We start from the raw sequence: 115,343 nt of genomic DNA, 5'->3' as shown, positions 1-115,343 counted from the left end.
ACGATGCTGCTGACATGCGAGGCTTCCATTTGTGCAAGCACGGAGGCAAGCGTGGCATTAGGCATGGCAAAAATTGGAGCGCGCGCAACAAGACTGCTTATGGCCTGAGCCATAGAAAAATCACTACCCAGTTGACCAGCAACATGCTGCTGCATTTGTCGGCCAACTTCGGCAAGTAAGCCGCTAACACCGCCCAGAGCAAACTCGCGAAATGGCTCGGATTCACGCACTAGCTGAGCGAAATCATCACGCGCCCAACGCAGGCAAAAAGTGTCATTAAGTGCGACATGCTCAGTGCGAGTCGGCCGTTCGCCCATCAAAGCAGCTAGAGGAAAACACTCACCTAAACCAATCTCGAATTGCACATGGTCTTGCTGATGTTCATGGCGAACGCCTTGCACGCGGCCTTGATAGACCATGAAAAAGTGTTCGACGGGCGTACCGCTAGGGCTGAATAAGACACTGCCAGCCTGGTAGAACACCAGCTGGCCGCGGCTGAGCAAAAACTGCAATTCAGCTTCGGGCAAGCGGTCGAATGGTGGGTGCTGGCGCATAAAACGGCGCAGGCTTTCGCCGTGATGCTCCGTGGCCTGCGATTCGACTTGCGCCATGCCTGTGCCTCCGATGAAAACTCAACTCATCAATCAGCTTAGCAGGCGAAAGCGCGCACGAAACCTATGCGCGCACGCCCTACGACTAAAGTCAGAACGTTGGCATGCGGAACATTAGCTCAACGTTGCGATCAAGTGGTGTGCCTTGGCGCGTTAGGCCAAAACTGCAAATAGCATCTAGGCCACCATCGCTGCTGAGCTTTTGCAGACTATTTGGATCGAGCAGGTAAAATTGGCAGCGGTCATCGGCCTCGGCCAATTTGCGTGAGCGCTCGTAGGTATGTGTCAGCACAGGGCCACGTAGCGTGCCGGTGCCATTGCCGTTATCGAATAGCTCAATGAGGCGCTGCTCTTGCGGATGATCAATCAGCGATGCCGTTTCGACCTGCCAGAAGCCTCGGCAATGTGGTTTGCCATCGCTGGCAACTCCCGGCTTTTTGCATGCTATCGACGAGCTAATCTCTCCGTTAGTGCCGGCCAACTTGCCATCCTCACCACTAGTCACGGCAAAGGGGCGTACGCGATGCAAGTGGGTATGCCCTGCCAGCCAAGCCACCATATTCGGATAGCTAGCCAACTCAGCATTTAGCTCTTCTGCTTTCACCTCGATAGGCACGGCAGCGGCAAACATGCCGAACTCAGCAAAGGTTAAGTCGGGATGGTGCGAAAAAACCATTACTAGTTGCTTCGCTTTATAGGCTTTATCTAACTCATCTTTTACCCAATTAAACTGCGCCCTATCGATGGTGCCATCAGAGAGTGCTAGCGGATTACGAATGAGATCGGTGGGTAGCCGCGGATCAGTGCCATCAAGGACAGTGTTAAGCACTAACATGCGGAACTTGCCGCTAGTAAAAGCGTAGTAGCCATCGTTGCGTTTGTCGCCGTCATCACGGCGCGCGGCTTCAACGAAGTTAAAACCATGACCAACTGGCTGGCTGCTAGTTTCAAAAAACTCTTGGATGAACTCGCGCGGCTGAACAATATGACGCCGGCCCGTGGTCAAAAATGACAGCTCATTAATGCCCACGCCCAATGGCAGCGTGCCGCGCAAATAGCCATCGTGGTTACCAAAAGCGACATACCACGGTGTTTTTAATGCCTGGTTCTCACAGCCTGCATCTGTGCCATTACAGCGCAGAACCTGCGGTAGGCCTGGAGCTTGAGTCAATGTTTGGCGACTTGGATCGGTACCACCGTTATCATCGCGCCCTAGCTGCGCAGCCAGCTGATTGACGATTTGGCGCAATGTCCGAGTTAGCGTGAACTGAAAGCTTGGGTCACTGACATCAGGATCTGGGCTTTGGCTATCGGGCACGCCACGGCCTGTAAAGCGTGTACAGGTTTGCTGAATGACAAATGTCGGCGTGCCTTTAGGCAGGCCTGCGACACAAGACTTCTCAAATGCGCTCATTTGATCGAATGTGCCATCGAGATTATCGATAAAACGGCGGGTTTCGGCCAGCGTGGTGAGGTCGGCGCTATCGCCAGTGACGATCATAAAGGCCGCTGGATACTCTTTAATACAGTCGTTGCTATGGCCGATCATATTATTGAGCACTTCGTCTGAGTACTCTTCTTGCAGGCGCTGTGCTGATTCAAATAGCGGATATATCGGATCGGAAACGCCTAGGCCATTAATGGTTTGACCTTCGTCATCGATGATGTGGTCATCGGTGTAGTGTAAAAAGCGCAGCATCAGTGTGGCATCAGCCGTGCGGCTGCCAGCCGTAATGTCATTACGAGTGACGAACTGATCGGGTGCAAAGGCTTTGCAGTTGGCGGCTTTATTGGCAGATGCAGTTGTATCCGACGCCGGTGGATTCGTGACTCCCGACGAACTATTACTGCCGCCGCAAGCAGCGAGTAAACTAGCTAGAGCTATCGTTAATAGCGTTAAACGCATGGCGTGCCTCATTTTTTATTTTTATTAGGCGCGCCGCATGCGACGCACTTATTGATGATGCCGGAGCATGCTAGCTATTTGTGGCCAGTATCAGCGCTGCATTACAGACGATACAAAACGCCGGCTTGTAGGATGGGTAGAACTTTGTATTTAGAGAGCTCGTCTTCAATTTTGCGCTCTTCGTCTTGCTCGAGGCCGACGCATGTAATCGTGCATTGAATATTTGCATCAACCTCTGGCTTGCCGGCATACATAGCACCAATACTGAAGTGATAACCGAAACCGACTTTATCTAGCGGTGTCTCCCAACCTAAAGTGAAAGCGGGTGCAATGGACTGAGCAAACTCCGCTTTAACTGTCGCCGAACTAACGCCCGAAGCAGGGTCGAAATCTCGCCCCACCAAATCAACCTTACTATTCTGCGCCACCACGCCAAATGACATGCGGAAATGCCCACCAAACGGCGCCCAATTCACAAATAGCTGCGGATTTTTGATCGATATATCTGCGTCATAAGTCGCATCATCAGTTTTGACATCGCTAATGCTGCGATCAAGCCCTGTATAACCCGCCGATAAAGCCAAGTACTCGTTGAAGCCCCACTGCACCGTGGCGCCAGCACCGGCCAAACCCACCTGTGGTGTCACGCCAAAAGTGGCGGCATGCGAAATAGAAGAAAAAGAGGCAATAGCGATTGCCGACAAAATTAGTGTGCGCATGGGAATTAGCCCTACGGAAAATTAGCTTACAAAAGTACCACAAAGCTAAATTTTAGGCAGCCATGTGCGATGACTTACACAGCGGCTATGCCTTCCATTAAAAAAGCCCACAATTGCTATATCAATAATTTTGGATATTTGCTCGCGAGCAGCTATACTGCGCGCCAACCCGGCGATCGAGGGGCGCTGCAGCAGATTATTTCGGCAAGGAATATTCTGTCAGGCTCGATTGCATTTCTAGTCAACGGCGCCCGTTCGCTCGGAGAGTCTCCTGATGAACGCTCAAGTTAATCTACAAAATTTTACCGATTTTAAAGTTCGCGATATCAGCTTAGCTGCTTATGGCCGCAAAGAAATCATCTTGGCCGAAGCTGAAATGCCAGCGCTGATGGGCCTGCGCGCGACTTACGCCGCCAGCCAGCCATTGAAAGATGCGAAAATTATCGGCTGCATCCACATGACCATTCAGACTGCCGTGCTGATTGAAACACTGGTCGCGTTGGGCGCCGAAGTGCGTTGGTCATCGTGCAATATTTTCTCCACACAAGACCACGCCGCTGCCGCAATCGCTGCTGCCGGCATCCCAGTTTTCGCGTGGAAAGGCCTGACTGAAGAAGAGTTCTGGTGGTGCATCGAGCAAACTGTACTAGTCGACGACAAGCCTTGGGCTGCCAATATGATTCTTGATGACGGCGGTGATGTTACCGGCCTGATTCACCAAAAATACCCACAAATGCTCGAGAGCATTCACGGCATCACCGAAGAAACTACCACTGGCGTTATGCGCCTGATCGAAATGGCGGCCAAAGGCGCACTGAAAGTGCCTGCGATCAACGTCAACGATTCGGTAACAAAATCGAAAAATGACAACAAGTTCGGCTGCCGCCATTCGCTCAATGACGCAATCAAACGCGGCACCGACATGCTGATGATGGGCCGTCGCGCCTTGGTCGTTGGCTATGGCGACGTCGGTAAAGGCTCAGCCGCTTCATTGCGCCAAGAAGGCATGATCGTCCGCATCACTGAAGTCGATCCTATCTGCGCTATGCAAGCCTGCATGGATGGCTTCGAGCTAGTCTCGGCCTACAACGACGGCATCGTTACTGGCCGCGATGAAGACGTGAACGCCCGTCTGCTCGGCGAAACCGACTTAATCGTGACCACTACCGGCAACGATAAAGTCTGCGACGCGGCTATGTTGCGTGCGCTTAAAAATGGCGCAGTGGTTTGCAATATCGGCCATTTCGACACCGAAATCGACACCGCCTTTATGCGCAAAAACTGGGTCTGGGATGAAGTTAAACCTCAGGTGCACAAAGTTTACCGCACGCCCTTCGGCACAGAAGCCAACCCAACCGACCCCAACTACCTCATCTTGCTATCAGAAGGTCGTTTGGTGAACTTGGGTAATGCCACCGGTCACCCATCACGCATCATGGATGGCTCGTTTGCTAACCAAGTATTGGCGCAAATTTTCCTCTATGGCGAGAAGTTTGCTGACCTGCCAGCTGATCAAAAAGCCGCACAGATTCGCGTTGAAGTGCTGCCGAAAAAGCTCGACGAAGAAGTTGCTGCGGCCATGGTTGCTGGCTTTGGTGGCGTCATGACTAAGCTCACTCAAGCACAAGCCGATTACATCGGCGTGCCGGTTGAAGGTCCATTCAAACCTGAGAGCTACAAGTACTAATATGAGCCACTTCAGCATCGAATTCTTTCCGGCAAAAACCGATGTTGGTGCCGAGAAATTGCGTGAAGTGGCGCGTCGCCTAGGTGCCGTAAATCCTGAGTTTTTCTCAGTGACCTACGGCGCCGGCGGCTCCACTCGCGACCGTACCTTGGGTGCGGTGCGTGATGTGCAAGCGCTGGGCTATGCGGTCGCGCCGCACTTATCCTGCGTTGGCGACAGCAAAGCCGAGATCGCTGAGCTGCTCGATGGCTATCGCGAAATGGGCATTGATCGCTTAGTGGCACTGCGCGGCGACTTGCCAGCAGAAGTGACTGCGCGCAGCAAAGAGCTGCCGTATGCCGCCGACTTGGTGCGCTATATCCGCGAGCACAGTGGCGATCACTTCAAGATCGAAGTTGCGGCCTATCCGGAATGCCATCCGCAAGCCGCCTCGCTGGCCGATGACGTGCGCAATTTTGTCGCTAAGGCTAACGCCGGCGCCAACTCCGCCATCACGCAATATTTCTTTAACGCCGATAGCTATTTTCACTTCGTCGATCGTGTTCGCGCGACCGGCTGCGATATTGCTATCATCCCCGGCATCATGCCAATTACTAACTTCAAAAATCTGGTGCGTTTCTCCGATGCCTGTGGCGCCGAAGTTCCACGCTGGATACGCCAACAAATCGCCAGCTACGGCAACGACAGCGCTAGCATCATCGCGTTTGGCGAAGAAGTCATTACGCGCCTAAGCCAGCAATTGCTCGACGGCGGCGCGCCTGGCCTACACTTCTACAGCATGAACCAAGCCGAGCCCACGCTCGCGCTCTGGAACAACCTAGGGCTACCACGCTAATGCGTCTGCCGGCGCTGAGTACTTTGGCTGCTATCGGCCTAATACTGAGCGCCTGCAGCCATCAGCCCGCAAGCGACACAGCCGCTGTTTTAGCGGCCAATGCTCTGCGTCAAGCCACACCAGAAGCTGGCTCTGGCCGCTACCCGCTAAGCACAATGACTTCTGCCAACGCCATGGTGGTGACTGCGCATCCGCTTGCCACTGAAGCCGCGCTCACGATGCTACGTGCTGGCGGCAGTGCTATCGATGCGGCCATTGCTGCACAAGCCATGCTCGGCTTGGTTGAGCCGCAGTCATCTGGTTTTGGTGGCGGCGGCTTTATGGTTTTCGCCGAACCATTGCGAGAAAAAACTGCTCGTGTAACCGCGATCGATGGTCGCGAAACAGCACCTGCTGCAACCACTGATCGCCGATTTTTACGTGCCGATGGCCAAGCCATGGCCTTCGACGAAGCCCTGGCCAACGCCCGTGCGGTTGGTGTGCCTGGCGTCGTGTCTATGCTCGATCTGGCGCATCAGCGCTGGGGCAAGCTGCCGTGGCAAACCCTGCTCGCGCCAGCCATCGAGGCCGCACGCAAAGGCGTGCCGGTGTCGCACCGTTTGCACACGCTTTCCGCCACTGACCCTCTGCTAGCGCGCTCAAAAACCTTGGCGCCACTGCTGCTAAATCGCTCCGGCAAAGCTTGGCCAACCGGCCACTTGCTGAAAAACCCAGCCTATGCCGAACTGCTAGAAACGCTGGCCAAAGAAGGCCCATCAGCATTTTATCAAGGCAAGCTAGCCAAGCGCTTTGTCCGTGAGTTACGCGCCGCTGGTAGCGACATCACCGATAGCGATTGGTCTTCGTATAGCGCCGATGTGACGCCGGCACTCTGCCTGCCCATCGCTAGCTTTAATGCTTGTTCGGCCTCAGCACCCAGCGGTGGCTTTAGTGTGTTGGAAATGGTCAGCCTCTGGCAGCGCCATCAACAAACTCAGCGTGGCCCCGTGCTCAATACTCTTGGCAATGACCTCAGCACCGACTCTCTGCATGGCTTGCTCGAGGCTGAGCGCTTAGGCTTTGCTGACCGCCAGCGCTACGGTGCTGATCCGCGCAAAGTTGTCGTGCCAGTAAGTGGCCTACTCAGCCACTATTATTTGAATCAGCGTGCACGTCTTATTGAAGATTTAGCCGCTCAAGGTGCTGTACCGGCGGGCACGCCACATGGCGCAAAAGTTAGCGCCACTGATGGACAAATTCTCGAGTACGGCACTAGCCATATCAGTATTGTCGATACCCAAGGCCGTTGGTTGGCAATGACTTCATCTATCGAAGATCGCTTTGGCTCTCGCCTACTGATTCGCGGCGTGCTGATGAATAATCAACTCACCGATTTCAGCTTCGTGCCCACGCAAAGCAATCTGCCTGTGGCCAACCGTGTTGGCCCTGGCAAGCGCCCGCGCAGCGCCATGTCACCGACTGTATTGATTAATGATGAAGGTCGCCCTGTACTCGCCATGGGCTCGCCCGGCGGCAGCCGCATCTTAGGCTTTAATGCACGAGTGCTGAGCGCCTACATTGCCGGTGTGCATGATGCTAGCAAGCTCGTTTCCTTACCGATGGCGCTCAATCGCAATGGCCCAACCGAAGTCGAACGCACACTCGGCAGAGATGCGATTGCCGAACTCAAAGCGCGTGGCCACGATGTGAAAGTGGTCGAAATGGCCAGCGGCCATGGCGTCATCGTGCGCCGCGGTAGCATCTTGCAAGGCGCTGCAGATCCACGTCGCGAAGGTCAAGCTGCCGGCTTCTAAGCACGCTCATCGCCACGCATTGCCCCGCTCACAAACCAGTCTGCTAAAGTAGCGCCACGATGCCACCCATGCCCAGTGGTGGCCACACCTCAGCATTCATACTGGAGCAGGCATGTCTTTAACTCGGCAAATCTTATTAGGCCTCGGCCTTGGCCTAGTCGCCGCCGCGCTACTGTCGGGCCCTCTAGCGCCGTGGCAAGACGCTGCACTCAGCATCACAGGCGTTACCGGCAGCTTATTTTTAAATGCCCTGAAGATGGTCGCCGTACCGTTAATTGCCACCACATTGATCGCCGGCCTCGGCAAACTTGAGCAAGCGCCTGGGCGTTTAGGTGCGCTCACTGCCGGCTATTACGGCATGAGCACGCTACTGGCGGTCAGCATGGGCCTGATCTTGAGCAATGTCATCGCGCCAGGCTTACGCGCCGGCTTAGACCCCGAAGATGTGCAAAGCCTCATGGCACAAGCCAGCCTCTCACCTACGTTCGCCAACGGCAGTAGCGACTGGCAAAGCACATTATTAGGCTTAGTGCCGGGCAATATTTTCAATGCCTTAAGCGCAGGCAATTTGATCGCCGTTGTGCTGTTTTCGCTAGTCTTAGGCCTAGCGCTGCGCACATTGCCGACGGAGTTTCGTCAGTCGCAGCAAGTACTTTGGGATAGCTTGCAACACCTGCTAATGACAGTGACGCAATGGGTTTTGCGCACCGCGCCGCTTGGCGTTTTCGCTTTAGTCACCACCAGTGCTGCGCAAGTTGGCTGGGCTGCCGCCGAACCATTGGCCTGGTTCGTCATCACGGTATTGCTCGCGCTAGTGCTGCATGCCGGCCTCAGTCTTGGCCTTGTGCTCTGGCGTTTGGCTCGCGTATCGCCGTTGCAACATGCCCGTGATATGAGTCCCGCATTATGGATGGCATTTTCTACCGCATCATCGGCAGCGACTTTGCCGGTGACCCTACGCTGCCTAAATGATCGCGCAAAAGTGCCTTCATCTGTGACCGGTCTCACCGTGCCGCTGGGCACTACGATGAATATGGATGGCACTGCGCTGTATGAGTGCGTGGCGGTGCTGTTTTTAGCTCAGCTTCTAGGTGCTGATTTAACTATTGTGCAGCAGTTATTGGTTCTATTTTTGGCGCTAGCCACTTCAACAGGTATGGCCGGCATTCCTGCTGCCAGCCTTGTCGCTATCGCGCTAATCTTGGACCGCGTTGGGCTACCAGCCGAGGCATTGGGCTTACTGTTAATCACCGATAGACCATTGGATATGTGCCGCACCGCGGTGAACGTATGGAGTGATTCGGTGGCGGCCAGACTGGTGGCGTATTACGCGAAAACTGATTCGCCTGCCATGGCTCAAACAGTCACTCAAGCGCCCACCAACGTAGAGTCTTCGCAATGACTAAGCGCTCTAGCAATGCCGATATTTCGCGCCGCGATCTAGCGCATGTTTGGCACCCGTGCACGCAAATGCATGACCACGAGCAATTACCATTAGTGCCGATACGCCGTGGCGAAGGCATTTGGTTAGAAGACTTCGATGGCAAGCGCTATATGGATGCCATCAGCTCATGGTGGGTGAATTTATTTGGTCATGCCCACCCACAGATTAATGCCGCCTTACGCGAGCAAGCAGACACGCTCGAGCATGTGATTTTGGCTGGCTTTACGCATGAACCGATTGTCGAGCTTAGTGAACGCTTGGTGGCCTTAGCGCCGCCAGGGTTAACGCGCTGCTTCTATGCCGACAATGGCAGCTCTGGCATCGAAGTCGCGCTGAAAATGAGCGTGCATGCTTGGCGCAACCAAGGCTCGCCTGAGAAAACACGCTTTATTGCGCTGGAAAATAGCTATCACGGCGAAACCATTGGCGCGCTCAGCGTCACCGATATTCCGTTGTTTTCTGAGACTTATCGACCGCTGCTGCAAGCGCCGCTGCGAGCACCATCACCGGCAGCACCTGCGGGTGCGCCCGATGGCGATTGCGAGGTGTATTGCCAGCGCGCATTAGAAGGCATGGAGTCGCTACTAGCCAAGCATGCGCATGAAGTGGCTGCGGTGATTGTCGAACCTTTGGTGCAAGGCGCGGCTGGCATGCGCATGTATTCGCCGCGTTACCTCACGCGTTTGCGTGAATTATGCGATGAACATAATGTCTATTTGATTGCCGATGAAATCGCTGTTGGCTTTGGTCGAACCGGCACTTTGTTTGCCTGCGAACAAGCCGACATCACGCCCGACTTTTTGGTGTTGTCGAAAGGCTTAACTGCGGGCTATTTACCGATGTCGGTAGTGCTCACGCACGCGCGGATTTATGAGGTCTTTTACGACCGTTACGACACCCTGAAAGGCTTTTTGCACTCGCACAGCTATACCGGCAATGCGCTCGCCGCGCGGGTAGCATTGGCCTCGCTAGACCTCTTCAAGCAGCATGATGTCATCGCCGCGAACCGCCAATTGGCCTTGGTTTTGGCGGAGGCCATCGCTCCCTTACGTGATCATCCGCAGGTTAGCAGTGTGCGCCAAACTGGCATGATTGCCGCGATTGAGTTGGTACGCGACAAAGCTAATGGCACACCGTATGACTGGCGCGAACGCCGTGGCTTGGCAATCTTTCAAGCTGCATTAAAGCGAGGATTATTGCTGCGACCTATCGGCAATGTGGTGTATTTCATGCCGCCTTATATCATCACGCCCGAACAAATTCGCTGGATGGTCGCCACCGCGGCTGAGGCTATTGACGAGGGTTTGCGCGCACCGGCTGGCCGCTTTAGTGAAGCGGGGCCGAGCATGGCGTAGCCGCTACGACTATGCCGCGGCGAGCAACAACGCGTGCCGATATTTTTGATGAGAAAATCATGATTCGTTTATATGTAACCGCTGAGCAAACATGGACTGCAGGCATGACACTCAGCCTGCCAGAGGCCGCCGCGCATCATTGGACTCGTGTGCTGCGCGCTCGCATCGGCGACCATGCTGTACTGTTTGATGGTCAAGGCTGTGAGGCTGAAGTTGAGCTGATCGAAGTCAGCAAGCGCTCGGCACAGGTCACGGTTATTTCGATCGCAATGCCAGCCGTGGAGTCGGCGCTACACACGCATCTTGGCTTAGTGATGAGCAAGGGCGATCGCCTCGATTACGCACTGCAAAAAGCCGTGGAATTGGGTGTTAGCGAGATCACCTTACTCAGCAGTGAGCGCTGCGAGTTGCGTCTGCGTGGAGTGGAAGCTATCGAGAAAAAACTAGCACATTGGCAGGGTGTATTGGTCAGCGCTTGTGAGCAATCGGGGCGTAATACCTTACCTTTACTACATGGGCCAATGGCGCTGAGTGACTGGCAAACAGCAGTGGTCGCGACACAAAAATGGGTGCTAGCGCCTAGTGTTTCTGGCGGCCCAAATGCTTCAGACAAGCCTGCGTCAGTAGCGCTGCTCATTGGCCCCGAGGGTGGTTTGAGTGCTGCAGAAATTAGCGCGGCGCAAGCCTGTAATTTTCAACCTTGGCAGTTTGGGCCGCGAGTCCTGCGCACCGAGACAGCGCCAGTAGCGGCGCTAGCGGTGCTGCAATGGCTTTATGGCGATGCCGGCTAAACCAAAGCTTGCGCGGCATCCCACAAGAGTTTGCAGCCAACTGCCACGGTAAGTAGCTCAAACGCCCGCTTCACTACGCCGCTGCCATGACGCAAGGCCATGTGTGCGCCAAGATAGCCGCCAAGTAATGAACCCAAGAGCAATGCCGGCAGCCAGTCCCATTGCACCGGTGCTTGCTGAGCCAAGGCTATCGCGCCCGTACCATTCCAAAATAGCCCGACCAAAATCAGTGTGTAGGTCACCGCACGGGTGTAATCGAGGCCGAACCAACGCACTAACCATAGGGTGACAAACAGGCCAGTACCACTTGTCAGCGAGCCATTTAACACGCCGATGGCAAATAGCCCGAGCGCGCCAATGAGCATACCAGCGCGGTCGCGATTGGCTTTTTCAGCACTAACGCCCAAAGCTGGCCGGCGCCATGAATACAGACCAAGACCCAGTGTGAGCACACCCAAAGCACCACGTGCCAACGCATCTGGCAACTGCAAAATAACCTGCGTACCAACATAAACGCCGGGCAGGCCTGCCGCCAAAATAAACAGCGCAAAACGCCAATCAATGCCGTCACCGCGGAGATGGCGCAAGGTGGCACCTACACCAAGGGCAACGCTGGCAATTTTGTGCGTGGCTAATGCCGTAGGGAAGGCGAGACCAAGGAATAACAACACTGGCAGCTGCAACAAGCCGGCACCGCCGCCGGCGAGTGCCGATAGCGTATTGGCCAGCAGAGCAAGTCCAAATAGCAGGACCTGCCCGCCGGCATCTAGCATCGCGATTTAAGCTTTTTTCGGCAGACGATTGCTGATTAAAGTGCCCATACCATCGTCGGTAAAGACTTCGAGCAAACAGGCGTGCGGCACACGACCGTCGATGATGTGCGCGGTTTGCACGCCATTTCTGACGGCATCTAAAGCGCAGGCAATTTTCGGCAGCATGCCGCCATAAATAGTGCCATCGGCGATCAGTGCGTCGACATCTTTGGTAGTCAGACCGGTCAGCACTTTTTTATTTTTGTCCATCACACCGGGGATGTTAGTGAGCAAGATCAACTTCTCGGCCTTCAAGGCTTCAGCAACTTTGCCTGCCACCAAGTCGGCATTGATATTGTAGGAAGCACCGTCGTCACCAACGCCCACAGGCGCAATCACTGGGATGAAATCGCTCTTGAACATGAGCTCGAGCACATCGGTTTTGATGCCGGCAACTTCGCCAACCTGACCAATATCGACAGAAATATCTTCCCCAGCGGCATCCTTTTTCGACAGCGTCATCCGTCGCGCGCGAATCAAGTTAGCATCCTTACCCGTAAGGCCAATGGCGCGACCGCCGTTCTGATTAATCAGATTGACGATGGATTTGTTAACCGAGCCGCCGAGTACCATTTCTACGATATCCATGGTCTCGCTGTCGGTGACACGCATGCCATCGATAAACTCAGACTCTTTGCCCACGCGCTTGAGCATGTCGCCAATTTGCGGGCCGCCACCGTGCACCACAATCGGGTTCAAGCCCACCGTTTTCATCAGCACAATATCACGCGCGAATGAGTGCTCTAGCTCAGGGTCGGTCATGGCATTGCCGCCGTATTTGACCACTACCGTTGCGCCCTTAAAGCGCTGGATATACGGCAGTGCTTCGGTAAGTACTAACGCAACGTTGAGTGCTTCGTTATGAGAAAGTGCCATGTCTTTATGCTCGCAAAAATGAATTACTGACGGCCAGAACTGCCGAAGCCACCGGTGCCGCGCTCTGAGGCGCGAAACTCTTCAACCACTTCAAAACTGGCCTGCACTACAGGCACTAAAACATACTGCGCCAAGCGCTCGCCGGGCTCGAGCGTAAATGCCACTGAGCTGCGGTTCCAGCAAGAAATCATGAGTTCGCCTTGATAGTCGGCGTCAATTAAGCCGACCAAGTTACCGAGTACGATGCCGTGTTTATGGCCTAGTCCTGAGCGCGGCAAAATCAAACCAGCATAGCCCGGGTCAGCGATATAAATCGCCAATCCGGTGCGAATAAGCTGCGTCTCGCCGGGCGCTAATGTTAACGGCGCGTCGAGCAAAGCGCGCAGATCTAGGCCTGCCGAACCTTCAGTGGCATAGCTAGGAAACGGCAGTTCGCTGCCAATGCGCGAGTCTAAAATCTTGACTTGTAATGACTTCATTTCAACTTCCTAACGGTGATCTATTCGCTATTTAAGCGCCGGCGCTGCTGAGTCGATCAGCGAGCAACTGCACCAACTGACGGGCGATTTGGGCTTTGCTGGCTTTGGCCAAGTCGGCACGGCCAACGCCATCGCCCATAGGCCAAAATACGGTCATGGCATTATCGTCACTTTGAAAGCCAATGTCGGCACGCGAGACATCATTGCAGGCAATTAAATCCAACTTTTTGCGGGCTAACTTATCTTGCGCATAGGCTTCGACAGCGTGCGTCTCAGCGGCAAAGCCCATAACTAGAGGGCGTTCAGCGCGTGCGGCAATGCCAGCGACGATGTCGGGATTTTTCACCAGAGTTAGCGTGATCTCATCATCTTTGTCGCCCTTTTTGATCTTCTGCTCAGCAACTTGGGCGGGGCGATAATCGGCAACAGCAGCGGTGGCGATAAACACACTTTGCTCAGCGCCTACAGCGGCGACTGCGTCAGTGACCGCCAGCTCACATGCCGCCTGCATATCGCGAGCTGAAACCACATCGATGCGCTGCACGCGATCCGGCGTGGCTAAGTTCACTGGCCCTGCAATCAGCGTGACGCGGGCGCCTGCTTCAGCGCAGGCCTCGGCCAAGGCAAAACCCATCTTGCCTGAGCTGTGATTACTCAAATAGCGCACGGGGTCGACGGCTTCGCGTGTCGGCCCTGCGCTGATGACCACATGCCGGCCAGTGAGTGCGTGACTGGCAAATTGTTCGGCGCAAAGCGCGACGATTTCTAACGGCTCAAGCAAACGGCCCGCACCGACATCGCCGCAGGCTTGTACGCCACTGCCGGGGCCAAAAATCGCAATCTCGCGAGCTTGCAGGGTGATCATATTGTTTTGCGTGGCGGGGTCTAACCACATCTGCTGATTCATCGCAGGCGCTACGGCCTTACGCGCGCCACAGGCTAACCAACAGGTGGTGAGCAAGTCATTGGCCACCCCTTGGCATAAGCGCGCGATGGTGTCGGCCGAAGCTGGTGCCACTAAAAATAGGTCGGCCCAGCGCGCCAGCTCGATATGTCCCATGGCGGCTTCGGCTTTCGGGTCGAGCAAATCGGTGTGCACGGTGTTGCCTGACAGCGCCTGCAAGGTGAGCGGCGTGATGAACTCTTGCGCTGCCGCGGTCATGATGACTTGCACCTCAGCGCCAGCATCGCGCAGGCGGCGAATCAGATCGGCGCATTTATACGCCGCAATGCCACCGGTCACACCAAGTAAAATTCTTTTCTGAGATAGCCGCGCCAGCATGCAATTACTCCACATCGGGTCTATACCTTAGGTAAGCGCCACAAGCGCTGCCCTCGGCAAGGACAAATCGTGGGGCGAAAGATACCACGAGCTAGTGAACTCAAGGAGTAGAGATGAGAATTCAAGAATGGCCGCTCAACGAGCGGCCGCGTGAGCGATTGCAGCGTCAAGGTGCCAGTGTGCTTAGCGACGCCGAGCTCATCGCGATTTTGCTTGGGCATGGCATCGCCGGCTTTTCGGCAGTCGATATTGCTCGCCAAACCCTAAACACCACTGGCGGCTTACGGCAGCTATTAACCGCCTCTTTCGAGGATGTCAGCCAATTACCTGGATGGGGGCCGGCGCGCACCTGCCGATTAGCCGCGGCAGTAGAGCTAAACAAGCGCCACTTGCAGGCAACCGTGCTTTCGCGCGAATCCATTTGCAGCCCGCATGACACGCGCAAATTTCTCAAGGCGCGGCTTCGTGACTTAGAGCATGAAGTTTTTGCCGTGGTGTTTTTAGACAATCAACATCGCGTCATTGCTGTTGAGGACTTGTTTCGCGGCACGCTCGATAGTTGCTCAGTGCATCCGCGCGAGGTGGTTAAGCAGGCGCTGAAACATCAGGCTGGGGCGGTGATTTTGGCGCATAACCATCCATCAGGGGTGGCCGAGCCTTCGCCGGCCGACCGACATATCACTACGCGGCTAAAGGAGGCCTTAGCTTTAGTCGATGTGCGCACGCTAGATCACTTAGTGATTGGCGATGGCGAGCCGGTGTCGTTTGCTGAGCGCGGCTGGTTGTAGCGAGCGGCCATCGTGCAGATGGCTGCTCGCCGAATAAGCCAGTTTCAAGACCTCGGCTTACAGACGCATGGTCGACTGAGACTGCCAATCGATGTGCTCGACCCAGTCTGGATGCGCCGGCTCGGTGAGCACAAAGACGCCAAGGATGCCTGCGAAAAAGATCACTTTAAGCAGACGGTCGCCCCACACGGGTAGTTCAACACCTACTAGTGCTTGATGCGTTGGGCCGACCTCTAAGCTTCGCGGGTCGCGCAGAACCCATGCAAGAAGCAGCACAGCGGCAACAATAAAGAGCCATGAGCCACCAACAAAAAAGCCAAGGCCCATAAGCAAAGCCACGATCAATGGCATGGGTAAAAAGGCGCTCAACCAAACCATTAGCACCGCGATAAATAGCAGTGCCCAAGCGGTGATGCCGAGCAAAAATACACGCAACATTATCCAAACACGCCCGCCAGCACGGTATTCACCACTAAACAGCGGGCGGCGCGTCCAATACACCGCCAATGCTAATGGTCCGAGCAGGAGTAAGAGTCCAACCCAAGCCAATGGTGTGCGCATTTGGCGGCGCTGAGCATCTTGATAAAGCCAGATGCTTAGCGCCGCTAACGTTAGCAGTAGCGCGATCAAGCGGCTGCCTCGATATGCTCTGGATCGGTCGGGATATCACGCCCGAGATACAGATACATTGCCGGCACCACAAACAGCGTGAACACAGTACCGATGGTCATGCCGGTGGCAATCACCAAGCCCATGGAGAAGCGCGATGCCGCACCAGGGCCCGTGGCGATTAGCAAGGGAATCATCGCTAACACCAAGGCTGCGGTGGTCATCAACACTGGACGCAGACGAATCGCAGCGGCCTCTTCAATGGCCAAGCGGCGCTCATGACCTTGACGCTGGAGTTGGTTAGCAAACTCCACGATCAAGATGCCATGCTTGGCAATCACACCAATCAATGTCACCAACCCGACTTGGGTGTAAATATTGATCGACGCCCCCGGCACTTGGAACATAGCCGCGATATTCAGACACAGGAGCGCGCCGCAAATCGACATTGGCACGGTAATGAGCATGATCAATGGATCGCGGAAAGACTCAAACTGCGCCGCCAGCACCAAGTAAATGATGATAAGTGCGAAGAAGAACGTTGTTACCAGAGCCGAACCTTCGGTTTTGTATTGGCGCGACTGCCCGCCGTAATCGACACTGAAGTCTTTCGGCAGCGTCGTCCGCGCCGCTTCATCGAGCACGTCTAAAGCTTCACCCAAAGTCACGCCAGGACGCGGTACGCCAGAGAGTGACACTGCACTCAGCTGCTGAAAACGATTCAGCGACTGCGGCTGCACAGTTTCGCGTAACGTAACCACCGTAGATAAAGGAATCAGCTCACCAGTCACCGTCCGCGTGTAGTAACTCTCCAGTTGACCTGGGTTCAAACGTTCACTGCGAGTAACCTGTGGAATGACTTTGTACGAGCGCGACTCCATGCTGAAGCGATTGGCATAGCCGCCAGATAGCATGGCCGACATATCGGCAGCAAGCGTATTCATATTGATGCCCAGCAATGCCGCCTTCTCACGATCAACCTCTACCTTCACCTGTGGTTTATCGATCTTCAGATCGCTTCGCATAAAGATGAACTTTTTACTCGCCATCGCCTTTGCCAAGACCTCATCGCCAGCACTCAGCATAGCCTCAGGGCTGGCCGTACCAGTAATGATGAACTCAACAGGAAAACCATTACCACCACTTGGCAGCGAGGGCGGGGAGAACGCCGCATTTTGCAGGCCCGCAATTTGACTCACTTTACCCGTGGCCTCCTTGAGCACCTCTTTAGTCGTGCGCTCCCGCTCAGTCCACGGCTTCATAACCACACCAGAGATAGCGGTGTTACTGCCCACTGCCGAGCCACCGCCGCCGACACCATTCAGCAGAAAGTAGTTCTCTTTCTCAGGAATGGCGTTGACGATCTTCGTTAACTCATCGGTAAATGAGGTCAGATAATCCAGTGATGAAAACGAGTCGCTTTGAGAGAATATCAAGAAAAAGCCCTGATCCTCTTCCGGCGCAAGCTCAGAGGGAGAGGCCTTAAACAAGAAGAAGCACGAGATCAAAACAATGATGCCAAAGGTCAAGATAACGTGCTTGTCATCCATCGCACCGTGCAATTTACGCTGATAGCCATGGCGTAATTTATCGAACTTCTCATCTAGCCAATGCGCAAAGCGATTACTTTTTTCCTCGCTAGGCGCGCGCAATAACATTGCCGACATCATCGGCGACAACGTCAGTGCAATAACGCCCGAGAGCAAAACCGCGCCCGCCAGCGTAAAGGCAAACTCAACAAATAATGTGCCCGTCAGACCGCCAATAAAGCCGATTGGCAAGTACACCGCGACCAACGTGATGGTCATCGCAATAACCGGCCCAAGCAGCTCGCGCGCACCTTTGATGGCGGCATCGAAAGGCTTAATGCCATTTTCGATGTGACGATGGATATTCTCCAGCACAATGATGGCGTCATCGACCACCATACCAATCGCTAACACCATAGACAGCAAGGTCAGCAAATTGATCGAGAAACCCATCAGCTGCATCAAGAAACAAGCACCAATCATCGACAGCGGTACGGTGACGGCCGGAATCAAGACACTGCGCAACGAGCCCAAGAACAGATAAATCACCACGATAACAATCAGCACCGCTTCGATTAAGGTCTTGATAACCTCTTGGATGGCGTCGTTGATATAGCGTGTGGAATCGTAAGGGATGTTTGCGTTCAAGCCTTCGGGTAACTGCGCAATAATTTGCGGCCAAACGTTATCGCGTACGTCTTTAATGACATCGAGCGAGTTCGCATCGGGGGCTACTTCGATACCCATAAAGGTCGCGCTTTTGCCGTTAAACGAGACGTCAGTGCTGTAGTTTTCCGAGCCCAACACCACATCGGCAATATCGCCTAAGCGAATAATCGCGCCATCTGCCGAGCGCACTACCAAGGCGCGGAACTGCTCAGGCGTGTTGAGGTCAGTGGAGGCGGTTAAATCAACCTGCACCATTGAGCCTTTAGTCGCGCCAAGTGCTGCCAACACGTTATTACTTCGCAAAGCGTTATAAACATCGCTGGCAGTAATACCGAGCGCGGCCATACGTTCCGGCTTCATCCAAATGCGCATAGCAAAAGTACGATCGCCTAAAATACGCGCGCGCTGAACCCCGGGCACAGTGGCGAGCTTGGGCTCGACCACACGCACTAGATAGTCAGTGATTTGGTTATTGTCGAGAATGTCAGAATAAAACGACAAATACATCGCCGCCGTGGTGTCACCCACCGACAGTTCAACGACCGAATCTTCGGAGTTTTCTGGCAGCTGGTTGCGTAGTTTATTGACCTTGGCAGCGATCTGCGTGAGCGCCACATTGGGGTCGTAATCTAGACGCAAATAGGCCTGAATCGAGCTCACACCCGACAAGCTAGTCGACTTTATATAATCGATGCCTTGTGCCGAGGCGATCTCACGCTCCAATGGCGTAGTGATAAAGCCCTGCACCAAGTCGGCATCAGCACCAACATAGGTTGTCACCACATTGATGACGGCGTTTTGTAGCTCGGGGTATTGGCGCACGTTTAAGTCAGTGGCCGAGCGCAGCCCGAGCAATAGAATGATCAGGCTGACAACAATCGCCAGCACCGGTCGCTTAATGAAAATATCGGTAAATTTCATGTCGGTCTCGGCTTAGCTTTCAGCTGGCGTCGGATTGGTTGAACTAGGCGGCATCACCGTATTATTGATGATCACCTTGGCATCATTTTGCAGCTTCAGCAGGCCGCTAGTGGCAACTTCATCACCAGCATTCACGCCTTCCGTTACTTCCACCATATCGCCGCGAGCCTCACCGGTTTTAATAAATCGGCGACGCACCACCAGCTCATCTTTTGATTTTTCAGCAGTGGCTTCTTTGCCTTCAGCTGCGGCTTTTTTCGGCGCCTTCACAATGACATACACCGAGTTACCGTAAGGGTTATAGCTCACCGATGTCAGCGGAATTGCTACCACTTTACGCACATCAGGCAGCGCAATTTCGGCGCGAGCAAATTGGCCAGGTCGCAATGAGCGATCCGCATTGGCAACATTGGCACGGACTTTAAAGTTGCGTGTTTGCACATTAACTTGTGGTTCGATTGCGCTCACTACGCCTTCAAATACACGGTCATTTTGACCATCTAGCGTGACTTTCACCGACTGGCCGACATCAACCAGCAGTACGTCTTTTTCAGGCAAAGTGAAGTCGATATATACGGGATCAAGTTGCTGCAAGGTGACCATGGTTTCGCCGGCCTGCAAATACTGACCAACATCAACTTGGCGGATACCTAGCTGGCCAGAAAACGGCGCGCGAATCTGCTTTTGAGCAAGTTTGGCGCGTTGGCCATCGGCAGCAGACTGCGTAGCACGGAAGTCAGTTTCGGCACGATCAAGTTCAGACTTCGAGATAGCCTCTAACTTGTACAGACGCTGTAGGCGCGATAGCTCAGATTTAGCTAAAGTTGCTTGTGATTGCAGACGAGCCAAGTCGGCCTGTTCACTACCGGCAGATAGTGTCACCAGCAAATCACCGCGCTTAACTTGTGCGCCAGACTCAAAATGCACTTTGGCCACCAAGCCGCCTGACTCGCTGCTGATGCGCGTGCCTTGGCTAGCAACTACCGTACCGACACCCGAAATCGTGCTGCGCCAGCTCAGGCTTGCTGCCTTTGCGGAAGATACGGCGGCAGCCGGCATCGGCATATTGTCGAAATATTGGTTCATCATTTTATTGCCGAACCACTTCATCCCGAAGAGGCCGCCAAAGACGACCGCAGTGATTACCAGCATCCACATCATGCGCTTATTCATTGTTTTCTCGGCTTAGTTCGCAGGGCTTAAAAGAGTGTCTATAGCAGCAATATCTTGAGGCGTGAGAATGCCTGCTTGCTGCTTCAGTTGTAAGGTTTTCAGCAATACGCCGTATCGGCTTTGATCAAGTGTGCGTCGTGCTTGCACCGTGCTCGACTGCGCATTTAGCACATCGACAATAGTTCGTTTACCGGCCTCGTAGCCGTAACGTGTGGCTTGCTCGGCAGCAGCGGCTGACTCAGCAGCACGGGCATAGGCATTGGCTTGGGCTTGCGCGGTTTGCACATCACGAACTAAGCGCTGAGTTTCGCGGGTAAGTTCACGGCTGGCGCGATCACGCTCGGCAGTAGCGCTGCGTAAGCTGGCTTGAGCCTGACGAATGCGGCTGACATTGGCGCCGCTGGCGAAGATGGGCACAGTGAGCTCGATGCCATAAGCCGTGTTTTCACCGGCAATACCGACGCGCGAATCTGAGTCATCTTGGCGGCCATGTGAGGCGACAAAGTCTAGCGAAGGCAAAGCGCTGCTGCGCTGCGAACTAACATTGGCCTGAGCAACCTCAAGCTGCGCTTGGGCTTGCAATAATGATGGGCTGTGAATGCGAGCGAGCTTAAGCCAACTTTCAGGTGAGCTTTCCGTTAATGCCGGCAGCGCAGTGCTTTCACTTAATATAGCCAAAGGCTCATGGCCACGACCGGTGCTTTCATCAAGGGCATCGCGCGCGGCAGCGACATTTTGCTTGGCCGCTAAAAGCTGAGCCTGCGCTAAATCATTGCGCGCTTGCGCTTCTTTCAAGTCGGTGCCGGCAATAAGCTGAACATCGTAGCGTTTTTGCGTATCGCCTAATGACTTGGCGACTGCTTCAGCTTCGGCTTCAGCCAAAGTCATTTCGTTTTGCGCTTGCAACACACCCAAATAGCGTTCGGCGACGCGCGCCATCAGTGCCTGTGAGCGTGCAACAAAGCCCATTTCGGCGAGCTGATCTTGAGCATCGGCACGGCGGCCACGCGCGAGAAAGTCATAGCGGAATAAGGGTTGGCGTAGCTGCACAGAGGCATCCCAGCCGTTGTAGCGTTCGTTATAGCCTGTGCCAAATGGTGTCGTGCCAACGCGCGAGTCGGTCGTGGTCATGCGTCCAATAGCATTAACCTGCGGCAATCGCGTAGCTCGCTCCTGCACACCCACTTCAATGCCGGCATCGCGCTCAGCCAACGCTGCTGCTGCCACTGGGTCAGTATTAAACGCTGCCGTTAAGGCCTCGCTCATGGTCAGTGCTTGCGCTGGCGCAGCCAGACCCATTGCCAATGCTAACGCGCTAAGGCGCATGCTATTTCGCCACATCATCACACCAATCATGCAAAACCTCCGCGCGAATACGCGTAATCAGCGCGTTGAGCGCGTCGTCAGTAAGGGGGCTGAGCGGTTGCCAGCCCATGCCATTGAGTAAAAATTGTATATGTCGCGCCAGTAAACCATAGGGGCGGTGCACGGCGTATTGCTCAAGCAGGCCTTCAGCATGAGCGAGCGTGTGAATGCCTTGGCTCATTGCCCAAAAGCCGGTGGACACTTCTTCTGGGCTCAGGCCATTGGCAAGCAAGTCGCCCTGCCTCAAACCATCCTGCACGATACGCATGACAGCCTCACTAATCGGCTGGCTGGCGGCATGATGAGCTTCTCGACGCACAGCACTGGCTGCGCCCCAAACGACTTCGCAAAGAGCGTATTGTGCAAGTCGAAAATGTTCAGGGTTACGACGCACAAAGATGCTATCGGCAACAGCAATGGCAAACATGCGATCACGAGAGTTTGCCTGCCAAGCTGCCACGCGCTGAAATAGCAGCGCGTACTCAGCGACAGATTCGGTGACTAAGGCGAGATAGAGATCTTCTTTGCTAGCGAAGTGCTGATAAATAGTGCCCATGGCGTGCTCACTGGCCTTGGCCAGCTTGCTCATCTGCAGATTAAGCAAGCCATCGCGCACGATAAGGTCGCGGGCGACGGCTAATAGCCGCTGCTCGCGCTCATATAATTGTCGTTCGCGCCGCTCTTTGGTGCCCATTTATCGTCCGCAACAATGGCCAAAACCGAGGCCCATCTGAATAGTCGTCGGATTCTGAATGATATTCAGAATTTGTCAACGCCTAGGCAAAAGCACATCGACCTGCAGCCCTGGGCCAGCGTCTAGCAGTGTAATTTCTCCATGATGCAGGTTCACTGTGGCGTGCACCAAACTCAAACCCAGCCCTAAGCCTGGCATCATGCGCGTGCTATCAAGCCGATATAGCCGCTCGAATACACGCAGACGCTCAGACTTAGGAATGCCCGGCCCTTGATCGGCCACGCGCAGCAACCATTTGTCGTGACGCTGCTCGCACAACAATAAAACACGACTACCCGATGGCGCATATTTCAGCGCGTTATCGAGCACATTAATAAGTAGCTGGAAAAGCAAATCGCGATGGCCCGGCAGGCTCGCCTGCTCGGGAATAGACACGCCCAAGTGAATATCTCGCGCCTCGGCTAAAGGCTCGACATACTCCACCGCATCATGGCAAAGCTTGGCTAAATCGACGGTCACAAACTCTTTACGCAAGACACCAGAGTCTACGCGCGCGATCTTTAGCAAGGCCTGAAAAGTACTCAATACTTGGTCAATATCGCCGAGATTTTTTTCCACCCACTGCGGCCAATCTGCCTCAGTCGGACGCTCCTGCAAGGCTGCTTCTAAGCGAGCGCGATGCCGCGTTAATGGCGAGCGCAGATCATGTGCAATATTGTCGGTCGTGCCTTCGATGCCAGCGATCAGCCGTGAGATGCGGTCAAGCATATGATTAAGCGTGATAGCGAGCTGATCGAACTCGTCGCCGCTATCTTGGTGCGGAATACGATGGCGCAAATCGCCATCCATGATTTGCCCAACCGAATGGCGAATGGTTTCAATAGGACGCAACGCTGTCCGAGTAATAAAGCGGCCAGCTATCCACGCCAATAGCAGCACAATAACCAAGCTCACCGAGGCACTTTGGCGCAACTTACGCTGCATGCTATGCAGCTCGTACTCATCGAAGCCGACTAATAAACGCTCGCCCTGAGGCAGGCTTTGCCAACGCGCCATTAAGCGAGTCTTCCCTGGGTGTGCGGGGCTGGGCAAGTAATAGGTCTTTCCAGGCGCTGCTGCGAGCGTAGGCCAAGCCTTCAAATTTGAAATGACTAAGCCGGTTTTCATGTCTTCAAATCGGTAGTATCGCTCATGCTCTGGTGAATTGTCGGCAACACGATCACGGATCAGGCTAAGCATGCCTTCGCGGCCATCGATGTCGTATTCGCTGACCAATAACGAGAGCTCCGACTTAACACTTTCTTCGATGTGCTCCTGCATAAAGCGGCCGCTCATCCATTGCGTAAATGCCAAGAGCAAGAGAAAACAAAACACCAGCACGCCGGCATTAAATAAGGTGAGCTTAGTAGCAGTTGACCAGCGCCACTTCTTAGTCTTCACGAAGGCAGTACCCCGCGCCACGCAATGTATGAATCAAAGTCGGCTTAGGTGCGAAATCAACTTTGGCCCGCAGCCGCGACATATGCACATCAATGACATTGGTTTGCGGATCAAAGTGATAATCCCAGACACCTTCTAACAGCATCGAGCGAGTCACTACCTGCCCGGCATGGCGCATGAGATATTCGAGCACGCGATACTCTTGCGGCTTTAAATTGAGCAACTTATCGCCGCGATGCACTTGCCGAGTCAGTCTATCGAGCACGAGATCGGCAACGCGTAAATCATTACTCGTCGTTGCTGTATTCGACTGACGGCGCGTGATTACCTCAAGACGTGCGAGCAATTCGCTGAGCACAAAAGGCTTCACCAAATAATCATCACCGCCAGCGCGCAAGCCTTTGATGCGCTCATCGACATGATTTAAGGCGCTGAGAATCAACACAGGCACGGTGGCGCCGCTGGCTCGGAGCGCAGCCAACATCGACAAACCATCCATTTGCGGCAGCATCCGATCGAGCACAATAGCGTCATAAGGCTCGCCAGTTGCTAGAAATAGTCCGTCGCGGCCATTATCGGCGTGATCCACCACATGCCCCGCCTCACTCAAGGCTTTGCGCAGAAAGCCGGCAATCTCAAGATCATCCTCTACTACTAATAGACGCATGCCATCTCTCACAAGCCAAAGTGCTGGCACTATAGTCGCACGGCTTTTGCCGCGGAGCACAAGATGAGCAAATGTTCATGTTGCGGCAAGGTTCTAGGTAGGACGCCATCGGCATAGTGCAGGCCTCATCACTTGCTATGACCACGCGCCATGCCCGCTCATCATTACAAACCCATCGACATCCTAGGCTGGCTATCTCTCGCCTTGCTGACGATTGCTATCTCCCGCTATAGCAATATCGACTTAACCGTGTCGAGCTGGTTTTACGATGCCAGCACCAGCAGCTTTCCATTAAAAGATACGTTTCTGTTTTCCCGTGTCTTTCATGATGGTACCCGTAAGATTTCTACTGGACTTTGGTTACTCTGCTGCTTCTTCACATGGCGCTCACGACGCACGGAAGCATTTTTCGGCTGGATCTTTGTCGTTATTACCGCGCTTTTGGCCGTCACTATTAATGGCTGGTTCAAACATCACTCCATGCATAGCTGTCCATGGTCATTGACTGAGTTTGGCGGTAGCGCAGATTACTTTCGCGCATTTGAATCGCTGCCTGCAATACCAGGGCCGGGGCGTTGCCTACCTAGCGGCCACGCCGCCGTTGGCTTTATGTGGATCCCGCTGATTTATGCCTGCGCCCTTTGGCGACCACAATATTTGCGTAAAGCGCTCTTAATCATTGTGCCGTTTGCGCTGTTTTGTGGCGGCATTCAAGTCGCCAGAGGCGCGCACTTTGTCACCCATGTCATGTGGACGGCAGTGATCTGCGGCCTTACCACTAGCTTGAGTTTTCATGCCTACCAATACCGCGCCTATGTTGGCACGGCTCTCTCACATATCGGCAAACGCCTTCACGCGGAGACAGTGCGATGAGTATTATTTCTCGCCTAAAAAACCTCAATTTAAGCCAACGCAATTTAGTTATTGCTGCCTGGTTAGTGCTTAGCTGCAACGCCGCATTTTTTCACGCCCTATCCGCACTCACTCCTTATGATGGTTGGCGCGCAGGCGTATTTTTCGCTGCCACAGGCGCATTACTCATCGCCTATTTCGCCACCTTTTTACAGCTAATTACTTGGGGCTCATTTGCCCGCCCAGTGCAGTCATTTTTGCTTTTAGCCAGCGCGCTCACTGCCTACTTCATGATGACTTATGGCGTCGGCATTGATGCAGGCCAAATCCAAAACATGATGGAAACTGACGTCAACGAGGTCTTCGACTTACTCAGTCTACGACTTCTAGCGTATATGCTGCTGATAGCCGGATTACCGCTACTCTGGCTCTGGTCAATGCCAGCAGCAACGCTGAGCTGGAAGCAAACTCTACGCAACAAGCTCATCGCTGTAGTGCTAGGCCTAGTTTCAATGTTGGCCTTAGCGGGATGGCATTATGCCGACTATGCATCGACCTTTCGTGAGCACCGGGAATTGCGCTACCTCATCGTGCCGCACAACTATATAGCCGGCCTCAAACGCTATTACAGCAAAATTGTCACCGCCCCGGATATGCCACTGCAGCACTATGGCGAAGATGCCACCCGAGTTCACTCTTCAGCGAAAAAGCCGACACTATTTGTCTTTGTGCTAGGTGAGACGGCACGCGCCGAGAGCTTCGGCCTCAATGGTTATGGCCGCAACACCACGCCTGAGTTGCGCAAGCGTAGTGTCATCAACTTCCCCCAAGTAAGTTCCTGCGGCACTGCCACTGCAGTATCTGTACCCTGCTTATTTTCTGGCATGACGCGAGCTGATTACGATCCCCAGCTGGCTAGCCATCGCGAAGGCTTACTCGACATTCTGCAACGCGCCGGCTATGCCGTAACCTGGATAGACAATAACTCAGGCTGCAAAGGTGCTTGCGATCGCATCAATAATGTACCGCTATTAGCCGCCGAAAAAGCTCGCTGGTGTCACGATGGCGAGTGCCAAGATGACCTACTCGCCGACACTTTTGCCAACTACATTTCGCGCGCAACACTCAGCGATCGCGTCGTGGTTTTGCATCAGGAGGGCAGTCACGGCCCCGCCTATTACCGTCGCTATCCGGACGCGTTTAAACGCTTCACACCAACCTGCGATAGCAATGCTCTGCAAAGCTGCACGCAACAGCAGGTCATCAACAGCTACGACAACACCATTGCCTATACTGACCATGTATTGGGACGCATCATCGACACCTTAAAAGGCCAAGATGATCGTTATCAGACTGTCATGGTGTATGCCGCCGATCACGGCGAATCAACTGGCGAGCACGGCCTATATTTGCATGGCGCGCCCTATCTCTTTGCGCCTAGCCAACAAACTCATGTGCCCATGTTGGCATGGTTGTCGCCCAGCTTTCAGAAGCATGGCCCGCGCGCTAATTGCTTGGCAGAGCAAGCGCAAAAACCACAGTCACACGACACCATTTTCCATAGCTTTTTAGGATTACTCGACGTTAAAACTGCCGTGTATAACGCCACGCTAGACTGGAGTGCTGCCTGCCAACGCTAATGACAGCATTTCCGCGCTGTGGCACTGTACGCGCCTAAAATAAAAAAGGTTACGCGCATGAACAAGGTCATTCCTACCGATAGTCCGGTCTGTGTCACCGGCGGCTCTGGCTATATCGCCAGCTGGATTATTCAATACCTATTAGCCGCTGGCCACACTGTGCACGCTACCGTGCGCGACCCCAGCAAAGCCAAAAGCATTGCTCACCTCGAGGCTATTGCTGCCCGCGAATCAGGCACTCTCAAACTCTTCAAAGCGGACCTTCTTGACATCGGTAGCTTCGATGCCGCCATGGCAGGCTGCGCTGTAGTCATGCACACCGCATCGCCATTTGTCTTAGAAGGCTTTACCGATGCTCATGAAGCCTTGGTTCGCCCCGCAGTAGAAGGCACACGTAACGTACTCGACGCCGTTAATCGCACGATAAGCGTTCAGCGTGTAGTGCTTACCAGCAGCGTAGCCTCAGTCTTCGGTGACAATATCGACGTGCGTCAAGTCGAAGGCGGCGTGCTCACCGAAGCGCAATGGAACTCCACCAGCAGCGTCGATCACAACCCCTATCAATACTCAAAAGTTGCAGCCGAGCGCGAAGCTTGGGATATGCAAGCCGTACAAAACCGCTGGGACTTAGTCACCATCAACCCTGGCATGGTCTACGGCCCCTCACTAACCACTGGCAGCCAATCGGCCAGCATCGACACACTCATTTCCATGGGCGATGGCCGTCTGCGCTCTGGCGTGCCTGACTTGAAATATGGTGTTGTCGATGTACGTGATGTCGCAAAGGCACATATTTTGGCTGCGTTTAAGCCAGGGGCTGAAGGCCGCCACTTACTGGTCTCCAAAACCCTGACCATGATCGAGATTGCCAAAATCTTGCGCGGACACTTTGGCAAGGCTTATCCCTTCCCAAAATCTGTGGTGCCGAAAGCGTTGGTATGGACATTTGGACCGATGATGGGGCCTGTTACACGCACCTTCATCAGCAAAAACGTTGGCCATCCCTTAGCGTTTGATAACCAGCGCAGCATCGCGCTGGGTGTGGAGTATTTGCCAGCCGAGCAGACCTTTGTTGAGCACTTTCAACAAGTGCTGAATGATGGCCAGGTGAAGAAGCGGGCTTAAGCTGAGTGAGGCGGCAAAATTGAAATGCCCGCCTCTCAAATAATATAAAAAGGGCGCATATGCGCCCTTTTTATATTATCGGGTGGTCTTAGTTTTTCAAGGGCGCTAATGCTGAGTTCAGCACAAATCGCTTAGCAGGCACCGTTACAAACAGCTCCCCACCAATCAAGCCTCCTAATGCCGTCAGCCCTGCTCGCAAGCGTACTGGATCGTCATTTACCAAGCGAGCGGTCAATCGTCCATCTGGTAAAAACTCAACTGATCCGCTTACGCTTAAATTAGTAATATCTGTATTACTTTGAACATCTGGCTGAATCGGAATACCCGCTAAACCGGCAATATCCCCAATAACAGGAATACCAAGATCAGCTAGAGTCTTTAGTAATCCTAAATCAGCCTTAGCATCGATTTCAGGGATATCTGTATAGAGGCTAATTACCGTCGAAAGGCTTGGATTTTTGGGAACACCATTCTCACAGTTACCCTTTATCTTTCCAGGGATCCGTGAGGCCGGAGATGTACCGCTTAATACACCATTAACATATGTTGGCTCTAAATGGCGCATGCGGAATACCAGTGGGCCGGTATATATTGGCTGATCAACTACAATAGGAACAATCTGATTAAGTAAGTTTGCCCCTTGATCAATTGCTCCTGTCAATATTGGACCAAGAACTGGAATCAAATTGATCAAATCATTAATCACATTAGTTATAGGAGATGCTTTTAACGACAAACCAAGTTCTGCGAAAATATCAGTGCCATTCGTTATAATCAGGCCAGGACTAATCAATACATTAATTGCACCTGAATCTGTTGCTGAACACAGTGTCGCAAAATCATCTGAGGTAATTGGCTGACCATTTGTCTTGCTAAAGCCTTCCAATGTTGCAGATAACGCTGAGCTCACGTGTAAAAATTGCTTTTCCTCACAAATACCACCATCAACACCCTCTGTGCACCCCAATGCAAATCGAGTGGCGGCGCCGCTAAATGAGCCCCCCGCACGAGATACATCCGGAATAAGCAAGGCGCCATTAGGTGTATCACAGGAGTATTTACCAGTGCTCGGAATACCTTGAGCTGTTCCCTGGGCACACACTGGCATTAGCTCTCCTCGCGCTGGCTCAAAGCGAAAGTTGGCATCAACATCAGCATTTGGGAGCAGGCGTAAATTTACAACAGAGCCTTTTGCAGGCACGGTCGACACCTTGAAGAAAATCTCCATCGGTGGGCCGCCATGCTGAGGATTGCTAACACTGGCATATGACTGCGAAATAAGTTGCGTTTGCAGCGGCAAGTTATTTGTCCCACAAATACTATTTGCCGTACACGTCGCAGATGCCAATCCGCTTGAGCCCAATATATAACGGTAAACCTCCCCCGCTTTCCAAGGCTCATCAGGCGTAAATGTCAGCTCTCGAGTTGTTCCACCAAGCGCCCCTTCTACTGACTCCAAGCAAACACCTGCAGCGCTCACTCGCTCAACACGAAAGCTAGCATTAGGGTCATTGCATACTGAACCCAGCTTTACTGCTTTAGCGCCAATTCGCTGCACAGTTTGCGACAATGTCACCTTGATATCACGGCGCGTATCAATGATAGGTAAAGGGATATTTTCATCGGTCGTTTTACCACCGGCACATTTACCTTGAATATCATTAGCAATGTTTCGGCTACCTGCCATAACGCTGCAGGGGTAGCCAGGATAGACACCTAGCACAACCGGCGGACGACGCGTGTCAGGCTGGCCATCTGGGTTGGGAGTGGCATCCCCAGCGGCTAAGCTGGGCATCGTAAATGTTAAAATCTTCTGTGCAATCGGCGCACCACCTAAACTTTTGATCGCACTGCTAAGCTTAACGCTATAGGTTTTTCCATGCTGAAACGCAGCATCAGGCGTGATCACTAAGGACACGCCATCTAAGCGCCAGCTAAATGGAACAGGCTCACCATTAGTTGTCACGGAAATGGGCTTACTCAAGCCACTCGCGCGCATCGACTCAACATCCATGATTTGATCAAAGTTAACGATGACAGGGTCGCCAGAGCGCATGAGCTGGCCACCAAAGACAACACCTGTACTGCTTGCAATCGTATCAACAGAGCTTGATGGAACAGCCATAGCGACACGATTAATTAGCAACTCATCTCGCAGGCGCGCCGTATCGCCTGGCACCCAAGACTGAACGACGGGAGTAACTTCAGGCTCAGCAGCAATATTAGGTGAGTCATTCAGGTTCACTAATAGCTGCAGCGCTAATACACCAACAGCATTATCTGTGCCTAAAATTTTCAACTCAATAGTGCCAATTGCATCTATTAATATTTGATTTCCTTCAGCATTAAAACGTGCAATGCCAGACACAGGCACGTGCATGACATTCTGCGTAAATGCACCGTTAGATGTGCTGTTTTTCGCAGAAACTGCTACATCCATCTCTAATGTCACTAAGCTAGGTGAAAGCGGCGATAAGCTATAGCGATTTGGTAATAACAAGCCATTAGCATCGCTAATCATCTTAATTGTTAGAGTGTCTGTTTCTAGGTTTGCTGGCACGACACCATCAAGCTTAACCACCAAGCTAGCAGCCGTTAACTGGCTATTCTTTTTCACTCGTAGTGGAGCTACGGCACTTTGAATATTTTTAATATTGGCCGGCGTCCCAAGGTTCGCAATTAACACACCTTCTGCTTGTGGCTGCGGCGCTCGATCTCCTTGCCCCAAAAGTGGTGAAGCAACTGGCACCTTGTTTACGGGCGTTCCAAGCAAAACTGAAATACCTTCTTTTGGCACCATACTTTTTGCACTTTCACCATCAGCCGCCTGTGTAGGCTGAAACTGGAATTGCGCAAACCGTGAGTCACTACTAAACGACTGACTTTTTAAGCTCTTTAGCTTGTCATTAATACTTAGTGTATATACTTGGGCAGGGCTGAGATCGCTATCAGGGTCTATAGATATTTTGTTACCGTCGACTAATATCGTGGACTTTACTAGACCTCCCGCTGCATCCGTCAGTTTAATGCTATCGCCATAAACTAAAGTTTTGGCATTGACTGGTTGCGTCATTTGCAAGCGAATGGTCGAGAAGTTAAATAATCCTAAGCCCTCGTCGCCTAATAAAAAGCTCTCTGGATTCGGCGTAATATGCTCAACATCAAACTTTGTAACACTGGTGCTACGCGCATTAACCGGACCCTCTAGCGCGGCACGCGTTGTGAATATGAGTGGCTGACCAACATCTGCGGCCTGCACTGCTACATTTCGCAAATTGTCAGCACCCCGAGCTGGCTTACCGGCTGCATCGAGCTCACCCGTATCAAGCTTTAAGCCATTGCTGATTAAACGATATTTCGTACGCTCTTTAAGCACAGCCTGTGGCTTTAGTATTACGCCTTGGCGATCTATTTCATCCGTCGCCGGGTCACGACTTAAAAACGAAGCAGAAAGCGGTGTCTTTCCTGCGCTCTCGCACTGCCCCTCAGTATTTACAAACGCCTCCTCACAAAGCGTAAAAGCAGCTGTTAGCTTACTCAACGTATCGAATTCTACTTGAGCGATTGGGTGCGAAAATCGCAAAGCAATCGGTGTCGCGGGGATCACCTCTGTTTGCCCTGGCGCAGGGAAGGCATAAATCATGCTGCGCTGCTGTGCGGAAATCTGTGCTCCAGGCTCAAATATGTCCTGTAGGTTTGAGCGCTGCTCTTGACCGCCGCCACTACAGGCAATAAGTAAGGCGGGGAATAATAGTGAGCTCAGTAATCGAAAGTTCATCGTAGACCTCAGAACGTTAAATTAATGGAGGCGTTCAAGACATGCACATTGCCACCAGAAGTGACGCCCTCGCAGAGCACCTTATCTTCTTTGCCAGATATTGGATTTTCTGGGCAGCCATTTTTTCCGCCATTGCCGCCACCCGAAGTTTGATTATCTGCACCCTGTGTCGTGGCCAACAAAAAGTCACGATCTTTCAAAATATGGTACTGATAGCCAAAGTCGAGGCGTACGGGCTGCGACAAGAACATCGCTTGCTCAATCAAATAGGAAAAACCAAGGCCAAAGACTAGGCGATCATTATCGACATAGTTCACATCCAGCGACGTCGTGCTTTCTAGCGGCGACTGCTCATAGCTAACACCACCGGTAAAGCTAAAAACATCGTTCATGCGCAGTTCAAAGCCGGCACGCGGCACAAAAACATCTTTAAATTGTAGATTACCCTGATCTTTTATAGTGTCACTTTTGAAAGCATCATTCAGGCCTGACCACATTTGGTACTCACCCGATGCGGCCAAGCGAATTTTGTAGAAGTTGTACTGAATGCCCGCCGAGAATGTTTCTGGCTGATATGCATCGATGGTATTGAGCAACAATGGCAAGCCAACTGCGTTGGTGGCAACGGCCTGAGCATCTACTATTGCACTATATGAAGACTCATAGCGGTAACCAACAGCTGTTTCTAAACCATTGAGTACGCAATATTTATCTTCGGGGCAGACCAGCTGACCCCAGTTAATATTAGCGCTCAAAATGGGCTGGATAGATGGCTTGGCACTAACTTCCAAAGACTCGTATCGTGTTGTGCCGTTTAGATCTGCTTGCGCGCCGAGGTTCGCGCTAGCTGCCAACGTAATACGGCTGGCAGCACCGATATCGATGCCAGGAATAACGTTTATGCCTGCGCCTACGCTTAAAAATAACGACTGCTGGCCATAGCGCAAAGATTGCGGCAAAGCTTGAGACGTTGAGCTAAACGACAGTAGGTTATAGCCACTACGCTCGGCACCAAGCATAAACCCCAAAACCATAGCTCGGTCGCCTTTAAGCATGGTGCTTAGGTCGGTTTTAAAGCCAAGAATAACGTTGTAGTTCGAGTCCTTTTCAATGACATCGCCGTCTAGAATAATTTTGTCTGGAGACTCCCATCCTTTTGCGGTGAGCTCTTGCTCAGTAAAGACAAAACCGGCCGTCATCGCACCTTTGCGGTCACGTGCCAAATACGCCGGGTTGTAATACACCGCTGATGGTTGGTTACTAAACATCGACAACGCCTGAGCAGAGGCTGTGTCTGTTGGTGTTAGACCGAAGTTAGTAGCAACTGTTCCCAGTGATGCCATGGCAGAGATGGGCATAGCAGCGAGCAAAACAAAGGCAATACGAGAGGCGGGCGAAGTCATGGAAGGCTTCCTTATTATTTTTATATTTATGACTATGCAGTCGTAGGGCGACACTTTAGCTAAGTTGACACATATTAAGCTAGCGTTTGCGTGTTATCAATTTGTTACCAAACCAGGGTGTGCGCACTACATTAGGACATAAAAAAGGCGCTAAAAGCGCCTTTTTTACTACTACCCCTCTTAACGGGCGACCATTGCCACCTGCGTTTGAGCAGCTATTTCAATGATTGGCTCAGGGTATATACCAATCAAAAATACCAGGCCGGCCATTAACAACACCATCAAGCCCCCTACGCGGAAGCCCCAGTTATTAGCGGCAACCATACGGCGAGAGCCGGGAGCAGGCATGAATAAGGTAATGATCACACGCAAATAGTAGTACAGACCGATGGCACTACCGACAACCAGTGCGCCGACTAACCACCATAGGCCGGCATCGACGCCGAGTGCAGCTACATAAAACTTACCAATGAAGCCAGCCGTGAGCGGAATGCCCGCCAGCGACAGCATCATCACGGTGAGTACGGCAGTCAAATACGGATGGCGCCAGAATAAGCCGCGGTAGTCATAGAGCTCATCAGCATCTTGCTGCTTGTATGGGCTAGATGTCAGCGTAACGACGCCAAACGCACCGATAGTGGTAACAACATAGGCCATTAGGTAGACAGCTGACGCCTCTAATGCGAGCTGGCCGCCAGCGACCACGACAACCATCAGATAGCCTAGTTGAGCGACCGATGAGTAGCCTAGTAAGCGTTTGATATTGCTTTGGTTCAGCGCCAATAAATTACCGATGATCATGGACGCGAAGGCGATGACGGCGAAGATCATGCTCCACACACTGCTGTGTGCGGCTGGAGCTTCGATCAGCAATCGCAATAATACGGCAAAAACAGCGACTTTACTGACGGTGGCCAAATAGGCTGCAACTGGTGCTGGCGCGCCTTGATAGACATCTGGCGTCCATAAGTGGAACGGAGCCAATGATAATTTAAAGGACAGGGCCGCTAAAATTAGCGCGATGCCGGCATAGGCGTAAGGGCTGAGCATGCCCGCTTTGGCCAAGTCACCACCAATGTCTGCGAGCAACAGCGAGCCCGAATCCGCGTAGAGCAGCGCCATGCCAAAGAGCATGAATGCGGTCGCGGCTGCCGACAAAATCATGTACTTGATGCCAGCCTCCAGCGTTTTCTTATTACGGAAGGTGTAAGCAACCAGGCCATAAACCGGCACTGACAAGAGCTCAAGACCAATAAACAACGCCGTTAAGTGGCGAGCGCTGATCAGCACCAAGGCACCTAGCACCGACAGAGTCAGCAGCAGGTACATCTCTTCTTTATTGTCGTCATAGCCTTCGATATACGCATGCATCAGCGTTGCGCATGCCAGTGTGGCAAACAGCGCGATGGCCATATAGAGGCAGGCGTGAGCATCGATCATCAGCAATGGTGTGACTTGCTGGGGGCCGCCTTGCCAAGCGAAGTAGACCGAAACCAGCGCGGCATTAAGGCCGATCACCGTGATGGTGGCGTTAACGTCATGCTGGCGCTTGATGGCAATCGACAGCATGACTAATACTGCCGTGGCGCCAGTGATCAGGATCGGTAATAGCGCAATGAGTTGTGCAACAGAAATCGTCATGGCGTTTACCAACCTGCAGTGGGCACAGTCGGCAACACTGACTGGCTATAGACGGAATTTAGGAATTGCATGCTCGCCACACTGGTATCGAACACCGCCTGTGGATAGACACCGAGGCCAATCAGCAATGCCGCCAGCACCACTAAAATGCTGAGCTCACGCGCTGACAAGTCGGGCAATGGTACGGCTGACTTTGCGGGGCCATAAAAGGCTTTCTGCATGAATATTAGACCGTAAATGGCGGCCAAAATTAAGCCGCCCGAGGCGAGTACAGCCACCGCTGGATTGGCCTGGAAGGCGCCGAGCAAAACCATGATCTCGCCGACAAAGTTACCGAGGCCGGGCAAGCCAAGCGAAGCTGCGGTAAAAATCAGCGCAATCGGTGGTAAATAGCGCAGTCGCGACCAGAGCCCACCCATTTCGCGAATATCACGGGTATGAAGGCGCTCATAAATCTCACCGCAGAGGATGAACAAGGCACCAGCCGAAAGGCCATGCGCGAGCATTTGTACAACTACGCCTTGCAGCGCGACCATATTGCCCGAGTAGATACCAACCAAGACAAAGCCCATATGCGAGACGCTGGTATAGGCAATCAGGCGCTTGATGTCGGTTTGCGCACAGGCGAGTACGGCACCATAGAAAATGCCGAAGACGCCAAGCCACATGGCAATAGGCGCAAACTCTAGCGAGGCATTGGGAAATAGCGGCACGCCGAATCGCAGCAGACCATAGCCGGCGGTTTTTAGCAGCACACCAGCGAGATCGACAGAGCCAGCCGTTGGCGCTTGCGCGTGAGCATCAGGCAACCAGGAGTGGAATGGCACAACGGGCAGTTTTACGGCGAAGGCGATGAAGAAGCCGAGCATCAAGACCATTTCAACCGCAGGCGCCATCGAGGTGTTCAGCAGATCTTCGTAGTCGAAGGTGAGCACGCCGGTGGTTTGCGCACTAATCAACACCAAGCCGATGATGGCAATGAGCAGCAATAAGCCGCTGGCTTGGGTATAGATGAAGAATTTGGTGGCGGCGCTGATACGGCTGCGGCCTGTAGCTCCTTTATGACCCCAAAGGGCGATCAGGAAGTACATCGGCACCAACATCATTTCCCAGAAGAAGAAGAACAGGAACAAGTCGACAGCCAAAAATACGCCAGCAACGCCGCCCAAGTTCCACAATAAGTTTAGGTGGAAAAAGCCGACATGCTTATCGATTTCTTTCCATGAGCAAACCACTGCCATCATGCCAAGTAAGCCAGTCAGCAGCAGCATAATCAGCGACAAGCCATCGAGCGCTAGATGGAAGCTGATGCCGAAGCGTGGAATCCAGTCGCGCTGAAACTCCAGCTGCCATTGTGGCGTATTGCCGATGGCCTCTATTACAGCACCACCGCTATAGCCACCTTGCAGCCAGAGTAAGCAGGTGATGATAAAGAAGCTGAGCATGGTGAAAAGCGCAATCCAGCGCGGCAGTGCGGCGCTAATGCGTTCAGTTTGCCAAGCTAACAGACCGCCAATAAAAGGAATCAGCAGCAGCCACGGTAAAATTTCGGGAGCAAATACAGTCATGGCTTATACCAACAACATCACGGATAAAATGGCGAGGGCACCGAGGGCAAACGATGCGGCATACCAGCGAATTTGGCCGTTTTCAGTGCGGCTGAGCACGCGATTGCTGGCTTGGCTGAGCCAAGGCACCACATTCATGCCGGCATCTACTGGGTCATTTTTCAGCCAACGCACCAAGGTCATAAAGGGGCGAACAAAGACGCGGTCATAGAGCCAATCAAAGCCCCAAGCGCTAAACCAGAGTGGCGTTAGGAAACGACCAATGGCGCTTTCGCTGATGGCTTTCACCCAACGGCGATCGCCGTGATAGAGCACAGCGGCGAGCAAAATGCCGAAGACGGCAATGCTGCCGGAAACCCATTCGAGGTGATGACGCCCTGCCTCGGCAATATCCACTGCCATCAAGGCAGAAGGCATGGCTGGCAAGACATCACCCAATGGCTGCACGACTAGCGCGCCAACAGCGGTCGATAACACCAATAACACGGCCAATGGCAGCCAGTACGACACGCCCTTAATCGGTTCAGCGTGACCAACCTCATCGCCATGGAAGGCAACGAAGATCAAGCGGAAGGTGTAGATCGAGGTTAGGAAGGCACCAAGCAAGCCGGCATTGAGCAGCATATTGTGGCCGCCCGCCCAGACTTCAAACAGGATTTCATCTTTCGAATAGAAGCCCGAAGTCACCAGCGGCAAGGCGGCTAGTGCGGCACCGCCGACCAAGAAGCAGACATAAACAAAGGGGATTTTGTGGCGCAAACCGCCCATCTTGAAAATGTTTTGCTCGTGATGCGTGGCAATGATCACAGCACCGGCCGAGAGGAATAGCAGTGCTTTGAAGAAGGCATGGATCATCAGGTGGAAGATCGCGGCCGACCAAGCACCGACGCCTAGAGCGAGGAACATATAGCCGATTTGGCTCATGGTGGAATAGGCCAAGATGCGCTTGATATCGGTTTGCACCAAGGCGGCAAAGCCAGCCAACACGAGAGTAACTGCGCCGATGATGCCGACTAGCAGCAAAACATCGGGGGCTAATAAAAACAGCTCATTACAGCGCGCAATCAAATACACACCGGCAGTCACCATGGTTGCGGCGTGGATCAATGCCGACACTGGCGTTGGGCCAGCCATAGCATCGGCCAACCAAGTTTGCAGTGGTAGCTGAGCCGATTTGCCAACCGCGCCGCCTAAAAGCAGTAACGTTGCCCAAGTGATCCAGGTGTCGCCATCACCAATGTATTGCGGCGCTAGGCGCATAACTTCTTGAATATTCAGCGTGCCGAGTTCACGGAAAATAATCATTAGGCCAATGGCCATAAGTGTGTCGCCAACGCGCGTCACGATGAAGGCTTTGCGAGCGGCTAGGCCGTTTGCAGGGTCTTTGTAATAGAAGCCGATGAGCAAGTACGAGGCCAAGCCCACACCTTCCCAACCCATATAGAGGAAGAGGAAGTTATCGCCCAGCACCAAAAACAACATGCTGGCGACGAATAAGTTCATATAGGAGAAGAAGCGCTCATAGCCATCGTCACCGCGCATATACCACGAGGCGAAGACGTGAATGAGGAAGCCGACGCCGGTGATGACGCCCATCATGGTCAGCGACAAACCATCGAGGCGCAGAGCGAATGTTGCATCTAGACCATCGACAGCGATCCATGACCACAGCACTTGCGTGTAGGCGCCGCCCTCTGGCGTGTGCTGCAAGAAGTCATAGCCAACATAGGCAGCGGAGGCGGCGGAAATCGCCATGCTACCAACACCGATTAAGGCGGCTACATTTTCGCTAATTCGGCCACGCGCACAGGCAAGAATCAAAAAACCCAGCAGTGGCGCCAGGAAGGTGAGGAATAAAGCGTTCATCCGCGCATCTCGCTGGCTGAGTCGATGTCGAGGGTTTTAAAGCGGCGATTTAATTGCAGCACGATGGCCAAGGCAATCGCGGCCTCAGCGGCGGCGAGCGATATGATCATGATGAACATGATTTGGCCATCGGGCTGAACCCAACGTGCGCCGGCTACGACAAATGCTAGTGCGGCGGCATTCATCATTACTTCCAATGACATCAGCATGAAGAGGATGTTGCGGCGAACCAGCAAGCCCACCACACCTAAACAAAACAACACGGCGGCTAATGCCAAACCATGCTCCATGGGCACTCCAGACATCACGAGGCATCCTCCGAGCGACCAAGGTGATAAGCCGCCACCAATGCCGCCAATAGCAAAAACGACGCTAGCTCAACCGCCAGCAAGTAAGGGCCAAACAAGCTGATGCCGACTTCGCGGGCATCGACCACGGTGTACGGAATCTCATGTGTGCCCATGCCGGTCAGCGCCCAGAGCAATACGGCAAATAAAGCCAAGGCCAAAATCGCCGGCAAAATCCACACTTTCGGCTTCAGCCAAGCACGCTCTTGCGCCACTGTGGCATCGCCGAGGTTGAGCATCATCACCACAAACACAAACAGCACCATGATGGCACCGGCGTAGACAATGACTTCCAACATGCCGGCAAACGGTGCGCCCAAGGTGAAGAAAATCACCGCCACAGCCAGCAGCGAGACGATGAGATTGAGCAGCGCATGCACTGGGTTTGCGTTACTGATCACGCGCACCGTGGCCAAAATCGCCACTACTGCTGCCACATAAAAAATTATATCCACGCTAGATTCTCTCTCGTTGGTGGCGCTAGTGCCGTTTAAGGCATCAAGCCTTTGACGCTAATTGGCGCGGCTTCGTTTTGCGCATCGCCTTTGGGTTTGCCAGCAATGGCCATGCCCGCAACACGGTAAAAGTTGTAGTCCGGGTTTTTGCCAGGGCCTGAAATCAATAGGTTTTCTTTCTCATAGACCAAGTCTTGACGATTGAATTCAGCCAATTCGAAATCTGGTGTGAGCTGGATCGCCGTGGTTGGGCAGGCCTCTTCGCACATACCGCAGAAAATACAGCGCGAGAAGTTGATGCGGAAAAACTCGGGATACCAACGGCCGTCTTCGGTTTCAGCTTTTTGTAGCGAGATGCAGCCAACAGGGCAGGCGACAGCGCACAAGTTACAGGCCACGCAGCGTTCTTCACCATCGGGATCGCGGGTCAATACGATGCGGCCACGGTAGCGCGGCGGCACATAAATGGGCACTTCCGGATACATCAAGGTGTCGCGCTTGCGGAAAGCGTGCATAAACACCATAACGATGCTGCGCAGCTGCGTGTAGATGCCGGCCAAAATACCTTTAAGCGTCATGATCGAGACCTCACTGCGGCGTATTGAGCAGGATGACCGCAGCGGTCACCAGCAAGTTAATTAGCGTCAACGGCAAGCACACCAGCCAGCCGAACGTCATCACGCGGTCATAACGTGGGCGCATTAAGGCACCGCGAATGAGCACAAAAAACATGATGAAGAAGCCGGTTTTCGCGGCGAACCAGAAGAATGGTGGGATGCCGTCGAGATAGGGAATTGGCAATGGCATCCAGCCACCCAAGAATAGGGTTGCCAACAGCGCCGACACGACGACAACGCCGACGTATTCGCCGACAAAGAACATGCCCCATTTCAGGCCAGAATATTCGACGTGATAGCCATCGGCGAGCTCTTGCTCAGCTTCAGGTTGGTCGAAGGGGTGGCGGTGGGTAACGGCAATGCCGGCGACCAAGAAGGTACAGAAACCGAAGAATTGCGGCACGATGTACCACATGCCTTCTTGCGCCAAGACGATATCGCGCAGGCTGAAGGAGCCGGCTTGTGCGACTACGCCCATCAAGGCGATGCCCATAAACACTTCATAGGACAAGGTTTGCGCCGAAGCTCGCATGGCGCCAAGCAAGGCGTATTTGTTATTACTGGCCCAGCCGGCAAAGAGCACGGCATAGACTGCAAGGCCAGCCATCGCTAAGAAAAACAGCAAGCCGACATTCATGTCGATCACCACCCAGTCGGGCGTGATTGGTATTACGGCCATGACCATAAGCAAAGACGACAGCGCGATTGCTGGGGCTAGCCAGAAGATCAATTTATCGGCAAATGGTGGCGTCCAATCTTCCTTGAAAAACATCTTCAGCATGTCGGCAGCGAGTTGCAGCAAGCCGAATGGGCCAACGCGGTTGGGGCCATGACGATCTTGCCATAGCGCCAATAAGCGCCGCTCAACGAAACTCAAAAATGCCCCCGACAACACCACGGCAAGCAGAATGACCACCGCTTTCGCCATTTGCGTGGCGATAATAATGAGGTCAGGAGTTAGCCAGTCCGTATTCATTAGGCTTGACCTCCAACAGAGCTCGTCGCCCAGCTCGCCTGTGATGCCACTGCGCATTCTTCATAGCCTTGCGGCAGGCTAACCACGCCATCGGCGAGGCTTTCGCTGATCTGCACAGGCAGGGTTAAAGCCTCACCATCTATGCTCAATGCCAGTGTGTCGCCAGCGCTAATTTGCAAGCTAGCGGCGGTGGCTGATGACAAGGCGGCGAAGGCTTCGGCAATGCGTGGTGCCACGACAGCGGCGCGAGCGCTAAGCTCATCGCTACCGAATAAATGGTGGCGAGCAACAATGCGCAGCTGGCCATCGATAGCGCTAAAGGCAGCAGGAATGTCGGTGAAATAGGCTGTGTCGTGATCACCGCTGAATAAGCGCGTGCCTTCGTCGCCACCGCGTAAATGACCACCGACTTCGTCTTGGAATTTGCTCCACGCTTGCGGCGAGTTCCAGCCCGGCGCGGCAGCAAATGGCACTAATCGCGAGTTTTCATTGGGGCCGCTATAGCCTTCCATAGAAAACGCCAAGGCAGTGTCGATGTCTTGCGAGGCACGCGGCTCATGCACGGAAATATTTGCGCGCATGGCGGTACGGCCAGAGTAACGACGTGGTTCACGGGCAATTTTCAGGCCTTTGATGCGGAAGTCGGCGGCTGGGCCGGCATCCACAATCGCCGCCAATGCTGGATGATGTGCGGCTGTAGCGCCGGTAGCTTCATCGAGCTGAGTCCAGCGCACTTCTTGACCAATGAGCGTGCTGCGCAGGGCATGCAGCCAGCGCCATGACTCTTTCACTAGCACGCCATCGTCGTAATAAGATGGGTCGAAAACTTGGAAGAAGCGCTGAGCGCGGCCTTCTTGGTTGACCACAGTGCCATCGCCTTCAACAAAGCTGGCCGTCGATAACACCCAGTCAGCCGCGGCCACTGTGGCATTGTGCTGATGATCAATGGCAACAACGGTGGCTTTCGCCAATGCCGCATCAACACGAGCAGCACTTGCGCGCAGATGCAGATCATTTTCCAGGACGATTACCGCATCGGCATCGCCGCTATTTAAGGCGTCGAGCGCGGCATCTAAGGATTGACCGCCTAACAGCGTAGTGCCCAAGCTATTAACTTCGCGCACCACCAAGCTCAGGCCAGCAGATTTTCCCTGCTGCACCAATGCTTTCGTGATGTTGGCCGCGGCTTGAATTACGCCCGCATGCTGAGCGCCAGTACCTGACACCACCAATGGCGCATTCGCTGCCATTAAGTCATCGGCGATACGCTGCGCTAGGCCGGCAGTAACGCTATCAAGATCAGCTACTGCTGGCGCATTGGCATCAATGGCATGAGCAACGGCGAAGCCTAGGCGCGCAATATCTTCTGGCGTGGCGTGGTGTGTGGCTGCAGCGACATCATCTAAACGACTCGCTTCAACACTGGCGATATACAGCGGCGACAACTCACGCTGGCCAATATCGCGCACACCAAGTGCGTTCCATGACTGCACTTTCTTCTCGGCAGTCATCGCGACAGGTTTATTTTTTACTGATTGGCGAAGGCCTAAGGCCACGCGCGGTGAGGTTTGCGTCAAGTCTTCACCGAGCACAAATATCGCATCTTTTGTTTCGATCTCGCGCAAGCTCGGCACGCGGTCGGCATGTTGCTGCAACAAGCCCAGCACTAAAATATTCAGCGCCTGCTCAGTCGCATTCACCCCGGAATAGAAATTATCGGCACCAACTAACTCGATGAGCGCGTGGTTAGCCTCAAGGCTGGCGCGTGGCGAGCCGATACCAATGACGCGTTTCGCCGATTTCAAGCTAGCTGCGATGCCATCGAGCGCTGCATCTAAGCCGCGCTTCTCGAACTCACCAGCCACTTTTTGCATGGGCTGGCGTGGACGATCTTCGCGATTAACAAAGCCATAGCCAAAGCGACCGCGGTCGCACAGGAAATATTGATTCACCGAGCCATTGAAGCGGTTTTCGATGCGACGTAACTCGCCATAACGCTCGCCTGGGCTGATATTGCAGCCAGCAGCGCAACCTTGGCAGATGCTCGGCGCGAACTGCATATCCCATTTACGGTTATAGCGTTCGCTGTGGGTTTTGTCGGTGAATACGCCGGTCGGGCAGACTTCGGTGAGGTTGCCAGAGAACTCACTTTCCAACGTGCCATCTTCAACACGGCCGAAATAGACGTTGTCATTCGCGCCGAAAACACCCAAGTCGGTGCCGCCGGCGTAATCGTTGTAATAGCGCACGCAGCGATAGCAAGCGATGCAGCGGTTCATCTCATGATTGATGAACGGGCCCAAATCTTGGTTTTGGTGCGTGCGTTTTTGGAAGCGATAACGGCGCGTATTGTGGCCAGTCATCACCGTCATATCTTGCAAATGGCAATGGCCACCTTCCTCACAAACTGGGCAGTCGTGCGGGTGGTTGATCATCAGCCATTCCACCACCGAAGCGCGGAACTGCTTAGCTTCAGTGTCTTCAATGGAGATATAGGTGTTGTCGGTGGATGGCGTCATGCACGACATCACCAAACGGCCGCGGGTGTCGTCAGCATTGGCGTATTGCTTGACCGCGCACTGGCGGCAAGCGCCCACCGAGCCTAAGGCTGGATGCCAGCAGAAATAGGGGATATCAAGACCTAGCGACAAACAGGCGCGCAGCAGGTTGTCGCCGCCGTCTACTTCGTATGATTTGCCGTCTACGTGGATGGTTGCCATGTCGGGACCGTCTTTAAACTAAGGTGATTACGCGGGAGTCGCAGCAGCGGGCATAGCCACACCAGCCACAAACTCATCGCGGAAATATTTAATGGCACTGCCCAAGGGCTCGACCGCACCGGGCGCATGCGCACAGAAGGTTTTACCTGGGCCTAAGAAGCCGACTAATTGCAGCAAAGTTTCGATATCAGTGTCTTTGCCTTCGCCACGCTCTAGTGCGCGCAGTAGCTTCACGCTCCAGGGCAGGCCATCGCGGCAAGGTGTGCACCAACCGCATGATTCGCGCGCAAAAAACTCTTCCATATTGCGCAGCAACGACACCATATTGACGGTGTGATCGACGGCCAAGGCCAGGCCTGTGCCCATACGCGTGCCAACTTTACCGATACCGCCAGCATACATTTGCGCCGATAAATGCTCGGGCAATAAGAAGCCTGTGCCCGCGCCGCCGGGCTGCCAAGCTTTCAGCGTATAACCATCGCGCATGCCACCGGCATAATCTTCAAACAGCTCTTGCGCGGTGATGCCAAAAGGCAACTCCCACACACCTGGGTTCTTCACTTTGCCAGAGAAGCCCATCATTTTTGTGCCGTGATCTTCGCTACCAGGGCGCGCAATACCAGTGAACCAGGTCACACCATTGCCAATGATGGCAGGCACGTTGGACAAGGTTTCGACGTTATTAACGCAGGTTGGCTTACCCCAAACACCGACCGCTGCTGGAAATGGCGGCTTCGAGCGCGGGTTGGCACGACGACCTTCGAGCGAGTTGATCAGCGCAGTTTCTTCGCCGCAGATATAGCGGCCAGCACCGGTGTGCACATACAGCTCAAAGTTAACGCCAGTGCCGAGAATGTTTTGACCGATATAGCCTTTGGCACGGGCTTCATCGAGCGCGCGATTTAGGTTGCGGGCAGCATCGACGTATTCGCCACGAAGAAAGATATAGCCAGTCTGCGCTTCTAGGGCGCGAGCACTGATGATCATGCCTTCGATGAGCAAATGCGGCATTTGCTCCATCAACAGGCGATCTTTCCAGGTGTTTGGCTCCATCTCATCAGCGTTGCAGAGCAGGTAGCGTGGCGTCACACCATCGCTGGGCGGCATCAGGCCCCATTTCACGCCAGTGGGAAAGCCTGCACCGCCGCGACCTTTAAGGCCGGCATCTTTCACTTGGCTAGCGATTTCGCCAGGCGCCAAGGTTTTAAGCGCTTTTTTCATCGCGCTATAGCCGTCTTTTGACTCGTATTCATCTAGCCAAACGGCTTGGCCATCATCACGCAAACGCCAGGTTAGCGGGTGAGTTTCAGCCGAGCGTGCAATTCGATTTACCGGACCGACAGAGGAAAGCATCATGAATACTGCTCCAACAAGCCGGGGATGATCTCGGCAGTTAAGCCACCGTGAGTGTCGTCATCGACCATCATGGTCGAGCCTTTGTCGCAATTACCTAAGCAGCACACTGGCAGCAGTGTGAAGCGGCCATCGGCGGTGGTTTCACCGTAGCCAATGCCGAGCTTGGCGGTGATGGCAGCGAGCACGTCTTCATGGCCATTGATATAGCAGGTCATGGAGTCGCACAGGCGCACCACATGACGACCGACCGGCACGCGGAAAATCTGGCTATAAAACGTCGCCACGCCTTCAACATCGGCAGCTGGAATGCCGAGAACTTCGGCAATCGCCGGAATGGCGCCATCGGGCACGTAGCCATGAGTCGCTTGCACGATTTTCAGGGCATCAATGCTGGCAGCACGCGGGTCAGGATAATGCGACTTGGCATGTTCCATATCGGTGCGTTCTTGGGGCGACAAAGTGAATCGGCTGGTCGCAATCAGCGCTTGATTATCTGTTTGCATTATCGGTCAACGTCGGCCATCACGAAGTCAATGGAAGCCAAATAGGCAATAAGATCCGGGATCATCGCGCCGCGAATCACCGAGGGAATTTGCTGCAAATGCGCAAACGATGGCGTGCGGATACGAGTCCGGTAGCTCATCGTGTTCTTATCTGAGGTCAGATAATAGCTATTGATGCCTTTCGTGGCCTCGACCATAAAGCTGGCCTCACCCTCGGGCATGACTGGCCCCCACGACACGCTAGTGAAATGGTGAATCAGCGTTTCAATATCTTGCAGCGTGCGATCTTTTGGTGGCGGCACCGACAGCGGGTGATCGGCCTTGAATGGACCGGACGGCATATTATCGACGCACTGCTGAATGATGCGCAGCGACTGGCGCATCTCTTCCAAGCGCACCATGCCACGATCATAGGCATCGCCGTTATGCGCTAAAGGCACTTCAAATTCGAAGTTTTCATAGCCCGAATACGGACGCGCTTTACGCAAATCGAAATCGACGCCAGTCGCACGTAAGCCTGGCCCGGTAACGCCCCATTCGATGGCTTCGGCGCTGTTGTATTTGGCAATATCGATGGCGCGGTTTTTCAGCACGCCATTTTCCATCGCGGCTTTTTCGTATTCTTTCAGACGCTTAGGCATCCACGCCAAGAACTCGCGAACCAAACGCTCCCAACCATTGGGCAGATCGTGAGCAACGCCACCGATACGGAACCAGGCCGGATGCATACGGAAGCCGGTAATGGCCTCGATAACGTCATAGGCCTTTTTACGATCGGAGAACATAAAGAAGATCGGCGTCATGCCGCCGAAATCTTGGATATAGGTGCCGAGAAACAGCAAGTGCGAGGTGATGCGGAAAAACTCTGACAACATCACACGGATGGTTTGCACACGCGCTGGTACCTGAATGCCGGCGAGCTGCTCGACCGCCAGCACATAGGGCATGTTGTTCATCACGCCGCCGAGGTAATCGATACGGTCGGTGTAGGGGATGAAACTGTGCCAGGTCTGACGCTCGGCCATTTTTTCCGCGCCGCGATGGTGGTAGCCAATATCGGGCACACAATCGACAATTTCTTCGCCATCGAGCTGCAAGACAATGCGGAAGGCGCCGTGAGCAGACGGGTGGTTCGGGCCTAAGTTGAGGAACATAAAGTCCGACTCATCATTGCCCTTTTTCATGCCCCACTCTTCGGGGTTGAAGCGCAGCGCTTCCTGCTCTTGGTCTTGGCGCAAGGCGGTGAGCTGGAACGGATCGAATTCAGTGGCGCGCGCGGGATAATCTTTACGCAGCGGATGACCAACCCAAGTGCGCGGCATCAATAGGCGAAATGGCTGCGGATGACCAGGAAAGTCGATACCAAAAAGATCGATAACTTCGCGCTCATACCAATTCGCATTGGCAAATACCGGTGTCACCGTAGGGATGCTCAGATCATCAGCCGAGAGCGCCACTTTGATACGGACATCGCTATTACGATCGATCGATAACAGATGATAAAACATCGTGTAATCGGAGGCTGGCAGGCCGAAACGATGCTTGCGCAGGCGCTCATCCACCGCGGACAAGTCATAGAGCATGCTATAGGGCTTAGGCAGCTGCTTTAAAAAGCGCAGCACATCACGAATTAAGCTGCGCGGCACCCAAAGCGTCGGCACGCCATCTTTGGTGGGCTGGAAAACCAACTGATCGCCGCCAAAACGGTCGCTAAGCTCGCGCACCACGGCAAACTCGGCACCAGGTAATGGTGCGGCGTTGGAAGTTACTGTAATAGATGCCATGGGGACGTCTTCAGCCATCAGTCTTGTCGTCACTCAATTGTGTTAGGTCGGCGTTATACGTTATCGGGGGTGCGTAAATTCACCACCTCAATACGCTCAGCATTTTTCTCGTCGCGCTTAGGCGTGAGCTCAGGCTTGTATATGCCCTGATCGCCCATCACCCACGACAGCGGACGACGCTCTTTGCCAATTTGCTCTTGCAGAATCATCAATGCTTGCAAGAAGGCTTCGGGGCGCGGCGGGCAGCCGGGGATATAAACATCGACGGGCAAGAACTTATCGACGCCTTGCACCACAGAATAAATGTCGTACATGCCGCCCGAGTTCGCGCAGGCACCCATGGAAATAACCCATTTCGGTTCGAGCATTTGCTCATATAAGCGCTGAACTACAGGCGCCATTTTCATGAAGCAAGTGCCGGCAATGACCATTACGTCGGCTTGGCGTGGTGAGGCGCGAATCACCTCGGCACCAAAACGCGCAACGTCGTGTGGCGCAGTAAAGGCGGTGGCCATTTCCACGTAGCAGCACGACAGGCCGAAGTTATAGGGCCATAAAGAGTTTTTACGACCCCAGTTCACCGCGCCATGAATCATGTCTTCGAGGCGGCCTAGAAAAACGCTTTTGTTGACCTGCTCTTCGATGGGATCAGGCACGCCAGTTTGCGTTTGCTGAATTGGATAAACATCGTTGGCGGCGTTTGGATCAATTTTGGTGAGGGTGTATTTCATGCAATAAGCCTCAGGATGCTTTTTTGTCGGCAGCTAAACGCGCAGCACGCTTGCGACGGGCTTCTGGCGCCCAATCGAGCGCACCAACTCGCCAAAGATAAAATAGGCCAGCGAGCAGCACAAAAATAAAGATGGCCGCTTCGATAAAGCCTAGCCAGCCAACGTCGCGGATAGAGATGGCCCAAGCGTATAAAAACAGGGCTTCAACGTCGAAAATCACGAAGAACATGGCGACCAGGTAGAACTTCGCCGACACCCGAAGGCGCGCGCCACCCTGCGGCACAATGCCGGACTCAAAAGGATCGTTTTTGGCTCGGCCCCAGTCGCGGCCACCCAGAAAATAGGGGACAAACAGCATGAAGCAGCACATGCCGACAATGCCGAGTAGAAAGATGCCGAAAGACCAGTAACTGGCTGTTTCCATGACGTCTGGCGTCATTGCTCACTCCTCAGTCGCACCGCTGGTAGCGGCTGGCTTTTAGAGCAAATCAGATCGTTTGCTCAAAAACCAACCTTACAGAACAAGATTTCGCGCGGAGGATACGCTTTTGGGCGACTTAATTCCACACCACGATGGTGGTGTTTATGAATCTAGCCATAGGCTTTATGCCACTGATGCGCTGATGCCACAGGCATAATCACGTTCGATTTCTTCTAGCGCCTCACCCAAATACACGGCAATTTTTTGCACACGCGGCAGCGCCACGCGACATGCCGTGAAGCCAAAGTGCATATGGCCGTCGTAAGACAACAAGGTGATGTTCAATGCTTGGCCATTAAAAATCAGCGACACCGGGTAGGCGCTGAGCAAACGCGCGCCATTTAAATACAGCACTTCGGTCGGGCCTGGCACATTGGAGACCATGGTGTTGTACATCGGGCGCTTAGTGCGCGCTGCCAAGCCCGTCATTTGGCCGATCATAAACGGCGCCATGAGCAGGTTGGTGTAAAGCGTCATGGCCGGCTTGGAGAGCGTACCGAGCAAGTCTTTATTGGCCTGCATGGAGGCTTTGATGTGCTCAAAACGCGCTTTCGGATCGGCAATATGCGTGCCTAGCGAGGCCAAAGCGAGGCTAATACCATTGCCTTCGCCAGCTTCTTCGCGCGTGCGAATCGAGACAGGAATTGAAGACACCAAGGGCTTAATGGGCAAGTCGCCCTGCTCGAGCAGGTAGCGTCGGAGCGCGGTCGCACACACTGCGAGCACGATGTCATTGAGCGTTCCACCAGCATTTGTAGCGACGGCTTTCATGCGGTCGATAGGCAAGCTTTGCGTCGCGAAGCGGCGTTGCGGGCTAACAATGGCGTTGAGTGAGCAACTTGGCGAGCGATAAGGACCAATCAAGCCAGACTCTGGCGCAGCTCGAAGCATGCGCATCCAAGCCTTAAAGGATTGACCAAGCACGCTCAGTACATTGGTGCGAGCTAGCGCTTGAGCAGACTCAGCAATGGCTTTCGGCACGGCGGCGCTAGCACGTTTGAGTGGCGGCATCGCCCAAAAGGCCGGCATATTGGTGTTGCGGGGATCAGGGCTTAAGCAACGGCTCATGGTGCGTGAGCCCGACATGCCATCCATTAAGGCGTGATGAATTTTGAAATAAATTGCAAAACTGCCGTCATCAAGCCCTTCAATGATGGTGCATTCCCAAAGCGGGCGATTCTTATCTAATGGCTGGCTATGCAGACGCGAAATCAGCACGCCAAGTTCGCGCTCGCCACCGGGATGAGGCAATGCAGCATGGCGTAGGTGATAGTCGATATCAATTTTATCATCGACCTCCCAAGCGGGAGCGACCTTGCTACCAAGACCGGTTTTTAGACGCAAATTAAATGGCGATTGATCAACCGGATAGCTTTTCATGCGCGCGATCATCTGACCGACCCAATCAGGGCCGGCGCCCTCGGGCAAGGCATAGCGATGCAGCATAGCCACATGCATATAGGCATCGCGAGATTCGGCGTTAAGAAAGAAGGAGTCGGCGAGGCTGAGGCGCTTAGCGGCCATGAGTGCATCCTGCGTTATTGTTATTTTGTGCCTAATGGTAGCGAGTCTAGCGCCGTCCCTGCAATGCCGTTTGTGCAATGTGCTGCTTTACTAGCCCACTTTTCTCAAAAGCCTTCATGCCGATGTTGCGAAGCACGCGTAGCGCCGGCAGCTCGCTGGCAAAGAGCAAGTCGAAGCCACTCATGGCATGCATCATTAGGCCGTTGTGGCCACGACGAGCGCGGCTGTATTGGCGTTGCGCACGCTCATGCGCCCACGGCAAGCCGGCTTTGCGCTGTGCCACTAGTGCGTCGACTAGTGCGGCAACATCGAGAAAGCCGAGATTGACGCCCTGGCCAGCGAGCGGGTGAATACTGTGCGCGGCATCACCGATTAACACCACGCCATCGCAGGCGTAATGCTCGGCATGCTGCGCCAATAGTGGAAAGCTGGCGCGCTCGCCAAGGAGCCCAACAGCGCCCAACTTGTGCTCAAAAGCTTGAGCCAAGGCTTGCTCAAATTCAGCCACGGGCATTGCGCAATAGGCTTGCGCCTGTTCGCTGGGCAAGGTCCACACTATCGATGACTGCTGCGGATGATCGGTGGGCAAAAATGCCAACGGCCCCGTGTTCAAAAAGCGCTGCCAAGCCGTGGCCTCATGCGGCTTTTCGTGCTCAACGGTGCACACCACGCCGCGCTGATGATAATCGCGCTGCGCCACAGCGATGCCGGCCAGCTCACGCACGCGCGACTGCGCGCCATCAGCAGCTATAACCAACGGCGCGTGTAGCGCATTACCGTCGCTGAGCGTCAAACACCAATCGCCAAGCCCGCGCTCAAGATTAGTCCACGCTTGCGGGGCATAAATACTCAAGCCCGAGTCTTGCGTGACCTGCTGCCAAAGCGCAGTTTGCAGGGCGGCATTTTCAATGAGCACGCCTAAGCTTTCCACGCCCGCGGCTTTTGCGCTGAAATGCACAGCACCGGTGCCATCGGCATCCCATACGCGCATATCGGCATAGGGTGCGGGCCGTAGCTGCGGCCATTTTGCGTGTAGTCCGGCGGCTTGAAGCAAGCTCACGCTTTCTGGCGACAGCGCCGAAACACGTAAACCCCAGTGCTCATTTGCTGCTGCCGGCGTTGGCGGCAATGAGCGCTCGACCACGGCAATACGCAAATCGCGAGCAACGGCCTGCTGACGCAAGCACAAAACAAACGCGCTGCCAACGAGGCCAGCACCAATCACGATCATGTCGAATTGTTCAGAAGTCTTAGGCATGGTTGAGCCCCATGGCATAACGAGCCAAAGCTGGTTTCGCGCCGGGCAAGACATCAAAACCCACTAGGCCAATGTTACGCAGCAAGCTCAGCGCTGGATTTGCCGTGGAGAAGCCGCGCACGAGGCTGTCGGAGAAGCGAATAATTTGCGATTGATCTTGTGTGCGGGCGGCGGCGTAGGCGGCTAAATCTTTCTTATCGCCTAAGTCTTTGCCCTGCTGATGCGCATCCGCGAGCTGTGCGCTCAGCACGAGGGCATCGCGCACACAGAGGTTGTAGCCCTGGCCAGCAACGGGATGCAGGCTGTGCGCGGCATTGCCTAAAATCACGGCGCGACCTTGCACTTGCTGGCTGGCGACCATGAGCGTGAGGGGGTAGGCGTGGCGCTTGCCAACGCGCAGGAAGCGACCGGCGCGGCGACCGAAAGCTTTTTGCAGAGCGGCGATAAAGTCGGCGTCATTTAGCGTCTGTACTCGCGCGGCTTCAGCTTCATTTAAAGCCCAGACCAATGAGCGGCGACAGCCAGCGGCGGTGGCATCTGCCACGTTGATGGGCAAATCAGGTAGCGGTAGCAGCGCTATCGGGCCATCGGCGGTGAAGCGCTCGTAGGCGACTTGCTCATGCGGCAGACTAGTCTCACACGCGGTAACTATGGCGGTTTGGCCGTATGGTTGGCTGCGCACATCGATACCTAACCAAGCGCGACTTTGTGATTGCGCGCCATCGGCGGCAATAAGCAGCGGCGTGGATAAAAGTGTCTCTTCAGCGCCTTGCGAATCGGCCGCTCGGTAACGTACTTGCGCCATCTCGGCCGTGCTCGTCACCTGTGTCACGCGCACGCCATCTTTTAGATTCACCGATAGGCAGCGCCGCAACGCCGCCAGCAGAACTGCCCCCAACCACGCATTTTCTACCACATAGCCAAAGCTATCGACATTTTCCTCGGCCGCACTCAAGCGCGCCATGCCAAAGTGACCCTTATCAGAGACATGAATCTGATGAATCGGCGTCGCATGTGGCGCCAGCTCAGACCATACGCCAAGCTCTTTAAATGCCTCAATGCTGCGCCGCGACAAAGCTGTATTGCGCGCATCGAAGCTTGGCGTATAGCTCGGGCTCTGACCGGGCGCGAGTGCAGGCGGCAATTTAGCTGCCTCCAACAAAGTCACTGACAACTCTGGCGCAGCCTTAGCAATGAGCAGCGCCAGCGTGACGCCGACCATACCGCCACCGACAATCACTACACCCGAATCGGCCAAGTCGCTCATGCGCTACCCACCAAAGCTTCAATCTCGGCAATGGTTTTCGGCGCTTTCGCAGTCAACACGTGAGGGCCAGATTCAGTGACTACCACATCATCCTCAATACGAATGCCGATGCCGCGCCAACGCGCTTCCACTGTGTCGTCATCAGGCGCGATATAAAGCCCCGGCTCCACGGTTAACACCATGCCCGGCGCAAATGCGCGCCATTCGCCATCGATACGATAATCGCCGACATCATGCACATCCATGCCCAGCCAATGACCGGTGCGATGCATATAGAAGCGACGATAATCGCCACCTTCAATGACCGCTGAAAGCTCGCCCTTAAGCAGACCGAGCTCAAGCAAGCCTTCACACAGCACGCGCACCGCCGTCTCGTGCGGCAGCTGCCAAGAATTACCCACCTGCACGACATCGATGGCAGCGAGCTGAGCCGCTAACACCACTTCATACAAGGCTTTTTGCTCAGCTGAAAAACGGCCATTTACCGGAAAAGTACGCGTGATGTCAGCGGCGTAATAGGCCAGCTCGCCGCCAGCATCAATCAATACCAAATCGCCATCGCGCAGTTCGGCGTTGTTTTCGGTGTAATGCAAAATGCAGGCATTGGCGCCGCCGCCAACAATGCTGCCGTAGGCCGGCGCTATGCAGCCGTGACGAGTAAAGCTGTGCAGCAATTCCGCCTCTAATTCGTACTCATAGCGCCCAGCTTTGGCCACGGCCATGGCGCGGCGATGGCCTTCGGCGCTCAAATCCGCTGCCGCCTGCATAATCGCGATCTCAGCTGCCGACTTAATCAACCGCAAAGGATGCAAGGCCTGATCTATCGCATGCAGCGATTGCGGCGCCTCAACACCCGCACGCGCCTGCGATCTCACGGCGTTTATCCAGCCAGCTAAATCAGCGTCAAAAGCCGTTTCTGTCGCCATCGGCGCATAAACCTGCTTACGCCCAGCCAACAACTCAGGCAATTTAGTAGCTACATCAGCAATGACAAACGCCTGACTTGCGCCAAAATCACTGACTGCACCTTCGGGGCCCGCACGGTAGCCATTCCAAATTTCCATGGCGCGGTCGCGGTCGCGACAAAACAGCACAAACTCGCCTTCAGCTCGGCCTGGCAGCAGCACCAGCAATGCTTCCGGCTCAGCAAAACCAGTGAGGTAGTAGAAGTCCGAATCTTGTCGATAGCGATATTCAGTGTCGCGATTGCGACGATGATGCACGGCTGCCGGAATAATCACGGCGGCATCGCGGCCGACACGCGCCATCAAAGCCTGACGGCGGCAAGCAAACTCTTCCGGCGAAATACGAACGGTCATAAAAGCCTCAGTGGAAAGTTGGGTCGTCGGACCTGCTTTCATTGCTAGAGTCGTGGCCATGCTCTTCGCGCGGCGCCATTTCTTCAAACAAATGCATAGAGGCTAAACGCACAAACTCATGCAGCTCTAAATACGCAGCTTCGCCTTCTTCATCGTCGTCATCGACGCTATCGACCTGGGTGATGTGCGCTAAATCCTGCAATGTTTCGCGCATAGACGCTTCCGCCAGCACGGGGCTATTAGCCGGCGCGCCCAAACCGATGCCAGCGAGCAAGCCACGGCAAAAGTCGGCCAAGGCGACAACCCGCAGCTTCAGCGCTTCGTCGTCATCGGGCAGCATCGGCTTAAACGACAACTCATCGGCGTTTAAATCTTCCAAAGTTTGTAGCTGCAACTGCCAAAGACTGGCAATCATCCCGTCAGAAAAGGTAGATACTGGGTCGGCATGGCCTTCCAGTGTTTTCATCAAGGCGTGGCGGTTTAAGCGCGCACCAGCAACCAATAGACCAGAGATCAAACCATGAAGCTCGGAGCTACTACAGTCGGCGTTTACTTCGCTGAGTAACAGCGCGAGAGATTCTAGGGTTGGTAAATTCGCCGCTTGCATGATGTCGGCCTCCTGTTGGCATGAGCAAGGATGAATCTTATAGTAGCGGCTGACTTTCTTCACGGCGAACCGAATATGCGTGAGCAAGATTTCCAAGCGCTGAGCCGTCATCTTGAGCAATTGCTTGAGCGTTATCGTGCCAGCCAACAACAATGTAGCGCGCTACAAGCCCGAGTTACTGAGCTTGAGAATGAGCGTGAAGATTTAAAACACCGCAACGAGGTCGCTCGCGATCGCGTCGAGGCCATCATCACGCGGCTAAAAGCACTCGATACATCGAGCTAATGCCGCCTCGTCTATAGGTCCCGATATGAGCGCAGAAAACAATACTCTGGATATTTTCATCCTCGACAAAGCGTACAAAATTGCCTGCCCGCCCGCCGAGCAAGATAATTTGCAGCGCGCGGCACAATTTCTTGATCGAAAAATGCGCGAAATTCGCGGCAGTGGCAAAGTTTTAGGTCTAGAGCGCATCGCCGTGATCGCCGCGCTGAACATCAGCCATGAGCTATTAAGCCGGCAGCAAGCCGATAGCGAGCCACAAGTTAGTCCCGAGGCCATGGCAGGCTTACTAAAACGGATGGAAGTAGCGCTGACAGAGTCGTAGTTTCAACATCGTTAGCGATTACCGTGCTGAGACGCTACGGTTTTATAACAGACTAGACTTAGCAATATTGAGTCACTTGCGTATACTAAAGTTCTTCTCTGGGGTGTTCGCCAGTTTTTCATATCCCCTGAGCCGATGTTTAAACCATTGGGATGTGTTCGTTTGTAGCTGTGTGCATGTCCGCCCGTCGGAAAGCCTAATGTTATGACGCCGCATCCCCCTTGAACCGCAGGGTTCAAGGGAGACGACGAACAGCGGCACTCTCGGAGAAACTATTCATCTATGGTGCGTTTGCGTCATCAACTCAGACAATCCCTTAGGCTTTCGCGCCGCTCGCTGACATCAGCTCAGCAACAAGCTGCGGCACACGGCCTCGCTCAACAACTCTCGAAATTACCCAAACTGTCATCTTGGCGGCACGTTGGCCTGTACTGGCCCGCTGATGGCGAAATCGACCCTAGCTTGTTTGCTCGCCTGCTTTATAAGCGTGGCATAAAGCTGTATTTGCCAGTCATTGCACCGCGTAAACATGATCACCGGCTACATTTTTTGGCTGCCCCTGCAATGGCTTATGCCAGCAAAAACCGGCGCCAATTACGGCTGCAACCGTGGCCAGCTAAGCGCAATCGCTTTGGTCTTCGCGAGCCGTTGGGTCGGCAGGTCATGCGCCCAGAAAAGCTAGATGCGCTGCTGATGCCCCTAGTCGGCTTTGACGCCAATGGGCAACGCTTGGGCATGGGCGGTGGTTTTTACGATCGACTATTGGCGCGACTGCAACGCGGCGTTAAGCGCCCACAGCTCATTGGCCTCGCGCACCGATCACAACAGGTATTAGCGCTGCCAACGGAGCAATGGGACGAGCCTGTCGATATCGTTGTTACGGACGCGGGGCATCTGCGTCGCTAGCCAACACACTTAAGCGCTCATTGGCCAAAACGTCGAGCACATGCAGTTTTTGCTCAAAGGTCATGCTCGGGATGAGCTCCGCCCATTGCGTACGCTGCTTGTTTTCACCTTGATCGGCTTGCGCCAAGACATCAGCCAACGCCGCGTCTAGGCGCGCCACGTCTTTATTTTGGGCAATTTCAGCCAACACTTTGTCTTTTTCCACTGCCGATGCACTTAGGCGCGTGGCATCGCGCGAGCCCAGCAAGCCGATACCGCCATTCAAGCCCGCCCATTGAATGCTGCACGCCGACAGCATCATGATCACCGCAAACATCGTTAATAGACGGCGCATGGCCAGCTCCTAAAGGGCTACTTAATAGAAAATCACTTAATCACGAAGGCTGAGCTGTTGCCAGCCCCGCTCATCGGCAATGCCAGACAAAATTGGGTCGGCATCGACCGCAATAGGGTGTGTAACACGCTCTAGCAATGGCAAGTCATTGCGCGAATCGGAGTAAAACCACGAGCCATCGAGGCTGTCGTCATGATCTTTTAGCCACGCTTCAAGGCGAGTGATTTTACCCTCCTGAAAGCATGGCACGCCGAGCACTTGCCCAGTGTAATGGCCATTTGCATCTTGCTCGGGCTGAGTCGCAATCAGATGTTCAACGCCCAAACGTTTGGCGATAGGCCCAGTCACAAACTGATTAGTCGCAGTAATGATAACCAGCGTATGTCCAAGCTGTCGGTGCTTCTCAAGCAAGGCCTGCGCCTTTGGCAGCAGCATCGGCTCGATGCGCTCACGCATAAACTCCGCATGCCATTGCGCCAAAGTCGCCGGCGTATTGCGTGCCAATACAGCAAAAACAAACTGACAAAATGCATTGATATCCAGCGTGCCGGACTGATAATCGGCGAAAAATAGGTCATTAGCGCGCGCATACGCCTTGGCATCTACATGGCCTTTTTCGGCCAAAAACTCACCCCAAGCGTGGTCAGAGTCGCCCGCCAGTAGCGTGTTATCCAAATCAAACAAGGCAAGAGTCATCTTAAGCTCATCAAATAGGCCATAAATTCGCTTCTAGGATACTCATTTAGCATGAATAAATCGCGCCTCATCCTTGCCGATATCGCAGCACTGCGGTACTAATACGGGTAATAAATCTAAGTTTTTCAAGGACTCTCCAGTGATCGACGGGGACGGCTTCAGGCCCAACGTGGGCATCATTATTACTAACGACTCGGGCGATGTGCTCTGGGCCAAGCGTTATGGCCACGATGCCTGGCAATTTCCTCAAGGCGGCATCAGCGATGGCGAAACGCCTGAGCAAGCTATGTATCGCGAGCTTTGGGAGGAAGTTGGCCTTGATCCTGAGGATGTCACCATCCTGGCTCAAACTCGCGGCTGGCTGCGTTATCGTCTACCTAAGCGCTTCATTCGTAACGACAAACCGCCATTGTGCATAGGCCAAAAGCAAAAATGGTTCCTGCTAAAACTGGTTGGCGCAGAGTCGCGAGTCGCGCTCGACAAGCAAAAGCACGCTGAATTCGATCATTGGCGATGGGTTAGCTATTGGTTTCCTCTCGACCAAGTTGTGTCGTTTAAACGCGAGGTCTATCGCAAAGCATTGAAAGAGCTGCAGCCTCGTGTGCCAGTCGCCTTAACCGCCAAGGCAGGATGAACGAATGCCATTAAACACCGATTCGAGCATGCTGGAAATTTTGCGCCGCATCGTTCAGGAGGTCGACTCTGCCCCGAACTTTCAAGCCGCACTCGACATTCTCGTATCCTCAGTGCGCGAAGCCATTGGCACAGAAGTATGCTCAGTTTATTTGCTCGATGATCGCAATAATCGTTTGGTGTTAATGGCCAATGAAGGCTTCAATCGTGAAGCCATTGGCGTCGTCAGTATGGCCATGGATGAAGGCTTGGTCGGCCTCTGCGCCACTCGTGAAGAGCCAATCAATTTACAAGATGCCGCCTCACATCCACGTTATCGCTACTTCCCTGAAACCGGTGAAGAGCATTACAACGCGTTCTTGGGCGTGCCCATCATGAACCGCCGCAAAGTGCTCGGCGTTTTGGTTATGCAGCAATGCGATAATCGCCGCTTTGACGAAGGCGAAGTGGCCTTTATGGTCACGCTCTCGGCGCAGCTTTCCGGCGTGGTCGCGCACGCTAAAGTGCTCGGACAGCTTGAGATATCAAAAGGCTCACGCGGCAGTGCCACTCAAATATTTCAAGGTCTTACTGGCGCCCCAGGCGTCACCATTGGCCGCGCAGTAGTGCTCTACCCGCCGTCCGACCTAGACCAAGTGCCCGATCGAGCAGTCGATGACGTCGACTCTGAGCTACTACTCCTAGCAAAAGCACTGAACACCGTTCGTGAGCACGTTCGCGCGCTAGATGAACGCATGCGCGGCAGTCTTTTGCCTGATGAGCGCGCACTATTTGATGTGTATTTGCGCATGCTCGACGATAATGCTCTTGGTGGCGAAATTGCCGAGCGCATTCAAGACGGTAACTGGGCACAAGGCGCATTGCGCTCGGTCATTGATGAGCATTTGCAAAACTTTGCCAAAATGGACGATCCGTATTTACGCGAGCGCATGTCGGATGTGCGCGACCTTGGTCTGCGCTTATTGGCGCAGCTGCAAGAGCAAGAAAGCGAAGAAATCCGCGAGTTCCCCGACAATAGCATCCTAATTGGCGAAGATATCTCCACAGCCATGCTGCTTGAGGCTCCGCTAGATAAAGTTTGCGGTGTGGTATCGGCAACTGGTGCCGCCAACTCGCACATGGCCATTGTCGCTCGAGCGCTAGGCATTCCCACCGTGGTGGGCGTCAGCGATATCCCCGTGACCTCGCTCGACGATGCGGAAATGATCGTTGATGGCTATATCGGTCGCGTTTATGTGCAGCCTTCGCGCATGCTGCGTAAGCGCTACAAAGACATCATCAAAGAAGAGCAGCAACTCACCGCCGAACTCGATGCCTATAAAGACAGAGACGCAGTCACGCCAGACGGTTTCGCTGTCTCGCTTTGCGTAAATACTGGCTTGATGGCCGATGTCGCGCGCGCTAAGGATCGCGGCGCTGAGGGCGTGGGTCTTTACCGCTCAGAAATCCCCTTTATGTTGCGCGAGCGCTTTCCCAGCGAAGAAGAACAGCGGCAAATTTATCGCCAGCAGCTGGAGGCCTTTGCGCCGAAATCAGTCACCATGCGCACGCTCGATATTGGCGGCGATAAAGACCTTCCATACTTCCCGATTCGCGAAGATAACCCCGCCCTTGGCTGGCGCGGCATTCGCGTCACGCTAGATCATCCTGAGATTTTCATGGTGCAAGTTCGCGCCATGCTAAAAGCTGCTACTGACCTGAATAACTTGCATATTTTACTACCCATGGTGACATCGGTGAGCGAAGTAGAGGATGCCGTGGCGCTAATTCATCGCGCCGTGGAAGAGCTACAAGAAGAAGGTGAATACGCAGTTACGCTGCCGCGTATTGGCGTCATGGTCGAAGTGCCAGCAACCATTATTCAAATCGCCGACCTTTGCCGTTTGGTCGATTTTGTCAGCATTGGCTCAAATGACTTAACGCAGTATTTGCTGGCCGTTGATCGTAATAACTCCCGCGTCGCCAACTTATATTCAGCCTATCATCCGGCGGTTTTACGCGCCGTGCGTTATGTCGTTAATGAGGCTCACCGCGTTAACAAGCCAGTGAGTATTTGTGGCGAAATGGCCGGCGACCCAGGCACCGCTATTTTGCTGATGGCCATGGGTTTTGACACGCTATCGATGAGCGCGAGTAACTTGCTGAAAGTGCGCAAGGCCATCTGCCTAACGCCAATGGCGCAGGCGAAAGCACTTTTGGAGAGAGTGTTAGCCTTTGATAAGCCGGAAGATATTCGTGCTGAAGTGGAAGAAGAGCTAACGGCACTGGGCTTGATTGATCTGCTCAGGCCTAGCACAAGCGCGACATAAGGCCAGCTTCACCGCGCTAACGCACCAGTGAAAACTGAACACGTTCGCCGATATTGAAGTCTTGTTCATGCCATTCGACGCTCTCTCGACTCAGGCGTAACCATGTCGAGTTGCGCGTGCCATAAGCTGGTGTGCGGATGCATATTGGCGAAAGTGCTCGCTCCATTAGGATGCCAACGCCGGTGTCGGGCAGATCTTCGTCGCTGGCCATGGCGGTGTCGCTCAATAAAGCCAAGGCATAACCAGCATTCATGGCCACTTTGGCGCTACTGCAGCTTGCTACTAGAGACTCACTCAGACTCCATGCTTTCGCCGCGCCGACTAAGTGCTGCAACTTAGGCCAGGGCGTGTTTAGCCTCGCATTCGATAAGCCATGCCAGCCTGGGTTAACGGCCTGCACCTGGCCACGATCATCGACACAAAATAGCTGCTGGCCATCGCAGAGTAATAGATTAAATCCGGCGTAATCGTTGGCCTGCGCAGCGATACGCTCGGCGGCAATCAGCGCCGATTCATCACTACTTAAAAACTGCGCAACCAATTCACCTCGCGAGCGTAAGCCAGCGGCCTTCGTGGGGTCGCGAAAGTTTGTTAGCGCGGCAAAGCGACCGGTCAGCGTGACGCCCATCCAGGTGCCGCCAGCAACAAGGTCTCGACCGGCCAAAATCTGTGGTGCCTCTAGCCAATGCTGCGTTGGCGCTGCTGGGCGTGCGAGAAACTCATCGCGATTGGCCCACACCTGCAGCGGCAAGTCGCTATCGGGCTGCCAATGAAACGCTAACAAACACATGATCTCTCCTTGGCACGACTTATCGAATACATCGCGCTTTCTATCAGCACTGACCAATCATGCCCCAACTGTCGGTGATGCATGCGCAAGCGGCCCAAGTGTCTTATGATGCGAGCTGTTTGTAAAAGGATGTCGTCATGCTCACATACCCTCACATCGACCCTATCGCGCTCAGCCTCGGCCCGCTCAAAGTGCATTGGTACGGCCTCATGTACCTGCTCGGTTTTGGCTCGGCCTATCTGCTCGCACTGTGGCGCGCCAAGCGCATCGGCTGGACCAACGATCAAGTCGCCGATCTAATTTTTTACTGCGCCATGGGTGTGATTATTGGCGGCCGTTTGGGCTATGTATTTTTCTATGGCTTCGATAGGTTTATAAACGATCCACTCTGGGCCATTCGTCTCTGGGAAGGCGGCATGAGCTTTCACGGCGGCTTCCTTGGCGTACTCGTTGCTGGCTTCTTATTCGCTCGCCGCTACAACACGCCATGGCTAGAAATAACCGACTTGCTCGCGGTCATCGTGCCGCCTGGCTTGATGTTTGGTCGCATTGGCAACTTCATTGGTGGCGAGCTCTGGGGCCGCCCAGTGACTAATCCCGAACTGCCTTGGGGCATGGTATTCCCCCATGTCGACGCCTTAGCCCGGCATCCATCGCAGCTCTACGAAGCGCTATTTGAAGGCCTCGTGTTATTTTTAGTGATCTTTATTTTCACGCTAAAACCACGCCCGCGCATGGCCGCCTCATCGCTATTCCTCATCGGCTATGGCCTCGCGCGCTTCAATATCGAGTTTTTCCGTGAGCCCGATGTCGACCAAGGCTTTGTGCTGTTCAACTGGATGACCAAAGGCCAAATGCTCACCGCACCGATGATCATTCTCGGCGTTGTGCTGCTCATCATTTCCTATCGCAAAAGTAATGTTGCCCGTGTAGCAGAGCAATCGCGCGCGGCATTAGCGAAACGGAGCTAGTCACATGCAGCAATACCTTGATTTACTCGCCCGCGCTCGCCATGAAGGCACCTTCAAAAGCGATCGCACCGGCACCGGCACGCATTCTGTGTTTGGCCATCAAATGCGCTTTAATTTGGCCGATGGCTTTCCGGTATTGACCACGAAAAAGCTGCACTTAAAATCCATCATCCATGAGCTGCTATGGTTTCTTGCAGGCGACACTAATATCGCCTATTTACAAGAAAACGGCGTGCGCATTTGGGATGATTGGGCTGACGAGAACGGCAATCTTGGCCCGGTTTATGGCTACCAATGGCGCTCGTGGCCAGCGCCCGATGGCCGTCATATCGACCAAATCAGCCAAGTCATCAATATGATCAAAACCAATCCCGATTCGCGCCGGCTCATTGTCAGCGCGTGGAATCCGGCACTGGTCGACGATATGGCCTTGCCGCCATGCCACGCGCTGTTTCAGTTCTATGTTGCCGATGGCAAGCTGTCTTGCCAGCTCTATCAACGTAGCGCCGACATCTTTTTGGGCGTGCCATTTAACATCGCCTCCTATGCTTTGCTCACGATGATGGTCGCGCAAGTCTGCGACTTAGAAGTTGGTGATTTTGTCTGGACCGGCGGCGACTGCCATCTTTACAGCAACCACGTTGAGCAAGCCGACACGCAACTCGCGCGTACGCCGGGACCATTACCCACGATGCGCATCAACTCCGATGTCACCGACCTCTTTGCCTTCCGCTTCGAGGACTTCACGCTCGAAGGCTACGAAGCGCAAGCGCATATCGCCGCCAAGGTAGCCGTATGAATCCTGACATGATGAACCGTGAAATCCCCGACGATCTACAAGACTCATTGCCCGATGACGCCGTGCGTGTGTCATTAATTGTGGCGATGGCGAGCAATCGCTGCATTGGCATCAATAACGAATTGCCGTGGAAGCTGCCCGAAGACCTGAAGTACTTTAAGCAAGTCACCAGCGGCAAAGCCATCATCATGGGCCGCACAACCTACGACTCGCTGGGCCGACCATTGCCCAATCGCACCAATATCGTGATGACCCGTGATGCCGACTGGGAAGGGCCAATTGGCACGCGCGTAGTGCATTCGCTAGAGGCCGCGCTGGCACTGGCCGAGGCAGTGGCGGTAAGTAATTATCAGGATGAAGTGGTGGTGATTGGCGGCGCTCAAATCTATGCACAATTGCTGCCGCAAGTTGAGCGCTTGTACATCACCGAAGTTCACACAGAAGTTGCAGGCGACGCCTTTTTCCCAGAGCTCAACACCACTGAGTGGCAGGAAATTTCCCGACGAAAGCATAGCGATGAAGCAAGCGGAATCGGCTACGATTTTGTCGTTTATGACCGCATCATCAGTGCCTAAGGCACAGCACTAGCGCCGCTTATTTGGCGCTAGTCGCAACAATAAAAAGAGGGATCAAAATGCAGGTAAGGAATACCCAGTTTTTAGCGCAAGTGAATACAGCCGTTGACTCCATTATTGCCGCCGTAGGCAAGCAACTCATCGTGGGTATGCCTCTTGGCTTAGGCAAACCAACAGAGCTGATTAATGCGCTTTATGATCGCGCCGTATCCGACCCGAGCTTGTCACTAACTATTCTCACCGCGCTTTCACTGGAAATTCCTTCGCCGGGCAAAGGCCTTGAAGCCAAGTTTATGGCGCCGTTTTTAAATCGTGTGTTTGCCGGCGTGCCAGAGCTCAGTTATATGCGTGCACTGCGGCAAAATAAATTGCCCGCAAACGTCACTGTTTCTGAGTTTTTCTTCAAGCCCGGTAGCTTGTTAAACAATATCCACGCGCAGCAGCATTACATCAACAGTAATTACTCTCACGCTGCTCGCGACGTTTTCAATAATGGCTGCAACGTCACTATGCAGGCCATTAGTCGCGTAGGTGAAGGTGCCAATGCGCGCTACTCATTGAGCTGCAACCCTGACACCGGCCCTGAATTACTCGAGTTGCTAGAAGAAAGCGGCCGCCCACATGTGGTCGTTGGCCTAGTAAACACCCGCTTACCGTTTATGACGCACGACGCAGAAGTGCCAGCATCGACTTTCGACATCATTATCGACGACTCGGTTTATTACACCGAGCTGTTCTCGACGCCTAAACAGCCAGTGACCACGCCCGACTACTGCATCGGCCTATATGCCAGCAGCTTGATCAAAGATGGCGGCACACTGCAAATCGGCATTGGCGCACTTGGCGACGCCATTGTTTATGCCACGCAACTGCGCCATCAAGCCAATCAGGTGTATCGACAAGCGCTGAATGATATTGGCGCAACGCACAACTATGGCGACTTAATCGAGCATGTTGGCGGCCAAAGTATCTTTGAAAAAGGCTTGTACGGCGCCACTGAAATGTTTGTCGACGGCTTTTTGCATCTGATGCAGGCCGGCATTTTACGTCGTGAAGTCTATGATTTCTGGGCCTTGCAGCAGCTGGTCAATGATGACCGCATTGACCCTCAGAACATCACAGCAGACGCGCTTGATGCACTGGAATCGCTCGGCGTGCGCGTGATCCGTACGCAAGATTTTCAACGCCTGCAGCAACACGGCTTCTTCAATGACGCCACTCGCTACGATAACGGCTATCTCATCGCGCCCGATGGCACTCGTGTGATCGCCAATGTCGCCGAGCCAAGCTCGCGCGTGGTCATGGGCGAGCAATGCTTAGGCTCCGCACTGAAAAACGGCATCGTGCTGCATGGCGGCTTCTTCCTTGGCCCACGCAGCATGTACCAAGCCATCCACGACATGACGCCCGAAGAAAATTCGCGCATCTGCATGACCGGCGTCAACAAGGTCAATCAGCTCGATCTCAATCCGCGCCTGTATAAAGCCCAGCGCATCCATGCTCGCTTTATGAATACCGGCATCATGGCCACGCTCTCTGGCGCATTAGTTTCCGATGGCCTCGCTGATGGCCGCGTGATCAGCGGCGTTGGTGGCCAATACAACTTCGTCGCTATGGCACATCAACTACCCACCGGCCGCAGCATTCTCATGGTGCGCGCCGTGCGCGATGGTGCCAATCCGAGCAGTAATATCGTGATGAACTACGGCCACATCACCATCCCGCGCCACCTGCGTGACATCGTGATTACCGAATACGGTATCGCCGAATTGCGCTCAAAATCCGACGCCGACGTCATCAAAGCTTTACTCAATATTACCGACTCACGCTTTCAGGAAGCATTGCTGGCCGAAGCTAAAGCCAATGGCAAAATTGAGGCCAGCTATGTCATCCCCGAAACACGTCGACATAACTTTCCTGCCGCACTAGAGCAAAAGCTTAGCTCGCACCGCCAAGCTAAACGCTTCCCCGCATTCCCTTTAGGCAGCGATTTAACCGACGACGAAATACGTTTAGGTGCTGCACTCAAAGCCATGAGGAAGCGCGTATCGAGCACACCAAAATGGCGCCTGCTACTCGGGTTGCTGAGCTTTAATTCTAGCCGCATCGACTCTAATTTGAAGCCGCTACTCGAGCGCATGGACTTAGTTAAGCCAGAAAGCATGGAAGATAAAGTAGCGCAAATGTTACTGGTCGAGGCATTAACAGACTAAGACTATCGAGTCAGTGCCGTGATATTGGCATAACGTAGTAAGCGCTGTAACACAGGCCCTACAAAGATTTGCAATTGTAGGAGATATGCAAAGGCGGCATAAATATATACAGCTTGTCACTTATAATCTGCCATCTATCGCTAAGTGACGAGCACTGGACATGCATCACCGTAGCCATGCCCAAAAGGAACAGGGCGCAGCACTAATCATGACTGCTGGCTTTATGCTGCTGGCTGTTTTGTGCCTATCGCTGGCAGTAGATACGGGCCGACTTTATGTCGAAAAGCGTAACCTACAACGCATTGCTGATGTCGCCGCACTAGAGGTGGCCTCGCGCCGCGGCTGCGCAAGTGGCAATGCGCAGGCTTACGCCGTCACTGCTGCAACTCGTAACAACTTCAACATCGATGATAAACAAACGATCATTGCAAGCTGCGGCAGCATTAGCGTAGCTGAAAATAGCATACGAGTATTCAATCCCGATGGCAGTACCGGCAGTACCGATGGCGTACAAATTACCGCCAGAAAAAAAGTGCCTGCTAGCCTAATTGTCGGTGGCATATTCGGCAACATTATCAATCTCAGTGCTAGTGCAACCGCAATTAACTCTGCACCGACTGTAGCTTTTCGTATCGGCTCTAAACTACTAACTACCAACCCTTCAGCACCCATAATGTCTTTGCTGAAGTTAGTTGGAGTGAACTTAGACAATACAGTTGTCGCATCTTACGGCGGTCTAGCTGACGTTAAAATCACACCTTCTGGCCTATTAAAAGCACTGGGAATTCCAGTGTCTGCTGATATTTCAGTAGGTGATTTAAACGAGCTACTTGCTGTAAATAAGCTAGGGGTCGGCCCCATACTCGACGCCATCGTCACAGTGGCCGGGCAAGATGGACTATTAGGCGCTAACGTCGAGTTACTGAGTGCACTCGAGGCACAGCTAGGCCTAAGCGACTTAAAAGTGCAATTAGGCACAGACCCAACGATCAACGATACCACGGGGCTCTTCGCACTCATTGAAACCGCTGGCGTGTCAGGTAAATCAGCTCTAGATGTCAGTGTAGATGCTCTTAGTCTTCTCACCGCCACCGTCGGCGTGGCAACAAAGTCCAATGGCGTAAATATTAGCCTTGGCGGCAACGATATTTTAACTGGCCTAGATGTTGGCGTGCGAGTGATTGAGCCGCAAAGCATAGGAATTGGTAGCGTAGGCACAAAAGCGAATAATGCTCAGGTGCGTATTCATGTCGATGTAGACACTAATAAAGGCCTCACTGGCATTTTGCAGCTACTGGGCACGACGATTAAGCTACCAATAACCATTGACACGATTCAGGCTGTAGCCACTGTTGATGAGATCAATTGCGATACATCACCTCGCACAGCCGTCATTCGTGTGGATAGCGCAGTTGCCAATGCCTGCATTGGCAAAATACCGTCTTCATCATTGTGGTCCACCAAAGAGGTATGTGCGACCGCACTACAAAATGAAACTTTTGTACGTTTACTCGGCATTAACTTGGTTGGGGGGAAAGTAGAGCTACCTGTGCTGCCATCGGACCCGGAATACATAACACTAGAGGTTGGGCAAACTAAAACTACCGGCATCAATAATTTAAAAATTGGCAGTTTAGTATCTGACCTTATTTCCGAAGTACTCGACTTACTCGGTAATAGTGACTTTGCATCAGAGCCACTGACTAACGCGCAAGCGACTCAAATTGCCGATACCTACTTAGCGTTACCGGAGCTGCAACCAACAGGTGGTGGTGGTAATTTCAACTCCAGCGACCTTAATAGACTTCAAAATCGACTAAGCAATGATGGTGTGAACTGGGATAGGCCTGCATTCATCTTCACCGGCAACATGCTCTCGCAATGGCGTAACAGTGTTAACACTGGCTGCTACGAAGGCTTTTTTCGCTACAGTCCGGCATGCACGAGAACGAAGCTAATTTCTTCGCTACAAACCGATGCCAAGCCCGGCTTTCTGGAAGCACTGCTCGGCGGCTTACTCGGCGACGTTGTAAAGCCACTGGTTGGCGCAGTTCTCAATCCGGTTATTGAGCTACTTAAAGTGATTTTAAACGGCGTTGGCAACCTAGTCTCGAACTTGTTAAGCGGCCTTGTTGGTCTTGATCTTGGCCGTAGCGATGTCTCGCTAGACTCCATCAGTTGTGGCAGCCCTGAGTTGGTGATCTAAGACTTAAGGCTAATGCCTTAATTTTCTAATCTGGCTAGTCTCGGGCATACCTAGGCTAGTCGGAAAAAACCATGTCATTGACGCAAGCACTGCACCGCACGCTACAACAACGCCCAGATGCTATTGCCACCATTTATCGCGACCGTCGCCAGAGTTATCGCATGTTTGGCGATCGCGTGGCGCGCCTGGCGGGCGCACTGCAAGGGCTTGGCATGAGCGTTGGCGAACCGGTGGCCTTGCTCAGCCTCAACTCCGATCGCTATCTCGAATACTTCATGGCCGTGCCTTGGGGTGGTGGCGTAATCAATCCCGTCAATACGCGCTGGAGCGCCAACGAAGTCGCCTTCTCGCTCGATGATTGCAACACCGCCATCTTATTGGTCGATGACCAATTCACCGGCATGGTGCCTGAGCTTCGCCAACGCGCGAACAGCCTGAAAGTCGTGATTTACACCGGCGAACACGAAACGCCAGAAGGCATGCTCGGCTATGAAGATCTAATCGCTAGCTCCGAACCCGTAGCCGATACTTATCGCCACGGCAACGATCTCGCCGGCATCTTCTATACCGGCGGCACCACTGGCTTCCCCAAGGGCGTGATGCTTTCGCACATCAACCTAAGCTCAGTTGCGTTGGCGCTAGCTGCCAGCGGCATCGCCAAGCCAGGTTGCATTGGCCTACACGCCGCTCCGATGTTCCATCTGGCCGATTTTGCTCTACTCAATGCCATGCTCACCCATGGCAGCACCCATGTCATGCTGCCCAGCTTTGAACCACTCGCTGTACTAAGAACCCTGCAAGATGAATCTGTAACGGAAACCATTTTGGTGCCGACCATGATTCAGATGCTGGTCGATCATCCACAGGCTGGCGACTTTGATTTAAGTCATCTGCAAATACTGCTTTACGGCGCCTCGCCAATTAGCGAGTCCTTGCTGAAGCGCGCGATGGCTTTGCTGCCTAATGCCGGGCTGCTGCAAGCCTATGGCATGACTGAGCTGGCGCCATTGGCAACGCTATTACTGCCGCAAGATCATCTTGTCGAGAGCAAAATGCGCTCTGCTGGGCGGGCAGGCCTGTGTGCCGACGTGCGTATTGTCGATGAAAACGACCAAGAGCTGCCGCGCGGGCAGGTTGGCGAGGTAGTAGTGCGCGGCCCTCACGTCATGCTCGGCTATTGGAATCGACCCGAAGCCACCGCCGAAGCGCTAAAAAACGGCTGGATGCATACTGGCGATGGCGCTTATATGGACGACGATGGCTATGTTTTCGTCGTAGATCGCATAAAAGATATGATTGTTACTGGCGGCGAAAATGTCTATTCGGCGGAAGTCGAAAACGCCATCGCGCAACACGCCGCCGTGGCTAATTGCGCCGTTATTGGCGTGCCATCTGAGACCTGGGGCGAGACCGTACATGCGGTAGTTGTGCTGAAAGCTGGCGCGGCGCTGACTACTGAAGCGCTCAGCGCGCATTGCGCCGAACGAATTGCCAAATATAAATGCCCGCGCAGCCTGTCGTTTATCGAAGCGCTGCCACTCTCTGGTGCCGGCAAAGTGCTTAAGCGCGACCTGAGAAAGCCATTTTGGGATAATCATCAGCGCGGCGTGGGTTAAGCAATCGCCCATACCGAGCTAGGTTTATTTATTAGCAGGGCTCATTGCTGCCAGTAACTATCGAAGCGCATATTGATCCAGATCAATAAAAACTAAAGCGACTTGCGTGAAACTACCTTAACCATTTTGGTTAAGACTTGGAGAACTGCGCATGTCCACCACCAAACGACTTTGGCTTGGGCTGGCACTGCTATTAGCAAGCACGTTTAGTGTGCTTTTGCTCATGGGCAACGAGATTTATCGCGTCGCGCCGCCATTGCCTGATCGCGTCATCTCGACATCTGGCGAAACCATTTACACCCTTGATGATTTAGAGACTGGCCGGCAAGTCTGGCAAAGCATCGGTGGCATGCAGGTCGGTTCGATCTGGGGCCATGGCGCACTCATTGCGCCAGATTGGAGCGCCGACTGGCTGCATCGCGAGGCCGAAGGTCTGCTAACGCTTTGGTCGCAGCAAACCTATGCCATGGACTACGCCATGCTCCCACTCGCTCAGCAGCTCGCTCTGCAAGCGCAAGTCCAAGAAGAACTACGACCCAACCGCTACGACGCTGCCAGCAAAACGCTGACCGTTTCGGATGATCGCGCAACGGTTATTAAAGGCCTGATTACGCACTACGAAAGCCTATTTAGCGATGATCCTGCGACGGCCGCACTGCGCGAAACCTATGCCATGAAAGATGGCAGCGTCGATACTCAAGAGCATCGCCGCCAACTCAGCGGATTCTTCTTTTGGACCTCATGGGCAGCGGTGACTCAGCGCCCAGATAGCAAATCCAGCTTCACTAATAACTGGCCATACGAGCCGCTAGTGGGCAACACGCCAACGCCAGGCACACTGATTTGGTCATTGTTTAGCGTGCTGTTCATGATCGCCGGCATTGCCTTATTGGCCTGGCATTACGCCGTTTATGCCAGTCAAGAAAAGCCGCTGACACCGCCAACCAAAGACCCCTTGCTGAACATCGTCATCACGCCATCCATGCGTGCGACAGCGAAGTACTTTTGGTTAGTCGTTGTGCTATTTATCGTGCAGATTTTGCTCGGTGCAATTACCGCGCATTTCCAAGTCGAGAAGGATTTTTACGGCTTAGATATCTCGCAATACCTGCCGTATTCGCTGACTCGAAGCTGGCACACCCAGCTCGCTATTTTATGGATTGCCACGGCATGGCTGGCTACAGGCCTCTACATTGCGCCTGCCGTATCTGGCCATGAACCGAAATACCAACGCTTTGGCGTTAACTTCCTTTTTGTCTGCTTGCTGATCATTGTTGTCGGCGCATTTACTGGCCAATGGTTTGCCGTCATGCAGAAAATGGGCCTGAAATATAACTTCTGGTTCGGCCATCAAGGCTGGGAATACACTGATATTGGCCGCTTCTGGCAGGCGTTTTTGTTTGTCGGACTAATGCTCTGGTTAGTCTTAGTCGGGCGCTCACTCTGGCCCGCCATGCGCCGCAAAGACGACATGGCCTCCATCGTTGGCCTACTGTTTTTATCCACCGTATCCATCGGCCTGTTTTATGGTGCCGGCCTGATGTGGGGGGAGAAAACCCATATCGTCATGGTCGAATATTGGCGCTGGTGGGTGGTGCACCTTTGGGTAGAGGGCTTCTTTGAAGTCTTTGCAGTAGCTGTGATCAGCTTCTTATTCGTCCGCTTAGGCTTGGTGCGAGCAAAAAGCGCCACCATTAATGTGCTCTTCGCCACCATCGTGTTTATGGCCGGCGGCGTGCTCGGCACCTTCCATCATCTGTACTGGAGCGGCACGCCAACCGCCGTGCTTGCGCTTGGCGCCTCATTCTCGGCGCTGGAAGTGGTGCCACTCGCGCTCATCGGCATAGAAGCTTATGGCACCTATAGAAATGGCCGCGCCACGCCGTGGATGGCGAGCTATCGCTGGCCGATTTTGTTCTTCCTCGCGGTATCGTTCTGGAACTTAGTCGGCGCCGGCCTCTTTGGCTTCCTCATCAACACGCCCATCGCGCTCTACTATATGCAGGGCCTAAACCTCACCGCACTGCATGGCCACACCGCGCTGTTTGGCGTGTATGGCATGCTCGGCATCGGCCTAATGATGTTCTGCCTACGCGGCATGAAGCCCGATGCGGTTTGGTCCGACAACACCCTGCGTGGCGCGTTCTGGTCGCTCAATATCGGCCTCGCCTTGATGGGCTTATTAACCCTGCTGCCACTGGGCCTAATGCAACTCAACGCTGTGCTTGAAAATGGCTATTGGTTCGCACGCTCTGCCGAGTTTATGGACCAACCATTGGTGCATTTATTGGTCTGGATGCGCATGCCCGGTGACATTATATTTGCTGCTGGTGGCCTGCTGATTTGCTGGTTTGTCTTCAGCTTATGGTTGCCCAAACGCAGCAAATAATAGGGGCTGAGCAAGCTCGTGTTTGAGTTTTACTTAGACACGAGCTTGCTCATATCTGCTTTATCATCGCGCGCTGGGATCTTTGGCATACTAGGCCGCACAGCTATGGAGCGGCCCGGCAATGCTAACGAAATTGGATCAGTGGTATTTTTCGGCAGAAACAAATCCAGTTGTTAAGAGGCGATATTTAGTTTTTATGCTGATTGCGTTCATCGCAGTGATGGCATCTTTTTCGCCATTATTCGTTGGCAATCGAATTGGGGCGGCCGTTTATGTATCAACTTTTATTTTTGATCTTTATTTGCAACTAAGGCTCCCACTCCGCTGTAAGTTCCCGATGTCTTTCTTGGTGGGAGCAGCTGCTTTGATTGCTGCCGGCTTAATAATGCTTGCTGGCGATTAAGCTAGAGGCTGAAATCAATTAGTTGCTACATCTACACTCCGGCTAGTGAAATACCCAATTTCTCAAGGATTTTATAGTAGCCAAAAATCACGCCGAGATAGAAAACGATAAGCACTAGCTCATGCTTAAAGTGATGGCGTAAATAAAATGCTCGATTTTTATGATGAAACACATCCATTAGCTCATCACCAAAACGAATCGACAAAAATGTACCTATGCCCGACAGGATAATTACACTCCAATACGGGTATGGATTTATGAGAATAACGCTCATAAGTCGGGTGATAAACGTAGTGTCATAAAACTGGGGGTAGTGCAGCATTGCCACTGCATTAATACCTATAGCAATCCCCCACACCACCAGCTCTGAGAAAACCATCCGAATACCAAATAGTACTCGCAGCGGGAAATCTAGCAAAAAGCCTGCATCCGCAACTGGAGTGCAGAGCACGAAGAAGCTCCATGTAATCAGTGAGGCAACACCGCCTGTTAGCAGGCCATACTCATAAGACAAATAGCCGAAGTACGTCACTAGAACCACGCACAGCACCACAAATTTGATCAGCACTTGATGCTTTGGTTGATTCATTTTTAGCCTCTACAGCTGAGCTGTATCAAAAACTTGGAATTACCAATTGAGTATACTCATACGCTACTAGCTCAATTCTTGATTCGGACCTTTTAGTGCCCACAGCCCATATTTTTTGCAGCGTTATCGACAACTTTGGCGATCTTGGCGTGTGCTGGCGTTTGGCGCGGCAACTCAGCGCTGAGCATGGCGCGCAGGTCGTACTTCTAGTGGATGACTTAGCGGCTTTCCAGCAGCTAGATTCACGTATCGATCCCGAGCTCGCTGTGCAGCCGCTCGATGACCTCACATTGATGCGCTGGAATAGCCACGAAGCCTTAGCGCTAGTGCCGGCGGAGTTGGTCATTGAAGGTTTTGCCTGCACGCTCCCCGCCAACTATCGCACGCAGCTCACGGCAAAAAACATCTGGATAAACCTCGATTATCTCAGCGCAGAATCTTGGATCGAAGACTGTCATGGCCTGAGTTCGCCGCAGCCTAACGGCGCTAGCACCACCTTTTGGTTTCCCGGCTTCACGCCTCGCAGCGGAGGCTTACTGCGCGAAACGGATCTTTTGCAGCGACTCGATGATCCTGCGCAAGCCTTCAACTTTTGGCAGCGAATAGGCCTAGCTCAGCCCACAACAGATACGCCTCGATTATCATTATTTTGCTACGAAACCGACTCAGTTAGCGCCTTGCTTGAGGCTCTGCACGAGAGCAAAACGGAGCTGATGATTTGTGCCGGCAAAGCGCTCAGCGCCATCAATAAATTATTGCCAGAGCCGCTAACTATTGGCAGCTGCGTGCAACACGGCGCCAGTACGCTTTACGCCTTGCCCATGCTCGTGCACACAGACTATGACCAACTACTAGCGGCCTGCGACCTCAATATCATTCGCGGAGAAGACTCGTTTATTCGTGCGCAATGGGCAGCTAAGCCACTGCTTTGGCATATTTACCCGCAAGATGAGCTGGCACACGAAACTAAATTGGCGGCGTGGCTAGAGCGTATTGAAGCTATGAGCGCTGCCGAAAGCCCAGAAGCTTCAGCGCCCAATCACACAGCACAAAGCGCCTGGCTCAGCGCGCAATGGGCCTGGGTGCGCAACGAGCTCAGCCCGGAACATATCCACGAGCTTTTGGCCGAACTCAAGCCATTGCGCGAAATGATGCAGTGTTGGCGCAAGCACTTGATGCAGCAGCCCGATCTCGCCACACAACTGATGCGTTTTTACGCAAATAAGGTAGAATCTCCGCCCGAGAAACCCCACCCGGATAAGCCTTTATGAAAACAGCGATGGAATTCCGCGCCGGCAATGTGATCAACATTAGCGGCCAACCAATGATCGTTTTGAAATCTGAATACAACAAGTCGGGTCGTAGCTCGGCTGTAGTCAAAATGAAAATGAAAAACCTGCTCACTGGCCAAGGCCAAGAGTCAGTCTACAAAGCCGATGACAAATTTGACCAAGTCATTCTCGAGCAGAAAAATGCCACGTACTCCTACTTTGCCGACCCCATGTATATCTTCATGGACGAAGAGTTCAACCAGTACGAAGTTGAAAAAGACAACTTGGGCGACGTGATGAACTTCATCGAAGACGGCATGGATGACATCTGCAAGGTAGTTTTCTACAACGAGAAAGCTATTTCGGTCGAGCTGCCTACCACTATCGTGCGTGAAGTTGCTTACACCGAACCATCTGCCCGTGGCGATACCTCAGGCAAAGTGATGAAAACCGCAAAGCTCAACAACGGCTTTGAACTGCAAGTGGCCTCATTCATCGAGACCGGCGAGAAAATCGAAATCGATACTCGCGATGCATCGTTCAAGTCCCGCGCCAAAGGCTAAGCCTCTGTGAAGCCTCTGGCATACCTAACCGGGTGTGCCAGGGCGTATCACCGCTTTTAGCAGCCTATAGCCAACCGGCCCAGCGCGACTAATCAGCAGCGCCATCAAGATCAAACTACAACCTACTAATTGCCACGCAGTCATGGTTTCGCCTAGCCACGCCATCGCTAACAGCGCTGTCCATACTGGCTCGATGACCATAATCACCACGCCATGGCTGTGATTCGACAAGCTCTGCGCATAGGTTTGCACCAAGAAGCGCATCGCTGAACCAATCACAGCACTTGCTAACACCCAACCTAGCATTGCGCCTGAGCGCGCCTCCCACGTCGGCAGCCAAGGCTCTAGCATCGCCGAGAATACGCAGGTCACAACCCCGACCGTGGTCAACACGATCGCTGTTAGCGCTAGCGGCGGCACTCTTTCTTTGTGCTTAGCTTTGTCGGTCTGCGCTTGGCTATTAGATGCACGCGTATTGAGAATAAAAAACAGCGCGAAGATAACGGCTGCAACGATGAACCATACTTGGCCCTGCGCAACACTAAGCTCATGCTGTAAGAACAATAACGCCAAGCCGGCACAGGCTATCGGCAGCGAAATCCAAGTGCTACGCGGCGCTGCTTCGTCAAAAATAAGCCAGGCCATGACCGGTACTAAGACCACGCCAAGACTGGTCAGAAACGCACCTTCGCCGACATGCACGCCAGATTGCAGACCCATGATCCAACAACTCATGCCAATGGCGAACACCAACCCCACGCGCGCGCCACGCAGCCATTGCTGAGCCTGCAGATGGCGTAGCTCATGCCAGCCAAATGCCGCTAGCAGCAAACCAGCTATGAGAAAGCGGCAGGCCATAAAGAGCAGTGGTGGCATCAGGGCGATGGCTTCGACCGAAAACATCCAGCTCACTGCCGCCAATAAAGTGGTGATAAGCAACAATCCATCGGCTTTTACTTGTGCAGATAGCGCCATAGTCGCGTTCCTTAGGTGAAATGCGTTTTAATGCGCGTCATCTTAGCGCATCTGCATAGGCAACCCCATGACACAACCTCGCGCAAACTCCGCTGGCCGCGTGCTATTTGCCAGCTTAATTGGCACTACCATCGAGTTTTTCGACTTTTATATATACGCCACAGCGGCGGTGCTGGTTTTCCCTGCGCTATTTTTTCCCAATGCCGATCCCACCACGGCCATGCTGCAATCGCTGGCGACCTTCGCCGTGGCATTTTTTGCACGACCACTAGGCTCGGCGGTATTTGGCCATTTTGGCGATAGAGTCGGTCGCAAAGCTACGCTAGTGGCAGCCTTGCTCACTATGGGTTTATCGACGGTAGCTATCGGCTTTTTGCCAACTTATGCGCAAATTGGTGTGCTGGCTCCAGCTTTGCTCGCGCTCTGCCGTTTCGGTCAAGGCTTAGGTTTAGGCGGTGAGTGGGGAGGTGCAGTATTGCTCGCCACTGAAAACGCACCGCCTGGAAAACGCGCTTGGTTTGGCATGTTTCCACAACTTGGCGCGCCCTTAGGCTTCCTACTCTCCAGCGGCACCTTCCTCGCGCTCACGCATTTTTTAAGTAACGAAGATTTCACCACTTGGGGCTGGCGCATCCCCTTCATCGCTAGCAGCTTATTAGTGTTTATCGGCCTTTATGTGCGTTTACGTATTACTGAAACACCGTCTTTTGCAAAAGCTATCGAGCGTAATGAGCGCGTTGAAGTACCTATGTTTACGCTATTTCGCGAACATAGCCGCACGCTCGTACTCGGCACCGTTATCGCACTCACCGTGTTTGTCGTGTTCTATCTGATGACCGTGTTCGCACTGAGCTGGGGCACATCGAGCCTAGGCTATTCCCGCGAGACATTCCTCCAGCTGCAAATGATCAGCATGGTGTTTTTTGCGCTCACCATCCCACTCTCCGCTGTGCTCGCCGATCGCTATGGCCGCCGCATAACATTGATGGTCGTAGCCGCTTTAACGATGATCTTCGGCCTCGCTTTCGAGCCACTATTTGTCGCTAACGACCCGATGGCCTGCTTATTATTCTTGATCCTTGGCTTGAGCATCATGGGCTTGGGCTACGGACCATTGGGCACGATGCTGTCGGAGTTATTTCCCACCAGCGTGCGCTACACCGGCGCTTCGCTGACATTCAACTTAGCGGGGATATTCGGTGCGTCATTAGCGCCATATGCAGCAACTTGGCTCGCCACTGAGTTTGGCATCGCGGCTGTTGGCGGCTATATGGCGGTAGCGGCAGGGCTGTCATTATTTGCATTGAGCAAGACACCAGAAACTCAATATCGCGAAGATTAACAATCGTTGAATCATAAAAAACGGCGCCTGATTTGGCGCCGTTTTTGTTTGGTCTGGGCGAGCGGGCTAAAACCGCTTAGCTCACCGAGCTACGAATCAAGTGATCAAATGCCGACAAGGCAGCCTTCGAACCTTCACCCATAGCAATGATGATTTGCTTATACGGCGATGTCGTCACGTCGCCTGCGGCAAACACGCCCGGCACCGAAGTCTGGCCTTTCACATCGACTTCAATCTCACCACGCGAGCTTAATGCCACACTACCTTTTAGCCAATCGGTGTTAGGTAGCAGGCCGATTTGCACAAAGACGCCATCGATCGTGAGCTCATGCGCGCTGTCATCGATACGACTTTTGTAAGTCAGGCCAGTCATCTTCTCGCCATTGCCCAAAACTTCAGTGGTCAAGGCGGAGGTGATGATGGTGACATTGCTCATGCTTCGCAGTTTTTTCTGCAGCACAGCATCTGCTCGTAATTCGCTGTCGAACTCGATCAGCGTTACGTGCACGACGATACCAGCAAGGTCGATTGCCGCTTCTACGCCCGAGTTACCTCCGCCAATGACCGCAACTTTTTTGCCTTTAAACAACGGGCCATCGCAGTGTGGGCAATAAGCCACGCCACGGCCGCGATACTCTTGCTCGCCGGGCACATTGATTTCGCGCCAGCGCGCGCCGGTGGCCAATATCACAGTTTTCGATTTCAGCACCGCGCCATTGGCCAGTGTAATTTCAACCATATCGCCACGGCTCAAAGCTGTAGCGCGCTGGGCATTCATCACATCCACATCGTAGTCACTGACGTGTTGCTCTAGCGCTGCAACGAGTTTCGGGCCCTCGGTGCGACTGACCGAAATAAAGTTCTCAATGCCCATGGTGTCGAGCACTTGACCACCGAAGCGCTCAGCCACTACACCGGTGCTTACACCCTTGCGTGCGGCATAAATCGCTGCCGCGGCGCCGGCAGGGCCGCCACCAACAATCAACACATCGTATGGTGCTTTCGCATTGAGCTTTTCGGCATCGCGCGCACTGGAGTTGGTATCGACCTTGGCTAGAATTTCTTCCAAAGTCATGCGGCCTTGGCCAAAAGCCTCGCCGTTGAGATGCACGCTAGGCACCGACATGATTTGCTTGCGCTCAACTTCGTCTTGAAACAGCGCGCCATCAACCATGGTGTGCGAAATGCCGGGATTGACCACCGACATCAGGTTCAATGCCTGCACCACATCTGGGCAGTTGTGGCAGCTCAGCGAGATAAAGGTCTCGAAGTGCAAGCCAGCAGGTAATTCACGAATTTGCGCCAACACGTCATCGCTGACTTTCGGCGCATAACCACTAACCTGCAACAAGGCCAGAACCAACGATGTGAACTCATGGCCCAAAGGAATGCCGGCAAATCGCACGCCAGATTCACCACCCTGCAAATTTACCGCAAACGATGGTCGACGCTCATCGCCGCCATCATCGCGCACAGAAATATGCGGGCTTAGCGCGGCGATATCGTGCAGCAATGCCAGCAAGTCTTTTGACTCGCTACGCTCATCAAGGCTAGCAATCAGCTCAATGGGGCTAACAAGGCGCTGCAAATATCCAGCTAATTGGGCTTTCAGTTCTTCATCTAACATGATGGGTCTGCCTGGTTACAGATGTTTGCGAGAACTCCGGGGCTTGTGGCCCCGAAGCTTGTGTTGCGGTACTACGAGTCGGCTTAAATTTTGCCGACTAGGTCTAGCGAAGGCTTCAATGTTGCAGCGCCTTCTTTCCATTTTGCTGGGCAAACTTCGCCTGGGTGTGAAGCAACGTATTGTGCGGCTTTAACTTTGCGCAGCAGTTCGCTGGCATCACGGCCGATGCCATTATCGTGCACTTCGAATAGCTTGATTTCGCCTTCTGGGTTGATCACGAATGTGCCACGGTTAGCCATGCCATCTTCTTCGATCATGACGTGGAAGTTGCGGCTGATGCGGCCTGTTGGGTCACCAACTAATGGGTACTGCACTTTTTTGATGGTGTCGGATGTGTCGTGCCATGCTTTGTGCGTGAAATGCGTGTCGGTCGATACGCCGTAAATTTCTACGCCCATTTTTTGGAATTCGGCATAGTTGTCAGCCAAATCGCCCAGTTCAGTTGGGCAAACGAAGGTGAAGTCGGCTGGATAGAAAAAGACGACGGACCATTTGCCAGTTAAGTTGGCTTCGGTCACTGGAACGAAGTCGCCATTATGGTAAGCAGTTGCGCTGAATGGCAGTACTTTGGTGTTGATCAGGTTAGTCATTTATAAGCTCCTTGGTCTTACTCGGCCAGTTCGTATTGGACCAATAACAGCGGTCAATCGAGTCGGCCATTGGGTTCAGGTCATTCCTGCACGAGTATGATAGCCAAGGTCGGCCATAAAGTTAAATTGATTGTCTGATGTATTTTGATAGTTTTTGACTATATCTGGATGAGAGAAGTGCCTACACACTGCCTATTATTGAAACGCTAGAAAACAAAAAGCCCCAACCGAGGTTGAGGCTTTTTGTAGGGTATAAATGGTGGCCGGAGGCGGAATCGAACCGCCGACACGCGGATTTTCAATCCGCTGCTCTACCAACTGAGCTATCCGGCCCACGCGAGGGGCGTATTAAAGCCGCGACGGAGGCTAGCGTCAAGCCTATCGCGAGCTTGGCGTCCAGTTTTTTGTCGTTGCGGGTGCAACTATTGGCTTATCTGCTGCTTTTTTGCTCGACAAGCGCTTCGGCAAGCGCGATGACGCGCTACGCAGCCACAACTCAAGGCTGACCAAGCGTGCAACTATCCACACCCAAACCACAGCAATAAATACTGCTAACACCAAGCTCAACTCTATCGATGTCTTGCCCCAACTAATCAAGACATAGCCCGGGTCTTTGCTAAAGGCCGCAAAACCTAGCGCTAGCAAAATCGTCATTAAGCACAGCCAAGAAAGAGCACGCATAATTAACGCTCCCCGCCCAGAGTCGGTAATGCACTCAAAGCCGCACGGCTAACTAAGGCTGGCGCATCGAGCATCACCGGCTGGGCTTGTAAATCTGCAAGCTCATCCAGCAAGGGCTCGGTTTGCTTAGCGGACAGCGCAGCTAGGCGCGACTGAATGCGATGGCTAGCCGACTCTAGGGCGGCGCGATACAGCACACTGTCGCCACGCAGCAGGGCCACCTGAGCTTGCAGAATTTGCGCATCGAGTTGGCCACGTAACAAGCTCAAGCGCGTGTCATCGAGCATGGGTTCGAGCGCTACATCATGGCGACGCACAACAATAAGCTCACGGAACTTATCTAAGCCCTGCTGCCAAAGACTCTCAGCACCTGCGCTTTTCTTATTTGCGACCTGTGCCTGCGCTTTCACCGCCTCGTGCTTGCTCACCGTGAGTTTCTCAACGGCCGCTTGCAGGGCAGACAAACGTAAATACACCGCGCTAGCATCAACCGGCTCAATAGCCGACAAGGTGCTGATGTCTTGCTGCAAAGCACGATGCAGCGGCTCAAGATTTTCGATGCGCTGCTCATTTAGCAAGGCATCGGCAGCGGCCAAAGCTCGGCGTGCTCCTAGCGCATCTTGGCGTAACACTAAGGCTTGTTCGGCCACCGTCACCGCAGCATCAATACGGTCAATCAGCCAGCGTTGGCGCAAAGCCGGGCCATCGGCCAGTAAGCTTTGGATGGCAACTTGCTGCTGCTTCAGCTGTGCGTCGCGCAAAGACTCACGCAGGCTCATGGCTTCAAGCTCGCCACTGACTCGTGTTAATGCAGTATCGGCGACGCGTAAGCTACTGCGCGCACGCTTATGCTCCTGCTCGCTATGCCACGCCATGATGCCGGAAGCGATGGTCAGCAGCATGAGAAATAACAGCACAATTTTAAAGCCCAGGCTTAAGGGTCGCTTGATCGCAACCGATGTCACCAGTGGTTGACGGCTTGTGGGTGCTGCCATGACGAAATCCTTGTAGTTCTACTAAATATTATTGTGGGAGCTGAGCTAGTGCCGCCAGCCAATGCTTTGGCTGTGCGCCATCAGCACAGGTCACCCGTGTTGCACCCGCAGCGCGCACGGTCTCAGCTAAGCGCGAGCTCACGGTAATCAGCCACGGCGCAATGGCTTCAGCGCCAGCAATCTGCTGCCAATGCCGCCAAATCATTGCGCTACTGAGCAGCACAACATCCGGCCGAGGATAGCAGGCTGCCCATTCAGCGCGCGCCGTGTTGGGCAAAAATCGTTTATACAGCGCCAGAGTTTCGACCTCAGCACCACGTTCGAGCAAAGTGCTGCGCAAAAGCTCGCGGCCATCCTCACCACGGCAAATCAGCCAATGCTGACCCGCCACTGCCTGCAATATCGGTAGCGCCAACATGCCTTCGCTATCTTCCTGCGCCGCGATGTGTACGCGCAAGCCCTCAGCCTCAAGCACCGCCGCCGTTGCCACTCCGACCGCCACGCAAGGCAAAGGGTCAGGCCATTGGGGCCAGTAATCGCTCACCGCCGCCACGCCATAACGCGCGGCATTGGCGCTAACAAAAACCACGCCATCATAACGATCAAGCGCGAGAATCTGCGTACGCGCTACGGCATCAAGCGCTAATGGCTCGACCGCCAGCAAAGGCAGCTCCAACACGTCATGGCCGGCGTCTCGCAAAGCCTCACTGAGCGGCTGAGCTTGGCGCGATGGGCGAGGATTGAGCACCCGCATTAGCGCGTACTCGAACGCCCATAAACCTCGTCGAGAATCTCACCAGCACCTTGCGCCAAGAGCTTTTCGGCGAGCTCAATGCCCAAGGCTTCGGCTTGGCTTTGCGAGCCCATCACGTAGTCGATAATCATGCGCTGACCATCAACACTGCCTACTCGGCCCTCGATGGATATTTGATCGCCCGAAAGCGTGGCATAGCCGGCGATTGGCACTTGGCAGCCGCCTTCTAGGCGCGTATTCATTGCGCGCTCAGCTGTCACGCGAATGGCCGTGGCCAGGTCATGTAAAGGTGCCAATAAAGATCGCGTATAAGCATCATGCGTGCGGCACTCAATGCCAACAGCACCTTGGCCAACAGCTGGCAACATCAGCTCCGGGTCTAGGCTGCAACGAATGCGATCGCTCATGTTTAGGCGCAGCAAGCCAGCACAGGCCAGAATGATAGCGTCATACTCACCGGCATCTAACTTGCCCAAACGAGTTTGCACATTGCCGCGTAAATCCTTCACCACTAAGTCAGGTCTGGCACGGCGAATTTGGCACTGGCGACGCAAGCTAGACGTGCCGACAACAGCACCTAAAGGCAGGGCTTCGACTGACTCATATTTATTGCTAACAAAGGCATCGAATGGATTTTCGCGCGGGCAAATAACCGATAGCTCCAAACCTTCTGGGAAAGTCATCGGCACATCTTTCATCGAATGCACGGCGATGTCGGCGCGGCCATCGAGCATGGCGGCTTCTAACTCTTTCACGAACAAGCCTTTGCCGCCGATTTTTGCCAATGGAACATCTAAGATTTTGTCACCTTGAGTGACCATGGAGACGAGCTCAACGACTAGGCCGGGATGATGGCGGCGCAATTCATTGGCAACGTAATGGGCTTGCCAGAGGGCAAGCGGGCTTTGGCGAGTGGCGATGCGCAGTGGCTGCGCTGATGTACCTATAGACATGAAAACCTCGGGGCCGAACACTACGATTGAGTGTAGCAGCCCCAAGGCTTAACTGCGTAAAGCTTGCGGCTTAGACCCGATGCAAGGTCTCGCGCAATTCGGGCAAATGCCGACGACTCACCACTAGGCGCTCATCTAAGCCACGAATACGCACGCGGTATTGCCCTGTCGAAATAACCTCTAGACCTTCTAGAAAGTTCAACGACAACAAAGCATTGCGATGAATACGAATAAAGCGGTCGCCAAATTCTTCTTCAAGCTCTTTTAGTGTTTCATCAATCAACACTTCGCCATGCTCATGGCGCACGGTGACGTATTTGTGATCAGCTAGAAAATAACGCACTTCATCGATAGGAATCAGCTCAATGCCGCGATGGGTACGCGCCGTGATATGGCTGCGATGCGTGGTGCGCTCAGTAATCGTGGGCTGCTGCCGCACGGTGCCAAGCTGCAATTGGCTAACGCGGCAAGCACGAGTCAAGGCTTCACGCAGGCTTTCGCGACTCACTGGCTTTAGTACGTAACCTGAGGCGGTCACCGAGAATGCTTCTAGCGCATGCTCATCGAAAGCAGTGCAGAAAATAATGGCAGGGGGCGATTCACGCTCGGAGAGCTGGCGGGCACAAGTTAGACCATCCATGACCGGCATGCGCATATCCATCAGGACAATATCGGGGCGGTATTCTTCAACAAGAGCAAGCGCTTGCTCACCATGCTCTGCTAAACCTACTAGCTCATAGCCACCGATATCTTCGAGAAGGCGCACTAGGCGTTCGCGGGCTAGACGCTCATCGTCACAAATAATGACACGTGGTTTCATCACCTTAACCTCACTTTTCTTCTTGTTATGACGGCCATTACGGCTCGTTCTTTTTAGGCTAAGCGTCGAGGATAACTCAGCTCTGTGACAAATAAATCCGCTTTAGGCGCAGCCTCAAGTGTTGCTTCGGGGCCAAAACGTGCCTGTAATCGCAGTCGCACATTGCGCATAGACATTTGATTGCCTGGGCGCGCTGGCGACGGCGGCAGCGGATTCGTCAGTCGTATCCTAACCCAATCGGGCGAAATCTGAACAGCTAATGTGATTTTGCAAGGCACTATCGACATTTCTGCACCATGGCGGATGGCATTCTCTAGCAATGGCTGCAGCGTTAATAAGGGAATCCGCACAGCGTTTGCGTCGGCAGCCACCTGCCAATCAATATTTAGTCGATCGCCTAAACGCAGCTCTTCGATATTGGCATAACGCCGGCATAGGGCAATTTCATCAGCAAGACTGACATCGGCGGTATCTTTCAAGCTGGCGCGAAATAGCGCAGCCAAATCCTCTACAACTTGCTCTGCTTTCTCAGGGTCGATACTGATTAAGCTGGCAATAATATTCATCGAATTAAACAAAAAATGCGGCTCAATACGAGCTTGCAAAGCCTCTAGACGAGCCTGCATTGCGGCTTTTTCACGATTTCTGAGCTGCGCCTGCAAAGTCAGGTAACGCATAAATAGGCCAGCAAAAAGGCCGCTAATAAGCAGATGTCGGAAGATCGCCGAATACTCATTGCTGACAAACGAGAGCATGGGCAGGTTCAGGGCATCGAGCAACATAAAGCCAACCAGGCTTAGCCATAGCAGGTTGAACATGATGATAACGACGACCGCCGCCGCAACAGCCAAATGGCGCCAAGCCATCATGCGCTGGCGCCAGCGGCAAATCAGAAAAAAGCTAACGCCCATGACGCTGCTAGTCAGCAGTAGCAGCAAGACATAATCCCAGAATGGAAATGGCCACAGCGATGGTGATTGCGCGAGTAGTAAAAATAGGGAGATGAGCACGCAAATGACGGCGACGCGCAGAGTGAACGTGCGTGAGCAAAAGTCCGGCAACCAGAACTCATTATTGTCGAGCAGATGCTCTTGCGCCGCTTGTTGTTTTTTTAAGATAGGCATGGCTTCAGTGTGCCCGAGGCTGGCCCGCGTTCACAAGCGGCGCAGGGGCTAGGTGATGTATACTTAGCGACTTATTTTTAACCGCACTGCTTTTATTTTAAGCAGGCCCGCCGAAAACATAATGCGCCCATCGCGCCCAAAGGTTTGTTCATGAGCACCCCATCATCATCCATGTGGGGTGGCCGCTTCGCTGAGGCCACCGATCAATTCGTCGCCGAGTTCACTGCTTCGGTGCAGTTCGACAAGCGCATGTATCGCCAAGATATTCGTGGCTCGATCGCCCACGCCACCATGCTCGCTGAAGTTGGCGTCTTAAACGCTGCCGATCGCGACCTTATTGTCGATGGCTTAAAGGCTATTGAAGATGAAATTAGCCGTGGCGAATTCGTCTGGCGCGTTGAGCTTGAAGATGTGCACATGAACATCGAAAGCCGCCTTACCGATCGCATCGGCATCGCAGGCAAACGCTTGCACACTGGCCGTAGCCGTAACGACCAAGTCGCCACCGACATCCGCTTATATTTGCGCGATGAAATTGATGCTATTCGCGGCGAATTAAAGCGCCTGATGACCGGCTTAATCGATCTCGCTGAGCGCGAAGCCGACACTATCATGCCCGGCTTCACGCATTTGCAAACCGCTCAGCCAGTGACGTTTGGCCATCATTTATTGGCGTGGTTTGAAAACCTTAAGCGCGATGACGAGCGCCTAATCGACCTGCGCGTGCGAGTGAATCGCCTGCCTTTGGGCTCAGCAGCATTAGCCGGCACGACCTATCCCATCGATCGCCGCATCACAGCCAAGCTTTTGGGCTTCGATGGCATTTGCGAAAACTCGCTCGATGCCGTTTCCGATCGCGATTTTGCTATCGAGTTTTGCTCGGCCAGCGCCTTGATCATGATGCACCTCTCACGCTTTAGCGAAGAGTTGGTGCTGTGGGCATCGGCGCAGTTCAATTTTGTCGACCTGCCTGATCGCTTCTGCACCGGCTCGAGCATCATGCCGCAAAAGAAAAACCCCGATGTGCCTGAGTTAGTTCGTGGCAAAAGTGGCCGCGTCTTTGGCCATCTCATGGCGCTCTTAACGCTGATGAAAGGCCAGCCTCTGGCTTACAACAAAGACAACCAAGAAGACAAAGAACCGCTATTTGATACCGCCGATACCGTCATGGGCTCATTGCGCGCCTTTGCCGACATGGTGCCAGCGCTGGTGCCGCGCCGTGAAATCATGCGTGAAGCTGCGCGCCGCGGCTTTGCTACCGCTACCGACCTTGCCGACTACCTAGTTAAGCACGGCTTAGCCTTCCGCGATGCGCACGAAGTGGTTGGTAAAGCCGTTGGTTATGGCGTGTCTAGCGGCAAAGATTTAGCCGAGATGAGCTTAGCTGAGCTGCAAGAGTTTTCTAGCGACATCAGCGATGACGTTTTTGAAGTGCTTACGCTTGAAGGCTCGGTCAATGCCCGCGATCACATCGGCGGTACCGCGCCAAAACAAGTACGCGCCGCCGTTTTACGTGCCCGCGACCGTATCGCTTAACGCCCCCAATTTATTAAGGATTTATTGATGAAAAAATTACTAATCGTTGCTGCTACCTGCTTAAGCCTTGCTGCCTGCGTCACCATGGGCGGTGGCAACGCTGGCGCTAACAATGGCGCGTCTGCGAGCCAAACTCAGTCATTCATCCAAGCTTTGGAAGCTAAGCGCGGTACCGCTCTTGGCGTAGCCGAAAAAGTACAACTGCAAGGCTTGGTTGGCGCTACTAAGACTGGCCTAAATGGCGTGCAAAACAGCTTTCTTAACAACGTTGGCTCGCACGTCGGTCTAAACGGCCCAGTGCTCGCCGCCTTGTTTCCTTCCATTGGCACGCCGGTAAGCGAAAACGCTGCTGTGGCCAAGGTCGAGCAAGCGCTTGGCTCACGCCTTAGCCAAGCCGACGCCAGCGCTGTTAAAGCAGCTACTGCGCTGCGTAACAACACCGGCGAAAGTCTGAAAACCAGCCTGTCCAACCGCGTCGGCGGCCTAGTCGGTCTCGATGGCGCAATGGTCGAAGCCCTGTTGCCGTTGCTGGGCTTCTAAAACTGTTTGAATCCGGCGGGCCATTATGTCCGCCAGCTAATCTGCACGTTTCCCGTGCTGGAGTGATGTGATGAGCTTGTTACCCCCGGTCGCAAAAACGCCGCTTTTCGGCCACGGCCGTTATTGGGCCGAATGTTTTGGTGACGCGCCATTTTTACCAATGTCGCGCGCCGAGATGGACCAACTTGGCTGGGACTCTTGCGACATCATCATCATTACCGGCGATGCCTATATTGACCACCCAAGCTTCGGCATGGCCATCATCGGTCGCCTGCTCGAAGCCCAGGGCTTTCGCGTCGGCATCATCGCGCAGCCTGAATGGCAGTCTGCTGACCCATTCAAAGTGCTGGGCAAACCCAACCTATTTTTCGGCATCGCCGCCGGCAATATGGACTCGATGATCAACCGCTACACGGCCGATCGCAAAATCCGTTCCGACGATGCTTATTCGCCCAATGACGAAGGTGGTCGTCGCCCAGACCGCGCAAGCCTCGTCTATGCCCAGCGCGCTCGCGAAGCCTATCCCGATGTGCCGCAAGTACTCGGCGGCATCGAAGCCTCGCTACGTCGCATCGCACATTACGATTACTGGCAAGATAAAGTCCGCCGCTCGATTTTGCTCGACGCTAAGTCTGATATTTTGCTTTACGGCAATGCTGAGCGCGCCATCGTCGAGATTGCTCACCGCTTAAGTCGTGGCGAATCCATTCGTAATATCACCGATGTACGCGGCACTTCGTTTTTACGTCGCGACACGCCTAAAGGCATGTTTGTCCTTGACTCCACACGAGTCGATGCACCTGGCCGCGTCGACCGTATTCTCAACCCCTATGTGAACACCGCCGACTTAGCCGCCTGCGATATTGAGAAACAAAAGAGCGCAGCAACTTATGCCGGCAGCGCATTTTCCAGCGAGCTGAGCAATGCCGCCAGCGATCGTGGCTTCGGCACTTTCAGCAGCAATAGCATGCCCGGCGCCAATGACATCGGCGCACCAATCGAAGTCACGCCAGGTGCTTGGGGCGATCTCACCGCATTGCCCGATGACACCACTGTGGTCGACCTATTGCCCGCCGGTAGCGTGAGCAAGCGCAGCAAATTGCCTGCGCGTGATGACACGGTGATTCGCCTGCCGTCGTATGAGAAAGTCAAAGCCGACCCCGTGCTCTACGCTCACGCCAACCGCGTATTGCACTTAGAAACCAACCCCGGTAACGCTCGCGCGCTAGTTCAGCGCCACGGTGAAAATGACGTCTGGCTCAACCCACCGCCAATTCCGTTGACCACTGAAGAGATGGACTACGTCTTCGACCTGCCTTATGCCCGCGTACCACATCCATCCTATGAGGGTGCACGCATTCCGGCCTACGAGATGATTCGCTTCTCGGTCAACATCATGCGCGGCTGCTTTGGCGGCTGCACTTTCTGCTCTATCACTGAGCATGAAGGCCGCATTATTCAAAGCCGCTCGGAAGACTCGATCATTCGTGAAGTGGAAAAAATGCGCGATGTGCCGGGCTTCACCGGCATCGTCTCTGATCTTGGCGGCCCGACTGCCAATATGTATCGCCTAGCCTGCAAAAGCCCCGTGATCGAGGCCGCCTGCCGCAAGCCATCGTGCGTTTATCCCGGCATTTGCGAAAACCTCAATACTGATCATGACCCGCTTATCAAGCTCTACCGCCGTGCTCGTGAGCTCAAGGGCGTGAAAAAGGTCTTGATTAGCTCAGGCCTACGCTACGACCTCGCTGTGCAATCGCCCGAATATGTGCGCGAGCTGGTCACACACCATGTTGGCGGCTACCTGAAAATTGCCCCAGAGCACACGCAGGAAGGGCCTTTATCGAAAATGATGAAGCCCGGCATTGGCAGCTATGATCGCTTCAAGCAGCTCTTCGATAAGTTTTCGAAAGAAGCGGGCAAAGAACAATTTCTCATTCCTTACTTCATCGCGGCCCACCCCGGCACCACCGATGAAGACATGCTGGACTTGGCTATTTGGCTAAAGAAAAATGGCTTCCGCGCCGACCAAGTACAGGCGTTCTATCCATCGCCCATGGCCACAGCCACAGCGATGTATCACAGCGGCAAAAACCCGCTGCGTAAAGTCACGCGTGATTCGGAAGAAGTAGAAATTGTGAAAGGTGATAAACGTCGTCGCCTGCACAAAGCTTTTTTGCGCTACCACGATGCCAATAACTGGCCATTGCTGCGTGAAGCATTGAGAGCGATGGGTCGTGCCGATCTAATTGGCAACGGTAAGCAGCATTTGATTCCAACATGGCAGCCAGCGACCGATGGCCAGTACGCGAGTCCGCGTAAGAAAAACACCAGTACGATAGAAGGCGTGTCGGTGAAGGTACAGCCACAGAAGTCGCGTGCGTCACAGCGTACGCCGCAGAAGGGGCAAATACAGACGCAGCACACAGGCTTACCACCACGTGATGATGGCAGTCGTGCACCGAGGCGTCCGCGCTAACACGCCCTACAGTTACTCGGCACCTAGCTCTCGCTCTAGCGAGCAAGCTGTGTCGACGTAACCTGCTACAGGAATTAGTTCGCTAAGCTTTCGCGCTGGTCCGCCAGCGCTTTCGCTATTTGGCGAAATACTTTCGGGCTAAGCACCATGCCTATATGTGAGCAATTTGCCTCCATATGACGCGCATGCGGCGTGACACGGTCGATAGTCGCCGGCCAGCTCACAATGCCATCAACACGGCTGAAGATAAGCGTCATCGGGCATTGAATCGGGACACTGTCTCGCGCGGCAATATCGCGCTCGATCGCATCAAGATCAAAACCCATCTTCACGTACTGCTTTGCCGTTAGCGTGTACTTCGGGCCGCCAACAACTGGCGAGCCTAGCGTGACCACACCGGCAATTTCAGCCGGCAAATCACGGGCTAATTCGCGCGCAATATAACCACCCAAAGACCAACCAATGAGACTGATGGGCTGGCCTAACTCCGCCGACCATTCGCGAATACGCGCCTTCAGTGGCGGCACCAGCTTATGCACCGCACCGTGGTTTTTGCCTTGGCCCCATTGCCGCACCACATAGCCCAATGCCTCAAGGCGCTTGGCCAACATTTGCATCGCCCGCTCGCTGGCCCCATAGCCTGGTAGCAGCATCACAGGATGAGCCTTGCCGTGCTCATCGCCACGCGGCAGATTATTATGCAGGCGACGCTTAAGGCGTAGGCCGTCGAGCAGCTCTATACCCACACGCGCCTCAGCTAAGACCTCGTACCAACTCGGTGTCTTGCTCGGCAGTTCAGTGGGCAGGCTGCTCAAATAGCGCATGCGAAATGGCCTATTTACGCTTCATCATGTCGAAGAATTCATCATTGGTTTTCACGTCTTTAAGCTTATCGAGCAAGAACTCGATTGCGGCTATCTCATCCATTGGATGCAGTAGCTTGCGCAAAATCCAAACTTTCTTCAGTTCATCATCGCCAATCAAGCGCTCTTCGCGACGCGTGCCTGATTTCTTGATGTTGATGGCCGGGAACACGCGCTTCTCAGCGATGCGACGGTCAAGGTTAACTTCATGGTTGCCGGTACCTTTGAACTCTTCAAAGATGACCTCATCCATTTTCGAGCCAGTGTCGATCAATGCCGTAGCAATAATCGTCAGCGAGCCACCTTCTTCGATATTACGTGCGGCACCGAAGAAGCGCTTTGGACGCTCCAAAGCATGCGCATCAATACCACCGGAAAGCACCTTGCCTGAGCTAGGAATTACCGTGTTATAGGCACGAGCCAAACGCGTGATGGAGTCGAGCAAAATGATCACATCTTTTTTATGCTCAACCAAACGCTTGGCCTTCTCGATGACCATCTCGGCCACTTGTACATGACGCACTGGTGGCTCATCGAAGGTCGAGGCAACTACTTCACCGCGCACGGTGCGTTGCATCTCAGTGACTTCCTCTGGACGCTCATCGATCAGCAGCACAATAAGTGTCGCTTCAGGATTATTACGCGCAATGGATTGAGCCAAGGTTTGCAGCAACATGGTTTTACCGGCTTTCGGCGGCGCCACAATTAGTGAGCGCTGGCCTTTACCGTAAGGCGCTACCAAATCGATAGTACGTGCCGTTAAGTCTTCGGTAGAGCCATTACCCAGCTCCATAACGAGGCGCTGAGTTGGGAAAAGTGGCGTTAAGTTTTCAAACAAAATTTTATTACGCGCGTTTTCAGGCGCGTCTAAATTAATTTGATTAACTTTCAATAACGCGAAATAACGCTCCGACTCTTTCGGCGGACGAATAGTCCCGGAAATGGTGTCGCCAGTGCGTAAGTTAAAGCGGCGTATTTGTGACGGGCTGACATAAATGTCATCCGGCCCGGCTAAATATGAGCCTTCCGCTGAGCGTAAAAATCCGAAGCCATCGGAAAGGATTTCCAAAACGCCATCGCCAAAGATTTCTTCGCCGTTTTTAGCGTGCGTTTTTAGAATGGCGAAAATGATGTCTTGTTTACGGTTGCGAGCCATGCCTTCTAAGCCCATGGATTCCGCAATTTTGATGAGTTCGCCTATCGGCATTTTCTTGAGTTCGGTGAGATTCATACCGTGCTGTCAATTGGAGGGTGGGAATACCCTAGTTACTCTAATGGCCAATGCTAGGCTGAGGTCGTTCAGCAGGAAGTAACTGCGCAGCGCAACGGGAGTTGGCTGGAGGTCATGGGGAACGGGTTAAGAGTAATCTAGGCTGTAACGAGGCGACGGTGCGGAGTGCAACCATCGCCGATAAAACTTATATAGAGGAGTCGATAAACGCTGTCAACTGCGATTTTGATAACGCGCCGACTTTTGTCGAAGCGATTTCGCCATTTTTGAACAACGTTAAGGTAGGAATACCACGCACGCCGAACTTGGCAGCAGTTGCTGCGTTTTCGTCAACGTTGACTTTGACGATCTTCACGCGGCCTTGGTATTCGCTGGCTAATTCATCTAGCACTGGGGCAATCATTTTGCATGGACCGCACCATGGCGCCCAATAATCAACCAAAACTGGCACATCGGATTGTAATACATCGGCGGCAAAATTGGCGTCGCTGGTGTTGACGATCAGCTCACTGCTCATCATGGCACTCCGTCAGAAAGTAGGGATTAATCACTCATCGATAGTAACACACGGACGAGAAAGTCATGCAAGCGACTCGTGCTGCGTTACAATTACGAATTCTGCTTATACATTTGATAAGCCACAAGGAGTACGCCAATGCTGCGTAGCAAGCCTTTAAATGATGGCTTATTGGCCGCTGTCGACATGGGCTCAAACAGCTTTCACTTGGCCGTTGCACGCTTAGATCATGGCGTCATTCGTCTCACTGAAAGCCTGTCTGAAAAAGTTCAATTGGCCGCGGGCCTTGATGAAAATCAAATGCTTAGCGACGAGTCAATTGAGCGTGCTCTAGCCTGTTTGTCACGCTTTAGTCAGCACCTAGCGGGTGTCGAGCCTGACCATTTACGCATAGTTGGAACCAACGCCTTACGCGTCGCGCGCAATGCACGACGCTTTACTTTAGCTGCGCAAGAAGTGCTGAAACGACCCATTGAAATTATCGCTGGTCGCGAAGAGGCGCGATTAATTTATATCGGCGCATCGCAAACCATGGCTGGTCAGGGCAAGCGTTTAATCATCGATATTGGCGGCGGATCAACCGAACTAATTATCGGCGAGCGCCACGAACCGTTGCTCACTGAATCTTTACATATGGGCTGCGTAAGCTATAGCCAACGCTTTTTTGGCGATGGCCGCATCAGCCCAGAAGCACTCAATCGTGCCACTACCAGCGCTCGTCAAGAATTAGCCTCTATTGCGCGCAATTATCGCGAACTCGGCTGGGATGTCGCAGCTGGCTCATCAGGCACAATGAAAGCAATGCGCAACGTAATTTGCAGTCTCGGCTGGGGAACGCCGGAAGGGCATATTCCAGCCGATGCCATTCCAAAGTTACGCGAACTAATACTTAGCGTCGATGACATTAGCAAGCTAGAGCTGCCAGGCCTCAAGGAAGATCGCCGCCTACTGATTCCGGCAGGCTTTGCGATTGTGAGCGCAGTTTTCGCATCCTTGCATATTGAAACACTGACCTTTGTCGACGGCGCACTGCGTGAAGGCGTGCTCTATGACATGCTGGGGCGATATGGGGAAGGTGATGTGCGAGACCGTAGTATTGATTCATTGCAGCAGCGTTATGGCATAGACCGCGACTTCAGCATGCGCGTTTGTGACACGGCAACTGAGCTATTTAATCAACTGCAGTCGCCGCTCCAATTTGATGAGGATCACCTTGGTACATTACTAAGAGCTGCCCAACTGCACGAAATTGGCAAGGCCATCTCGCATACTGGCTTTCACAAGCACGGCGCATACCTGTTACTGCACTCTGACCTTGCCGGGTTTTCCAACCCAGAGCAGGAAGTTTTATCGCTAATGGTCGGCTCTCACCGACGCCGCTTGCGCAATGAAAATATGGAATCTTTGCGTAGCGCCGGTGGCGAGAAACTACTCCAACTCACCTTGATATTGCGTCTGGCAGTATTGCTTAATCACAGCCGTAGTCGTGATGATATCGCCGTCCCTCGACTTCGCTCCGATGGTGAGCACTACCGCATAGACTTCGAGAAAGGCTGGTTAAAAGCGCACCCATTAACGCTAGCCGACTTAGAGCAAGAGTGCAGCTACTTTAATAGCGCCAGCCTAAAACTCTCAGTGCACTAACTGAATTTTTCTAAGAGCTTTTGCTGTGCGCTACAGGGGCTATCATCGCCCGGCGTAGCGCGCACCCAACTGCCATCAGGCTGCATATCCCAGGCCTGCGTATTATCGTTAAGGTAGAGCATCAAGCCGTAATCAATAATGCGTTTGCGATGTACGGGGTCGAGGATAGGAAAACAGGTTTCAACTCGCTGATACAGGTTGCGATCCATCCAGTCTGCGCTGGAGCAAAACACTAAAGCTTCACCGCCGTTTTCAAAATAAAACACGCGCGTATGCTCAAGAAAGCGACCGACAATAGAGCGTACCGTAATATTATCGGTGACACCCGCAACACCAGGTCGTAAGCAGCACACTGAGCGAATAATTAGATCGACTTGCACACCTGCTTTTGAGGCGCGCATCAGTGCCTGCATGAGCACCTTTTCCGTCAACGCATTCACTTTAATGATAATACGCGCTGGCAAGCCCGCCTGTTTGTTACTGATCTCTTGCTCGATCATGCTGAGCAACTTGGGGTGCAATGTGAATGGTGCGTGCAACAGCTGCTTTAAACGCAGTACTTTGCCCATACCGGTAAGCTCTTGGAAGATTTTATGAATATCTTCGCAAACCTCAGGGTTCGCCGTGAGCAAGCCATAGTCGGTATAGAGACGCGCATTGCCTGCGTGATAGTTACCAGTCCCTAAGTGGCCATAGCGCATAAGCTTACGGCCTTCACGACGCACAATTAAGATCATTTTCGCATGGGTTTTATAGCCCACGATGCCATAAACCACGATCGCACCGGCTTGTTGCAGCTTATTTGCAACTTCAATATTTGATGCTTCATCGAAGCGTGCGCGCAGCTCGATAACGGCTGTCACTTCCTTGCCATTACGTGCGGCATCAGCCAGTACGTTTACAATTTCAGACTCAGGGCCCGAGCGATACAAGGTTTGCTTAATCGCAAGCACGGACGGGTCTCGAGCAGCCTGACGCAGCATATCGACCACCGGAGCAAAGGACTCAAACGGGTGGTGCAAAAGAATATCGCCTTGTGCGAGAGCCTCGAAAATACTTTCCGACTTTTGTAGCACCTCAGGAGTGCGAGGCCTAAAGGGCTTAAAACGCAAACGCGGCCGATCAAAGTCTGACAGCAGCCGCGATAAATTCACTGGCCCGTTTACTTGATACAAGGCTTCATTACTCAAGCCAAACTGTCTCAGTAAATAGTCAATAATGTGCCGAGGACAATTATCCGCCACCTCAAGACGCACGGCCGCGCCATAACGCCGCGAAAGTAACTCACCTTGCAGTGCAGAGGCTAAATCTTCCGCATCTTCATCAACCGTCATATCGGCATTCCGCGTAACACGGAATTGAAAACAGCCATTCGCCGTCATGCCTGGAAACAGCTCTGAAACATGTTCGTGAATAATCGATGACAACATCACATGCTGATCACCACCATCAACAATGTTATCTGGCAGGCGCACTACACGCGGCAATGAGCGCGGAGCTGGCACCACAGCCAATGACATTTGGCGACCAAAGGCATCTTTGCCATCAAGCGATACAATAAAATTAAGCGACTTATTAACTAAGCGCGGGAATGGATGCGAAGGGTCAAGCCCGATGGGCGTAAGCACTGGCATGACTTGTTCTTTAAAGTACTTTCGCACCCACGCCGACTGCTTATCCGTCCATTCATCACGGCGCAGATAGCGAATATTTTCAGCAGCCAGCGCCGGCAATAAATCATCATTCAAAATACGATACTGACGCTCAACCGCCGCGTGGCAAATCTCTGAAATAAGCTTCAGCACTTCTTGCGGCAATAAACCATCGGGGCCCGATCTGATATGCCCAAATGAAACTTGCTGCAGCAAACCCGCGACACGAATCTCGAAAAACTCATCGAGGTTGCGCGAAAAAATCAGCAAGAAATTTAGGCGCTCGATAAGCGGATGGCTAGGATCCGTCGCCTGCTCCAGCACACGCATATTGAAATCGAGAATACTTAGCTCTCGATTCAAATACAGCTCTGGGCTGGTCAACTCAAAGCTTTCAGCAGGCTCAGTCATAACATATCCTTCAGGTAATCAGCGCTTTTGATGATGCAGGCTATACCACCAAGATGTCAGCGTGATGAAGCATGAAGTAATCGCGCCGCCTCAACGGCAAAGTAGGTCAAAATACCATCTGCGCCCGCGCGTTTAAATGCCAATAGTGATTCTAAAATAACTGGGTCGCGCGACAGCCAACCGCGCTCAAAGGCTGCCACATGCATGGCGTACTCACCACTCACTTGGTATGCAAAAGTTGGCACTTGAAACTCAGATTTAACCAAACGAACAATATCTAAATATGGCATGCCAGGCTTAACCATCACCATGTCGGCGCCTTCAGCCAGGTCGAGCGCAACTTCATGCAAGGCTTCGTCGGAATTGCCCGGGTCCATCTGATAGTTCTTTTTATTGCCGCCTTTTAAATTGCCAGCGGAGCCTACTGCATCCCGAAATGGCCCGTAGTAACTCGATGCATATTTGGCCGCGTAAGAAAGAATACTAACGCGCTCATAGCCTGCTGCCTCAAGTGCAGCGCGGATAGCGCCAATGCGGCCATCCATCATGTCGGATGGTGCGACGATGTCTGCGCCAGCCTCAGCATGCGACAAGGCTTGGCGCACGAGTGCGGCCACGGTGATATCGTTGGCGACATAGCCAGCGTCATCGAGAATGCCATCTTGGCCATGCGTGGTGAACGGGTCGAGTGCGACATCGGTGATGATACCAAGATCAGGGTACGCGGCCTTCAGCGCGCGCGTGGCGCGTTGGGCGATACCATCGGGCGACCATGCCGCCGCTGCGTCTAAGCTTTTATGCTCTGGCGGTGTCACCGGAAATATCGCCAATGCCGGAATGCCCAGCTCGACCCATTCTGCCGCGGCCTCAATAAGCAGGTCGATAGACAGGCGCTCGACACCGGGCATTGATGCCACCGCTTCGCGGCGCTGCTCACCATCGAGCACAAAGACCGGATAAATCAGGTCATCGACAGTTAGTTGATTTTCGCGCACCAAACGGCGCAACCAGTTATGAGCGCGGGTACGACGAAGGCGAGTGGCGGGATAAGGCGCGCGATTGGCAACAGACATCATCATCTCTCTCGGTGTAATAGCAACAGCTTAGCCGAAACGCAGGCGCTTTCGTAGCAATGGCGCGAAGTTTGAGGTGACGCGTAGCAGAGAGCTTGCTACATTCCACGGCATTACATTCTTTTGCATGAATAGCGATATGAGCGAAACACTAACCGCAGATCAAGCGCCAAAACTGAGCCCCGAAGAACGTGCCGCGCGCCTAGAGAAACGCCGCCAACAACTCATCGATGGCTTTAATGCTATTCCGTTTATCGTTCATGTTGGCGGCAAGCTCGTCTACATCGGCGAAGATGAAGCGCGTGCTGAAATAAGCATGGCGCCGCACTTAGTCGGCAATACGTTTCAGCAGATTTTACACGGCGGGGTGATTGCCACTTTGCTCGATAGCGTCGCTGGCGTGGTCAGCATGGCTGCGGCCTATGGCCGCTTAAAAGGCCAAGCAACGGAAGAGAAAATGCGACGTATGGCACAGCTAGGCACTATCGATATGCGCATTGATTACTTGCGTCCCGGTCGAGGTGAGAGCTTTATCGCAACGGCAAAAGTGGTGCGCATTGGCAGTAAAATTTGCGCGACGCAAATGACACTACACAATGAGAAAGATGCACTTATTGCCACCGGCAATGCCGTGTTTCATTACTAGCCTAGGCCGTAAGTGCCTCTAGAGCTTCCGTTGCCGCTAACCAAGTCGACTCGGCCTGCTCCATCGTTTTCTGAGCCTGCTTTTGCTGCTGCAACATTGCCGCAAGTTCATCGCTGGCCGCCGGCTCATAGAGCGCTGAGTCGCCAAGACGCTCAGCAATCGACTCAACATTGGCTTGCGCATCGAGCATAGTTTGTTCGCTACGCTCTACGGCTTTTTGCGCGGCTCGGAGATCGGCAGAGCGCACGGGCTTTTTGCTCGCGCTCGGTTCTATTGCTGCTGGCGCCGCAACTGGCTTAGCTGCTTTCTCTAGATCAGCACCGGCCACCACAGAGATCGGAGCACCGTTGGTTTGCTTTGAGCGCCAGGTACGTAACCACTGCGCATAGTCATCGAGATCGCCATCAAAACGCTCGGCCTTACCGCTATTGATCAGCCACAACTCATCGCAGGTAACCGCAACCAAATGCCTATCGTGCGACACAAGCACAATCGCACCTTCAAACGCTTGAATGGCCACCAGCAAGGCATGGCGCAAGGCTAAGTCCAAATGGTTGGTCGGCTCATCGAGCAGTAATACATTGGGACGCTGCCAAATGATTAACGCCAACGCTAAACGCGCTTTTTCGCCGCCAGAGAACGGCGTAATTTCAGCGGTAATGCGATCGCCACCAAAACCGAAACCACCAAGAAAACTGCGTAGCGTAAGCTCAGATGTGGTCGGACTTAGGCGCTGAATTAACATTAGCGGAGTTGCCGATGAGTCCAGATGATCCACTTGATGCTGAGCAAAATAGCCAATGCGCGTGTGCTCACTGATTAAGCGTGTGCCAGAAATCAGCGGCAGGTCACCGACTAGCGCGCGCACCAATGTGGTTTTACCGGCGCCATTGGGGCCAAGCAAGCCGATACGTGCACCAGGATATAAGCCTAAAGCGACATGTGAAATAAGTGGCGTTTTACCATGACCAATGGCGGCCTCATCTAGCCGCAGTAATGGACTGGCTAAGCGCTCAGGCGCGCGAAAACGAATATCTAACCCCGACTCGATTTCGGCAGGCGCACTTAAAGTCATGCGCTCTAATGCTTTTATGCGGCTCTGCGCTTGTTTTGCTTTCGTGGCCTTGGCGCGAAAGCGATCGACAAATGATTGTAGATGAGCCACTTGCACTTGCTGCTTTTCAAAGGCTTGTTGTTGCTGCGCCAATCGCTCTGCGCGAGTGCGCTCAAACATCGAATAGTTGCCGCGATAATGCGTAATCGTGCCTTGCGCCACATGCAAAATATGCTCGACAACAGCATCGAGGAAATCACGATCGTGCGAGACCATCACCAATGTTCCGGGATAAGCACGCAGCCAATCCTCTAGCCACAAAATCGCATCGAGATCGAGGTGGTTGGTGGGCTCATCGAGCAGTAATAAGTCTGAGCGGCACATTAAGGTTTGCGCCAAGTTCAAACGCATACGCCAACCGCCAGAGAATGCGGAAACTGGGCGCTGCATATCTGACTCAGAAAAGCCCAGGCCGGCTAAAAGCTGAGAGGCGCGAGACGAGGCGGTGTAGCCATCGATGCTTTCGTAATTGGCAAATAAATTACCCATCGCCGTGCCATCGAGCGAATCCAAATCACTCAGTAGTTCGTCGAGCTGACGCCATTCGGCATCTCCATCGAGAACATAATCGAGTGCAGTGCGATCAACAGCAGCAACCTCTTGCTTCATGTGCGCGACAACCCATCCCACTGGGCGAGAAAGCGAACCGCTATCGGCTTGCAATTCGCGCAGCAACAGTGAAAACAGCGAGCTCTTGCCTGCGCCATTATTACCAGTCAGCCCCACATGCCAACCCGGATGGATCGCGAAACTGGCATCGGTAAATAAAGGGCGACCGCCACGTAGCAGTCCGAGTTGCTCGGCAAGAATCATGGGTTTCTCAAATTGGGCTTACAAATAGGTATGCAGAAATGACAACGGGCCCGAAGGCCCGTTGCATCTTAACTGAAACGACTTAGTTCGTTGAGTCAGTCTTCGGTGCTTCAGCCGTTTTAGCGGCTGGCTTTGCTGCTGGCTTAGCAGTAGCTGGCTTAACGGCCGGCTTTACTGCTGGCTTTCTAGCAACTGGCTTTTTAGCAGCAGTGGCAGGTTTGACCGCCGCTGATTTTTTAGCAGCAGCTGGCTTAACGGCCGCTGGTTTTGCAGCAGCTTTTGCTGGGGCTTTTGCTGGTGCTTTAACAGCGGCCTTCGCTGGCGCCTTAGCAGCAACTTTAGCCGGTGCTTTGGCTGGTGCTTTGGCTGGTGCTTTAGCGGCAGGCTTAGCAGCAGTGCCTTTTAACTTAGCTTGCAAAAATGCTTTCAATTCACTTTTCTGCGATGACTTTAAAATCTCACGGCGTGCTTGATAATCTTTTTTCGCAGCAGCAATAACTGCCTTCGCCTCGACTTGTACCTGACGAATACTGTCTTTAATCAACGCTACCATTTCTTTGTCACCGGCAGCTTTTTGCAATTGTGCTTGCAGCTTATCGATGGCTTCTTTTGCACTAGCTTCCGCTTTTTCAATCAGCTTCATGCCAGCTTCAACATAGCCTTCGGCTTCTTGTTGCGCCTTATCAACGGCTTTTTGTAATTGATCGCCTAACTTAGCAGCTTGCTTCTCTACGTCGGCTTTGATTTTTTCCACCTGGCTCGCTGCTTTAGCAGCGTTGGCCTTGATGGGCGATGCTTTTTTCTTTGCAGCGGGCATGGAAAATTCCTCAGATGGTTTATGCAAAAAAGAAGTTAAACGAAGATGCGTCAAATTGCGAGTCTATCAGCGAAACTTTTACAACTTTCTGTCGGAACTTAATCAATTGGCTAGTGGTCACACACGCTTCTTGTGCTTATGCTCAGCTTCACCAACATTTCTTGGAGTTTCCTATGCGTCGTCTTGTTCTCGCCGCTGCCATTTTATTTACCGCCTCAGCGGTGCAGGCAGATACCGATATTGCTCCAGCTTCTTTTGCCACTGCTCCAGTGCTTGCTCCAAATAGCGGCAAAAAGCCTGTCGTCGATAAAGAACAATTTGCCTACAGCATCGGCTATATGAATGGCCAAGGTAGTGCCGAGCAAATTCCAGATCTCGATACAGATACTTTCATTCGGGGTTTTAAAGATGCGATTGCCAAAAAAGAAAGCTTACTCAGTGCGCAAGAACGCACCACTGCGATTAATCGCTATAAAGCTCAGCGCATGGCGCAACTTGAGGCCGATTTAAAAGCTTTGGCAAAAGAAAACGCTGAAACTGGCCGAGCTTTTCTAGCGCAAAATCAAAATGCCGAAGGCATTAAAGTCACCGAGTCTGGCCTGCAATACCGTGTGCTGAAAGAGGCAACAGGTAAAAAACCATCAGCCACTGATACCGTTAAAGTTAATTATGAAGGCGCATTTTTAGACGGCACGGTGTTTGATAGCTCAGTAAATCGTGGCGAGCCGGCCACATTTACTATTGGCAGTGTAATTCCCGGCTGGACTGAAGGCTTACAAATGATGCCCGTTGGTTCGGTGTATGAGTTTTTTGTTCCTTCCGATTTAGCCTATGGCGAAGAGGGTGCAGGCCCCATTCCGCCAAATGCTGTACTGAACTTCCGTGTTGAACTACTCAGCATTGAGAAATCTACTGCTGCATCGACACCGTCTAAAAAGAAGAAGAAATAAGACATAAAAAAGCCGGCGAAAGCCGGCTTTTTTATTACCCATGAACACCGTAGTTAGCGACGCAATAGCTGCACAACAGCAGCGCCAGTCATGCCAGCGAACATCAGCAATGTCCATTCGGGCAAACTAAAGCCAAGCAATGACCAATCCACTAAGGCGCACTCACCAGCGCCTTTAAATACTTCATTAATCACTTGCTGCAATGGCAGGGCATCTAGCCAGTAGTCTAGCCCTGGGCCGCAGCTCGGCACTTGATCAGCCGGCAAGTGCTGCAACCAAACATGACGGCCAGCAACACCAACACCTGCCACACCAGCTACAGCAGCTAGGCCAGCATAAATTCGTCGACCAAAGCCCTGACGATTGTGCAAAAAGGCCAGCAAGCTAACGACACCAAATGCAATCACTGCCACGCGCTGAAATATGCACAGTGGGCAAGGCTCAAGGTCTTGGTAGTGCTGCAAATAAAGCGCAGCAGCCATTGCGACAACTGAGCTCAAGGCCATCCATAAAAATAAGCGTTGGGTGTTAAACATTTAGGCGGCTCCAGTTGGGGTGTCGGCAAAATACTGCTGCAAAAAATCATCAAAGGCTGGTGCAGGCGCTGCCTCTAAATCGGCCTGACGCTGCAATGATGCTTCAGCTTCGTCGCGATAGGCTGCCGCACGCTCATTGGCTAGCGGGCGCTGCATGAAGTGGTCGCGAGCGCGCTCAGCACGATCCATGGCAAAGTTATAGAAGCAGCCATCCCATTTGTCGATCGCCTGCAAAACCATCGCCGATCCTGTCAGCGCAGGGTTTTCCAGTTTGGCAAGCTGTGCTGCAACCGCGGCACTATACGTGTTGGTCACATGTGTCGAATCTAATATTTCGGCGACAGCGCGCAGCTCAACAAACAGCCTAGAGGCAAGCTCACGGAAGCGTACGGACTCACGGCCGGTATCAATTTCTAATGCTGGATCACGACCGCACTCGACCATAGCCTGTTGGTTTAATGGTAGGCGCTGATAGTCGACGTCATTGAAGGTTGGACTTTCTGCAAGTGCGCAATGCAGCGCAAAAACCTCCAAAAAGTGCGCGCTCTCGCAGCTAATGCCGAAAGGCTCAAACGGGTCTAAATCAACACAGCGCAGCTCTACATACTCAACGCCAGATCGGGCTAAGGACTGTGTTGGGCGCTCGCCTGAGGCTCCGTTACGCTTAGGTCGAATTAAGCCGTAATACTCATTTTCTAATTGCAGAATATGGCCATTTAGCTGCTGATAAATACCGTTCTGCTTAACGCCCATGGCCTCATAAGGCGCATACGGTGTCCGAATGGCGCGATCAAGATCACGTACATATTCATCGAGGGCGTTATACGACACTTTCAAGTCTGATTGAGCATCGTTTTGATAGCCCAAAGAACTCATGCGCAAGGATGTTGCATTGGGTCGATATAGCGTGCCCGATGGCATGGCATCTAGGCCGTGCTCACGGCCGGCTAAAAAGCTACCGCATACCGCCGGACTCGCTCCAAGCAAATACAAAAGCAACCAGCTGCGCCGCTGGAAGTTGCGTATTAACGCGAAGGATTTTTCTGAGCGGAAGTCGGTCAAGCTTTGCGTATTGCCGCTCGCCTCCTGCCAGGCCTGCCAAAAACTATCGGGGAATGACAAGTTGTAATGAATGCCGGCAATGGTTTGCATGCGTCGGCCGTAGCGCAGGCCGAGGCCGTGGCGATACAGCGTTTTCATGCGACCGATATTGGAGCTGCCATATTGCGCGAGCGGGATTTGTGCATCGGGGCCAAGCTTGCAGGGCATGGAATTGACCCATAAGCGCTCACTGCCTAGCTGCGAATAGACATAGCGATGGACTTCATCGAGATAGCCGAAAGCACTCGCGATGCTGTCGCAAGGCGGCGTGATGAGCTCAAGTAGAGCCTCGGAATAATCCGTCGTTATACTCGGATGCGTTAGCGCTGAGCCGAGTGCAGCAGGGTGTGGTGTTTGCGCCAACCAACCATCGCTATCGATGCGTAGCGACTCTTTTTCCAAGCCACGCTTCATGCCCTGCAGACAGCTAGCTTGCTGACTCAGCCACTGCAGCTGGGTGCTTAATTCGCGGTCCATCGACCTCTCCTAAATCGCCGCCGTTACTGGCCACGATGACAAATGCTTATTTCGATACGCCGGCTTTGCGAAACAAGTCGCCTAAGGTGCCGGACTTTAATGGCGCGCTGCCTTGTTGTTGGCGTTGCGGCTGCTTAGCTGTTGCGGCGCTCTGGCGTGATGCGCCGCGCGGTGATGACTGGCGGTCTTTCACCACGCCATCGCCAGCTGTCGGCAACGCCGCATCTAGCTTACAAGACAGAGCAATACGCTTACGCGGCAGATCTACTTCCATGACTTTCACTTTGACAATATCGCCAGCCTTCACCACCTCATGCGGATCTTTGATGAAGCGATCCGACAGCACAGAAATATGCACTAGGCCATCCTGATGCACACCAACATCAACAAATGCGCCGAAGGCAGTAACGTTAGTCACCACGCCTTCGAGCACCATGCCGGGCACCAGGTCTTTCATTTCAGTTACAGCATCACTAAACGTTACCGCTTTAAATTCAGGGCGCGGATCACGGCCGGGCTTTTCTAGCTCACTGAGCACATCTTGCACCGTGATCAAACCAAAGCTTGTATCGACAAAATCAGCTGGCTTTATCGACTTTAATGCTTTGCTATTGCCAATGAGCTGCGCGAGATCACATGCAGCAGCGGCCTGAAACTTCGCCACTAGTGGATAAGATTCTGGATGCACTGCTGATGCATCCAGCGGGTTGCTACCTTGGGCAATGCGCAAGAAGCCTGCGGCTTGCTCAAATGTACGCTCGCCTAAACGCGGCACTTTTTTCAGATCTTGGCGATCGCGAAAGACGCCATTAGCATCACGGAATGCCACGATGTTTTGCGCTAGCGTTGTGTTTAAGCCGGCGATGCGCGTGAGCAGTGCTGCCGAGGCCGAGTTCACATCCACGCCAACGGCGTTTACGCAATCCTCTACAACAGTGTCGAGCATGCGCGAGAGCTTGAGCTGATTAACATCATGCTGATACTGACCAACGCCAATGGCTTTCGGATCGATTTTCACCAGCTCCGCTAGCGGGTCTTGCAGGCGGCGAGCAATCGATACCGCACCTCGGAAAGTCACATCGAGATTGGGGAATTCTAACGCGGCCAATTCAGACGCTGAGTATACCGATGCGCCGGCTTCGCTGACCACGATTTTGGTCAATCCAAGAGACGGATGCTTCTTCATCAGCTCGGCGACCAACTTATCGGTCTCGCGCGAGGCCGTGCCATTGCCAATGGCGACGAGCTCAACGCCATGTGTTTTACATAGCTCAGCGAGTGCATGCAGCGAACCATCCCAATCGTTGCGCGGCTGATGCGGGAAAATCGTGCTATGCGCAACGAGCTTGCCAGTGCCATCGACAATGGCGACTTTAACGCCAGTGCGCAGGCCAGGGTCTAAACCTAATGTCGGGCGCAAGCCAGCGGGCGCGGCCATTAATAGATCTTTCATATTGCGAGCAAAGACGCGGATAGCCTCTTCTTCGGCCTGCACGCGCAACTCGCCGAGCAGATCGCTTTCCAAATGCGTGAGCAGTTTCACGCGCCATGTCCAACGCACAACTTCATTCAGCCAAACATCGGCAGGGCGATTAGCCGCCTCAATGCCAACATGATTGGCAATTAAATGCTCGCAGGGATGCACGCCATCATCGGTATCTGGCAGGGTAAAGTTTAGCGACAAAAAGCCTTCATTGCGGCCACGGAACATCGCCAACGCGCGATGCGATGGCACTTTAGCCAAGGCTTCATCATGCGCAAAATAATCCTGAAACTTTGCTGCCGCCGCTTCTTTACCGACCACTACACGAGCACTTAATAAAGCGCGACCTTTCAAGTAATCGCGCAATAAAGCCAGCAAATCGGCCTGCTCTGCAAAGCGCTCCATCAGTATATGTTTTGCGCCATCAAGCACGGCTTTCACGTCAGGATAGGCCAAGCCGCCCTCGGCAGCCTCGGCCACAATAAACGCTTGCGCCTCAGCTTCCGGCACTTTAGAAGGGTCGTTAAACAGCATATCGGCCAGTGGCAAAAGGCCAGCGGCGATGGCTTGCTGGCCCTTAGTCACGCGCTTTTGCTTATATGGCAAATACAAATCTTCCAAACGCGCTTTAGTTTCAGCGGCCAGAATTTGTTCGCGCAAAACGTCGGTCATCTTGCCTTGCTCTTCAATACTGGAAATGATGGCCGTGCGGCGATCACTCATCTCACGCAAATACACTAACCGTTCTTCGAGCTGGCGCAGCTGTGTGTCATCGAGCGCTCCGGTCACTTCTTTACGATAGCGCGCGATAAACGGCACCGTAGCGCCGCCATCCAATAAGTCGATGGTGGCTTCGACCTGCTCAGGTCGCACATTGAGTTCACGGGCAATTTGTAAAGCTAGCGCAGACATAACAACTCACAGTATTGTTAAAACGATTTTTAAGATGCGCAATTAAACCACTTACTCCGCCGCCTGTGTCAGGCAAAAGCCGCCCGTGTTCAAACGCCTTGCGCCTGCGTACACTCAGGCTTAACGGTAAAACCAGATGAGGATGGGATGAATAGCGACAACCGCGATGCCCAGAAGATTTTAGTTGTCGATGACGATGTGCGCCTACGCACGCTTTTACAGCGATTTTTAGAAGACCAAGGCTATGGCGTAAAAACAGTCGCAGATGCCGTGCAAATGGATCGCGTACTCGGCCGCGAGCTATTCGCACTGATCGTGCTCGACTTTATGCTGCCTGGCGAAGATGGCATTGCCATTTGCCATCGCCTTCGCGAGTCAGGCAATAACACGCCAATTATTATGCTTACCGCGCGTGGCGCGGACAGCGATCGCATCAACGGCCTTGAAGCCGGCGCCGATGATTATTTGCAAAAGCCATTTAATCCGCAGGAGCTTTTAGCGCGCATGAAGGCCGTACTGCGCAGGCAGACGCGCGAACTACCTGGCGCGCCATCACAAACCAGCGAAGTTGTCAGCTTTGGTCCATGGACACTGGACTTATCAACGCGCCAACTGAGCAATACCGGCACCTCGGTATCGCTGACGACGGGCGAATTCGCCGTCTTAAAAGCCCTAGTACAACATCCACGCGAACCACTCACTCGGGATAAGCTCATGGCGCTCGCTCGCGGCCGTGAATGGGGCGCGATGGAACGATCCATCGATGTCCAAGTTTCACGCCTACGCAAGCTCATCGAAACCAATCCCGCTAACGCCCGCTATATCCAAACCGTGTGGGGCGTGGGCTATGTATTTGTGCCCGATGAGCTAATCTAATGCTCAAGCTGCAAGATCCGGCTAAGCGCAAACGCAGCCTCGTGCAATGGCTGAAGCCACGCTCGAGCGCCATGCGCACGACGCTTGTTATTGGCATCGTGGTGCTGATGAGTCAGGCGCTATCGATTGCGTTTTTTTGGCAAAACTTATATTTGCCGGAGATTCGCCAGCACGCGCATAGCTCTGCTATTAAAATGCTGAAGCTACGCGATGCTGAGCGCGAAGGCGTTGCGCCAGAGATTATCGATCGTGCGCTTCGAGACTACGGAAATGTAGAAATTGTTCGTGATGTCGAACGCTTTCCATCGCCACGTGATAAATGGTTTGCTGAGCTATTTACCGACCGCTTTCAAAAGCAGCTACGCCGCGAAATAGGCTTTCCATCCTTGGTGTACTTCGAGTTTAAACCGGTCCCTACACTCTGGATAAGCGCCGACACCGAGCAACCCATGTGGGTACGCGAAGAGCTGCTATTTATGCAGCAATACAGCCCGGGCATTATTTTAGGATGGGTCTTGGGCGTTCCGCTGCTATCGATCATTGCCATTATTATTCTGGCTCGCCAGCTCAACCGACCATTAAAGCGCCTGCAACTAGCGGCGATACGCGTCGGGCGTGGGCAGCACAGCACGCAGCTGGATGTGCAAAGTGGGCCAACAGAAATTCGCGCAGTGAACCGAGCCTTTAACCAAATGACACGGCAAATTCATCTCGCCGAGCAGGAGCGCACGGTTATGCTCGCCGGCATTTCACATGACCTGCGCACACCATTAACACGCATGCGCCTGACAGCTGAAGTGATGCGCGATCGTGACTTAGCAGAAGGCTTGGTTACCGATATCGAGGATATGGACGCGATTTTGGATCAGTTCATCGCCTTTATGCGTGATGGCTCAGAAGAGCAGGCCGAGCAAATCGACTTAAATGCCTTGGTCAGTGAAGTGACGCAACAATTTTGCCATCTTATTCGTATCGAAACTGTGCTTAGTGAAATCCCACCACTGCGCTTACGCAAACTGTCGTTTAAACGGCTTATCGGAAATCTAATTCAAAATGCGATGCGCTACGGCCAAGCCCCTGTCGTGTTTAGCACAGAAGAAGTAGGGCCCAATATTTTATTGCGTTGCCGTGATCACGGACAGGGAATTGATGAAACGCGCATGCAGGAGCTGCAGGAGCCATTTCGCCGCGGCGATAGTGCGCGCGGCTCGCAAGGCTCGGGCTTGGGTCTTGCCATTGTGGCGCGCATTGTCTTGCAGCATCGCGGCCAACTACACCTAAGCAATCATCCCGATGGCGGCTTGGACGTTAGCATCACGCTGCCCAAACCTAGGCTATGGATGCGTCGCTAGCTTATTGCACGCTATCTGGCGCATCCGCAGCAGGTTGAAATAGCTGCTCGATGTCTACTGCATCGAAGCCATAAACCTGATGGCAAAACTGACAGTCGACGCTGATCGTGCCTCCTTGCTCAGCAGCAACTTCGCGCAGATCTTCAACACCCAACGACACTAAGGCGTTAGCACTACGCTCACGCGAGCAGGTGCACTTAAAACGCAGCGCTGTCGTCGGGAAAAGTTCAACCGACTCTTCGTGAAAGAGCCGATATAAAAGCTGCTCGGGAGCAACGCCTAATAGCTCTTCATTTTTCACCGTCGCCGCCAATTGTGTGACGCGCGGCCACAAATCATCGTCTTCGCCACTATTATGACCCGGCAAAACCTGCAGCATTAAGCCCGCAGCGCCTTCGTTGTCGGCAGCAAAGATGAATTTCGTCGGAAGTTGTTCAGACTGCCGGAAGTAATGGCCCAGTGCGTCAGCCAAACTCGCGCCCTCTAGCGGCACAATACCTTGGTAACGTTCGCCATCATCAGGTTCGATAGTAAGTAGCAGGCGGCCGACACCTGTGAGTGTTGTCCACTGCGTATCGGCATAGCTTGCATCAGCGTCAAAGCGAGCTATTGCACGCACATCACCAGCTTGATTGCACTCCGCCATAATCAAGCCAACAGGGCCATCGCCTTGAATTTGCAGAATAAGGCTACCTTTGAGCTTTAGAGTTGCCGTCATTAGGGCAACAGCCACCATAGCCTGTCCTAATAATGCTGCTACAGGCTCTGGATAGTGGTGCTTTGCCAGAGCGGCCCGATAGGCTTCATTGAGCCGGCAAAGCTCTCCTCGAACAGGCGTATTTTGAAAATGAAAGCGCTGAAGAAAGTCTGGCACGATGAAGAACTCACATGAAAATAGTTGGGCTGAGTGGCGATGTCGTCTACTTGACCAGTTTACTGCATCGCACTACTCTACGTGCTGTTACATCTAGTAATCATTTATTTACAAGGATTTATTGACTATGAAATTGCATAAACTTGCTTTGGCAACATTTATGGCTACAGCTGCCATGGCAGCTCATGCCGAAATCACTGTCAGCCCGATGATCGGCTACCACATGTACGACAATGACAAAGGCCTCGACGATGGCGTCGACTCCTCATTAGCTCTTGGTTACCGCGTCAATCCAAATGTAGGTTTAGAGCTTCGCTACGGCTTCGCCAACCCTACAAACAAAGCGAGTGGCACGGGTGCTACTCGCCATGAAATGGCTACTTTAGATACTTACTACCGCTTCAACGTTGAAAACAAACTACAGCCTTATGTTCTGATCGGCGGTGGTTTGGCTCGCGGCACAAATAACGGCTATACAGAACACACTATTGCTAACGTCGCAGTTGGCGCCTTCTATGAAATGGCCGACAACCTAGCGCTTCGCGGCGAAATCCGTGGCGTTGAAGATATGCAAGAAAGCGATCACGACGGCATCGCCTCTGTTGGTGTGACTTATAGCTTCGGCGGCCAAAAAGCAGCAGCCATTGCTCCAGTAGCGGCCGTTGCCGTAAAAACTGATGGCGACGACGACAAAGATGGCGTTGCTAACAGCGCTGACAAATGCCCAGGCACACCAACCAATGTGGTTGTGACTGCTGATGGCTGCACGAAAGAACTAGTTGAAACAGTTAGCCGTGAAATGCGCGTGCTGTTCGATACTGACAAATCAGTTGTGAAACCTGAGTTCCATGACGAAATCGAAGGCATTGCAAAACTGCTGAAAGAATACCCAGCAGCTACTGTTGAAATCCAAGGCCACACTGACTCACGCGGCACCGCTTCGTATAACGATGCCCTGAGCCAACGTCGTGCCGACGCCATTGCTAACGTACTGACCAAGACCTACGGCTTGTCCGCAGATCGCATCAGCTCGAAAGGCTACGGTGCTGCACAACCAGTTGCCGACAACAAAACTGCTGAAGGCCGTGCTAAAAACCGTCGCTCAGTAGCTGTTGCTCAAGGCGAAGTGAAAGTTACCGTTAAGAAGTAATTCCTAACGCGTAATGCAAAAAAGCCACCTTCGGGTGGCTTTTTTTTATACTCGAACTTCCACACATTTAATCAGCACAAGAATTGTGGCAATAGTTCAGGTATACTTTGCGCCCAATTTTTGACCGCCGCGCGAGACCTATCTTGTCTATCAAGCAAATCCGAAATATCGCTATTATCGCTCACGTTGACCATGGCAAAACTACGCTCGTCGACAAGCTGCTACAGCAATCGGGCACCTTCGGCGATCGCGGCGGTGATGTCGAGCGCGTCATGGACTCCAACGATTTGGAGAAGGAACGCGGCATTACCATTTTGGCAAAAAACACTGCCATCAAATGGACTGACCCGCGCGATGGCCAAGAATACGGCATCAACATCGTCGACACCCCAGGCCACGCCGACTTCGGTGGCGAGGTTGAACGCGTACTGTCGATGGTCGATTCTGTCTGCCTCTTGGTTGACTCGGTTGATGGCCCAATGCCACAAACCCGCTTCGTGACCATGAAGGCCTTCGCTCGCGGCCTCAAGCCCATCGTTGTGCTGAACAAAGTTGATCGCCCAAGCGCTCGCCCACATTGGGTTATGGACCAAGTTTTCGAATTGTTCGACAACTTAGGCGCTACCGATGAGCAGCTCGACTTTCCTGTCGTCTACGCATCTGGCCTCAACGGCATCTCTGGCTACGAAGCTGACAAGCTCGGCACCGACATGACGGCGTTATTCCAAACCATTATTGATCGTGTTGCGCCGCCACAAGTCGATGTTGACGGCCCATTCCAGATGCAAATTTCATCACTCGATTACAACAGCTATGTTGGCGTTATCGGCATCGGTCGCATCACTCGCGGTCGTGTCAAAACCAATACGCAAGTCACCATCGTCGATAGCGAAGGCAAAAAGCGTAACGGCCGTATTTTGCAAATCATGGGCTATCACGGCTTAAACCGAGTTGAAGTGCCAGAAGCAGATGCAGGCGACATCATTTGCGTCACCGGCATGGAAGGCTTAGGCATTTCCGACACACTGTGCGACCCACAGTGTGTTGAAGCATTGCCATTGCTCTCCGTCGACGAACCCACCGTGAGCATGACATTCCAAGTCAACAACTCACCATTTGCCGGTCGTGAAGGCAAGTATGTGACCTCGCGTAACATCAAAGATCGCCTAGAAAAAGAGCTTATCCATAACGTCGCTTTGCGCGTTGAGCCCACCGACAGCCCAGACCGATTCAAAGTCTCAGGCCGTGGCGAGCTGCATTTGTCGGTGCTCATCGAAAACATGCGTCGTGAAGGTTTCGAGATGGGCGTGTCACGCCCTGAAGTAATTTTCAAAGAAGTCGACGGTGTGAAATGTGAGCCCTTCGAAAATGTCATTTTCGACGTTGAAGAGCAGCATCAAGGCGGCGTCATGGAGCAAATGGGCACACGCCGCGGCGACATGACCAATATGATTCTCGACGGCAAAGGTCGTATTCGTATTGAAGCCACAGTGCCTTCGCGCGGCCTCATCGGCTTCCGCTCCGAGTTCTTAACCATGACCTCCGGCACCGGCATCATGACCGCCAGCTTCTCGCATTATGGCGCATTGAAATCAGGCGATGTCGCTAAGCGTCAAAATGGCGTACTGATCTCCATGGTGCAAGGTGTCGCTCTCGGCTACGCCCTGTGGAACTTGCAAGAACGTGGTCGCCTCCACATTGGCCCACAAACTGAAGTCTATGAAGGCATGATCATTGGCCTGAACTCACGTAACGATGACATGGCGGTTAACCCCACCAAAGCTAAACAGCTGACCAACGTTCGTGCTTCCGGCACAGATGAAAACATTGTGCTGACTCCGCCAATTCGTTTCACATTGGAGCAGGCGCTAGAGTTCATTGAAGATGATGAGCTAGTCGAAGTGACACCGAAGTCCATTCGTCTGCGCAAGCGTCACCTGACCGAAACTGACCGTAAGCGTGCCAGCCGTAACTAAGCTTCACGCTCTACGCTCCAACAAAAATGCCGCTTAATTAGCGGCATTTTTGTTTGTGCTTTAAGCGAAGGCTTAAGCCAACGTCATCAAAGCATCCTTAAACCATTCCGGCATAGGTGTTTTACGCCCCGTTTCTGGGTTAACGCACACTTGAATTGTCTCGGCCTCGGCAGCCACTCGCTGCATTTGCTCACTAAACAAAGCGTAGTGAAAAACAACCTTGTCCTCACCCGCAAGCTCGGCACGCACGCCAATGTGTAGCGTATCTGGGTAGACTACTGGCGCTTTATAGCGGCAACGCGCATCAGCAATAACCAAGCCCGTGCCCTCTTCAAATAGTCGAGGGAAGATTCCCATCTGCTCCATCAGCGTTAGTCGCGTATTTTCTAAATACTTAAAATACACCACATTATTGACGTGATTGAGCGCGTCCATGTCGCCCCATTGCACCTTGGTCGAGAGCACCATGGGATACGCTGCTTGCAAGGCCTCTAACGATGCCGGACCGCGGGTTGCTGGTGCAGAGCTCACGCCGGCTTCTCAGGCGTCCAACCACTGGCCCGCTCATAGTCATCGCCGCTTAAGTATTTTTCTAGCTGCTCATCTAAAAATGCTTTCGCTTGCGGATCGAGCACGCTTAAACGGTTTTCGTTAATCAGCATGGTTTGGTGACGAAGCCACTGCATCCAAGCCTCTTTAGACACGGTGTTGAATAACTCTTGGCCGCGCTCACCGGGGAATGGCGCAAACGCCATGCCTTCCAGTTCTTGTTTGAGTTTTCGGCAATAAACCATGCGCGTCATGAACTCGCCTCCAGGCGCGCGCCTAAGCGCTGCAATAATGAATAAATGGGCGCGGGGAAACCTAGCGCCGGTAGATCGGAGAGTGTAACCCAGCGACCGGCAGCTTCGGAAACCGCCAAACTCGAAGTGGCCTGAATAATCACAGGCTTAATGTTTAAACGAAAATGCGAAAACACATGCACAAACTCAGGCAGGCTTTCGGCTTGCGTAGGCAATGGCGTATCACTCGGCCATTCTGGGAAGCTCCAGAGGCCGCCCCAGATGCCTGAGCTTGGTCGCTGAGCCATCCATGCTTGATCATCATGCAAATGAATCGCTAGCGTGACCTCACGCCGTGGCACGGGCTGCTTTCGTTGCTTTTCGGGATAACGCGCGGGCTCGCCTTGAGCGTAGGCAATACAGCCATCTTGCACAGGGCAGCGCTCGCAGGCCGGCTTAGTGCGCGTACACAGCGTGGCGCCCAAATCCATCATGGCTTGCGTGTAGTCGCCGCAGCGCTGACTCGGCGTTAAGGCATCGGCCAGAGACCAAAACTGCGTTGCTACTGCAGCCTTCGCCGGATCGCCCGCAAGTGCGTGATAACGCGCCAAAACTCGCTTCACATTGCCATCGAGAATGACCGCACGCTGACCAAAGCCTAGCGACAAAATGGCACCGGCGGTGGAGCGACCGATGCCGGGCAATGCCACTAACTCATCTAAACTCGCCGGCAGCTGCCCGTCGTGACGCTCACAGGCTAGCAGCGCTGCCTTGTGCAAGTTTCGCCCACGCGCGTAGTAGCCAAGCCCTGTCCAATGATGCAAAACATCATCGATAGAGGCGCTAGCAAGATCGGCGAGCGTCGGGAAACTTGCCATAAAGCGCTGAAAGTAGGGCAGAGCGGTACTGACTTGGGTTTGCTGCAGCATGATCTCCGATACCCACACGCGATACGGGGTGACGTTTTGCTGCCATGGCAAATGCTTGCGGCCGGCATGGTCGAACCATGCCAAGACCGCATCAGAAAAATTAACGTTTGAAGAGGTCAAAGATTTGCTTCACAGCCTCTTTTTGCGCGGGATCGAGCTTCTCTGTGAGCTTTTCCTCTAATTTACCTTTTTGCTTTTCAACTTCTTCGCCTAAACGAGCCTTGGCAATTTGCCCAACAATGCCCTCCATACCGGCTTTATCTAGGCCGCAGAGTGTGGCTAGGCTGCCTTGCAAATTGCCATTGCAACGAACTGGAATGGCGTATTCAGCCATCTTGGCGTTTTTCTCGCCCCAGTATTTTTTGTCGAGCTTGAGCTGAAAGCGGTAGTCGACATCGTTGGTCTGCAAGTTATATGTGCCTGCGCCAGCAACTTGCATATCCTTGAGGTCGGCCTTCATTGACTCGTTGCGCACCACGCCTTGGTCAAGTGTGATGTCGCCTAATAGGCTAACGATATCGGTATTGCCGATTTTCGACTTCAGCTCTTCGCTGTTATGGCCAGTCAGCATTGGCAGCAGCGCCTGATATTTGCCGAGGGCGTTAAATAGCGCATCGCGGATATTCACGCCTTTAATCACGCCATCATTTAGGCGCAATGTGTTCGGGCCTTTAGCTGAGCTGATCCACTCATCAGTAGTGTTGCCGCGTACCGTGACATTACCATTGAAGTTCATGCGGCCAGCAAACACATCCTGTTTCAAGGCTTTTTGCGCAATGGGCCCGAGGTCGATTTTGTTTAGCGTAGGCTTCAGTGTGATCACTGGCTTGGCACCCCGAACATCGATATTAGCGGGAACACTGAAGCTGCCATCAGCCACTTGGCCACGGAACTCGCTGACATTAACTAGGCCATCGCGGGCAGTTGCAGCCAAGCTTAGTTGCGTGATCGGGTAGCTCATAATCGTGAGCGCGCCGGCTTTCAGGCCGATATCGAGATTTTGCTCGCGCAATAACTTAACTGGCAAAATTGCTTCTGCGGCTTTTTTAGCCTGACCTTTATCTGCTGTAGTTTTATCAGTCAGCGCTTTTTCAGGCGGCAAATAATTATCGGCATTGAGCTTGTCGAGATTTAATCGAGCATAGATGCGTGCCTTCGGTAGCTCACGTACACCCGCCTCACCAGTAATATTGCTGCCATCGAGTGCAATGCGCAGATCTTTTGCCAAGACATTGCGCTCATCACCACTGATATTCGCGCTCAAGCTGACATTACTCAGCGCTTTTGGATCTTTTGTCACTGGCGGCGTAATGCCTAAATTGGCCATGACATCGCGCGGATTAAAGCTATTGGTGCTGAGCTTACCGCTGGCGCGCATGCCGTCGGTGATATTAGCGGCGCCATTGGCTAGTGCCGGCAACTTCACTGATACATTGGCCTCTAAGCGAATTTTGTCCAGCGTCGCTACTAGCTTCGGCACAGTGATATCGCCGAGTTTCCAATTTGCATTTACTGAGGTGTCTAGCGTTACGGCTATGGGCTTTGTCAGCGCCTTATCTGTCACTGTCGTGGTTAATTTTAACGGATTAACCACGGCTTCGCCTTTAGCGATATCAGCCTTAATGTCTGCATTAATGGTCGCGCTAATCGGCGCAGGGCGAGTCGGATCGGCGTAGATGACGTCCAATACCATGCCATTAATCGCGTGTTGCTGCGCTTCAATATCAACATCGATAGATGCTGCTTTCAGAGCAATCGATATCGGCGCCGGCAACATATTGCCAGACAGCGCGCTATTGAGCGTGAGATCTTCAATGTGCGGCTTTTTAGCATCCAGGTTGAGAGTAACAACTGCGTTCAAACTATTTTCAGCGGTGACTTTCTTCCCGGCTTCATCAGCTTGGGTGACATCAAAGCTGGCAGAAAGTGGAAATGCCTTTTCAGGATCGATGTCTGTTGCATGCACCGTGACCTTATCAACTGTGCGCGTTACGCCCGCCTTTTTATCAACCAAGGTTAGCTGAGTATTGGTGATATCTAAGCTCTCAATATTGAACTTTACTTCTTTTGAAGTGTCATCTTCATCTGGGCTTTTCAGCTTAGCTAGCAAGGTATCCCAGCTAGTTTTGCCATCGGCATATTGCACGAAGCGCACATTGGCACCATCTAGCGATACCGCATCGACAGAGGCTTGGCCATCTAGCAAAGGCATTAGCTCAACCGAGACACTGGCTTGCTGTACGGCAACCAGTGTCTCGCCTAGAGCAGGGTCTTTTAGGCTAGTTTCGCCAAGGGAAATACCAATGCTAGGATATAGCTTCCAGGCTAAATCTCCAGTTAGCTGAAGATCCATGTCGGTCTTTTTCTTCACTACGTCGGTGAGCGCTTGCTTGTAATCGTTGGGGTCGAGGACAAATAACACATAGCCCGCCAGCGCGGACACGCTGAGCAGCACCATGGCCACGATCCCGGCAATCCATTTTAATAAGCGCTTCATATACTCTCCTAGCAAAAGACGACCTGCTGATGGTTAACGACTCTACCGTGCTGCGGAT

97 protein-coding genes, 1 tRNA gene, 1 other RNA gene, 1 pseudogene and 1 riboswitch (1 of these 101 running past the window's edge) are annotated in these 115,343 nt (G+C 53.2%); of the genes and pseudogenes, 37 read left to right on the top strand and 63 right to left on the bottom strand.

Going from position 1 to position 115,343, the window contains the following annotated elements:
• The 3 genes from ACFQ0F_RS10570 to ACFQ0F_RS10560 all read right to left on the bottom strand — a co-directional run.
• On the bottom strand, window positions 1-611 hold the beginning of the coding sequence (locus tag ACFQ0F_RS10570; protein ID WP_379071888.1) for a DUF294 nucleotidyltransferase-like domain-containing protein. Its footprint begins 1,297 nt before the window's first position; the window shows 611 of its 1,908 coding nt (coding positions 1-611); its start codon is at window positions 609-611; its stop codon lies off the left edge, out of view.
• A 91-nt stretch (window positions 612-702) separates the two neighbouring features.
• On the bottom strand, window positions 703-2,517 hold the full coding sequence (locus ACFQ0F_RS10565; RefSeq protein ID WP_379071884.1) for a metallophosphoesterase family protein: 1,815 nt from the start codon (window positions 2,515-2,517) through the stop codon (window positions 703-705).
• Window positions 2,518-2,618: 101 nt separating this feature from the next.
• Window positions 2,619-3,236 carry a hypothetical protein gene (locus ACFQ0F_RS10560; RefSeq protein WP_379071881.1) on the bottom strand — a complete coding sequence of 206 codons (618 nt, stop codon included), beginning with the start codon at window positions 3,234-3,236 and terminating at the stop codon, window positions 2,619-2,621.
• Between the two features lie 172 nt (window positions 3,237-3,408).
• A riboswitch (S-adenosyl-L-homocysteine riboswitch) is annotated at window positions 3,409-3,496 on the top strand.
• A 14-nt stretch (window positions 3,497-3,510) separates the two neighbouring features.
• Between ACFQ0F_RS10560 and ahcY the strand changes: the two genes are divergently transcribed.
• From ahcY to ACFQ0F_RS10530, 6 genes are all read left to right on the top strand, one after another.
• Window positions 3,511-4,923, top strand: coding sequence for an adenosylhomocysteinase (gene ahcY, locus ACFQ0F_RS10555; protein WP_340675737.1), 1,413 nt, complete (start codon window positions 3,511-3,513; stop codon window positions 4,921-4,923).
• A gap of 1 nt (window position 4,924) precedes the next feature.
• Window positions 4,925-5,758: a methylenetetrahydrofolate reductase [NAD(P)H] gene (gene metF, locus ACFQ0F_RS10550; RefSeq protein WP_379071878.1), complete on the top strand. Its 834-nt coding sequence runs from the start codon at window positions 4,925-4,927 to the stop codon at window positions 5,756-5,758.
• On the top strand, window positions 5,758-7,551 hold the full coding sequence (locus ACFQ0F_RS10545) for a gamma-glutamyltransferase family protein (RefSeq protein ID WP_379071875.1): 1,794 nt from the start codon (window positions 5,758-5,760) through the stop codon (window positions 7,549-7,551). The genes metF and ACFQ0F_RS10545 overlap by 1 nt, the downstream gene beginning before the upstream one ends.
• A 112-nt stretch (window positions 7,552-7,663) precedes the next feature.
• A complete protein-coding gene (locus ACFQ0F_RS10540; protein ID WP_379071872.1) occupies window positions 7,664-8,953 on the top strand; it encodes a dicarboxylate/amino acid:cation symporter in 1,290 nt (429 codons plus the stop codon).
• Window positions 8,950-10,350, top strand: a complete 1,401-nt coding sequence (locus ACFQ0F_RS10535) for an adenosylmethionine--8-amino-7-oxononanoate transaminase (RefSeq protein WP_340675741.1) — start codon at window positions 8,950-8,952, stop codon at window positions 10,348-10,350. Before ACFQ0F_RS10540 ends, ACFQ0F_RS10535 begins: the two co-directional genes overlap by 4 nt.
• Window positions 10,351-10,409: 59 nt before the next feature.
• On the top strand, window positions 10,410-11,141 hold the full coding sequence (locus ACFQ0F_RS10530) for a 16S rRNA (uracil(1498)-N(3))-methyltransferase (protein ID WP_379071869.1): 732 nt from the start codon (window positions 10,410-10,412) through the stop codon (window positions 11,139-11,141).
• Here ACFQ0F_RS10530 and ACFQ0F_RS10525 read toward each other — a convergent pair.
• From ACFQ0F_RS10525 to coaBC, 4 genes are read right to left on the bottom strand one after another with little or no spacing between them, the layout of a single operon-like run.
• Window positions 11,138-11,914: a sulfite exporter TauE/SafE family protein gene (locus tag ACFQ0F_RS10525; protein WP_340675743.1), complete on the bottom strand. Its 777-nt coding sequence runs from the start codon at window positions 11,912-11,914 to the stop codon at window positions 11,138-11,140. The two genes, ACFQ0F_RS10530 and ACFQ0F_RS10525, sit on opposite strands and share 4 nt — an antisense overlap.
• Window positions 11,915-11,920: 6 nt before the next feature.
• On the bottom strand, window positions 11,921-12,829 hold the full coding sequence (gene argB, locus ACFQ0F_RS10520; RefSeq protein WP_340675744.1) for an acetylglutamate kinase: 909 nt from the start codon (window positions 12,827-12,829) through the stop codon (window positions 11,921-11,923).
• A gap of 23 nt (window positions 12,830-12,852) precedes the next feature.
• Window positions 12,853-13,308 carry a dUTP diphosphatase gene (gene dut / locus ACFQ0F_RS10515; RefSeq protein WP_379071866.1) on the bottom strand — a complete coding sequence of 152 codons (456 nt, stop codon included), beginning with the start codon at window positions 13,306-13,308 and terminating at the stop codon, window positions 12,853-12,855.
• Between the two features lie 31 nt (window positions 13,309-13,339).
• Window positions 13,340-14,590 carry a bifunctional phosphopantothenoylcysteine decarboxylase/phosphopantothenate--cysteine ligase CoaBC gene (gene coaBC / locus ACFQ0F_RS10510; protein WP_379071863.1) on the bottom strand — a complete coding sequence of 417 codons (1,251 nt, stop codon included), beginning with the start codon at window positions 14,588-14,590 and terminating at the stop codon, window positions 13,340-13,342.
• 113 nt (window positions 14,591-14,703) lie between these two features.
• Between coaBC and radC the strand changes: the two genes are divergently transcribed.
• Window positions 14,704-15,378 carry a RadC family protein gene (gene radC / locus ACFQ0F_RS10505; RefSeq protein WP_340675747.1) on the top strand — a complete coding sequence of 225 codons (675 nt, stop codon included), beginning with the start codon at window positions 14,704-14,706 and terminating at the stop codon, window positions 15,376-15,378.
• A 57-nt stretch (window positions 15,379-15,435) separates the two neighbouring features.
• Here radC and ACFQ0F_RS10500 read toward each other — a convergent pair whose 3' ends face one another.
• From ACFQ0F_RS10500 to ACFQ0F_RS10470, 7 genes are all read right to left on the bottom strand, one after another.
• A complete protein-coding gene (locus ACFQ0F_RS10500; protein ID WP_340675748.1) occupies window positions 15,436-16,008 on the bottom strand; it encodes a hypothetical protein in 573 nt (190 codons plus the stop codon).
• Window positions 16,005-19,106 (bottom strand): efflux RND transporter permease subunit, encoded by a 3,102-nt coding sequence (locus tag ACFQ0F_RS10495; protein WP_379071859.1) that lies wholly within the window; start codon window positions 19,104-19,106, stop codon window positions 16,005-16,007. The genes ACFQ0F_RS10500 and ACFQ0F_RS10495 overlap by 4 nt, the downstream gene beginning before the upstream one ends.
• 12 nt (window positions 19,107-19,118) lie before the next feature.
• The gene (locus ACFQ0F_RS10490) at window positions 19,119-20,279 is read right to left on the bottom strand and encodes an efflux RND transporter periplasmic adaptor subunit (RefSeq protein ID WP_379071856.1); all 1,161 of its coding nucleotides are present in this window, start codon (window positions 20,277-20,279) and stop codon (window positions 19,119-19,121) included.
• Between the two features lie 12 nt (window positions 20,280-20,291).
• Window positions 20,292-21,635 carry a TolC family outer membrane protein gene (locus tag ACFQ0F_RS10485; RefSeq protein WP_379071853.1) on the bottom strand — a complete coding sequence of 448 codons (1,344 nt, stop codon included), beginning with the start codon at window positions 21,633-21,635 and terminating at the stop codon, window positions 20,292-20,294.
• Window positions 21,607-22,338 (bottom strand): TetR/AcrR family transcriptional regulator, encoded by a 732-nt coding sequence (locus tag ACFQ0F_RS10480; RefSeq protein ID WP_340675752.1) that lies wholly within the window; start codon window positions 22,336-22,338, stop codon window positions 21,607-21,609. The genes ACFQ0F_RS10485 and ACFQ0F_RS10480 overlap by 29 nt, the downstream gene beginning before the upstream one ends.
• A 75-nt stretch (window positions 22,339-22,413) precedes the next feature.
• A complete protein-coding gene (locus ACFQ0F_RS10475) occupies window positions 22,414-23,778 on the bottom strand; it encodes a sensor histidine kinase (protein ID WP_340675753.1) in 1,365 nt (454 codons plus the stop codon).
• Window positions 23,768-24,445 carry a response regulator transcription factor gene (locus tag ACFQ0F_RS10470; RefSeq protein WP_340675754.1) on the bottom strand — a complete coding sequence of 226 codons (678 nt, stop codon included), beginning with the start codon at window positions 24,443-24,445 and terminating at the stop codon, window positions 23,768-23,770. The genes ACFQ0F_RS10475 and ACFQ0F_RS10470 overlap by 11 nt, the downstream gene beginning before the upstream one ends.
• A gap of 150 nt (window positions 24,446-24,595) precedes the next feature.
• On the opposite strand from ACFQ0F_RS10470, the gene ACFQ0F_RS10465 reads away from it, so the two are divergent.
• From ACFQ0F_RS10465 to ACFQ0F_RS10455, 3 genes are read left to right on the top strand one after another with little or no spacing between them, the layout of a single operon-like run.
• The gene (locus ACFQ0F_RS10465) at window positions 24,596-25,318 is read left to right on the top strand and encodes a phosphatase PAP2 family protein (protein ID WP_379071848.1); all 723 of its coding nucleotides are present in this window, start codon (window positions 24,596-24,598) and stop codon (window positions 25,316-25,318) included.
• The gene (locus ACFQ0F_RS10460; protein ID WP_379071845.1) at window positions 25,315-26,937 is read left to right on the top strand and encodes a phosphoethanolamine transferase; all 1,623 of its coding nucleotides are present in this window, start codon (window positions 25,315-25,317) and stop codon (window positions 26,935-26,937) included. The genes ACFQ0F_RS10465 and ACFQ0F_RS10460 overlap by 4 nt, the downstream gene beginning before the upstream one ends.
• 57 nt (window positions 26,938-26,994) lie before the next feature.
• Window positions 26,995-28,062, top strand: coding sequence for an NAD-dependent epimerase/dehydratase family protein (locus ACFQ0F_RS10455; protein WP_340675757.1), 1,068 nt, complete (start codon window positions 26,995-26,997; stop codon window positions 28,060-28,062).
• Between the two features lie 88 nt (window positions 28,063-28,150).
• Here ACFQ0F_RS10455 and ACFQ0F_RS10450 read toward each other — a convergent pair whose 3' ends face one another.
• The 20 genes and pseudogenes from ACFQ0F_RS10450 to ACFQ0F_RS10355 form a co-directional block, all read right to left on the bottom strand.
• Window positions 28,151-31,705, bottom strand: coding sequence for an Ig-like domain-containing protein (locus tag ACFQ0F_RS10450; RefSeq protein WP_379071841.1), 3,555 nt, complete (start codon window positions 31,703-31,705; stop codon window positions 28,151-28,153).
• Window positions 31,706-31,848: 143 nt separating this feature from the next.
• The gene (locus ACFQ0F_RS10445; protein WP_340675759.1) at window positions 31,849-33,243 is read right to left on the bottom strand and encodes an OmpP1/FadL family transporter; all 1,395 of its coding nucleotides are present in this window, start codon (window positions 33,241-33,243) and stop codon (window positions 31,849-31,851) included.
• A gap of 180 nt (window positions 33,244-33,423) precedes the next feature.
• Window positions 33,424-34,884 carry an NADH-quinone oxidoreductase subunit NuoN gene (nuoN, locus tag ACFQ0F_RS10440; RefSeq protein ID WP_340675760.1) on the bottom strand — a complete coding sequence of 487 codons (1,461 nt, stop codon included), beginning with the start codon at window positions 34,882-34,884 and terminating at the stop codon, window positions 33,424-33,426.
• A gap of 5 nt (window positions 34,885-34,889) precedes the next feature.
• Window positions 34,890-36,452 (bottom strand): NADH-quinone oxidoreductase subunit M, encoded by a 1,563-nt coding sequence (gene nuoM, locus ACFQ0F_RS10435; protein WP_379071837.1) that lies wholly within the window; start codon window positions 36,450-36,452, stop codon window positions 34,890-34,892.
• 3 nt (window positions 36,453-36,455) lie between these two features.
• Window positions 36,456-38,318 carry an NADH-quinone oxidoreductase subunit L gene (nuoL, locus tag ACFQ0F_RS10430; RefSeq protein ID WP_379071835.1) on the bottom strand — a complete coding sequence of 621 codons (1,863 nt, stop codon included), beginning with the start codon at window positions 38,316-38,318 and terminating at the stop codon, window positions 36,456-36,458.
• The gene (gene nuoK / locus ACFQ0F_RS10425; protein ID WP_340675763.1) at window positions 38,315-38,623 is read right to left on the bottom strand and encodes an NADH-quinone oxidoreductase subunit NuoK; all 309 of its coding nucleotides are present in this window, start codon (window positions 38,621-38,623) and stop codon (window positions 38,315-38,317) included. The genes nuoL and nuoK overlap by 4 nt, the downstream gene beginning before the upstream one ends.
• The gene (nuoJ, locus tag ACFQ0F_RS10420) at window positions 38,623-39,120 is read right to left on the bottom strand and encodes an NADH-quinone oxidoreductase subunit J (RefSeq protein WP_340675764.1); all 498 of its coding nucleotides are present in this window, start codon (window positions 39,118-39,120) and stop codon (window positions 38,623-38,625) included. Before nuoJ ends, nuoK begins: the two co-directional genes overlap by 1 nt.
• Window positions 39,121-39,155: 35 nt before the next feature.
• The gene (gene nuoI / locus ACFQ0F_RS10415; RefSeq protein WP_340675765.1) at window positions 39,156-39,698 is read right to left on the bottom strand and encodes an NADH-quinone oxidoreductase subunit NuoI; all 543 of its coding nucleotides are present in this window, start codon (window positions 39,696-39,698) and stop codon (window positions 39,156-39,158) included.
• A gap of 10 nt (window positions 39,699-39,708) precedes the next feature.
• On the bottom strand, window positions 39,709-40,713 hold the full coding sequence (gene nuoH / locus ACFQ0F_RS10410) for an NADH-quinone oxidoreductase subunit NuoH (protein WP_340675766.1): 1,005 nt from the start codon (window positions 40,711-40,713) through the stop codon (window positions 39,709-39,711).
• Window positions 40,713-43,433, bottom strand: a complete 2,721-nt coding sequence (gene nuoG, locus ACFQ0F_RS10405; RefSeq protein ID WP_379071830.1) for an NADH-quinone oxidoreductase subunit NuoG — start codon at window positions 43,431-43,433, stop codon at window positions 40,713-40,715. The genes nuoH and nuoG overlap by 1 nt, the downstream gene beginning before the upstream one ends.
• A 27-nt stretch (window positions 43,434-43,460) precedes the next feature.
• Entirely contained in the window at window positions 43,461-44,786 is a 1,326-nt protein-coding gene (gene nuoF, locus ACFQ0F_RS10400) for an NADH-quinone oxidoreductase subunit NuoF (protein ID WP_340676135.1), read from the bottom strand.
• The gene (gene nuoE, locus ACFQ0F_RS10395; protein ID WP_379071827.1) at window positions 44,786-45,292 is read right to left on the bottom strand and encodes an NADH-quinone oxidoreductase subunit NuoE; all 507 of its coding nucleotides are present in this window, start codon (window positions 45,290-45,292) and stop codon (window positions 44,786-44,788) included. The genes nuoF and nuoE overlap by 1 nt, the downstream gene beginning before the upstream one ends.
• On the bottom strand, window positions 45,292-47,076 hold the full coding sequence (gene nuoC / locus ACFQ0F_RS10390) for an NADH-quinone oxidoreductase subunit C/D (protein WP_340675768.1): 1,785 nt from the start codon (window positions 47,074-47,076) through the stop codon (window positions 45,292-45,294). Before nuoC ends, nuoE begins: the two co-directional genes overlap by 1 nt.
• Window positions 47,077-47,129: 53 nt before the next feature.
• Window positions 47,130-47,807: a NuoB/complex I 20 kDa subunit family protein gene (locus ACFQ0F_RS10385; RefSeq protein WP_340675769.1), complete on the bottom strand. Its 678-nt coding sequence runs from the start codon at window positions 47,805-47,807 to the stop codon at window positions 47,130-47,132.
• A gap of 43 nt (window positions 47,808-47,850) precedes the next feature.
• A pseudogene (locus tag ACFQ0F_RS10380) lies at window positions 47,851-48,231 on the bottom strand (NADH-quinone oxidoreductase subunit A); the annotation flags it as partial.
• 180 nt (window positions 48,232-48,411) lie between these two features.
• Complete coding sequence (locus tag ACFQ0F_RS10375) at window positions 48,412-49,812, bottom strand: WS/DGAT/MGAT family O-acyltransferase (RefSeq protein WP_379071822.1); 1,401 nt, start codon at window positions 49,810-49,812, stop codon at window positions 48,412-48,414.
• A gap of 46 nt (window positions 49,813-49,858) precedes the next feature.
• Window positions 49,859-51,070 (bottom strand): UbiH/UbiF/VisC/COQ6 family ubiquinone biosynthesis hydroxylase, encoded by a 1,212-nt coding sequence (locus ACFQ0F_RS10370; RefSeq protein ID WP_379071819.1) that lies wholly within the window; start codon window positions 51,068-51,070, stop codon window positions 49,859-49,861.
• Window positions 51,063-52,337: a 2-octaprenyl-6-methoxyphenyl hydroxylase gene (gene ubiH / locus ACFQ0F_RS10365; RefSeq protein WP_379071816.1), complete on the bottom strand. Its 1,275-nt coding sequence runs from the start codon at window positions 52,335-52,337 to the stop codon at window positions 51,063-51,065. Before ubiH ends, ACFQ0F_RS10370 begins: the two co-directional genes overlap by 8 nt.
• Entirely contained in the window at window positions 52,334-53,656 is a 1,323-nt protein-coding gene (pepP, locus tag ACFQ0F_RS10360; RefSeq protein ID WP_340675774.1) for a Xaa-Pro aminopeptidase, read from the bottom strand. Before pepP ends, ubiH begins: the two co-directional genes overlap by 4 nt.
• A gap of 7 nt (window positions 53,657-53,663) precedes the next feature.
• A complete protein-coding gene (locus ACFQ0F_RS10355) occupies window positions 53,664-54,263 on the bottom strand; it encodes a UPF0149 family protein (protein WP_340675775.1) in 600 nt (199 codons plus the stop codon).
• Window positions 54,264-54,293: 30 nt separating this feature from the next.
• On the opposite strand from ACFQ0F_RS10355, the gene ACFQ0F_RS10350 reads away from it, so the two are divergent.
• The 4 genes from ACFQ0F_RS10350 (at window position 54,294) to ACFQ0F_RS10335 (ending at window position 55,776) form a co-directional block, all read left to right on the top strand.
• On the top strand, window positions 54,294-54,548 hold the full coding sequence (locus ACFQ0F_RS10350) for a DUF904 domain-containing protein (RefSeq protein WP_340675776.1): 255 nt from the start codon (window positions 54,294-54,296) through the stop codon (window positions 54,546-54,548).
• 25 nt (window positions 54,549-54,573) lie between these two features.
• Window positions 54,574-54,870, top strand: coding sequence for a cell division protein ZapA (locus ACFQ0F_RS10345; protein WP_340675777.1), 297 nt, complete (start codon window positions 54,574-54,576; stop codon window positions 54,868-54,870).
• Window positions 54,871-54,962: 92 nt separating this feature from the next.
• A non-coding RNA gene (ssrS, locus tag ACFQ0F_RS10340) (6S RNA) lies at window positions 54,963-55,144 on the top strand.
• Between the two features lie 8 nt (window positions 55,145-55,152).
• Window positions 55,153-55,776: a 5-formyltetrahydrofolate cyclo-ligase gene (locus ACFQ0F_RS10335; protein WP_340675778.1), complete on the top strand. Its 624-nt coding sequence runs from the start codon at window positions 55,153-55,155 to the stop codon at window positions 55,774-55,776.
• Here ACFQ0F_RS10335 and ACFQ0F_RS10330 read toward each other — a convergent pair.
• Window positions 55,748-56,110: a hypothetical protein gene (locus ACFQ0F_RS10330; protein WP_340675779.1), complete on the bottom strand. Its 363-nt coding sequence runs from the start codon at window positions 56,108-56,110 to the stop codon at window positions 55,748-55,750. The genes ACFQ0F_RS10335 and ACFQ0F_RS10330 overlap by 29 nt on opposite strands.
• Window positions 56,111-56,146: 36 nt before the next feature.
• Window positions 56,147-56,806, bottom strand: a complete 660-nt coding sequence (locus ACFQ0F_RS10325; RefSeq protein WP_379071811.1) for a histidinol-phosphatase — start codon at window positions 56,804-56,806, stop codon at window positions 56,147-56,149.
• Between the two features lie 139 nt (window positions 56,807-56,945).
• On the opposite strand from ACFQ0F_RS10325, the gene rppH reads away from it, so the two are divergent.
• Both rppH and ptsP read left to right on the top strand, forming a co-directional pair.
• Complete coding sequence (gene rppH, locus ACFQ0F_RS10320) at window positions 56,946-57,440, top strand: RNA pyrophosphohydrolase (protein ID WP_340675781.1); 495 nt, start codon at window positions 56,946-56,948, stop codon at window positions 57,438-57,440.
• A gap of 4 nt (window positions 57,441-57,444) precedes the next feature.
• Window positions 57,445-59,748 (top strand): phosphoenolpyruvate--protein phosphotransferase, encoded by a 2,304-nt coding sequence (ptsP, locus tag ACFQ0F_RS10315; protein ID WP_449304932.1) that lies wholly within the window; start codon window positions 57,445-57,447, stop codon window positions 59,746-59,748.
• Between the two features lie 16 nt (window positions 59,749-59,764).
• On the opposite strand, the gene ACFQ0F_RS10310 is transcribed toward ptsP, so the two are convergent.
• Window positions 59,765-60,538 carry an NRDE family protein gene (locus tag ACFQ0F_RS10310; protein WP_379071808.1) on the bottom strand — a complete coding sequence of 258 codons (774 nt, stop codon included), beginning with the start codon at window positions 60,536-60,538 and terminating at the stop codon, window positions 59,765-59,767.
• A gap of 137 nt (window positions 60,539-60,675) precedes the next feature.
• Here ACFQ0F_RS10310 and lgt point away from each other — a divergent pair, with 137 nt between their 5' ends.
• The 8 genes from lgt to ACFQ0F_RS10270 all read left to right on the top strand — a co-directional run bounded on the left by lgt (window position 60,676) and on the right by ACFQ0F_RS10270 (window position 71,710).
• Window positions 60,676-61,509, top strand: coding sequence for a prolipoprotein diacylglyceryl transferase (gene lgt / locus ACFQ0F_RS10305; protein ID WP_340675783.1), 834 nt, complete (start codon window positions 60,676-60,678; stop codon window positions 61,507-61,509).
• A 4-nt stretch (window positions 61,510-61,513) separates the two neighbouring features.
• Complete coding sequence (locus tag ACFQ0F_RS10300; RefSeq protein ID WP_379071804.1) at window positions 61,514-62,308, top strand: thymidylate synthase; 795 nt, start codon at window positions 61,514-61,516, stop codon at window positions 62,306-62,308.
• An 8-nt stretch (window positions 62,309-62,316) separates the two neighbouring features.
• Window positions 62,317-62,883 (top strand): dihydrofolate reductase, encoded by a 567-nt coding sequence (locus tag ACFQ0F_RS10295; RefSeq protein ID WP_340675785.1) that lies wholly within the window; start codon window positions 62,317-62,319, stop codon window positions 62,881-62,883.
• A gap of 59 nt (window positions 62,884-62,942) precedes the next feature.
• Entirely contained in the window at window positions 62,943-65,096 is a 2,154-nt protein-coding gene (locus ACFQ0F_RS10290) for an acetyl-CoA hydrolase/transferase C-terminal domain-containing protein (RefSeq protein WP_379071801.1), read from the top strand.
• Between the two features lie 160 nt (window positions 65,097-65,256).
• Complete coding sequence (locus tag ACFQ0F_RS10285) at window positions 65,257-67,302, top strand: pilus assembly protein TadG-related protein (RefSeq protein ID WP_379071798.1); 2,046 nt, start codon at window positions 65,257-65,259, stop codon at window positions 67,300-67,302.
• 71 nt (window positions 67,303-67,373) lie between these two features.
• Window positions 67,374-68,918 (top strand): long-chain-fatty-acid--CoA ligase, encoded by a 1,545-nt coding sequence (locus ACFQ0F_RS10280; RefSeq protein WP_379071795.1) that lies wholly within the window; start codon window positions 67,374-67,376, stop codon window positions 68,916-68,918.
• Window positions 68,919-69,069: 151 nt separating this feature from the next.
• Window positions 69,070-71,307, top strand: a complete 2,238-nt coding sequence (locus tag ACFQ0F_RS10275) for a nitric-oxide reductase large subunit (RefSeq protein ID WP_379071792.1) — start codon at window positions 69,070-69,072, stop codon at window positions 71,305-71,307.
• Window positions 71,308-71,428: 121 nt separating this feature from the next.
• Complete coding sequence (locus ACFQ0F_RS10270; RefSeq protein WP_340675790.1) at window positions 71,429-71,710, top strand: hypothetical protein; 282 nt, start codon at window positions 71,429-71,431, stop codon at window positions 71,708-71,710.
• Window positions 71,711-71,741: 31 nt separating this feature from the next.
• Here ACFQ0F_RS10270 and ACFQ0F_RS10265 read toward each other — a convergent pair whose 3' ends face one another.
• Complete coding sequence (locus ACFQ0F_RS10265; protein ID WP_340675791.1) at window positions 71,742-72,299, bottom strand: hypothetical protein; 558 nt, start codon at window positions 72,297-72,299, stop codon at window positions 71,742-71,744.
• Window positions 72,300-72,394: 95 nt separating this feature from the next.
• On the opposite strand from ACFQ0F_RS10265, the gene earP reads away from it, so the two are divergent.
• Together earP and efp are read left to right on the top strand one after the other, a co-directional pair.
• On the top strand, window positions 72,395-73,570 hold the full coding sequence (earP, locus tag ACFQ0F_RS10260; protein ID WP_379071788.1) for an elongation factor P maturation arginine rhamnosyltransferase EarP: 1,176 nt from the start codon (window positions 72,395-72,397) through the stop codon (window positions 73,568-73,570).
• Window positions 73,567-74,133: an elongation factor P gene (gene efp, locus ACFQ0F_RS10255; RefSeq protein ID WP_340675793.1), complete on the top strand. Its 567-nt coding sequence runs from the start codon at window positions 73,567-73,569 to the stop codon at window positions 74,131-74,133. Before earP ends, efp begins: the two co-directional genes overlap by 4 nt.
• 24 nt (window positions 74,134-74,157) lie before the next feature.
• Here efp and ACFQ0F_RS10250 read toward each other — a convergent pair whose 3' ends face one another.
• The gene (locus ACFQ0F_RS10250; protein WP_340675794.1) at window positions 74,158-75,108 is read right to left on the bottom strand and encodes a DMT family transporter; all 951 of its coding nucleotides are present in this window, start codon (window positions 75,106-75,108) and stop codon (window positions 74,158-74,160) included.
• Between the two features lie 67 nt (window positions 75,109-75,175).
• Between ACFQ0F_RS10250 and ACFQ0F_RS10245 the strand changes: the two genes are divergently transcribed.
• A complete protein-coding gene (locus ACFQ0F_RS10245; RefSeq protein ID WP_340675795.1) occupies window positions 75,176-76,450 on the top strand; it encodes an MFS transporter in 1,275 nt (424 codons plus the stop codon).
• A 76-nt stretch (window positions 76,451-76,526) separates the two neighbouring features.
• Here the strand turns inward: ACFQ0F_RS10245 and ahpF are convergent, their stop codons facing one another.
• From ahpF to ACFQ0F_RS10200, 9 genes are all read right to left on the bottom strand, one after another.
• Window positions 76,527-78,077 carry an alkyl hydroperoxide reductase subunit F gene (gene ahpF, locus ACFQ0F_RS10240; RefSeq protein ID WP_340675796.1) on the bottom strand — a complete coding sequence of 517 codons (1,551 nt, stop codon included), beginning with the start codon at window positions 78,075-78,077 and terminating at the stop codon, window positions 76,527-76,529.
• A gap of 83 nt (window positions 78,078-78,160) precedes the next feature.
• Window positions 78,161-78,727, bottom strand: a complete 567-nt coding sequence (gene ahpC / locus ACFQ0F_RS10235; protein ID WP_340675797.1) for an alkyl hydroperoxide reductase subunit C — start codon at window positions 78,725-78,727, stop codon at window positions 78,161-78,163.
• A 257-nt stretch (window positions 78,728-78,984) separates the two neighbouring features.
• A tRNA-Phe gene (locus ACFQ0F_RS10230) sits at window positions 78,985-79,060 on the bottom strand.
• 45 nt (window positions 79,061-79,105) lie between these two features.
• Window positions 79,106-79,408 (bottom strand): hypothetical protein, encoded by a 303-nt coding sequence (locus tag ACFQ0F_RS10225; RefSeq protein ID WP_340675798.1) that lies wholly within the window; start codon window positions 79,406-79,408, stop codon window positions 79,106-79,108.
• A gap of 2 nt (window positions 79,409-79,410) precedes the next feature.
• Window positions 79,411-80,403 (bottom strand): uroporphyrinogen-III C-methyltransferase, encoded by a 993-nt coding sequence (locus tag ACFQ0F_RS10220; RefSeq protein ID WP_379071781.1) that lies wholly within the window; start codon window positions 80,401-80,403, stop codon window positions 79,411-79,413.
• A 28-nt stretch (window positions 80,404-80,431) separates the two neighbouring features.
• A complete protein-coding gene (locus tag ACFQ0F_RS10215; RefSeq protein WP_379071778.1) occupies window positions 80,432-81,157 on the bottom strand; it encodes a uroporphyrinogen-III synthase in 726 nt (241 codons plus the stop codon).
• Entirely contained in the window at window positions 81,157-82,110 is a 954-nt protein-coding gene (hemC, locus tag ACFQ0F_RS10210; RefSeq protein WP_340675801.1) for a hydroxymethylbilane synthase, read from the bottom strand. The genes ACFQ0F_RS10215 and hemC overlap by 1 nt, the downstream gene beginning before the upstream one ends.
• A 70-nt stretch (window positions 82,111-82,180) precedes the next feature.
• On the bottom strand, window positions 82,181-82,930 hold the full coding sequence (locus ACFQ0F_RS10205; protein WP_379071774.1) for a LytR/AlgR family response regulator transcription factor: 750 nt from the start codon (window positions 82,928-82,930) through the stop codon (window positions 82,181-82,183).
• Between the two features lie 53 nt (window positions 82,931-82,983).
• The gene (locus ACFQ0F_RS10200) at window positions 82,984-84,054 is read right to left on the bottom strand and encodes a sensor histidine kinase (RefSeq protein ID WP_379071771.1); all 1,071 of its coding nucleotides are present in this window, start codon (window positions 84,052-84,054) and stop codon (window positions 82,984-82,986) included.
• Between the two features lie 150 nt (window positions 84,055-84,204).
• On the opposite strand from ACFQ0F_RS10200, the gene argH reads away from it, so the two are divergent.
• From argH to ACFQ0F_RS10185, 3 genes are all read left to right on the top strand, one after another.
• Window positions 84,205-85,590, top strand: a complete 1,386-nt coding sequence (argH, locus tag ACFQ0F_RS10195; RefSeq protein ID WP_379071768.1) for an argininosuccinate lyase — start codon at window positions 84,205-84,207, stop codon at window positions 85,588-85,590.
• A gap of 27 nt (window positions 85,591-85,617) precedes the next feature.
• The gene (locus tag ACFQ0F_RS10190; protein ID WP_379071764.1) at window positions 85,618-86,130 is read left to right on the top strand and encodes a hypothetical protein; all 513 of its coding nucleotides are present in this window, start codon (window positions 85,618-85,620) and stop codon (window positions 86,128-86,130) included.
• Window positions 86,131-86,200: 70 nt separating this feature from the next.
• Window positions 86,201-88,609 carry a YgiQ family radical SAM protein gene (locus tag ACFQ0F_RS10185; RefSeq protein WP_379071761.1) on the top strand — a complete coding sequence of 803 codons (2,409 nt, stop codon included), beginning with the start codon at window positions 86,201-86,203 and terminating at the stop codon, window positions 88,607-88,609.
• Window positions 88,610-88,683: 74 nt separating this feature from the next.
• On the opposite strand, the gene ACFQ0F_RS10180 is transcribed toward ACFQ0F_RS10185, so the two are convergent.
• The 3 genes from ACFQ0F_RS10180 to trxA form a co-directional block, all read right to left on the bottom strand.
• Window positions 88,684-89,433: an esterase/lipase family protein gene (locus tag ACFQ0F_RS10180; protein ID WP_379071758.1), complete on the bottom strand. Its 750-nt coding sequence runs from the start codon at window positions 89,431-89,433 to the stop codon at window positions 88,684-88,686.
• A 10-nt stretch (window positions 89,434-89,443) separates the two neighbouring features.
• Window positions 89,444-90,703 carry a transcription termination factor Rho gene (rho, locus tag ACFQ0F_RS10175; RefSeq protein WP_340675808.1) on the bottom strand — a complete coding sequence of 420 codons (1,260 nt, stop codon included), beginning with the start codon at window positions 90,701-90,703 and terminating at the stop codon, window positions 89,444-89,446.
• Between the two features lie 187 nt (window positions 90,704-90,890).
• Window positions 90,891-91,220 (bottom strand): thioredoxin TrxA, encoded by a 330-nt coding sequence (gene trxA, locus ACFQ0F_RS10170; protein WP_340675809.1) that lies wholly within the window; start codon window positions 91,218-91,220, stop codon window positions 90,891-90,893.
• Between the two features lie 138 nt (window positions 91,221-91,358).
• Here trxA and ACFQ0F_RS10165 point away from each other — a divergent pair, with 138 nt between their 5' ends.
• Window positions 91,359-92,864 (top strand): Ppx/GppA phosphatase family protein, encoded by a 1,506-nt coding sequence (locus ACFQ0F_RS10165; RefSeq protein ID WP_340675810.1) that lies wholly within the window; start codon window positions 91,359-91,361, stop codon window positions 92,862-92,864.
• On the opposite strand, the gene ppk1 is transcribed toward ACFQ0F_RS10165, so the two are convergent.
• Both ppk1 and hemB read right to left on the bottom strand, forming a co-directional pair.
• Window positions 92,861-94,927 (bottom strand): polyphosphate kinase 1, encoded by a 2,067-nt coding sequence (ppk1, locus tag ACFQ0F_RS10160; RefSeq protein ID WP_379071753.1) that lies wholly within the window; start codon window positions 94,925-94,927, stop codon window positions 92,861-92,863. The two genes, ACFQ0F_RS10165 and ppk1, sit on opposite strands and share 4 nt — an antisense overlap.
• 56 nt (window positions 94,928-94,983) lie before the next feature.
• Window positions 94,984-96,003 carry a porphobilinogen synthase gene (gene hemB, locus ACFQ0F_RS10155; RefSeq protein ID WP_449304931.1) on the bottom strand — a complete coding sequence of 340 codons (1,020 nt, stop codon included), beginning with the start codon at window positions 96,001-96,003 and terminating at the stop codon, window positions 94,984-94,986.
• A gap of 136 nt (window positions 96,004-96,139) precedes the next feature.
• Between hemB and ACFQ0F_RS10150 the strand changes: the two genes are divergently transcribed.
• Window positions 96,140-96,646: a thioesterase family protein gene (locus ACFQ0F_RS10150; protein ID WP_379071746.1), complete on the top strand. Its 507-nt coding sequence runs from the start codon at window positions 96,140-96,142 to the stop codon at window positions 96,644-96,646.
• Window position 96,647: 1 nt separating this feature from the next.
• Here ACFQ0F_RS10150 and ACFQ0F_RS10145 read toward each other — a convergent pair whose 3' ends face one another.
• Window positions 96,648-98,573, bottom strand: a complete 1,926-nt coding sequence (locus ACFQ0F_RS10145) for an ATP-binding cassette domain-containing protein (protein WP_379071743.1) — start codon at window positions 98,571-98,573, stop codon at window positions 96,648-96,650.
• 82 nt (window positions 98,574-98,655) lie between these two features.
• Window positions 98,656-99,390 carry a hypothetical protein gene (locus tag ACFQ0F_RS10140; protein WP_379071740.1) on the bottom strand — a complete coding sequence of 245 codons (735 nt, stop codon included), beginning with the start codon at window positions 99,388-99,390 and terminating at the stop codon, window positions 98,656-98,658.
• Between the two features lie 173 nt (window positions 99,391-99,563).
• Here ACFQ0F_RS10140 and ACFQ0F_RS10135 point away from each other — a divergent pair, with 173 nt between their 5' ends.
• Window positions 99,564-100,340, top strand: a complete 777-nt coding sequence (locus ACFQ0F_RS10135) for an FKBP-type peptidyl-prolyl cis-trans isomerase (RefSeq protein WP_340675816.1) — start codon at window positions 99,564-99,566, stop codon at window positions 100,338-100,340.
• Between the two features lie 53 nt (window positions 100,341-100,393).
• Here ACFQ0F_RS10135 and ACFQ0F_RS10130 read toward each other — a convergent pair whose 3' ends face one another.
• Genes ACFQ0F_RS10130 through ACFQ0F_RS10120 form a run of 3 tightly spaced genes read right to left on the bottom strand, consistent with a single transcriptional unit; the run spans window position 100,394 to window position 104,849 of the window.
• Window positions 100,394-100,876 carry a disulfide bond formation protein B gene (locus tag ACFQ0F_RS10130; protein ID WP_340675817.1) on the bottom strand — a complete coding sequence of 161 codons (483 nt, stop codon included), beginning with the start codon at window positions 100,874-100,876 and terminating at the stop codon, window positions 100,394-100,396.
• Entirely contained in the window at window positions 100,877-102,454 is a 1,578-nt protein-coding gene (gene gshA / locus ACFQ0F_RS10125; protein WP_379071737.1) for a glutamate--cysteine ligase, read from the bottom strand. It lies immediately after the preceding gene.
• A gap of 46 nt (window positions 102,455-102,500) precedes the next feature.
• Window positions 102,501-104,849 carry a Tex family protein gene (locus ACFQ0F_RS10120; protein WP_379071734.1) on the bottom strand — a complete coding sequence of 783 codons (2,349 nt, stop codon included), beginning with the start codon at window positions 104,847-104,849 and terminating at the stop codon, window positions 102,501-102,503.
• 147 nt (window positions 104,850-104,996) lie between these two features.
• Here ACFQ0F_RS10120 and ompR point away from each other — a divergent pair, with 147 nt between their 5' ends.
• Both ompR and ACFQ0F_RS10110 read left to right on the top strand, forming a co-directional pair.
• The gene (gene ompR, locus ACFQ0F_RS10115; protein WP_340675820.1) at window positions 104,997-105,725 is read left to right on the top strand and encodes an osmolarity response regulator transcription factor OmpR; all 729 of its coding nucleotides are present in this window, start codon (window positions 104,997-104,999) and stop codon (window positions 105,723-105,725) included.
• On the top strand, window positions 105,725-107,077 hold the full coding sequence (locus ACFQ0F_RS10110; RefSeq protein WP_379071730.1) for an ATP-binding protein: 1,353 nt from the start codon (window positions 105,725-105,727) through the stop codon (window positions 107,075-107,077). Before ompR ends, ACFQ0F_RS10110 begins: the two co-directional genes overlap by 1 nt.
• A gap of 1 nt (window position 107,078) precedes the next feature.
• On the opposite strand, the gene hslO is transcribed toward ACFQ0F_RS10110, so the two are convergent.
• Entirely contained in the window at window positions 107,079-107,951 is an 873-nt protein-coding gene (hslO, locus tag ACFQ0F_RS10105) for an Hsp33 family molecular chaperone HslO (protein WP_379071727.1), read from the bottom strand.
• A 127-nt stretch (window positions 107,952-108,078) separates the two neighbouring features.
• On the opposite strand from hslO, the gene ACFQ0F_RS10100 reads away from it, so the two are divergent.
• Window positions 108,079-109,101: an OmpA family protein gene (locus ACFQ0F_RS10100; protein WP_340675823.1), complete on the top strand. Its 1,023-nt coding sequence runs from the start codon at window positions 108,079-108,081 to the stop codon at window positions 109,099-109,101.
• Window positions 109,102-109,244: 143 nt separating this feature from the next.
• On the top strand, window positions 109,245-111,077 hold the full coding sequence (gene typA, locus ACFQ0F_RS10095) for a translational GTPase TypA (RefSeq protein ID WP_379071724.1): 1,833 nt from the start codon (window positions 109,245-109,247) through the stop codon (window positions 111,075-111,077).
• Between the two features lie 72 nt (window positions 111,078-111,149).
• Here typA and ACFQ0F_RS10090 read toward each other — a convergent pair whose 3' ends face one another.
• From ACFQ0F_RS10090 to ACFQ0F_RS10075, 4 genes are read right to left on the bottom strand one after another with little or no spacing between them, the layout of a single operon-like run.
• Entirely contained in the window at window positions 111,150-111,608 is a 459-nt protein-coding gene (locus ACFQ0F_RS10090) for an acyl-CoA thioesterase (RefSeq protein ID WP_340675824.1), read from the bottom strand.
• The gene (locus ACFQ0F_RS10085; RefSeq protein ID WP_340675825.1) at window positions 111,605-111,880 is read right to left on the bottom strand and encodes an oxidative damage protection protein; all 276 of its coding nucleotides are present in this window, start codon (window positions 111,878-111,880) and stop codon (window positions 111,605-111,607) included. The genes ACFQ0F_RS10090 and ACFQ0F_RS10085 overlap by 4 nt, the downstream gene beginning before the upstream one ends.
• On the bottom strand, window positions 111,877-112,908 hold the full coding sequence (mutY, locus tag ACFQ0F_RS10080; protein ID WP_379071720.1) for an A/G-specific adenine glycosylase: 1,032 nt from the start codon (window positions 112,906-112,908) through the stop codon (window positions 111,877-111,879). Before mutY ends, ACFQ0F_RS10085 begins: the two co-directional genes overlap by 4 nt.
• Window positions 112,889-115,285 carry an AsmA family protein gene (locus ACFQ0F_RS10075; RefSeq protein WP_340675827.1) on the bottom strand — a complete coding sequence of 799 codons (2,397 nt, stop codon included), beginning with the start codon at window positions 115,283-115,285 and terminating at the stop codon, window positions 112,889-112,891. Before ACFQ0F_RS10075 ends, mutY begins: the two co-directional genes overlap by 20 nt.
• Between the last annotated feature and the right edge of the window lie 58 nt (window positions 115,286-115,343).

Source organism: Paraperlucidibaca wandonensis (assembly GCF_042677145.1).
Taxonomy (GTDB): domain Bacteria; phylum Pseudomonadota; class Gammaproteobacteria; order Pseudomonadales; family Moraxellaceae; genus Perlucidibaca; species Perlucidibaca wandonensis.
This window is presented reverse-complemented; position numbering and strand designations above follow the sequence as displayed.

Bases quoted from the DNA above. Each gene is read 5' to 3' on its own strand.
- metF (WP_379071878.1), top strand. From the start codon at position 4,925: ATGAGCCACTTCAGCATCGAATTCTTTCCGGCAAAAACCGATGTTGGT.
- dut (WP_379071866.1), bottom strand. From the start codon at position 13,308: ATGAAGTCATTACAAGTCAAGATTTTAGACTCGCGCATTGGCAGCGAA.
- pepP (WP_340675774.1), bottom strand. From the start codon at position 53,656: ATGACCGTTCGTATTTCGCCGGAAGAGTTTGCTTGCCGCCGTCAGGCT.
- ACFQ0F_RS10290 (WP_379071801.1), top strand. From the start codon at position 62,943: ATGCAGGTAAGGAATACCCAGTTTTTAGCGCAAGTGAATACAGCCGTT.
- nuoK (WP_340675763.1), bottom strand. From the start codon at position 38,623: ATGTCTGGAGTGCCCATGGAGCATGGTTTGGCATTAGCCGCCGTGTTG.
- ACFQ0F_RS10300 (WP_379071804.1), top strand. From the start codon at position 61,514: ATGCAGCAATACCTTGATTTACTCGCCCGCGCTCGCCATGAAGGCACC.
- ACFQ0F_RS10205 (WP_379071774.1), bottom strand. From the start codon at position 82,930: ATGAAACCACGTGTCATTATTTGTGACGATGAGCGTCTAGCCCGCGAA.
- trxA (WP_340675809.1), bottom strand. From the start codon at position 91,220: ATGAGCAGTGAGCTGATCGTCAACACCAGCGACGCCAATTTTGCCGCC.
- ahcY (WP_340675737.1), top strand. From the start codon at position 3,511: ATGAACGCTCAAGTTAATCTACAAAATTTTACCGATTTTAAAGTTCGC.
- ACFQ0F_RS10560 (WP_379071881.1), bottom strand. From the start codon at position 3,236: ATGCGCACACTAATTTTGTCGGCAATCGCTATTGCCTCTTTTTCTTCT.
- ACFQ0F_RS10100 (WP_340675823.1), top strand. From the start codon at position 108,079: ATGAAATTGCATAAACTTGCTTTGGCAACATTTATGGCTACAGCTGCC.
- ACFQ0F_RS10330 (WP_340675779.1), bottom strand. From the start codon at position 56,110: ATGCGCCGTCTATTAACGATGTTTGCGGTGATCATGATGCTGTCGGCG.
- ACFQ0F_RS10485 (WP_379071853.1), bottom strand. From the start codon at position 21,635: ATGATTGGTGTGATGATGTGGCGAAATAGCATGCGCCTTAGCGCGTTA.
- ACFQ0F_RS10245 (WP_340675795.1), top strand. From the start codon at position 75,176: ATGACACAACCTCGCGCAAACTCCGCTGGCCGCGTGCTATTTGCCAGC.
- argH (WP_379071768.1), top strand. From the start codon at position 84,205: ATGAGCACCCCATCATCATCCATGTGGGGTGGCCGCTTCGCTGAGGCC.
- ACFQ0F_RS10265 (WP_340675791.1), bottom strand. From the start codon at position 72,299: ATGAATCAACCAAAGCATCAAGTGCTGATCAAATTTGTGGTGCTGTGC.
- ahpC (WP_340675797.1), bottom strand. From the start codon at position 78,727: ATGACTAACCTGATCAACACCAAAGTACTGCCATTCAGCGCAACTGCT.
- nuoN (WP_340675760.1), bottom strand. From the start codon at position 34,884: ATGACGATTTCTGTTGCACAACTCATTGCGCTATTACCGATCCTGATC.
- ACFQ0F_RS10200 (WP_379071771.1), bottom strand. From the start codon at position 84,054: ATGCCTATCTTAAAAAAACAACAAGCGGCGCAAGAGCATCTGCTCGAC.
- ACFQ0F_RS10295 (WP_340675785.1), top strand. From the start codon at position 62,317: ATGATGAACCGTGAAATCCCCGACGATCTACAAGACTCATTGCCCGAT.
- ACFQ0F_RS10275 (WP_379071792.1), top strand. From the start codon at position 69,070: ATGTCCACCACCAAACGACTTTGGCTTGGGCTGGCACTGCTATTAGCA.
- ACFQ0F_RS10495 (WP_379071859.1), bottom strand. From the start codon at position 19,106: ATGAAATTTACCGATATTTTCATTAAGCGACCGGTGCTGGCGATTGTT.
- ACFQ0F_RS10455 (WP_340675757.1), top strand. From the start codon at position 26,995: ATGAACAAGGTCATTCCTACCGATAGTCCGGTCTGTGTCACCGGCGGC.
- ACFQ0F_RS10215 (WP_379071778.1), bottom strand. From the start codon at position 81,157: ATGCGGGTGCTCAATCCTCGCCCATCGCGCCAAGCTCAGCCGCTCAGT.
- ACFQ0F_RS10345 (WP_340675777.1), top strand. From the start codon at position 54,574: ATGAGCGCAGAAAACAATACTCTGGATATTTTCATCCTCGACAAAGCG.
- ACFQ0F_RS10325 (WP_379071811.1), bottom strand. From the start codon at position 56,806: ATGACTCTTGCCTTGTTTGATTTGGATAACACGCTACTGGCGGGCGAC.
- ACFQ0F_RS10140 (WP_379071740.1), bottom strand. From the start codon at position 99,390: ATGCCCGCTGCAAAGAAAAAAGCATCGCCCATCAAGGCCAACGCTGCT.
- ACFQ0F_RS10540 (WP_379071872.1), top strand. From the start codon at position 7,664: ATGTCTTTAACTCGGCAAATCTTATTAGGCCTCGGCCTTGGCCTAGTC.
- ptsP (WP_449304932.1), top strand. From the start codon at position 57,445: ATGCCATTAAACACCGATTCGAGCATGCTGGAAATTTTGCGCCGCATC.
- ACFQ0F_RS10470 (WP_340675754.1), bottom strand. From the start codon at position 24,445: ATGCGTCTATTAGTAGTAGAGGATGATCTTGAGATTGCCGGCTTTCTG.
- ACFQ0F_RS10145 (WP_379071743.1), bottom strand. From the start codon at position 98,573: ATGATTCTTGCCGAGCAACTCGGACTGCTACGTGGCGGTCGCCCTTTA.
- ACFQ0F_RS10370 (WP_379071819.1), bottom strand. From the start codon at position 51,070: ATGCCTAAGACTTCTGAACAATTCGACATGATCGTGATTGGTGCTGGC.
- nuoF (WP_340676135.1), bottom strand. From the start codon at position 44,786: ATGCTTTCCTCTGTCGGTCCGGTAAATCGAATTGCACGCTCGGCTGAA.
- nuoG (WP_379071830.1), bottom strand. From the start codon at position 43,433: ATGGCAACCATCCACGTAGACGGCAAATCATACGAAGTAGACGGCGGC.
- lgt (WP_340675783.1), top strand. From the start codon at position 60,676: ATGCTCACATACCCTCACATCGACCCTATCGCGCTCAGCCTCGGCCCG.
- ACFQ0F_RS10185 (WP_379071761.1), top strand. From the start codon at position 86,201: ATGAGCTTGTTACCCCCGGTCGCAAAAACGCCGCTTTTCGGCCACGGC.
- coaBC (WP_379071863.1), bottom strand. From the start codon at position 14,590: ATGCTGGCGCGGCTATCTCAGAAAAGAATTTTACTTGGTGTGACCGGT.
- ubiH (WP_379071816.1), bottom strand. From the start codon at position 52,337: ATGAGCGACTTGGCCGATTCGGGTGTAGTGATTGTCGGTGGCGGTATG.
- ACFQ0F_RS10480 (WP_340675752.1), bottom strand. From the start codon at position 22,338: ATGGGCACCAAAGAGCGGCGCGAACGACAATTATATGAGCGCGAGCAG.
- hemC (WP_340675801.1), bottom strand. From the start codon at position 82,110: ATGTCTATAGGTACATCAGCGCAGCCACTGCGCATCGCCACTCGCCAA.
- nuoL (WP_379071835.1), bottom strand. From the start codon at position 38,318: ATGAACGCTTTATTCCTCACCTTCCTGGCGCCACTGCTGGGTTTTTTG.
- nuoC (WP_340675768.1), bottom strand. From the start codon at position 47,076: ATGGCATCTATTACAGTAACTTCCAACGCCGCACCATTACCTGGTGCC.
- ACFQ0F_RS10270 (WP_340675790.1), top strand. From the start codon at position 71,429: ATGCTAACGAAATTGGATCAGTGGTATTTTTCGGCAGAAACAAATCCA.
- ACFQ0F_RS10280 (WP_379071795.1), top strand. From the start codon at position 67,374: ATGTCATTGACGCAAGCACTGCACCGCACGCTACAACAACGCCCAGAT.
- ACFQ0F_RS10150 (WP_379071746.1), top strand. From the start codon at position 96,140: ATGAGCGAAACACTAACCGCAGATCAAGCGCCAAAACTGAGCCCCGAA.
- ACFQ0F_RS10285 (WP_379071798.1), top strand. From the start codon at position 65,257: ATGCATCACCGTAGCCATGCCCAAAAGGAACAGGGCGCAGCACTAATC.
- argB (WP_340675744.1), bottom strand. From the start codon at position 12,829: ATGGCACTTTCTCATAACGAAGCACTCAACGTTGCGTTAGTACTTACC.
- nuoM (WP_379071837.1), bottom strand. From the start codon at position 36,452: ATGACTGTATTTGCTCCCGAAATTTTACCGTGGCTGCTGCTGATTCCT.
- ahpF (WP_340675796.1), bottom strand. From the start codon at position 78,077: ATGTTAGATGAAGAACTGAAAGCCCAATTAGCTGGATATTTGCAGCGC.
- ACFQ0F_RS10355 (WP_340675775.1), bottom strand. From the start codon at position 54,263: ATGCAAGCGGCGAATTTACCAACCCTAGAATCTCTCGCGCTGTTACTC.
- ACFQ0F_RS10225 (WP_340675798.1), bottom strand. From the start codon at position 79,408: ATGCGTGCTCTTTCTTGGCTGTGCTTAATGACGATTTTGCTAGCGCTA.
- ACFQ0F_RS10120 (WP_379071734.1), bottom strand. From the start codon at position 104,849: ATGTCTGCGCTAGCTTTACAAATTGCCCGTGAACTCAATGTGCGACCT.
- ACFQ0F_RS10545 (WP_379071875.1), top strand. From the start codon at position 5,758: ATGCGTCTGCCGGCGCTGAGTACTTTGGCTGCTATCGGCCTAATACTG.
- ACFQ0F_RS10450 (WP_379071841.1), bottom strand. From the start codon at position 31,705: ATGATTTATGCCTTCCCTGCGCCAGGGCAAACAGAGGTGATCCCCGCG.
- nuoE (WP_379071827.1), bottom strand. From the start codon at position 45,292: ATGCAAACAGATAATCAAGCGCTGATTGCGACCAGCCGATTCACTTTG.
- ACFQ0F_RS10530 (WP_379071869.1), top strand. From the start codon at position 10,410: ATGATTCGTTTATATGTAACCGCTGAGCAAACATGGACTGCAGGCATG.
- ACFQ0F_RS10535 (WP_340675741.1), top strand. From the start codon at position 8,950: ATGACTAAGCGCTCTAGCAATGCCGATATTTCGCGCCGCGATCTAGCG.
- gshA (WP_379071737.1), bottom strand. From the start codon at position 102,454: ATGGACCGCGAATTAAGCACCCAGCTGCAGTGGCTGAGTCAGCAAGCT.
- efp (WP_340675793.1), top strand. From the start codon at position 73,567: ATGAAAACAGCGATGGAATTCCGCGCCGGCAATGTGATCAACATTAGC.
- ACFQ0F_RS10460 (WP_379071845.1), top strand. From the start codon at position 25,315: ATGAGTATTATTTCTCGCCTAAAAAACCTCAATTTAAGCCAACGCAAT.
- ACFQ0F_RS10190 (WP_379071764.1), top strand. From the start codon at position 85,618: ATGAAAAAATTACTAATCGTTGCTGCTACCTGCTTAAGCCTTGCTGCC.
- ACFQ0F_RS10375 (WP_379071822.1), bottom strand. From the start codon at position 49,812: ATGGCCGCTAAGCGCCTCAGCCTCGCCGACTCCTTCTTTCTTAACGCC.
- ACFQ0F_RS10445 (WP_340675759.1), bottom strand. From the start codon at position 33,243: ATGACTTCGCCCGCCTCTCGTATTGCCTTTGTTTTGCTCGCTGCTATG.
- ACFQ0F_RS10085 (WP_340675825.1), bottom strand. From the start codon at position 111,880: ATGACGCGCATGGTTTATTGCCGAAAACTCAAACAAGAACTGGAAGGC.
- rho (WP_340675808.1), bottom strand. From the start codon at position 90,703: ATGAATCTCACCGAACTCAAGAAAATGCCGATAGGCGAACTCATCAAA.
- ppk1 (WP_379071753.1), bottom strand. From the start codon at position 94,927: ATGACTGAGCCTGCTGAAAGCTTTGAGTTGACCAGCCCAGAGCTGTAT.
- ACFQ0F_RS10130 (WP_340675817.1), bottom strand. From the start codon at position 100,876: ATGTTTAACACCCAACGCTTATTTTTATGGATGGCCTTGAGCTCAGTT.
- ompR (WP_340675820.1), top strand. From the start codon at position 104,997: ATGAATAGCGACAACCGCGATGCCCAGAAGATTTTAGTTGTCGATGAC.
- ACFQ0F_RS10490 (WP_379071856.1), bottom strand. From the start codon at position 20,279: ATGAATAAGCGCATGATGTGGATGCTGGTAATCACTGCGGTCGTCTTT.
- ACFQ0F_RS10350 (WP_340675776.1), top strand. From the start codon at position 54,294: ATGAATCTTATAGTAGCGGCTGACTTTCTTCACGGCGAACCGAATATG.
- nuoI (WP_340675765.1), bottom strand. From the start codon at position 39,698: ATGACGCTTAAAGGTATTTTGGCCGGCATCTACACGCAGCTGCGCAGC.
- ACFQ0F_RS10250 (WP_340675794.1), bottom strand. From the start codon at position 75,108: ATGGCGCTATCTGCACAAGTAAAAGCCGATGGATTGTTGCTTATCACC.
- ACFQ0F_RS10310 (WP_379071808.1), bottom strand. From the start codon at position 60,538: ATGTGTTTGTTAGCGTTTCATTGGCAGCCCGATAGCGACTTGCCGCTG.
- ACFQ0F_RS10075 (WP_340675827.1), bottom strand. From the start codon at position 115,285: ATGAAGCGCTTATTAAAATGGATTGCCGGGATCGTGGCCATGGTGCTG.
- ACFQ0F_RS10135 (WP_340675816.1), top strand. From the start codon at position 99,564: ATGCGTCGTCTTGTTCTCGCCGCTGCCATTTTATTTACCGCCTCAGCG.
- ACFQ0F_RS10335 (WP_340675778.1), top strand. From the start codon at position 55,153: ATGGTGCGTTTGCGTCATCAACTCAGACAATCCCTTAGGCTTTCGCGC.
- ACFQ0F_RS10110 (WP_379071730.1), top strand. From the start codon at position 105,725: ATGCTCAAGCTGCAAGATCCGGCTAAGCGCAAACGCAGCCTCGTGCAA.
- ACFQ0F_RS10180 (WP_379071758.1), bottom strand. From the start codon at position 89,433: ATGCGCTATTTGAGCAGCCTGCCCACTGAACTGCCGAGCAAGACACCG.
- ACFQ0F_RS10525 (WP_340675743.1), bottom strand. From the start codon at position 11,914: ATGCTAGATGCCGGCGGGCAGGTCCTGCTATTTGGACTTGCTCTGCTG.
- ACFQ0F_RS10220 (WP_379071781.1), bottom strand. From the start codon at position 80,403: ATGGCAGCACCCACAAGCCGTCAACCACTGGTGACATCGGTTGCGATC.
- ACFQ0F_RS10165 (WP_340675810.1), top strand. From the start codon at position 91,359: ATGCTGCGTAGCAAGCCTTTAAATGATGGCTTATTGGCCGCTGTCGAC.
- ACFQ0F_RS10565 (WP_379071884.1), bottom strand. From the start codon at position 2,517: ATGCGTTTAACGCTATTAACGATAGCTCTAGCTAGTTTACTCGCTGCT.
- hemB (WP_449304931.1), bottom strand. From the start codon at position 96,003: ATGATGTCTGTTGCCAATCGCGCGCCTTATCCCGCCACTCGCCTTCGT.
- radC (WP_340675747.1), top strand. From the start codon at position 14,704: ATGAGAATTCAAGAATGGCCGCTCAACGAGCGGCCGCGTGAGCGATTG.
- ACFQ0F_RS10465 (WP_379071848.1), top strand. From the start codon at position 24,596: ATGCCCGCTCATCATTACAAACCCATCGACATCCTAGGCTGGCTATCT.
- nuoH (WP_340675766.1), bottom strand. From the start codon at position 40,713: ATGAATACGGACTGGCTAACTCCTGACCTCATTATTATCGCCACGCAA.
- ACFQ0F_RS10385 (WP_340675769.1), bottom strand. From the start codon at position 47,807: ATGAAATACACCCTCACCAAAATTGATCCAAACGCCGCCAACGATGTT.